The sequence below is a fragment of the Alteromonas hispanica genome (genome assembly GCF_010500915.1).
Lineage (GTDB): Bacteria > Pseudomonadota > Gammaproteobacteria > Enterobacterales > Alteromonadaceae > Alteromonas > Alteromonas hispanica.
Genome location: NZ_JAAAWP010000001.1, coordinates 288,358 through 403,700 on the forward strand (window position 1 = coordinate 288,358; position 115,343 = coordinate 403,700).

The 115,343-nt window shown below is 43.3% G+C and carries 102 protein-coding genes (2 of these 102 only partly in view); 45 read left to right on the plus strand and 57 right to left on the minus strand.

Annotated elements, in window-relative coordinates:
• On the minus strand, positions 1–472 hold the 5' portion of the coding sequence (locus GTW09_RS01220; protein ID WP_163109358.1) for a DUF2919 family protein. The gene continues 62 nt to the left of window position 1, outside the view; the window shows 472 of its 534 coding nt (coding positions 1–472); the start codon lies at positions 470–472; the stop codon falls past the left edge of the window.
• A gap of 376 nt (positions 473–848) precedes the next feature.
• On the opposite strand from GTW09_RS01220, the gene rimO reads away from it, so the two are divergent.
• On the plus strand, positions 849–2,288 hold the full coding sequence (rimO, locus tag GTW09_RS01225; protein WP_071979765.1) for a 30S ribosomal protein S12 methylthiotransferase RimO: 1,440 nt from the start codon (positions 849–851) through the stop codon (positions 2,286–2,288).
• Between the two features lie 97 nt (positions 2,289–2,385).
• Here rimO and GTW09_RS01230 read toward each other — a convergent pair whose 3' ends face one another.
• From GTW09_RS01230 to GTW09_RS01255, 6 genes are all read right to left on the minus strand, one after another.
• Positions 2,386–3,045 carry an SDR family oxidoreductase gene (locus GTW09_RS01230; RefSeq protein WP_163109360.1) on the minus strand — a complete coding sequence of 220 codons (660 nt, stop codon included), beginning with the start codon at positions 3,043–3,045 and terminating at the stop codon, positions 2,386–2,388.
• A gap of 143 nt (positions 3,046–3,188) precedes the next feature.
• A complete protein-coding gene (gene kdsB, locus GTW09_RS01235; RefSeq protein WP_163109362.1) occupies positions 3,189–3,938 on the minus strand; it encodes a 3-deoxy-manno-octulosonate cytidylyltransferase in 750 nt (249 codons plus the stop codon).
• Between the two features lie 12 nt (positions 3,939–3,950).
• Complete coding sequence (locus GTW09_RS01240) at positions 3,951–4,145, minus strand: Trm112 family protein (RefSeq protein ID WP_071979768.1); 195 nt, start codon at positions 4,143–4,145, stop codon at positions 3,951–3,953.
• Entirely contained in the window at positions 4,135–5,166 is a 1,032-nt protein-coding gene (gene lpxK / locus GTW09_RS01245) for a tetraacyldisaccharide 4'-kinase (RefSeq protein WP_163109364.1), read from the minus strand. Before lpxK ends, GTW09_RS01240 begins: the two co-directional genes overlap by 11 nt.
• Positions 5,163–6,911: a lipid A export permease/ATP-binding protein MsbA gene (msbA, locus tag GTW09_RS01250; RefSeq protein ID WP_163109366.1), complete on the minus strand. Its 1,749-nt coding sequence runs from the start codon at positions 6,909–6,911 to the stop codon at positions 5,163–5,165. The genes lpxK and msbA overlap by 4 nt, the downstream gene beginning before the upstream one ends.
• 193 nt (positions 6,912–7,104) lie before the next feature.
• The gene (locus GTW09_RS01255) at positions 7,105–9,939 is read right to left on the minus strand and encodes a DNA internalization-related competence protein ComEC/Rec2 (RefSeq protein ID WP_163109368.1); all 2,835 of its coding nucleotides are present in this window, start codon (positions 9,937–9,939) and stop codon (positions 7,105–7,107) included.
• 250 nt (positions 9,940–10,189) lie between these two features.
• On the opposite strand from GTW09_RS01255, the gene GTW09_RS01260 reads away from it, so the two are divergent.
• A complete protein-coding gene (locus GTW09_RS01260; RefSeq protein ID WP_071979772.1) occupies positions 10,190–10,714 on the plus strand; it encodes a DUF2062 domain-containing protein in 525 nt (174 codons plus the stop codon).
• Between the two features lie 163 nt (positions 10,715–10,877).
• Here GTW09_RS01260 and ligA read toward each other — a convergent pair whose 3' ends face one another.
• From ligA to smc, 3 genes are all read right to left on the minus strand, one after another.
• Entirely contained in the window at positions 10,878–12,914 is a 2,037-nt protein-coding gene (ligA, locus tag GTW09_RS01265) for an NAD-dependent DNA ligase LigA (protein WP_163109370.1), read from the minus strand.
• A 173-nt stretch (positions 12,915–13,087) separates the two neighbouring features.
• Positions 13,088–14,632, minus strand: a complete 1,545-nt coding sequence (gene zipA / locus GTW09_RS01270; RefSeq protein WP_163109372.1) for a cell division protein ZipA — start codon at positions 14,630–14,632, stop codon at positions 13,088–13,090.
• A gap of 19 nt (positions 14,633–14,651) precedes the next feature.
• Entirely contained in the window at positions 14,652–18,149 is a 3,498-nt protein-coding gene (gene smc, locus GTW09_RS01275) for a chromosome segregation protein SMC (protein WP_163109374.1), read from the minus strand.
• Positions 18,150–18,457: 308 nt separating this feature from the next.
• Between smc and cysZ the strand changes: the two genes are divergently transcribed.
• Positions 18,458–19,189 (plus strand): sulfate transporter CysZ, encoded by a 732-nt coding sequence (gene cysZ / locus GTW09_RS01280; protein WP_071979776.1) that lies wholly within the window; start codon positions 18,458–18,460, stop codon positions 19,187–19,189.
• Between the two features lie 57 nt (positions 19,190–19,246).
• Here the strand turns inward: cysZ and GTW09_RS01285 are convergent, their stop codons facing one another.
• Together GTW09_RS01285 and nlpI are read right to left on the minus strand one after the other, a co-directional pair.
• Positions 19,247–20,956 (minus strand): SEL1-like repeat protein, encoded by a 1,710-nt coding sequence (locus GTW09_RS01285; protein WP_163109376.1) that lies wholly within the window; start codon positions 20,954–20,956, stop codon positions 19,247–19,249.
• Between the two features lie 12 nt (positions 20,957–20,968).
• Positions 20,969–21,871, minus strand: coding sequence for a lipoprotein NlpI (gene nlpI, locus GTW09_RS01290; protein WP_163109378.1), 903 nt, complete (start codon positions 21,869–21,871; stop codon positions 20,969–20,971).
• Positions 21,872–22,005: 134 nt separating this feature from the next.
• Between nlpI and cdd the strand changes: the two genes are divergently transcribed.
• Positions 22,006–22,413 carry a cytidine deaminase gene (gene cdd, locus GTW09_RS01295; RefSeq protein WP_163109380.1) on the plus strand — a complete coding sequence of 136 codons (408 nt, stop codon included), beginning with the start codon at positions 22,006–22,008 and terminating at the stop codon, positions 22,411–22,413.
• A 17-nt stretch (positions 22,414–22,430) separates the two neighbouring features.
• Here the strand turns inward: cdd and GTW09_RS17665 are convergent, their stop codons facing one another.
• The 3 genes from GTW09_RS17665 to GTW09_RS01305 form a co-directional block, all read right to left on the minus strand.
• The gene (locus GTW09_RS17665; RefSeq protein ID WP_275407034.1) at positions 22,431–22,562 is read right to left on the minus strand and encodes a hypothetical protein; all 132 of its coding nucleotides are present in this window, start codon (positions 22,560–22,562) and stop codon (positions 22,431–22,433) included.
• A gap of 129 nt (positions 22,563–22,691) precedes the next feature.
• Positions 22,692–24,449: a gamma-glutamyltransferase gene (ggt, locus tag GTW09_RS01300; RefSeq protein WP_163109382.1), complete on the minus strand. Its 1,758-nt coding sequence runs from the start codon at positions 24,447–24,449 to the stop codon at positions 22,692–22,694.
• Positions 24,450–24,463: 14 nt separating this feature from the next.
• A complete protein-coding gene (locus tag GTW09_RS01305) occupies positions 24,464–25,228 on the minus strand; it encodes an enoyl-CoA hydratase (protein ID WP_163109384.1) in 765 nt (254 codons plus the stop codon).
• A 114-nt stretch (positions 25,229–25,342) separates the two neighbouring features.
• Between GTW09_RS01305 and rrtA the strand changes: the two genes are divergently transcribed.
• A complete protein-coding gene (gene rrtA, locus GTW09_RS01310) occupies positions 25,343–25,927 on the plus strand; it encodes a rhombosortase (RefSeq protein ID WP_071979782.1) in 585 nt (194 codons plus the stop codon).
• A gap of 151 nt (positions 25,928–26,078) precedes the next feature.
• On the opposite strand, the gene GTW09_RS01315 is transcribed toward rrtA, so the two are convergent.
• Positions 26,079–28,574, minus strand: a complete 2,496-nt coding sequence (locus tag GTW09_RS01315) for a S9 family peptidase (RefSeq protein ID WP_163109386.1) — start codon at positions 28,572–28,574, stop codon at positions 26,079–26,081.
• Between the two features lie 266 nt (positions 28,575–28,840).
• On the opposite strand from GTW09_RS01315, the gene GTW09_RS01320 reads away from it, so the two are divergent.
• Both GTW09_RS01320 and GTW09_RS01325 read left to right on the plus strand, forming a co-directional pair.
• Positions 28,841–29,395 carry a glutathione peroxidase gene (locus GTW09_RS01320; RefSeq protein WP_100971599.1) on the plus strand — a complete coding sequence of 185 codons (555 nt, stop codon included), beginning with the start codon at positions 28,841–28,843 and terminating at the stop codon, positions 29,393–29,395.
• A 447-nt stretch (positions 29,396–29,842) separates the two neighbouring features.
• Positions 29,843–32,305 (plus strand): CHRD domain-containing protein, encoded by a 2,463-nt coding sequence (locus GTW09_RS01325; protein WP_163109388.1) that lies wholly within the window; start codon positions 29,843–29,845, stop codon positions 32,303–32,305.
• A gap of 127 nt (positions 32,306–32,432) precedes the next feature.
• On the opposite strand, the gene GTW09_RS01330 is transcribed toward GTW09_RS01325, so the two are convergent.
• A complete protein-coding gene (locus GTW09_RS01330; RefSeq protein ID WP_163109390.1) occupies positions 32,433–33,680 on the minus strand; it encodes a cystathionine gamma-synthase family protein in 1,248 nt (415 codons plus the stop codon).
• 99 nt (positions 33,681–33,779) lie between these two features.
• Positions 33,780–34,418, minus strand: a complete 639-nt coding sequence (locus tag GTW09_RS01335) for a 1-acyl-sn-glycerol-3-phosphate acyltransferase (RefSeq protein WP_100971595.1) — start codon at positions 34,416–34,418, stop codon at positions 33,780–33,782.
• A 144-nt stretch (positions 34,419–34,562) separates the two neighbouring features.
• Here GTW09_RS01335 and GTW09_RS01340 point away from each other — a divergent pair, with 144 nt between their 5' ends.
• The 8 genes from GTW09_RS01340 (at position 34,563) to GTW09_RS01375 (ending at position 40,062) form a co-directional block, all read left to right on the plus strand.
• Positions 34,563–35,345, plus strand: coding sequence for an NRDE family protein (locus tag GTW09_RS01340; protein WP_163109392.1), 783 nt, complete (start codon positions 34,563–34,565; stop codon positions 35,343–35,345).
• A gap of 171 nt (positions 35,346–35,516) precedes the next feature.
• Complete coding sequence (locus GTW09_RS01345; protein ID WP_071979054.1) at positions 35,517–36,707, plus strand: amino acid aminotransferase; 1,191 nt, start codon at positions 35,517–35,519, stop codon at positions 36,705–36,707.
• 399 nt (positions 36,708–37,106) lie between these two features.
• Complete coding sequence (locus tag GTW09_RS01350; protein WP_163109394.1) at positions 37,107–37,319, plus strand: hypothetical protein; 213 nt, start codon at positions 37,107–37,109, stop codon at positions 37,317–37,319.
• A gap of 116 nt (positions 37,320–37,435) precedes the next feature.
• Positions 37,436–37,819 (plus strand): hypothetical protein, encoded by a 384-nt coding sequence (locus tag GTW09_RS01355; protein ID WP_163109396.1) that lies wholly within the window; start codon positions 37,436–37,438, stop codon positions 37,817–37,819.
• Between the two features lie 162 nt (positions 37,820–37,981).
• A complete protein-coding gene (locus GTW09_RS01360; protein ID WP_163109398.1) occupies positions 37,982–38,245 on the plus strand; it encodes a lipoprotein in 264 nt (87 codons plus the stop codon).
• Between the two features lie 105 nt (positions 38,246–38,350).
• The gene (locus GTW09_RS01365; RefSeq protein WP_163109400.1) at positions 38,351–38,716 is read left to right on the plus strand and encodes a DUF4870 family protein; all 366 of its coding nucleotides are present in this window, start codon (positions 38,351–38,353) and stop codon (positions 38,714–38,716) included.
• A 58-nt stretch (positions 38,717–38,774) separates the two neighbouring features.
• Complete coding sequence (locus GTW09_RS01370) at positions 38,775–39,155, plus strand: hypothetical protein (RefSeq protein WP_163109402.1); 381 nt, start codon at positions 38,775–38,777, stop codon at positions 39,153–39,155.
• Positions 39,156–39,378: 223 nt separating this feature from the next.
• Positions 39,379–40,062: a DUF4386 family protein gene (locus tag GTW09_RS01375; RefSeq protein WP_163109404.1), complete on the plus strand. Its 684-nt coding sequence runs from the start codon at positions 39,379–39,381 to the stop codon at positions 40,060–40,062.
• 18 nt (positions 40,063–40,080) lie between these two features.
• On the opposite strand, the gene GTW09_RS01380 is transcribed toward GTW09_RS01375, so the two are convergent.
• Together GTW09_RS01380 and GTW09_RS01385 are read right to left on the minus strand one after the other, a co-directional pair.
• The gene (locus GTW09_RS01380) at positions 40,081–40,197 is read right to left on the minus strand and encodes a type II toxin-antitoxin system RelE/ParE family toxin (protein WP_163109406.1); all 117 of its coding nucleotides are present in this window, start codon (positions 40,195–40,197) and stop codon (positions 40,081–40,083) included.
• Between the two features lie 26 nt (positions 40,198–40,223).
• Positions 40,224–40,394 carry a TA system antitoxin ParD family protein gene (locus GTW09_RS01385; protein ID WP_163109408.1) on the minus strand — a complete coding sequence of 57 codons (171 nt, stop codon included), beginning with the start codon at positions 40,392–40,394 and terminating at the stop codon, positions 40,224–40,226.
• Between the two features lie 3 nt (positions 40,395–40,397).
• Between GTW09_RS01385 and GTW09_RS01390 the strand changes: the two genes are divergently transcribed.
• From GTW09_RS01390 to GTW09_RS01400, 3 genes are all read left to right on the plus strand, one after another.
• Positions 40,398–40,817, plus strand: coding sequence for a hypothetical protein (locus GTW09_RS01390; RefSeq protein ID WP_163109410.1), 420 nt, complete (start codon positions 40,398–40,400; stop codon positions 40,815–40,817).
• 128 nt (positions 40,818–40,945) lie between these two features.
• The gene (locus GTW09_RS01395) at positions 40,946–41,320 is read left to right on the plus strand and encodes a TonB family protein (protein ID WP_163109412.1); all 375 of its coding nucleotides are present in this window, start codon (positions 40,946–40,948) and stop codon (positions 41,318–41,320) included.
• 261 nt (positions 41,321–41,581) lie between these two features.
• Positions 41,582–42,004: a DUF4019 domain-containing protein gene (locus GTW09_RS01400; protein WP_163109414.1), complete on the plus strand. Its 423-nt coding sequence runs from the start codon at positions 41,582–41,584 to the stop codon at positions 42,002–42,004.
• Between the two features lie 36 nt (positions 42,005–42,040).
• Here GTW09_RS01400 and GTW09_RS01405 read toward each other — a convergent pair whose 3' ends face one another.
• Positions 42,041–43,057, minus strand: coding sequence for a serine hydrolase domain-containing protein (locus GTW09_RS01405; protein ID WP_163109416.1), 1,017 nt, complete (start codon positions 43,055–43,057; stop codon positions 42,041–42,043).
• Positions 43,058–43,224: 167 nt separating this feature from the next.
• Positions 43,225–43,584 (minus strand): hypothetical protein, encoded by a 360-nt coding sequence (locus GTW09_RS01410; protein ID WP_163109418.1) that lies wholly within the window; start codon positions 43,582–43,584, stop codon positions 43,225–43,227.
• A gap of 143 nt (positions 43,585–43,727) precedes the next feature.
• Between GTW09_RS01410 and GTW09_RS01415 the strand changes: the two genes are divergently transcribed.
• Complete coding sequence (locus GTW09_RS01415; protein ID WP_163109420.1) at positions 43,728–44,894, plus strand: iron-containing alcohol dehydrogenase; 1,167 nt, start codon at positions 43,728–43,730, stop codon at positions 44,892–44,894.
• 73 nt (positions 44,895–44,967) lie between these two features.
• Here the strand turns inward: GTW09_RS01415 and GTW09_RS01420 are convergent, their stop codons facing one another.
• The 5 genes from GTW09_RS01420 to GTW09_RS01440 all read right to left on the minus strand — a co-directional run bounded on the left by GTW09_RS01420 (position 44,968) and on the right by GTW09_RS01440 (position 49,966).
• Complete coding sequence (locus GTW09_RS01420) at positions 44,968–45,429, minus strand: YaiI/YqxD family protein (RefSeq protein ID WP_071979059.1); 462 nt, start codon at positions 45,427–45,429, stop codon at positions 44,968–44,970.
• An 82-nt stretch (positions 45,430–45,511) separates the two neighbouring features.
• Entirely contained in the window at positions 45,512–46,273 is a 762-nt protein-coding gene (locus GTW09_RS01425; protein ID WP_071979060.1) for an SDR family oxidoreductase, read from the minus strand.
• 52 nt (positions 46,274–46,325) lie between these two features.
• Entirely contained in the window at positions 46,326–47,093 is a 768-nt protein-coding gene (locus tag GTW09_RS01430; protein WP_071979061.1) for an SDR family NAD(P)-dependent oxidoreductase, read from the minus strand.
• Positions 47,090–48,097 (minus strand): NADP-dependent oxidoreductase, encoded by a 1,008-nt coding sequence (locus GTW09_RS01435; protein WP_100972205.1) that lies wholly within the window; start codon positions 48,095–48,097, stop codon positions 47,090–47,092. The genes GTW09_RS01430 and GTW09_RS01435 overlap by 4 nt, the downstream gene beginning before the upstream one ends.
• A gap of 66 nt (positions 48,098–48,163) precedes the next feature.
• Complete coding sequence (locus tag GTW09_RS01440; RefSeq protein WP_163109422.1) at positions 48,164–49,966, minus strand: acyl-CoA dehydrogenase; 1,803 nt, start codon at positions 49,964–49,966, stop codon at positions 48,164–48,166.
• Between the two features lie 146 nt (positions 49,967–50,112).
• Here GTW09_RS01440 and GTW09_RS01445 point away from each other — a divergent pair, with 146 nt between their 5' ends.
• Both GTW09_RS01445 and GTW09_RS01450 read left to right on the plus strand, forming a co-directional pair.
• Complete coding sequence (locus tag GTW09_RS01445; RefSeq protein ID WP_100972209.1) at positions 50,113–51,102, plus strand: GlxA family transcriptional regulator; 990 nt, start codon at positions 50,113–50,115, stop codon at positions 51,100–51,102.
• Between the two features lie 163 nt (positions 51,103–51,265).
• The gene (locus tag GTW09_RS01450) at positions 51,266–53,560 is read left to right on the plus strand and encodes a TonB-dependent receptor (protein ID WP_163109424.1); all 2,295 of its coding nucleotides are present in this window, start codon (positions 51,266–51,268) and stop codon (positions 53,558–53,560) included.
• Positions 53,561–53,688: 128 nt separating this feature from the next.
• Here the strand turns inward: GTW09_RS01450 and GTW09_RS01455 are convergent, their stop codons facing one another.
• The 4 genes from GTW09_RS01455 to GTW09_RS01470 all read right to left on the minus strand — a co-directional run bounded on the left by GTW09_RS01455 (position 53,689) and on the right by GTW09_RS01470 (position 60,932).
• Positions 53,689–54,045, minus strand: a complete 357-nt coding sequence (locus tag GTW09_RS01455) for a hypothetical protein (RefSeq protein ID WP_071979066.1) — start codon at positions 54,043–54,045, stop codon at positions 53,689–53,691.
• Between the two features lie 239 nt (positions 54,046–54,284).
• The gene (locus GTW09_RS01460; RefSeq protein WP_239059238.1) at positions 54,285–56,498 is read right to left on the minus strand and encodes a prolyl oligopeptidase family serine peptidase; all 2,214 of its coding nucleotides are present in this window, start codon (positions 56,496–56,498) and stop codon (positions 54,285–54,287) included.
• A 31-nt stretch (positions 56,499–56,529) separates the two neighbouring features.
• On the minus strand, positions 56,530–59,691 hold the full coding sequence (locus tag GTW09_RS01465; RefSeq protein ID WP_163109426.1) for an efflux RND transporter permease subunit: 3,162 nt from the start codon (positions 59,689–59,691) through the stop codon (positions 56,530–56,532).
• Complete coding sequence (locus tag GTW09_RS01470; protein WP_163109428.1) at positions 59,691–60,932, minus strand: efflux RND transporter periplasmic adaptor subunit; 1,242 nt, start codon at positions 60,930–60,932, stop codon at positions 59,691–59,693. The genes GTW09_RS01465 and GTW09_RS01470 overlap by 1 nt, the downstream gene beginning before the upstream one ends.
• 310 nt (positions 60,933–61,242) lie before the next feature.
• Between GTW09_RS01470 and GTW09_RS01475 the strand changes: the two genes are divergently transcribed.
• On the plus strand, positions 61,243–61,551 hold the full coding sequence (locus GTW09_RS01475; protein WP_163109430.1) for an isoamylase early set domain-containing protein: 309 nt from the start codon (positions 61,243–61,245) through the stop codon (positions 61,549–61,551).
• 108 nt (positions 61,552–61,659) lie between these two features.
• On the opposite strand, the gene GTW09_RS01480 is transcribed toward GTW09_RS01475, so the two are convergent.
• Both GTW09_RS01480 and GTW09_RS01485 read right to left on the minus strand, forming a co-directional pair.
• Positions 61,660–62,586 carry an electron transfer flavoprotein subunit alpha/FixB family protein gene (locus tag GTW09_RS01480; RefSeq protein WP_163109432.1) on the minus strand — a complete coding sequence of 309 codons (927 nt, stop codon included), beginning with the start codon at positions 62,584–62,586 and terminating at the stop codon, positions 61,660–61,662.
• Positions 62,583–63,335 (minus strand): electron transfer flavoprotein subunit beta/FixA family protein, encoded by a 753-nt coding sequence (locus tag GTW09_RS01485; protein WP_100972221.1) that lies wholly within the window; start codon positions 63,333–63,335, stop codon positions 62,583–62,585. Before GTW09_RS01485 ends, GTW09_RS01480 begins: the two co-directional genes overlap by 4 nt.
• A 370-nt stretch (positions 63,336–63,705) precedes the next feature.
• Between GTW09_RS01485 and GTW09_RS01490 the strand changes: the two genes are divergently transcribed.
• From GTW09_RS01490 to fldA, 5 genes are all read left to right on the plus strand, one after another.
• Entirely contained in the window at positions 63,706–65,355 is a 1,650-nt protein-coding gene (locus tag GTW09_RS01490; RefSeq protein ID WP_071979073.1) for an electron transfer flavoprotein-ubiquinone oxidoreductase, read from the plus strand.
• A 527-nt stretch (positions 65,356–65,882) separates the two neighbouring features.
• Positions 65,883–66,281, plus strand: a complete 399-nt coding sequence (locus GTW09_RS01495) for an H-NS histone family protein (RefSeq protein ID WP_163109434.1) — start codon at positions 65,883–65,885, stop codon at positions 66,279–66,281.
• Positions 66,282–66,393: 112 nt separating this feature from the next.
• On the plus strand, positions 66,394–67,161 hold the full coding sequence (locus GTW09_RS01500) for an alpha/beta fold hydrolase (RefSeq protein WP_163109436.1): 768 nt from the start codon (positions 66,394–66,396) through the stop codon (positions 67,159–67,161).
• 185 nt (positions 67,162–67,346) lie between these two features.
• Positions 67,347–67,565, plus strand: coding sequence for a DUF2788 domain-containing protein (locus tag GTW09_RS01505; RefSeq protein ID WP_163109941.1), 219 nt, complete (start codon positions 67,347–67,349; stop codon positions 67,563–67,565).
• A gap of 30 nt (positions 67,566–67,595) precedes the next feature.
• Positions 67,596–68,120 carry a flavodoxin FldA gene (gene fldA, locus GTW09_RS01510; protein ID WP_071979077.1) on the plus strand — a complete coding sequence of 175 codons (525 nt, stop codon included), beginning with the start codon at positions 67,596–67,598 and terminating at the stop codon, positions 68,118–68,120.
• A 55-nt stretch (positions 68,121–68,175) separates the two neighbouring features.
• On the opposite strand, the gene GTW09_RS01515 is transcribed toward fldA, so the two are convergent.
• The gene (locus GTW09_RS01515) at positions 68,176–70,173 is read right to left on the minus strand and encodes a methyl-accepting chemotaxis protein (RefSeq protein WP_163109438.1); all 1,998 of its coding nucleotides are present in this window, start codon (positions 70,171–70,173) and stop codon (positions 68,176–68,178) included.
• Positions 70,174–70,485: 312 nt separating this feature from the next.
• On the opposite strand from GTW09_RS01515, the gene fur reads away from it, so the two are divergent.
• Entirely contained in the window at positions 70,486–70,911 is a 426-nt protein-coding gene (fur, locus tag GTW09_RS01520) for a ferric iron uptake transcriptional regulator (RefSeq protein WP_071979079.1), read from the plus strand.
• 192 nt (positions 70,912–71,103) lie between these two features.
• Here fur and GTW09_RS01525 read toward each other — a convergent pair whose 3' ends face one another.
• From GTW09_RS01525 to GTW09_RS01540, 4 genes are read right to left on the minus strand one after another with little or no spacing between them, the layout of a single operon-like run.
• A complete protein-coding gene (locus GTW09_RS01525) occupies positions 71,104–71,970 on the minus strand; it encodes an aminotransferase class IV (RefSeq protein ID WP_163109440.1) in 867 nt (288 codons plus the stop codon).
• Complete coding sequence (locus GTW09_RS01530) at positions 71,967–72,917, minus strand: 5-oxoprolinase subunit C family protein (protein WP_163109942.1); 951 nt, start codon at positions 72,915–72,917, stop codon at positions 71,967–71,969. The genes GTW09_RS01525 and GTW09_RS01530 overlap by 4 nt, the downstream gene beginning before the upstream one ends.
• Positions 72,907–73,620 carry a 5-oxoprolinase subunit B family protein gene (locus tag GTW09_RS01535; RefSeq protein ID WP_163109443.1) on the minus strand — a complete coding sequence of 238 codons (714 nt, stop codon included), beginning with the start codon at positions 73,618–73,620 and terminating at the stop codon, positions 72,907–72,909. Before GTW09_RS01535 ends, GTW09_RS01530 begins: the two co-directional genes overlap by 11 nt.
• Before the next feature lie 19 nt (positions 73,621–73,639).
• Positions 73,640–74,365, minus strand: a complete 726-nt coding sequence (locus tag GTW09_RS01540) for a 5-oxoprolinase subunit PxpA (RefSeq protein WP_163109445.1) — start codon at positions 74,363–74,365, stop codon at positions 73,640–73,642.
• Positions 74,366–74,430: 65 nt separating this feature from the next.
• On the opposite strand from GTW09_RS01540, the gene GTW09_RS01545 reads away from it, so the two are divergent.
• The 5 genes from GTW09_RS01545 (at position 74,431) to GTW09_RS01565 (ending at position 83,755) form a co-directional block, all read left to right on the plus strand.
• Positions 74,431–75,414: a CvfB family protein gene (locus GTW09_RS01545; protein ID WP_071979084.1), complete on the plus strand. Its 984-nt coding sequence runs from the start codon at positions 74,431–74,433 to the stop codon at positions 75,412–75,414.
• 64 nt (positions 75,415–75,478) lie between these two features.
• Positions 75,479–75,874, plus strand: a complete 396-nt coding sequence (locus GTW09_RS01550; RefSeq protein ID WP_163109447.1) for an OsmC family protein — start codon at positions 75,479–75,481, stop codon at positions 75,872–75,874.
• A gap of 239 nt (positions 75,875–76,113) precedes the next feature.
• Positions 76,114–77,244 carry an efflux RND transporter periplasmic adaptor subunit gene (locus GTW09_RS01555; RefSeq protein ID WP_163109449.1) on the plus strand — a complete coding sequence of 377 codons (1,131 nt, stop codon included), beginning with the start codon at positions 76,114–76,116 and terminating at the stop codon, positions 77,242–77,244.
• A 26-nt stretch (positions 77,245–77,270) separates the two neighbouring features.
• Positions 77,271–80,663, plus strand: a complete 3,393-nt coding sequence (locus tag GTW09_RS01560) for an efflux RND transporter permease subunit (RefSeq protein WP_163109451.1) — start codon at positions 77,271–77,273, stop codon at positions 80,661–80,663.
• Positions 80,660–83,755: an efflux RND transporter permease subunit gene (locus tag GTW09_RS01565; RefSeq protein WP_163109453.1), complete on the plus strand. Its 3,096-nt coding sequence runs from the start codon at positions 80,660–80,662 to the stop codon at positions 83,753–83,755. Before GTW09_RS01560 ends, GTW09_RS01565 begins: the two co-directional genes overlap by 4 nt.
• 92 nt (positions 83,756–83,847) lie before the next feature.
• On the opposite strand, the gene GTW09_RS01570 is transcribed toward GTW09_RS01565, so the two are convergent.
• Positions 83,848–84,168, minus strand: a complete 321-nt coding sequence (locus GTW09_RS01570; RefSeq protein WP_083595218.1) for a DUF3718 domain-containing protein — start codon at positions 84,166–84,168, stop codon at positions 83,848–83,850.
• Positions 84,169–84,531: 363 nt separating this feature from the next.
• The gene (locus GTW09_RS01575; RefSeq protein WP_163109456.1) at positions 84,532–85,326 is read right to left on the minus strand and encodes a DUF2189 domain-containing protein; all 795 of its coding nucleotides are present in this window, start codon (positions 85,324–85,326) and stop codon (positions 84,532–84,534) included.
• Positions 85,327–85,595: 269 nt separating this feature from the next.
• Between GTW09_RS01575 and GTW09_RS01580 the strand changes: the two genes are divergently transcribed.
• The 7 genes from GTW09_RS01580 to GTW09_RS01610 all read left to right on the plus strand — a co-directional run bounded on the left by GTW09_RS01580 (position 85,596) and on the right by GTW09_RS01610 (position 92,784).
• On the plus strand, positions 85,596–86,816 hold the full coding sequence (locus GTW09_RS01580) for a pyridoxal phosphate-dependent aminotransferase (RefSeq protein WP_071979090.1): 1,221 nt from the start codon (positions 85,596–85,598) through the stop codon (positions 86,814–86,816).
• A 1-nt stretch (position 86,817) separates the two neighbouring features.
• Positions 86,818–87,417 carry a 5'-deoxynucleotidase gene (gene yfbR, locus GTW09_RS01585; protein ID WP_163109458.1) on the plus strand — a complete coding sequence of 200 codons (600 nt, stop codon included), beginning with the start codon at positions 86,818–86,820 and terminating at the stop codon, positions 87,415–87,417.
• A 19-nt stretch (positions 87,418–87,436) separates the two neighbouring features.
• The gene (locus GTW09_RS01590; protein ID WP_163109460.1) at positions 87,437–88,780 is read left to right on the plus strand and encodes an anti-phage deoxyguanosine triphosphatase; all 1,344 of its coding nucleotides are present in this window, start codon (positions 87,437–87,439) and stop codon (positions 88,778–88,780) included.
• A gap of 627 nt (positions 88,781–89,407) precedes the next feature.
• Complete coding sequence (gene msrP / locus GTW09_RS01595; RefSeq protein WP_163109462.1) at positions 89,408–90,415, plus strand: protein-methionine-sulfoxide reductase catalytic subunit MsrP; 1,008 nt, start codon at positions 89,408–89,410, stop codon at positions 90,413–90,415.
• An 8-nt stretch (positions 90,416–90,423) separates the two neighbouring features.
• Positions 90,424–91,095 carry a protein-methionine-sulfoxide reductase heme-binding subunit MsrQ gene (locus GTW09_RS01600; protein WP_163109944.1) on the plus strand — a complete coding sequence of 224 codons (672 nt, stop codon included), beginning with the start codon at positions 90,424–90,426 and terminating at the stop codon, positions 91,093–91,095.
• 648 nt (positions 91,096–91,743) lie between these two features.
• Entirely contained in the window at positions 91,744–92,181 is a 438-nt protein-coding gene (locus GTW09_RS01605) for a deoxyguanosinetriphosphate triphosphohydrolase (RefSeq protein ID WP_163109464.1), read from the plus strand.
• 126 nt (positions 92,182–92,307) lie between these two features.
• Complete coding sequence (locus tag GTW09_RS01610) at positions 92,308–92,784, plus strand: YchJ family protein (protein ID WP_163109466.1); 477 nt, start codon at positions 92,308–92,310, stop codon at positions 92,782–92,784.
• 152 nt (positions 92,785–92,936) lie between these two features.
• Here the strand turns inward: GTW09_RS01610 and GTW09_RS01615 are convergent, their stop codons facing one another.
• A complete protein-coding gene (locus GTW09_RS01615) occupies positions 92,937–93,302 on the minus strand; it encodes a DUF4870 domain-containing protein (protein WP_071979095.1) in 366 nt (121 codons plus the stop codon).
• 351 nt (positions 93,303–93,653) lie between these two features.
• Here GTW09_RS01615 and GTW09_RS17500 point away from each other — a divergent pair, with 351 nt between their 5' ends.
• The 3 genes from GTW09_RS17500 (at position 93,654) to GTW09_RS01625 (ending at position 97,340) form a co-directional block, all read left to right on the plus strand.
• Positions 93,654–95,468, plus strand: coding sequence for a ligand-binding sensor domain-containing protein (locus GTW09_RS17500; RefSeq protein ID WP_239059240.1), 1,815 nt, complete (start codon positions 93,654–93,656; stop codon positions 95,466–95,468).
• Between the two features lie 192 nt (positions 95,469–95,660).
• Complete coding sequence (locus tag GTW09_RS17505; protein ID WP_239059241.1) at positions 95,661–96,602, plus strand: GGDEF domain-containing protein; 942 nt, start codon at positions 95,661–95,663, stop codon at positions 96,600–96,602.
• 102 nt (positions 96,603–96,704) lie between these two features.
• A complete protein-coding gene (locus GTW09_RS01625; RefSeq protein WP_163109468.1) occupies positions 96,705–97,340 on the plus strand; it encodes an SDR family oxidoreductase in 636 nt (211 codons plus the stop codon).
• A 114-nt stretch (positions 97,341–97,454) separates the two neighbouring features.
• Here the strand turns inward: GTW09_RS01625 and GTW09_RS01630 are convergent, their stop codons facing one another.
• The 14 genes from GTW09_RS01630 to yceD all read right to left on the minus strand — a co-directional run bounded on the left by GTW09_RS01630 (position 97,455) and on the right by yceD (position 108,869).
• Positions 97,455–98,012, minus strand: coding sequence for a pyridoxamine 5'-phosphate oxidase family protein (locus tag GTW09_RS01630; RefSeq protein ID WP_163109470.1), 558 nt, complete (start codon positions 98,010–98,012; stop codon positions 97,455–97,457).
• Between the two features lie 9 nt (positions 98,013–98,021).
• Positions 98,022–98,801: a TatD family hydrolase gene (locus GTW09_RS01635; protein ID WP_163109472.1), complete on the minus strand. Its 780-nt coding sequence runs from the start codon at positions 98,799–98,801 to the stop codon at positions 98,022–98,024.
• Between the two features lie 121 nt (positions 98,802–98,922).
• Positions 98,923–99,804, minus strand: a complete 882-nt coding sequence (locus GTW09_RS01640) for a DNA polymerase III subunit delta' (protein WP_163109474.1) — start codon at positions 99,802–99,804, stop codon at positions 98,923–98,925.
• A gap of 3 nt (positions 99,805–99,807) precedes the next feature.
• On the minus strand, positions 99,808–100,431 hold the full coding sequence (gene tmk, locus GTW09_RS01645; protein ID WP_163109476.1) for a dTMP kinase: 624 nt from the start codon (positions 100,429–100,431) through the stop codon (positions 99,808–99,810).
• Between the two features lie 61 nt (positions 100,432–100,492).
• Entirely contained in the window at positions 100,493–101,566 is a 1,074-nt protein-coding gene (mltG, locus tag GTW09_RS01650) for an endolytic transglycosylase MltG (protein WP_163109478.1), read from the minus strand.
• On the minus strand, positions 101,566–102,486 hold the full coding sequence (gene pabC / locus GTW09_RS01655) for an aminodeoxychorismate lyase (RefSeq protein WP_163109480.1): 921 nt from the start codon (positions 102,484–102,486) through the stop codon (positions 101,566–101,568). The genes mltG and pabC overlap by 1 nt, the downstream gene beginning before the upstream one ends.
• 131 nt (positions 102,487–102,617) lie before the next feature.
• A complete protein-coding gene (gene fabF / locus GTW09_RS01660; protein ID WP_071979104.1) occupies positions 102,618–103,856 on the minus strand; it encodes a beta-ketoacyl-ACP synthase II in 1,239 nt (412 codons plus the stop codon).
• Positions 103,857–103,937: 81 nt separating this feature from the next.
• Positions 103,938–104,177: an acyl carrier protein gene (acpP, locus tag GTW09_RS01665; protein WP_032095800.1), complete on the minus strand. Its 240-nt coding sequence runs from the start codon at positions 104,175–104,177 to the stop codon at positions 103,938–103,940.
• Between the two features lie 199 nt (positions 104,178–104,376).
• Positions 104,377–105,117 carry a 3-oxoacyl-ACP reductase FabG gene (gene fabG / locus GTW09_RS01670; RefSeq protein ID WP_163109482.1) on the minus strand — a complete coding sequence of 247 codons (741 nt, stop codon included), beginning with the start codon at positions 105,115–105,117 and terminating at the stop codon, positions 104,377–104,379.
• Between the two features lie 9 nt (positions 105,118–105,126).
• On the minus strand, positions 105,127–106,056 hold the full coding sequence (gene fabD / locus GTW09_RS01675; protein WP_163109484.1) for an ACP S-malonyltransferase: 930 nt from the start codon (positions 106,054–106,056) through the stop codon (positions 105,127–105,129).
• A 102-nt stretch (positions 106,057–106,158) separates the two neighbouring features.
• The gene (locus tag GTW09_RS01680; protein WP_163109486.1) at positions 106,159–107,124 is read right to left on the minus strand and encodes a beta-ketoacyl-ACP synthase III; all 966 of its coding nucleotides are present in this window, start codon (positions 107,122–107,124) and stop codon (positions 106,159–106,161) included.
• Positions 107,121–108,146: a phosphate acyltransferase PlsX gene (gene plsX, locus GTW09_RS01685; protein ID WP_163109488.1), complete on the minus strand. Its 1,026-nt coding sequence runs from the start codon at positions 108,144–108,146 to the stop codon at positions 107,121–107,123. The genes GTW09_RS01680 and plsX overlap by 4 nt, the downstream gene beginning before the upstream one ends.
• 15 nt (positions 108,147–108,161) lie before the next feature.
• A complete protein-coding gene (gene rpmF / locus GTW09_RS01690) occupies positions 108,162–108,332 on the minus strand; it encodes a 50S ribosomal protein L32 (RefSeq protein ID WP_071979109.1) in 171 nt (56 codons plus the stop codon).
• 3 nt (positions 108,333–108,335) lie between these two features.
• Complete coding sequence (gene yceD, locus GTW09_RS01695) at positions 108,336–108,869, minus strand: 23S rRNA accumulation protein YceD (RefSeq protein ID WP_071979110.1); 534 nt, start codon at positions 108,867–108,869, stop codon at positions 108,336–108,338.
• Between the two features lie 270 nt (positions 108,870–109,139).
• On the opposite strand from yceD, the gene GTW09_RS01700 reads away from it, so the two are divergent.
• Positions 109,140–109,787: a Maf family nucleotide pyrophosphatase gene (locus GTW09_RS01700; protein WP_163109490.1), complete on the plus strand. Its 648-nt coding sequence runs from the start codon at positions 109,140–109,142 to the stop codon at positions 109,785–109,787.
• Positions 109,788–109,824: 37 nt separating this feature from the next.
• Here GTW09_RS01700 and GTW09_RS01705 read toward each other — a convergent pair whose 3' ends face one another.
• The gene (locus GTW09_RS01705; protein ID WP_163109492.1) at positions 109,825–110,511 is read right to left on the minus strand and encodes an HAD family hydrolase; all 687 of its coding nucleotides are present in this window, start codon (positions 110,509–110,511) and stop codon (positions 109,825–109,827) included.
• Positions 110,512–110,578: 67 nt separating this feature from the next.
• Positions 110,579–111,520 carry a 23S rRNA pseudouridine(955/2504/2580) synthase RluC gene (gene rluC / locus GTW09_RS01710; protein WP_071979113.1) on the minus strand — a complete coding sequence of 314 codons (942 nt, stop codon included), beginning with the start codon at positions 111,518–111,520 and terminating at the stop codon, positions 110,579–110,581.
• Positions 111,521–112,310: 790 nt separating this feature from the next.
• On the opposite strand from rluC, the gene rne reads away from it, so the two are divergent.
• Positions 112,311–115,343, plus strand: the 5' portion of a protein-coding gene (gene rne, locus GTW09_RS01715; RefSeq protein WP_203565580.1) for a ribonuclease E. 360 nt of this gene lie beyond the right edge of the window; 3,033 of the gene's 3,393 nt are visible here — the first part of the coding sequence; its start codon is at positions 112,311–112,313; its stop codon lies beyond the right edge, outside the window.

Sequence of the window (115,343 nt, forward strand, 5' to 3'; positions counted from 1 at the left end):
TTCCCACTTCAGGTGTGGCCCAATCTTCGATCATCCACTTAAGATGTCTACTACGGGTAACGACATAAAGTGTTATTGTATAAAGCAATATCTTTAATGCGGTCACCAACTCAAACCCCCAGTGATGATGCATTAGGTAATACATCTGACCTGTCAGCAACACAAGCACCCCAACTTGTATAAAAGGCAGCACAAAATGTCGCCAGCCTAGCCAATTCCGCTTCCAGAGACGCTCTCGTTGGCTTATTAGCACTAAACTTGTTAGTACAGGTAAACTGGCTACTAGGTTAAGACCAAGCGCTTCTTTTTGTGGATAGAAAAATGCCAGCAACTCTGTGGTTTGTGACCGTGATACCACGGAGAAGATAAACACCAGCCAATCTACGCACAGCAGTAACAATAGAAAATATAACCATGATGGAGCGAGAATGCGTCCCGATTCATCGTAGTGTTTAAGCGGTAGTTTTAGCATTTTTCGTCCGGGTCTTTTGATTTATGTCTTATGGCTTATGGCTTATGGCTTATAAAATGTTGTGTTTATTTAAGAAGTAATAGCATCACCGAAAGGTTGTGGTTACATACTCGAATATTTCAATTTTGTTGCCCGTGATGAGCTTTTCCGCTTGCGCGTGTTTCATCGCGTTTGATAAAAGGAGGTGGGGTTATTTTCTCAAAAACAAAGCACAAATCTGTGAGAATCTGTTTTCAATAGTAAAACTGTCGTTAATGCTTAACCTCAGTTTACTAAATTAATTAAATAATGAGGCATTCTGTACTGTGTTATGAAAAGACTTGCTGTATAATTCGCGCCCATTTTAAGCACAGTCATTGGCTAGGTGAAATTTTAGATGACAGTAGAAACGTTTAATCCGAATAAAGTGACCAACAGCACTACAACGCTTGAAACGCCTGTTAAGGTGTTGCAAGAATCAACGCCAAAAAATACCAGTAATGGAAGTCGCATCGGTTTCGTCTCGTTAGGTTGTCCGAAGAACCTAGTTGACTCAGAGCGTATTCTTACACAACTTCGTACTGAAGGTTATGATGTTGTGCCCACATACAACGATGCTGACTTAGTGATTGTAAATACCTGCGGCTTTATCGATGCTGCGGTTGAAGAATCACTCGATACCATTGGTGAGGCGCTTAAAGAAAATGGTAAAGTCATTGTAACCGGTTGCTTAGGCATTAAAGAAGATGAAATACGTGAGGTTCATCCTAATGTTTTGGCTATCACTGGTCCACACGCTTATGAAACTGTGGTAGAACAAGTACACGAACACCTACCAAAGCCATCCCATAATCCTTTTGCAGACCTTGTACCCGATCACGGTGTGAAATTGACCCCACGTCATTATGCGTACCTGAAAATATCTGAAGGCTGCAATCACAGATGCACGTTTTGTATTATTCCTTCAATGCGCGGCGACCTTGTAAGCCGTCCTGTAGGTAATGTACTTGACGAAGCAAAGCGCTTGAAAGATGCCGGTGTAAAAGAGTTGCTGGTTATCTCGCAAGATACCAGTGCATACGGTGTGGATGTGAAGCACAGAACTGGCTTTTGGAACGGAATGCCGGTAAAAACACACATGCAGCAACTCTGCGAAAAGCTGGGCGAAATTGGTATTTGGGTACGGTTACATTACGTATATCCCTACCCTCATGTCGATGAGCTTATCCCGCTAATGAATGAGGGAAAAATTCTTCCTTATCTCGACATTCCGTTTCAGCATGCAAACAAGCGTATTCTTCGCCTCATGAAGCGTCCTGGCAGTGCCGAACGTGTACTTGAAAGAGTTAAAAAGTGGCGTGAGCAGTGTCCTTCATTGGTAATACGCTCCACGTTTATTGTCGGGTTCCCGGGTGAAACGGAAGAAGAGTTTGAGGAACTACTCGAATTTCTAAGAGAAGCGCAGCTAGATCGCGTAGGCGCTTTTGCATACTCCCCTGTCGAGGGTGCAAGGGCCAATGATCTTCCCGACCCAGTTCCAGAAGACATCAAACAACAGCGTTTGGCTCGTTTTATGGAAGTTCAGGGCGAAATAAGTGCTGCCCGTTTACAAGCACGCATTGGCAATGAATATCAGGTTGTTATCGATTCTGTAGACAGCGAAGGAGCCGTGGGGCGAACCTATGCCGATGCGCCTGAAGTTGACGGCTTAGTGCACCTTAACGGCGTTTACGATGTTAAACCGGGCGAGAGAGTCTGGGCAGAAGTCATTCATGCAAACGAACACGACGTTTGGGCTGTGCTCTCTGAAGACCAAGATGAAGAGCACACTGAATAGAGCTTGCTTAACACAGAAACAAAAATAAGGCGCTTTTAAGCGCCTTATTAATATCGGTTTATCTCTCTCAAACGGTGTAGCTAGCTAGCAAAGTTAACTACCAGGGTAAAATTTCACCGTTGGAATGCACAAACTGTCCAGTTGTCTCAATCGACAGTTCTGCAATTCTTTCAACAAGTCGCTCGGCGCAAGTGGTGGTGTCTATATCGCCCGCACCACCCACCATTTCAGTTTGCACAAACCCTGGGTGTAAAAGCGCTACCGCTATCCCTTTCGGCTTTAGGTCGTTAGCCAAGGAGACGCCAGCGGCATTTAACGCTGCTTTCGACATTCTGTACCCATAGTAGTTGCCTGAGGTGTTGTCAGCCATCGACCCCATTCTGCTGGTGATAAGCGCAACCTTGCTACCTGATGCTAGGTTTGGAAGTAGAGTTTGAGTAACGAGAAGCGGGCCAAGAGCATTCACTCTGAATTGATAATCGATAGTATTTGGGTCCCAGTCTTCTATGGACTCTCTACCTAAAACGCCTGCGTTATTGATTAATAGATCAATGTTCACATCAGCAAGAGGCGCTAGTTGTTCCGCAAGCGTGTCTGGTTGCGATACGTCAACGCCACTTATAACGTTCACGCCTGCGCCGTTCAGATCATCACAACTGTTACGACATGTCGCATACACTTTTGCACCCTGAGCCTTGTACTGCTTTGCAAGCGCTAGCCCTATCCCTCTGTTACCGCCAGTAATGACAACATTCATAATAGCTCCTTAAATGTGTATGTGTTTTATATCAGTGATTTGTTTATGTGTATTTCATCAATGCTGGGTGTATGCTTTTCTCTTTGCTCTTAAGTAAATTTAAGTAAAACATTGTTACTAAAAAGCCGCCCCCTTATTTCTCATCAGTTTAATGTTGTAAGTAAACGTTCGAGATCTTCTGGGGTATCGATGCCAATGGGTGGCGATGCGACAGCCTGTTGACAGTGGATGCTGTCGCCATACCACAAGGCTCGCAGTTGCTCTAACGACTCTATTTGCTCTAACGCGCTTGGTTTATAATTTACGTATTGCTGAATATATCGTGCCCGGTAAGCATAAATACCGATATGACGATGATAAAGCGAAGTATTAGCATCGTTTTTATCTGCCATCATTCTGTCTCGCTCAAAAGGTATAGGCGAGCGGGAAAAGTAGATTGCTTCATCGTTTGTGTTAACTACAACTTTCACAATATTAGGGTTAAACACATCATCTGTTGCGGTTACGGGCGTTGTCAGTGTAGCCATGTCACACTGAGTTGCGTTTGTAAGATTAAGGGCAACCTGACGAATATTTTCAGCGGGTATAAAGGGCTCATCGCCTTGAACGTTCACCACAATGGCATCATCATTCAGCGCCATTTTCTCTACCACTTCGGCAATTCTTTCTGTGCCTGATTGGTGATCGCTTGATGTCATGCATACTGTACTAAAGGCTTTAGCCACTTCTTCAATACGAGCATCGTCAGTTGCCACGATAACGTTTTCTGCACCTGCTTCTGTGGCTCTCTCAACGACATGCTGAATCATGGGCTTACCGTTAATTAATGCTAATGGCTTACCGGGAAAGCGACTAGATCCATATCTTGCCGGAATAATTACTGTAAAAGCCATAATTGTTTTACCTTAGCGAGTCTCGTCTACTTGTTCTAATGACAGGGTTGTAGCCTTGCTCTCAATAAGCACGGGGATGCCTTCTTTAATGTCGTACGCTAAGCGATCGAAACGGCAGACTAACCTTGCATTAGACTCATCTAATACCAGCTTTCCCTTACACACGGGGCATGCTAAAACGTCTAATAGCTTTTTATCAAATGCCATTCTCATTTTCCTTTTCATTGCTTTGAACCGTCAATCCGCAGTTCAACAGCTTATTTGTAATCAGATTGAAAAATTGATTGTCGATGTTTGCTGTTACAGGCAAAAACCAGCAGTCTTTATGTGCAAAAGCCGACACCTTTACCGCATCTTTCTCTGTCATTATGACTGTTTCAGTGGGTATATCGTCAACAGTAAAGTCATGATGGTCGGGAAACGCACGGGCAGAATTGAGCTTTAAACCCAAATTCTCTAGCTGAGAAAAAAAGCGCTGTGGCGAGCCTATTCCCGCAAGTGCACTCACTGGGCTATCACGAAAACTGTCTGACGATATCTGTCGCTGCCTATCTTTAACATTGATCAAATTGCCTGGTTCTAAGGACATTAGAAACTGCGCTGCACACGGTTGAGATAACTGTGGCATTTCTGCGCTGTTATGTATAAGTGCATCTACAGTTTCGAGGCGCCATTTCCCCTCACGCAAAGGCCCCATAGGTAATAAAAAACCGCTACCTACTAACCTATCATCCATTACTATTAATTCAACGTCTCGTGATAACGCATAGTGCTGTAGACCATCATCACAAATGATGAGGTCGCTCTGACATTGTTCGACAAGATAGGTTGCACCGCGCACGCGGTTAGGGTCGATGACCACATCGCAGCCACTGCGACCGGCCAATAATCGGGGTTCATCACCAACGTGTTTTGCTTCGTCGTTTTCACTTACTTTTCGCGGATAAAAATCTGATTTACCGCCATAACCTCGACTTAAAATACCAACCTTTACACCTTTATTTTTGAAGTATCCGGCAAGTGCCAATACTACGGGAGTTTTGCCATTACCCCCTACTGATATATTTCCAACGACAATAACGGGAGCGTCTACTTTTACCGATTGTTTAACGCCAATAGCATACAGCCAACGGCGAAGCGCAGAAATCAGATAAAAAAGCAGGGCAAGCGGAGATAGCAACCACACTAAGGGATGGCCGCTATACCACTTTTTTTCAATATCACTCACTTACTATCACCAAATTGCAAAGCATGTAGTTGGGCGTAGTGCCCCTTTTTAGCCAGCAACTCACTATGACTGCCCTTTTCAATAATTTTGCCTTGTTCGACCACCATAATAGCATCAGCATTTTCAATGGTTGATAATCTATGGGCCACCACAATACTGGTACAACGTTTTTGCAGTGTTTCCAATGCATCTTGAATGAGTTTCTCAGACTCCGTATCAAGTGCAGATGTTGCCTCGTCAAGGATAAGAATAGGTGCCTCGGCCAAAATAGCTCTGGCAATGGCAATGCGCTGTCGTTGCCCACCCGAGAGCATAAGGCCATTCTCACCTATCACCGTGTCCATGCCATCGGGTAAATTCGCTAAGAACTCGTCTACATGTGCCATTTGGGCGGCATGCTCTATATCTTTGCGAGAAACACTTTCCTTTGCGCCGTAGGCAATATTATTGGCAATACTGTCGTTAAATAGTGTGACATTTTGAGAAACCACTGCAAACTGGGCGCGTAGAGATTTAAGGTCAATACTATTGAGCGCTTTATCATCAAGACGAATTTCTCCTTCTTGAGGCACGTAAAAACGTGTAAGCAGAGAAGAAATCGTAGATTTCCCACTGCCTGAACGGCCTACCAAGGCAATAGACTGACCAGGGTTGGCAGTGAATGACACGTTCGATAAAGCTGGCGTTTGTTTGCCTGGGTAATAAAAAGTGACATCATCAAACTCTAATTTACCTGCTGCACGGTCAAGCTTTTCTGAGCCTGAGTCTTCTTCATCTTGCTGGTCGAGTATCTCAAAAATACTCGCACATGCAGCCATTCCTTTCTGAAATTGATTGTTGATGGTGGTGAGCTGTTTCAAAGGTTTTAGCAACATAACCATACAGAACACAACGTTAATAAATACGCCGGCAGTAAGTTGCTCTAACATGCCCGGGGTGCTGGCAATAAACAAAACTACCGCCAGTGCTATTGAAGCAATTACCTGAATAGAGGACACACTGAGAATTTGCGTTACCGACAGCTTCATGGTTTGCTGGCGATTATGATTGTTTTTTTGCTTAAACCTGTCCTGCTCTATTTTTTGACCACCAAACATGAGAACCACCTTGTGTCCTCTTACTGCTTGCTCGACTGACGATGTCAAATTGCCCATAGATTGCTGAATGTTCTTACTCACCATTCTAAAACGCTTGCTAACAAACGCGACAATAACGGCAACTAATGGCCCAATGAGAAGAAAAATAAGCGAGAGCTGCCACGAGTAGTAAAACATAACACCTAATAGGCCAATAACGAGAGCCCCCTCTCGTATAAGCGTAAGTAAGGCTTTACCCGACGCGTTAGCCACTTGCTCCGTATCGTAAGTAACCTTACTAATCAAACCACCTACGGCATGATTGTCGTGAAACTCAACGGGTAAATGAATATATTTGTCAAACAATTGCTGTCGCATACGCATAACAACTTGAGCACCAATCCAACTTAGCGTGTAGGTACCTAAAAAGTTGAATATACCTCTAAGTAGAAACAGCGGAACTATGGCATACGCTGCTAGTCTTAAATATTCGTGGTCGTTTTTGCCTAGCGATTCATCAATCATAGGCTGAAGTTGTGCAAACACAAACGTATCAACTGCCGAGTAACCTATCATTCCTATGATGGCGAAAACGAAAGGCACTTTGTATGCTTTTAGATAGTTTAAAAAGCGTTTAATTTGAAAATCCGAGGCTTCGGTTTGCTGCATGAATTATGTTCACCCGTCTTAAAATTCGTTGATAAACTCACAAGACTTTGTTGTGTTTTTACTGCGATATATTGTACTCGGTATTATAATAATTCCCTAATTTCACAGGTAATTCGATTAAAATCTCACCTTCCAGCGCTTTAATATTCACAAGGTTTCATTTTTGCTGACACAGTTGAATGTCTGGCATGGCCTACAAATGGGACGGATAGATTGCCTTCAAATACCAACGCTCGTTTAAGTCGAAACGCTGAGACTGAATAACTACATTGTGGTTACAGTAATCGTTTTCAAACCTACTATTCAACCATTTAGACAACATACAGACTGTGGAACTCCCTAACGTCACTTTTATATACCCATGGTAACTCGACAGATAGTAAGGGACACCAAGTGCTTCATAACGCTGTATTACAGGAAGTGCCGGAAACTTCCAGCGGTTCTCAAACCCCTGTGTAATGATTATGGCTTTAGGGTTAACCTGTCTGACAAATACTGACGTAGATGAGGTGTTGCTTCCGTGATGTGGAGCAATAAGGATATCTGCATCTACGGTTAACGTTGGTGTAACTGACTTAAATGATACTTTCGCATCTTCTGCTGACTGATTTGTGGTTGCTGCGCTCACTGTATTTAACAGGGCATATTCAGTGCTTCGCTCAATATCGCCTGGCAATAAAATACTATTAAATGCGTCGCTTATTTTAATCACGCAGGAATGATTATTATCGTTTGTGGAATTACCCGGTAATGGCCATAAAATATCGATGCGTAAGCCTTGCCACTTTTCTGTTTTGCCTTGTTCACAGCCTTCAGTAGGAGAAAACCAAAGAGCACGACTAGCCAGATCTGAATTTGCTACAGTGGCCTTTCCCCCGGCGTGATCGTTATCTTTGTGGGTGTGAAAAACATAATCGATAGATTCAACACCTAACTTGTTCAGCAAGGGTAATAGCACTTCGCTGGCCGTATAAGCTACCCCCCTGTAACTAGCGCCAGAATCAATAACTAAAGCCCTACCTGCTTTTACCACTGCAATTGCGCTGGCCTGCCCCGCGTCTAAAACATGTACATTCCATTGTTTTGGATTACCAGGTACGCGTAGTGTCAAAAATGGAACAAGAAGTACAATCAACGCTACCTTTTTATAGCGCCAACGTGGGCCAATGAGTAAAAACATAAATGCCAGTGCACAGACCGCTGCTTTAGCATCTAAGTTAATATCTATTGAAGCATTTTCGTAGCGTGCTAAAATTTTCAAAAATTCAATAAGCCACGTCATGACGGTATCTAAGTAACTGAACAGCTTTTCTACCGCTGAAATACAGAATTCAGACACCTCTGAAATTATCGAAGCGTTTCCTGAAGTATCAACCCTATTCTCACCAACTGAATTCATTTTTAACAACGTTAAAATGAGCAGAACAAGCAAAGCAGGCGGCAACAGCAAGGTAATAATGGGTACTGCAATAATATTGGCCAAAAGCCCTACGACAGAAAATGTGCTGAAGAATATAACAGTGACGGGGATCATAAATATGCTTAACAATATTTGTAAGCTAAATAATGTTTTTACAAATGACTGTGTAGATAATCGGAATCTGGCAACTAAGAACCAAATGTAAAGTACAGCACTCACGCTTAAATAAAAGCTTGCACTTAATATGGATAATGGGAATAGCGCTATACTTACCGCTACCATCGCAACTGCAAGGTGAAGAGGCCTGTATGTAAAGCATAACAGTGTCAACACACTGGCTACAGTTAGCAGTACATAAGCTCTTACAACGGGCAACGCTAAGCCACTTAGCAAAGTGTAAAGACCACAACCTATCCAAACGATAGATATAACAAGGTGTCTGTAGTTGATATACGAAGCTAATAGATGCTCTCGCTTGAACAGGCTTTGAGACAGCTTAGTTGAACCAAACAATGCCGAAAAAGCACTGCTTAGCTGAGCTTTCAAGTAAACGATACAACAGCAGAACAATAAAACATAACCTGCAACTACGCCTAAATGCATGCCTGAAATACTGAATAAATGGCCCGTGCCCGTAACTTGCAAAAGCTCCCAATGTAACGGTGTAAAACCACCTCGAAGCCCTAAAAGAAGCGCTTGCCACCATTGAAGGTTATTGCCCCTTAACTCATTAAGTACTGATGCCATACGCAAGCGAAAGCTGTGACGGTGAGATACATGGGCAAAATAAAGCTTTTTAATGTAACCGGTAACGTGAACATTATCCGCCATAAGATGCTTTTGCTGATTAGCCCCCACCGGATTTTGAGTGCTATAGCTTGGCTTTAGTTTTACCAACGCCAGGAAGATATCGCCATTATGAAGGCAGCTGTTTTCATCAAGCTGATTCGAATCATTTATTGTGGGAGCAGTAAGCCTTCCTTTTTTGCCAGCAAGCCCCTCTATAAAGGTAGACTGAGGTGATTGTTCGGTGTCATTTGGCGCTATAAACTCAACCATATAGCGATGACTTTTTACCTCAGTGAATGTATTGATAGATGTATTGAGGGAAGTATCGAGGCTTTTTTTATGTACTGGACCTTTAGGGTTGGGTATACAGCCACCGCTTAAAACACGAGCTTGTAATATGATGTCTTTTTGAATTTTGTCTTTTGGGAGTTGCCAAGCATAGTGGTAATACCCTACACTCGCCTCCATTAAAACGCCCGTCAATGCGCCGCTGGCAACAAGCATGCTCAGGAAAGCGACAGAGCGTCTGCTAAGTGGGAAGAGTCTTAAGGATGAGACCTTGTATAGGTTTCGGTTGAAAGTGTAAAGAGAGGCTTCACTCGCGTACTGACATGGAATTTGTCTTGGTATATGTTCAGGCTTGAGTTTTGTTGTTGGGCTTAACGCAAATCGGTGATAAGTCGCTAGAATGGTAAGCAACAATATCACCAGTGCGATTAGTAAAAAAAGTTCGCTTTTTGAAGGTAAGCGAGGCCAAAAAACCGCACTGATTGCGCCAACGCAAAAACTAAATAGCCAAATTGTGATACGATTTACCATTGATTCACGTAACTATTTTTATCTAGACCTTATTTAGGTAGCTTATTTAGGTAGCTTAGTAGCGTAGACTGCCTAACTTTATTAGGGTTAATAAGCTTGGGGGTTTCCGAGTTTGGGTTTAACGAGCTTGGGCTTAATCCTCGAAGGTGTACGTGGCGAGAATTTGGCAAAATATTTTTTTCTTTTTTATGATTAACATTGCGAGCTATCATGTTCTTTTTGACTCTTAATTTGAGAAGCATCGAACTCTATGCCTAAGAAATTTATTCGACGCTTTCTGCCAGATCATCAAAGCATCAAGAAAAACAAAGCCCTTAAAGTGTTTGGCCATGTTCTTCATGAGCCGAATTTATGGCATCTAAATCGCCGCTCAGCGTCTGGTGCGTTTGGCATTGGACTTTTCTTTGCATTCTGGCCGGTGCCATTTCAAATGTGGCTATCTGCGGGTGTTGCTATTCCGTTTAGAGCCAATATTCCCCTGTCAGTTGCTACCGTATGGATAACCAATCCCTTCACGATTCCTCCCATATTCTATGGTGCCTATAAGGTAGGAACTACTGTACTTGGGACCAAACCTGAACACTTTGAATTTCAATTTAGCTGGCAGTGGGTAGTTGAAAGTATCAATACCATAGGGCCTGCGTTTTTGGTGGGATGCGGAATATGTTCAGTGGTTTTTGGATTGGCGGGCTATCTATCGCTTAACTGGATATGGCGCTTTCAGGTAAGAAAGGCGTGGGAACGCAGAAAACACAACCGCATAGATGAGAATTAGAAGAGCGTTAACTTCCGCATGCTACATTGCGCTAAGCTATGAAAAAGCTAGCGCGCAGTGCGCACTAGCTTTTTTTAGAGGCTTAAGACGTTAACGTGCACTCCCTGCAGTTAACGCGCTGCGTGAAATGAGTCAGAATACCCTACACGGGTCTTGTTTTATGCTACACCTCATGCTCGTTCAGAAAAGCTATCAGAGTAGCTTCGTCCCATACATCAACATCAAGTTCTTGAGCTTTCGTCAGTTTAGAGCCTGCTTTTTCACCAGCCACTAAGAAATCGGTGTTTTTCGATACCGAACCTGCAACCTTAGCGCCTAACACCTGAAGACGAGCTTTGGCATCTGAACGCCCCATTTCACTTAATGTGCCCGTAATCACGCAAGTTTGTCCTTTAAGCGGTAAGTTTGCTTCTTCTCTTTTTTCAACCGCAGGCCAATGTATTCCTACCTCTAATAGAGCATTGATTACGTCGGTATTGTGGCTTTCGTTGAAAAAGTTAAAGATATGTTCTGCCACAACATTACCAACATCCTGAACCTCTACTAATGCTTCAAGGGTTGCGGTTTGAATAGCATCTAACGTGGTGAAGTGCATGGCCAAATTAGCCGCAGTTGCTTCGCCTACTTCACGAATACCTAACGCATAAAGAAATTTTGCCAGTGTCGTTTTTTTAGAGGCTTCCAGTGAATCTAACAGTTTGGTGGCCGACTTTTCCGCCATTCTCTCCAAGCCTATTAAGCTACTTAAAGGTAAGGTAAAAAAGTCGGCCGGAGTGTGCACTAAATCAGCATCAACAAGTTGATCGACTAACTTGTCGCCAAGCCCATCGATATCAAACGCTTTACGAGAGGCAAAGTGCTTAAGCGCTTGTTTCCTTTGTGCTGCACAAATTAAACCACCGGTACACCTTGCCACAGCTTCGTCTTCTAGTTTCTCAACATTTGAATCGCACACTGGGCACTGTTGGGGAAAATTGATTTCAGTTTCACTACCAGTACGGTTCGCTTCAACCACAGAAACCACCTGAGGAATAACATCTCCAGCTCGCCTAATTACAACGGTATCGCCTACCTTTACGCCTAATCGCTCAATCTCGTCTTGGTTGTGTAGCGTAGCGTTTGATACTGTAACACCACCAACAAAAACAGGTTCAAGTCTGGCAACAGGCGTAATTGCGCCAGTGCGCCCTACCTGAAACTCTACATCAATCAGTGTTGTGACTTCTTCCTGAGCCGGGAACTTTTGTGCAATTGCCCAGCGCGGTGCTCTGGCTACAAATCCAAGTCTGTTTTGTATAGCAATATCATCTACCTTAAACACCACTCCATCAATGTCGTACGGCAGGGCATCCCGTTTATTGAGAATAAGATTGTAGTATTCCAAACACCCGTTCCCGCCATCGGCAGTGCTGATATCTGGGCATAAGGGAAGCCCCCACGATGCCAGTTTATTAAGGCGCTCACTGTGACTATTTGGCAATTCAAAAGTGTCTGGTTGCACCACGCCTAGAGAATAGGCGTAAAACATGAGTGGCCTTTTTGCGGTAATCTTCGAATCTAGCTGTCGCAAGCTGCCCGCGGCCGCGTTGCGCGGGTTGGCGAAAACTTTTGCCCCCTTCCCACGCTGACTCTCATTCAGCTTTTCAAACCCATCTCTAGGCATAAACACTTCACCGCGCACTTCAACTCTTTCAGGCCATTGTTCTCCTCGTAAAGACAATGGAATATTAGAAATAGTTCGTACATTGGCAGTTATGTTTTCTCCTACCTGTCCATCGCCTCTTGTTGCAGCACGCACAAGCTCGCCATTTTCGTACAAAATACTCACAGCAAGGCCATCAAGCTTTGGTTCACAACTAAATGAGAGTGGTGCATTGTCTTTAAGGCGATCTTTGAGGCGCTTTTCAAACGCCAATAAAGATGCATCGTCAAACGCGTTGTCTAAAGACAGCATAGGAACTTCGTGTGTCACTTGCTCAAAAGCAGATAGTGCAGCACCGCCTACCTTTTGACTGGGAGAGTTAGCACTTTTCAGTTCTGGGAATTCTTGCTCTAGCGCAATTAACGCCTGCATATCCCTGTCGTACTGGGCATCGGGCACTGTCGGGTCGTCAAGAACATAATACTGATAGTTATATTCATTGAGTTGTTTACGTAGCGCTGCCACGTCGTTTTTTGCGTTCTCTAAGGTATTGGACATAGAGTCGAAATCACACCATAAAAATTTGAAATTATTAAAGTAGAGGTAAAATTAGCGTTTACACTTCTGCTTAAATGAAAAAGGACCTGCTGTTCAAGTCCTTGTAAAAATAAATGCCAAATGTCGTTTAGGGCCTTTACCCCTCGACTCAACTACAGCTTAGAAACACTCAATCAGCTTCGAGAGATCATTCTTCTACGCTCAAATTCACGAATTTTCTCAACATACTGCTGCAAGCCTTGTTTGGTAAGCACGCTTCTGCGACCATCGAGAACCTGAGCATTGAACTCATCAGCCAATTTGCGCGCAGCGTTGTGCATCATATTAAAAACCTGATGAGGATCGCCCTCAATAGGTAGGATCATAAATAAAGACACACCCTGAGTATCGAAGTTCTCTAAATTATCTATATCAAAAACGCCTGGTTTGAACATATTGGCAAGACTAAATAAAACGGGTCCTTTGCCATTAGAGTTGACGTGGCGGTGAAAGATATCCTGATCGCCAAACTTGAAACCCAGGGTTAGCAACATGGGTAGCAAGGCAGCTCCCGAGATAGGTGCATCATTAGGTGCTCGAACGTTAAGTACTAATACTTCTTGCGCCGGAGAATCTGATGAATTGCTGCTCGATGACTCTTTCGGGGCAGATGCTCCAGCGGATGATGCTTGCGATTCGCTGTCATCAAAATCAATGCGCATCTGATCATCACCAAAGTTTGGCTCTTCACGTTTTCTCGCAGGACTTTTACTACGTCGTGTTTTTGATAAACGCTGTCTACCCTGCGGCTTTTCATCATAACTTTCATTATTCAACGGGTCGGAAAAGATAGGCTCAACACGTGCTCCAGCATTCTCAGCTTCATCTCTTGTTGCATCTACGTACAGCGTTGACGTGGCCTTAGGCACCTCTGAGCGAGGTACACTTTTTGTAGGTGCCGTTGTGCTGTTTGCATCAGTATTTGATGGTGTGGTTGCGTCATGAGAAGACTTATGAGTCGAGGCACTTGTTTCAGATGTAGAGATTTCTGGCAAAGAGCTATCATCTACAGAGCTATCTGCTTGTCCCGAAGTCTCAGCCTGCATGGAACTTTCTGTGTCTTCAGAGGTTTCAGAATCTCTGAGTAAAAAATCGGGTGGCTCGGGAAAATCAGCAATATTGTCATTTCTTAGCGTTGCGGGTTCAACTGCGTGACGACTACTGTTTTTTATGTGAGGTTTTGGATTCGTTATTACCGAACCATAGAGCGTAGAACGCTGCTCTTGAGAGTCTGGGTTTTCTTCAGCAGGCGTGGCAATAACGGCGCTGTTTTTCTCGCCATCTGTCGTATCAGTATCTGCGCTGTCTTCCTTTTCGCTCGCGTAAGATGAACCACCATTGGCCAAATAATCACTGGCCAAATGATCACTGGAAAGTGACTGCCTGTTTTCTTCATTGCTGAAGTCGGTAGATGCCTTGTTCTGTTCACTGTCAGAAGCGGGTTCAGAATTTGGACTATCGCCCACTACCCTTACGCTGCCAATACCGAGTTCGTCAAAACCACTGTCATCGCGCGACTCTGTATACTCATCGTCATTCTCGTCCCACTGACGTGGCTCAAGACGCTGCTTTTCTTCCGGTTTACTGTTGTTTCTTATTTTCCAAATACCATGGGCCAACACGCCTATGATAAAAACAGAACCACCTAACAGTAGAAATAGACGTAATTCATCTTCCATTTAATTCTTTCGCCCTTTGTTATGCTTCTGCGAATGCAACGGCTTCGTCGACATCAACGGCAACCATGCGCGATACACCAGGTTCGGCCATTGTGACACCCGTTAGGTGACTCGCCATTTCCATCGCTATTTTATTATGGGTAATGTAAATAAACTGCACTGTCTCAGACATTTGTGACACCAGATTGCAAAAACGGCCCACGTTAGCATCGTCTAGCGGCGCGTCAACTTCATCGAGTAGACAGAAGGGCGCCGGATTTAATCTGAAAATTGCAAATACCAATGATAAAGCGGTTAATGCTTTTTCTCCACCGCTTAAAAGATGAATTGTACTATTTTTCTTACCCGGTGGACGAGCCATAATGGTCACCCCTGTTTCAAGTAAGTCATCATCTGTAAGCGCAAGATACGCTGAACCACCGCCAAACACCTTTGGAAAGAGCGTTTTTAAATCTTCGTTTACTTGCTCAAAGGTATTCGAGAAGCGGCTTCGTGTCTCTTTGTCTATTTTTCGGATTGCAGCCTGCAGGGTCTCCAGTGCATTGGTTAAATCTTCATGCTGCTCATCTAAGTGCGATTTGCGTTGAGATTGTGTTTCAAACTCTTCTACCGCAGCAAGGTTTACAGCGCCTAAACGCTGTAAACTCGCTTGTGTTTTCTCTAGCTCTTGCTGCCACTTATTTTCATCGGCGTCTTCAGGAAGTTCGGCAAGAAGTGTTTTTAGCGACTGCTTAGACTCTTGAAGTTGCTCTAATACCGTATTCCCACGCACTCGATGACCCTCTATCTCTATTTTGAGTGTGTCGATGTGCGCCTGTCTAGCCTGAATATCCTTTCCTAAAGCCTGCTGCCCTTTTTCAGCTTCGCGAAGCCATTGTTCTATATCTTCTAGCTGTGCGAGCGCTTCGCTACGCTGATGCTCTAACTCGTGCTTATTCTCGAGTAGCACCTGAAGCTCTTCATGCTGGGTCTCTTGCGGTGATGTTAACTGTGAAAGCTCGTCGGTAAGTCGAGATGTGGTTTCAACGTACTCTTTCATCTGACTTTCATTTCGACTCACCTGCTCGCTGTACATTTTCTGATGATTATCAAGCTGTTGTTTTTTTAGCGCAAGCTCATGCTTTTTAGAGGTTAACATTTCTACTTGCGCTCTAAGCTCCACTATACTGAGCTCTTCTCGTTCTCGCCTTTCATTCACATCTGCAAGTGTTTCTTCACACTCTGAAAGCTGCTGTTCATAAAGGGTGAGCGACTCAGAAAGCATCTCTAACTGGCTCTCTTCCTCCTGCTGAAGAGCTTGCTGCGCTGCCAATTCATCTTGCAGTTTAGTCATTCTCGACTGCTGCTGTTGCTGCTGCATCGCTAACAACGAACGAGCATTTTTACTTTGCTGATACGCGCCCTCACACTCTAACAATTCTGATTGATGCTTCTGTATCTCTTGACGTATGTTGTTAATCGATAGCTGAGCCATCTCAACCCGCTTTTGGCCTGACAGTTTTGCTTCCTCAAGAGACTGCATTTCGTTTTCTAATAGAGTTAGCTTATTCGCACGTTGAAGTACTCCGTCTTCAGTTTTACCAGGCTTTAATAACCAATTTTCACCGCACCATAAACCACTGTGGGACATCGCACTCTTGCCGCTGTCTTTTAATTTGTCTTTGGTTTGATCACTAAAGAGATCTTCGTCATTTTGAAAGATAAAAATTTCGTTCAAAAAACTGGGCACTCGCTGATTTTCTGAAAACTCAAGAAGTGCGAAAGCCAACGTTCCAGGCTCTGCCTTATCTGTAAATACAGACTCAGTAAATATCCTCACGCCGCTAGGTAACGCCTCCTGTTGTGAAAACACAGAAGCCACTTCATCCTTTTTAGATAAAAGTGGTTGATTGAGATATTGAAGCACTACCTCAATACAGGGCGCTAACAAGTCTGGAGCGTAAATAGATTGCCACAGCGTTTTCGCCACTTGCTCATTGCTGTCTTGATGAGAAACATAGCGCGATGCATCACTTTGCAGTGCGCTTAATGCGGAATGCGTAGACCTTGCAGCATGAAGTTTTCCGGTTACCTCTTCTAGCTCATTGCGGACTAACTCTAACTCTTCACTGGCTTCAGATTCTGAGGTTGTAAGGTCACTCACTTTTTCTCGAAGCGCAAACACATTCTCTTCTGCCTCTTCAGCTTGCGCATCCAAAATCGCCAATTGCTCTTCAAAGTTCTCATCTTGGGTTTGAGAAAGCTCTTGTTGTATTTCGCTTATTCTTTGAGAGGTGCGCAATTGAACATTCATAAGAGATTGAATTTGGCTGTGGCTCTCTTGCACCTTGCTTTTAATTTGGTTGAATGCAGCTTCTTGCTGCCTTGCAGACGCATTTACATCCCGCAACAGTTGTTCAGCGTCTTTAAAACGCTCTTTCACGCTGTACAGTTCTGCCTCGTTAATTTCAAGCTCGGGCTCTATTTCCAGCAGTGAATCGCGGGATTGCGACAGCAATGTTTGCGCTTCTTGCAACGAGTGCCGTAACAGCTGCTGTTGTTCGTTGATACGGGATATCTCCTGTTCAACTTGTGTTGCTCGCTGTTTGGCATGCAGCGCATTTTGCTCTAAACGAGTGATAGATGTACTGGTGGTGAAAAGGGATTGTTGAATATCATCTACTGTTTGTTTTAGGTCTGATTGCTTTTCTTTATACATGTTGACGCCAGCTTCATCACCCTGCTGACGCGCTATTAACGCCTCCATCTCAGATATTTGAGACGCTTTTTCAGTTTCTAGTTTTTCAATATGATCACTGTTTTTTAAAAACCGAATTGCAGCAAGCTGCCCTTTTAGTTCTCTTACCTGAGACCGTAGCGCTTTATATCGCGTCGCTGCTGCTGCCTGTCTTTGCAGCTTTTCTAACTGCCGGCCAAGCTCATCGCGCACATCTGTGAGGCGGTCTAAATTATCGAGGGTATGTTTGATGCGGTTTTCAGTTTCACGTCTGCGCTCTTTGTATTTGGAAATTCCCGCGGCTTCTTCAATAAACACCCGCAATTCTTGAGGTTTTGACTCAATAAGACGGGAAATCATGCCTTGCTCAATAATGGCGTATGACCGGGGCCCTAACCCTGTTCCTAAGAATAGATCTGTTACGTCACGTCTCCGGCATTTTGTACCATTAAGAAAATAAGTAGATTGCGCTTCCCGTGTTACCAGACGTTTAACCGAGAGTTCGTTATAGTTAGCATACTCTCCAACAATACGCCCGCTCGTGTTGTCGAATATCAATTCAACACTGCACTGACCTACAGGCTTTCTTGACGTAGAACCGTTAAAAATAACATCGGTCATTGCGTCACCACGCAAATTTTTTGCAGAGCTTTCGCCAAGCACCCATCGAACCGCATCTATGACGTTGGACTTTCCACAACCGTTTGGCCCCACTACTGCGGTCATTTCACCAGGAAAAGGAATAACGGTGGGTTCAACAAAAGATTTAAAGCCAGCAAGCTTTATTTTTTTAAGGCGCACACTCTGCCCTCATATAAACAGGCACAGCAAAACGACAAACAATGGTTTGCGTATTGTTTACACGTTTAGCGAAAATGGGTGGTGAATGAGCGGTTTTCACGTTATTTTTTAATGCAATAGCACACAGTATTGTCTTTTTATTATCTTTTCGACTCTACCAAATCATACAGCTTGTAACAATTAACATTTCTGTCTGACCGTGTTGGATAATATGATGATAGTGTTTGGTGTTATATTTGATGTGATTTTTAATATAACGTTTGACAGTGAGCGGTACTGTTTTAACGTAATTTTTTTAAGGAGAGCGAATGAGTGCTGGCGGTGTAAATTATTTTTTCATGGGATTTTCGCTAATAAAGACGAAGGGTCTGAAGCGATTTGTTTTTGTTCCTTTTGCCATAAATCTTATTCTATTTTCAGTGGCTTTTTACTTTTTATTTGGTCAAATTGAGTCAGGTATCGCCTATGTCATCAACTTAGTTCCCGAATGGCTTGGCTGGATTAAAACCGCTATCTCGTTCCTACTTTGGCCTTTGGCTGTAATAAGCGTTTTGCTGATTTTTGCACTTATCTTTGGCACCCTAGCCAACTGGATTGCAGCGCCATTCAATGGCGTATTGTCAGAAAAAGTAGAGCGCCACTTAAGCGGACAAGCATTAGGAGATGAAGGAGTAATGGCCCTAATTAAAGACATTCCCCGCACATTGGGCCGTGAAGTAACTAAGCTCGCGTGGTATTTGCCTCGTGCAATCGGGTTTCTATTACTTTTCTTTATCTTGCCCGTAATAGGCCAAGTTTTGTGGTTTCTTTTTAACGCTTGGATGATGGCTATTCAATATTGTGACTACCCGTATGATAATCATAAGGTTCCTTTTACCCGGATGCGTCTTCATTTGTCCGAGCATAAAGGCAAAGCCATGAGTTTTGGCATGATGGTAAATATTTTCTCTTTAATCCCCGTAGTGAATTTCATCATTATGCCGGTAGCAATTTGCGGGGCAACGGCAATGTGGGTAAATGAATTAAAAGATGACGCGTAACAGGCGTCATCGTAGATACGTGAGAACGCAATTATGCGGCTATGCAATTATGAATTATTAATTGGACTGTGACTTAGCAACAAACGCTTCGTAGGTAGCTAGCCAGTAAGCGGCCTCGTTTTGATTGCCTTTGTGATGAAACGCCTGAAAAAAGTTCATTGATATAGGGCGTTGAGCCTCTTGCTTTTCCAATTGCTGTTGCCATAACACTAAATAGAGTGGCGGTATTACGCCGGAATCGTGGTGTTCCATAAATGTAATACGCCGACTTGGCTTATAACTTTTCAGCGCCAGTCCTTCACAGGTTTTTGCCTTTGCAACAATTGTATTCGGGTCGATTGCCGACCAGCGAGCAACGGTTTCTATGGGTGAGTAGTAATTGGGGCTATCGATAACCAAATTTGGCGGCGCAAAGTCGCCTATACGCTGTGTATTACACAACTTCGTCGCCATACTTTTTGCTATCGGATACTCATCAGCAAAACCTGCAAAGTGAGCAAGTTCATGCACAAAAACCGAATACGTATCGCCGATATCCAAATACATGACACCGTTTTGCACGTTTGCTTTGCCTTGCTTGGCAACAATAACCGCGTGACTGAACTGTCGCTTCTTGGCAATGCTTGCTAAAGGTGTCACGTCGCATCCCAACAAATTCCTATTGTTAAAGCTGTCGGTACATTTCAGTACGTCTTTTTGAAGCCATACTGGAGGTGCAACACAGAGCGAGAGCGATACAAGCCTGTCATCGTTTTTAAATTTACGATAAAAGCTATCTGCCCTAGTCATAGTGGCTAACGTTGAAGCAAAAGGTTGAATTCGCTGTAAACAGCGCCCCTCATCGCCCCAGTTATACGGTTTAATATTGCTAAGCGTTGTAGGTGAATAGCGCTCTATAATGGCCAATGCATCTTTTGCTTGCGTTTGTCCTAGTTGAGCCGCTTCACTTAAGTATTTTTTAGCCTCGTTAAATTCACCGTCATCCCATAACAAACGGCCATATTTGAACGCGCTCTGCATATCTAAAGAGGCTGTTACAGCAAGTAAAGGCTTTGCTTTCGCATTTTCATCATGCAGAAGATACCAGTCGGCCAAAGCCGCCTGAGCAGGCACATAGCCCTGCTCTGCCGCACGAATCAACCATTTCTCTCGTTTTTTAGGGTTTTGCGACGACATGGCATAGGCCAATTGCGCCTCAGGCACGTTTCCCTTAGCTGCTAACGCCATGAACTCTTCTGATGTACCGTCACTGCCTTTTTGTTGATAGAGCAACCAGGCCGCATCCGCGTTGTCTAGCGTCACCAACTTTTGCAGCCAATACTCGGTATCTAATGGATAAGCATCGCTTGCGTGATTACGCTCAGCGTTTTGATTAACTTGTTGCGTAGCGATTTCTGTGGTTTCAATATTGTTTGGTAGTTCTGGAAACGCTACTAAATCAGCAGAAGCGCTTTCTTTCTCGCTGTGGGCGTTTATCTTCTCTAACGCGGCTACGAGTAATTGTTCTGCGCTGGCATCTGCTTGCACAGCAGAAGGAGCGCTTTGTTGAGAAGCTTCTTGGGAGCTTTCTTCGCGGGCTTGCAGTAATGCGGCACGCCACAATAATGAAAACGCCGCTCGCATGTGATCTGCCTCAACATCGCTCGTGCTTTTTTGGTCCGTACTAGCAAGGATGGCGTTGGCATTAAACACCAGTTGAGGGATGTAGCGGCTTGTATCACCCGCCACAACAAGCAGTGCAAGCACTGCCAAGAATAAACCGCGCATTGTTTAAACGAACTATTCGCTGTCTACCGACACATCGTCGGTTCGCTGACGCAATCGATTTAGCTCTATACGTGCGTATCTATGTTCAACATAGTCATAAACATTGGTGCTCAGCGCTAATTTAAAATAGTTCGAGGCAATGCCTTTATTTCCCCTTTGGCTATGGTACTTACCTAAGTAAAAGTAAGCCTCACACAAACGGTCGGTAAGTGCTTTTTGACTTGCGATACCTTTTAGTAATGAATTAAGTACCGTATTTTCATCAACAACACCTAAAAACAAATCAACAAGTGAAGTAGCCCAGTGTCCGTTGTCTAATAAAGGTCTTATCGACGCTAAATATTCTGCGCCTTGTTGAGGTGATACTTCATAGTTTGCAAAATAAGACCACAGCGCTCTGAACGGGTCTTTTTCGTCTTTTTTAAGAAATACCGCTAGGTCACTGGTAGCCAACTCTGCTCTGCCACCGTAATAAAGCGCTATACCGCGATTCAAAAACGCAAAGTCTAAGTCTGGGTTTATCTCAAGCGTTGAATCAAACGCTTCATACGCCTGAATAAAATCGTTTTGTTGAATATAGTGAATGCCAATGGAGTTGTACGCCTCTGCGTAGTCTGGCTTTAGGTTTATTGCTTGGCTATAGTCGAACTGCGCTAAGCCATTAAGGCCCACACTGTCGTACAACATACCGCGCTGAAAATGCAATTCTGCTTTATCTCCGTCAGATAAAGCAGCGCTTGTTAATATCTGATTATATCGAGCAATCGCCATTTGCGAGCGAGGGTTCGCGGGCGCCGGCTCGGCCAGTAGGAGGTTACCCATTTGACTGCGCTTAACTTCTGGCTGTGTTTGCGCACAACCGGTTAAAATACAAGCAATTAGGAAAAAAAAGATGAGACTAACGTTTCTGCGCATGGTAAAAAAGCATTCTGTAAAAAAAGAAAAATCCGCTGGTATAAAAAGTACACACCTGGCGCGGCGTTGATGCCGCAACCTTCTCGCATTTAGTGAGAAAAGTAAAGTGTAATAGGCGGGTAACAAAGGTAGCTATGAAGAAAAATAACCTAGAAAAACTGTCACAACTTGCATTTAACGCACAGCGTTTTTCCCATTCCCCTTACTCTGGTTTTAAAGTTGGTGCCGCTATAGAAACTGACTCTGGTGATATGTTTGCAGGCTGCAACGTAGAAAATACCGCCTTCCCTTTGGGTCAGTGTGCAGAAGCTTCAGCAATTGGCAGTATGGTTTCTAATGGACACAAGCGTATCGCTCACATCGTTATTGCAAGTCCTAATGAAGATATGTGCTTTCCCTGCGGTGGCTGTAGACAAAAGATTGCAGAGTTTGCCAGCGATGACACCCCAGTAACCATGATAACCAATACCGGTGAAAGACTTGAAACAACCATTGGCGAACTATTACCCAACGCATTTAGGGCTTACGACTTAGAGAAGTAACCACAAAATGGAAAGGCTTACGGGTTAGGCTTGTTATTGTTGTTGTCGTCTTGGCGCCTATTGAGTTTCATTGCTGCAAAAAAACCAATAAAGAAAACAGCGAAAATGACAACGCCTACCCATATTAAAACGTTCAATAAAAAATCCATGTTACAAGCTTTCCTTTTGCCAAGTTAAATTTTAGTGACACCGTATTTAAAGTATAGAGCAATAAGCCATCTGCGAACCGCTCTATACTTATTTGGATCTCGATTAGCTTTTATGTTGAGCTAGCTTCGCTACTTCCCAACTGCAATCCCTTCTCTTCTAGGGTCGGCGCCACCTATCAACTTACCTGATTTGACCTGAATGCCGTGTAACCCACTGTTCAGATCTATCACTTTGACATTATGACCCAACGCCTTGAGCGGCTCTTCTAGACCAATAATGGGGGTGCCTTTCTCGAGCGCTGTGTAATCGTTTCTATTGGTTATTTTAGGAAGATTTATGGCCTGTTGAATATTTAACCCGTAATCCAACATACCAATAAGAGTTTGTGCGACATAACTCACTATTCTTGAACCACCTGGCGAGCCCACCACAATTTCTAATTCGCCTTCTTCATCGAATACCATTGTTGGGCTCATTGCACTGCGAGGACGCTTACCCGGCTCTACCCGGTTAGGAACAGGGAAGCGGTTTTTCGTAGGCGAAAATGAAAAGTCTGTTAGCTGATTATTGAGTAGAAAACCACCTACCATAATGCCCGAACCAAACATGAATTCGATACTTGTTGTCATCGAAACCGCATTACCCTCTTTATCTACAATAGATACATGAGACGTATTCGGTAATTCCATGGAGGTCCCCATAGCAATCTCTGTTCCCGCATAAGGATTACCGGCTCTTGCACGATGCCAGCGCTCTTCTAAACTTATTCCCTCTGCTCTTCGCTCTAAATAGGCTGTGTTAATCATTGCGGCGAAAGGAAGGTTGGTAAAGTCGCTATCGGCAATATACTTTTCTCTGTCAGCGTAGGAGAGCGCGCTTGCTTGAGTATATAAATGCGCAAACTCTGCAGAGTTTAGAGGATATTGACCAATATTTTTGTCTTCTAACATTTTTAAAATTTGAAAAACGTTAACGCCACCAGAACTTGGCGGTGGCATGCCGCAAATACGCTTTTCATGGTATGTACCGCAAACTGGGCTGCGCTTTTTCGCTTCGTAATTAGCTAAATCGTCTACCGACATTTGCCCTGGATTGATGTCAGCAGAATTAACTGCGGCCACAATCTCTTCGGCAAGTTCGCCTTTAAGAAGATAATCGCTGCCATTTTCAGCAATGCCCTTCAATGTTTTGGCTAGTTTTCTGTTTTTTCGTATTGCCCCCTCTTTCAACGGCATTCCTGCCGGGAAAAAGTAAGTTGCGCTTGCGGGAAACGTTTTTAAACCGGGGTGATAATCGAGAGCGACTAACTTTGCCAGCCGAGGCGATACTTTGAAACCTTCTTGAGCTGTGGTGATGGTGTCGTCAAATAACGTGTTCCATGGCAGCTTCCCAAATTCGCCGTGGGCTAGTTCCAGTGCTTTTACCGCTCCAGGTACTCCCACTGACTTGCCACCAACCACTGCATCAATCCACTTCATTGGCTTATTACCCTCAATAAACCAATGTGAATTCACCGCTTTTGGCGCTGCTTCTCTGCCGTCAAATGTATGCAGCACTTTGTTTTTATTATCCCAATAGAGAATAAATGCTCCACCGCCAATACCCGAAGATTGAGGCTCGACCAATGTCAGCATAGATTGAATTGCTATAGCCGCATCAATTGCGCTTCCGCCCTTTTCAATAATGTTCTTTCCGGCCCAAGAAGCATAAGGGTTTGCTGCAACAACCATATAGTCATTAGCCTCAAAAGCCTTCTTTTCAACATATCCCGTGGCGGCTTCTGGCTCTCCAACCTCTCGTGCTTGTTTTGCTTGTAACGTCGTAGATAAAACACCGGTTACCGCAAATGCTAATAACGATGTGCGAAAGAAAGAACTGAACCTCAAAATAGTGTTTCCTCTTATTTAAATTTCTCTGGATTGATGGGGCGCTTCTTAAGGAATGCGTCAAATGCCTCTTGCGCTGCAGGCATGGTAAGCGCCTCAAGGAAAATATCAAACTCGGCATTCATCTGCTGAGTCACATCCTCAGCTTCGCCTTTTAAGAGCGCTTTAGTTTGAAGAAGCGCAAAGCTCGGTTTACTAACCAATTTCTCAACAGTAGACGCCACTGCATGCGCAATGTTTTGCTCATCTACTATCTCGGTAAGAAGGCCAAATTGATAGGCATCGTTAGCGGAAAAAGGCTCACCGAGCATTAACCACTGCGCCGCTTTGATGTGGCCCGCCATTTTAGGTAAAAGATAACTTGATGCATATTCAGGAACAAGGCCTAAATTAATGAATGGCAAAACAAATTTACTATCCCGTGCGGCATAAACAAAGTCGCAGTGTAAAAGTAAAGTGGTACCAATACCTACTGCTAGACCATGCACCTGTGCAATAACAGGTACAGCACAGGTCATAAGAGATCGCATAAACGCTGCTGTCTCAGGTACCTGAGCGCCTTCTTTTTTCGCCGCAAAGTCACTAATATCGTTACCCGCAGTAAAGCAGTCGCCATTACCTTTTATTACAACCGCTTTTGTCACACCATCGTTCTTGATACTTAAAATCGCATCGGCCATGAGTTGATACATCTCACGGGTGAGCGCATTTTTTTTATCCGCTCTGTTAATGGTAATAGTTAGCGTTTGCTGAGCTCTCTCTACTAATATCAAAGACATTTTTTATCCTTTCCTGTCGAGTTTTTATTATTCGGGTAAATATCTGTTTTCACCCGTAGGGTAATTTTCTGTATCATAGCGACCAAACTCAAAATAAAAAAATAACTATCGCTAATGATTTCACTGCCGTTTTCGTTTAAGTACAGTGCAGGCCCTTTAATATTAGCCTTGTGCTCGTTTATTGCCTTCTTCTTTGAACCTCAATCAAGTGATTGGCTAGCTTACGACCGCTACGCTATTCAGGGTTTGGATACGTGGCGCCTTATTACTGGAAATATCGTCCATACAAATGGTTATCACCTTTTGCTAAATATTGTTGGATTAACTCTACTCTGGGCACTACACGGCGAACACTACCTTCCTACTCGATTTTTAAAAGTGTTTGTTTGGTGTTGCCTAGCCACCAGCGCTGGCCTTTATTTCTTTTCAGAAAACCTCATTTGGTATGCGGGTTTATCCGGTGCGTTACACGGTTTATTCGTGTGGGGCGCCTGTATGGATATCAAAGAAAAAATGACATCAGGCTGGCTATTACTTGTAGGCATTGCGATTAAGGTGGGCTACGAACAATACAATGGCAGTAGCGCACAAGTTGCTGAGCTGATTGATGCAAAAGTTGCTGTTGATGCCCATATGTTTGGTGCAGTGGGCGGATTAATTATTTTTCTTCTAATGATAAGTACGGCTAAGCGTACTTAATCTCTCTTGGCCCTGCGTCTCACTTACCACTTTTCACTCGGTAATAATTACAAATAAGCACATCCACAAAAAGGGGCCCTTTGCGAGCCCCTAGTGCGTTAACTTAAGAAGCCCAACGAGTGTTGGGCTTTTTTATGAATGGTAAATACGACTACAAGTTTTCTTCAAATAACTTATAGATCCTACGGTATTCATCTAACCATGAACTTGGCTGAACGAAGCCATGCGGCTCTACAGGGTATATTGCTGTCTCAAAGTCTTCTTTTTCTAGTTCAATTAGCCGTTGTACCAAACGAACGGTATCGTGGAAAAAGACGTTGTCATCAACCATAGGCGCATTTATCAGCAGCGGCTTTTCTAACCCTTCTGCAAAATAAATAGGTGAACTGCGCTCGTAGGCAATAGGATCCACTTCAGGCGTATTGAGGATATTAGATGTATACGGCGTATTGTAATGAGCCCAATCGGTAACCGGTCTTAATGCAGCACCAGCGGCAAATAAATCTGGCGCTGTGAACATAGACATAAAGGTTAGGAACCCACCGTATGAACCGCCATATGTGCCGATGCGCTCTCTGTCTACATTAGCATTTTCCACTAAATAGTTGATGCCATCACGTAAATCCTGCACCTCTGGCGTGCCCATTTGACGATAAATCGCCGTTCTCCAATCTCTGCCATACCCGGCAGAAGCACGGTAATCCATATCTAGCACTACATAACCTTGTTGTACCAGCATACTGTGGAACATGTACTCACGGAAATAGCCCGACCACCCCATGTGGGCATTTTGTAAATAGCCTGCGCCATGATTAAACACTACGGCCCTATTTTTCTTAGTGCTGTCGTATCCTTCAGGTAAGTAAACGCGAGCATAAATTGGTGCATCGGTATGCGACGACTCTATGGCTACAACATTAGGCACAGCCCAAGGTAACGAAGCAAACTCTTCGCTTAAACTCGATGTAATTTGCTTTGCTACGGTTGTAGCTTCTGCGGGCTTAACATAAAGCTCGGGCGGACGATTAACTTTACTGTGACTGAGAAGTAGCGTGTCGCCATCTGGGCTTAATGAGTAATCTGTTATGCCATTTAAATTAGTAAGCGTTTCAATTGCTTTTGTTTGCGTATCAACTCGATAAATCTCGTAGATACCTGGATGCTCACTGTTTGCTTTATAATAGATATAATTATCGTCATTGCTGAGAGTGATATCATCAACGATATAATTGCCTTTGGTTAGCGCTACCGGTTTTTTTCCCGGTTTTTGCAAATACACATGAGCGTAACCTGTATGTTCAGATTGATAATACAGCGTTTCACTATTATTTAACCAACCGAAGTCGTTGAAACGATAGTTAACCCAAGCGTCGTCATGAAGGCGGTGTTGACTGTCGAGGCTTGTGCCCTCTAAATCTACGGTAGTAATCCAGCGGTCTTTGTTATCCCATGCCTCCAGCATAACTGCTACAGCATTTCCATTTTTGTGCCAGCGAATAGAAGGCTTTGTCCAATACCAGCTTTGAAACAACTTAATGGGACGGGGCAAGCGGTTCACTTCATAAGTTTCACCGTTTGCCTTAGCATTTTCTGCTTTTACGTCTGCCAACACATCGTCGTTATAGCCTGGTAGATTAAAGTAATTAAGCTCAGATTTTTCGCCGGTTTTTAAATTCAATAGCCATAAATCGTGGCTCTCAGGCTCTGCATCAGCCACTCGCTGTCTTACTGGCTTCGCAGCTATTCGACTGTCTTCTTGAATATAATGCGGCATGATATCGCTATCATCTCTGGTAGGTTTACTTTCAGTGGTGGCTACCACAGCGTAATTACCCGCTGGAGACACACTTATACCCGCAAGGCGATGAGACTTGTCAAAGTAAAAAGGCGAAGGCGCAACAGCTGTATTTACCGAGGCCAGCTGTTTATTTGCCGCGTCACGGTCTTTTTGGTTTTGCCTTTGCAGCTTGATGTATTCGATAAGTGATTGCTGCTCTTCAGCAATATAATCCTTAGCAGGGTTAACCGCTGTTGGAGCGTCGTCGAAAACCCAACTGACCAACTCTTCCCGAGTGCCGTTTTCTAAGTTGATAGCGATAAACTTATTACCACTTGTTGCCATGAGGCGACCATCGGTCATAAACGATAGCGTAGAAAGCGGGTTACCGCCGCGAGTAAGCTGTACCGTTTTACCATTGGTAAATTGCACATAGACACTGTCTTTAAATCTGAAGGCAACAACACCATCGCCTCTCTCAACCCGTTCGTCATATCGGTATGTGTGCATATCGGCTAGCGGCGCTTTGCTTTCTTTTCCTACGTTATTGCTATCGATAACATACACATCACTGAGAGCGCTGTTCTCGCGCTCTCTTTCAAAGACAATGGCTGAACCATCTACCGACCACCCCATATTGGTGGGCAAGGCTCCTATCCACTGCGGATCGGACATAATTTGTTTTAACGTTATCTCACCGTTTTTCGACGCGGCAGATGCTGATGCAAGGTTTGTTTGTGGCGTTACCGATTCAACAATGGTGTTAGACGCAGACACCGCAGTCGTTTCATTTTTAGTATTGGTGCTTACGCAACCACCAAGTGCAATTGTTACGCTTGCGGCAATAAGCAAAGAATTAGTTTTTTTCATTTTTTTCATCATTGTTGTGTGAAACCCACCGGCATTATACGCAAAGGGCTTATAGTGTCGTCAACGTTCGTCTTTAACATATGTGCAACAAACGCAACAAAAGCTTACTAGCATGTGATGTGTTGAGATTTGCTGTGCAAATATCGGCCTGAATGTAAGCACTCAAGTAATAAATATTAATGCTCCATTTTGCGTGTAATGCGCGTATAAGAAGTGTGTTACACGCAAGCGAATAATAATTAATTTATGTCAGAGGGTAGAGAAAAATGAATCTAACAAAAATATCAGCGGGCGTTTTTACGGTTGCTGCACTACTTTTTCAGCCAGCAATGGCAAACGAATGTCCTAGTGTTTTGAAATTTATGAAGCGTAAACTTAACTCACAGGAAACGGTCAATTTGTGCGACGAATACGCTGGCAAAGCCGTTCTTGTAGTAAATACTGCAAGCTATTGCGGTTTTACGCCACAGTTTGAAGGACTAGAAGCACTATACAGTGAATATAAAGATGAAGACTTTGTTGTGCTAGGTTTTCCCTCTCACGACTTTAATCAAGAAGCGAAAGATGAAGGTAAAACCGCAGAGTTATGCGAACTTACTTACGGCGTAAAATTTCCTATGTTTGAACCTACTGCCGTGCGCGGAGAAGATGCCGACCCCATGTATCGTATGCTGAAAGCGGCTACTGGCAAAGAGCCTTCTTGGAACTTTAACAAATACCTTATCGACAAAACGGGAACGAAGATCACCCATTATCCAAGTTCAACAAAACCAACTGATGACAGTTTCGTTGCAGACGTTGAAGCTTTAATTAACGAGTAAGTAGTATTTGCTTCACAGCTTTCGAGCGCGAAGCCCATAAAAAAGCCCCGCTACAAAGGCGGGGCAACAAACACACTCAACTTGGAACACACATTTCAGAAAACAAACTCAATTTCGTTTTCTCTAACTACAGTAATTTAGTCCACTGTTTTTCGACATAGTTCAATCACCGCACCATTTTTTTAATATTTTTTACATAAAAGTGCGACGATACATTGCTAACTGTACATATTTAAAACTCACCGACAAAGCGAAAGGCCCAAAAAAACACCTTAAACCACTGATACAATGGAAAATAAATTAAAAAAAACGTACTGAAAACTCAGCAAAACTCGCGGGAATATTAAACTTTAGTATTACAATTCATTAATGTTAATTTCGTTAATGATCTGTGAATAAAATGAAGGCGTAAAGTTGAGGGTCTTACATCAATTAGAGGATACACCGATGAGAAGGACCAAAGCTCTTTTAGCTTTTTCAGTTATTCCCCTGTTTTTATTAGGTTGCTCAGATGACGATGACGATGCCGTAGAGCAACCATTACCACCACCTGAATTCGCCAACGTGCGAGTAATACATGCTGCATCCGACGCTCCCATGGTCAATATCACAGCGAATGATGCAATACTGAATAATTTAGAAAACGTTGATTACCAAGTAGCCTCTTCCCGATTTGAAGTTGAGACTGGAACCTACGATATTGGTGTAACAGGTATTCTACCCGGCGATAACGCTGAAGTGTTACAAGCTGACCTTACATTAGAAGCAGACACTAATTATGACGTTTTTGCTGTCGGTAATGTAGGTGATAGCACACTGGCACTGCTTCCGGTAACCAGCGCAGAGACAGCCGTTGAAGCGGGCAATGCACAAGTACAAATTGTTCACGCTGCATCATTAGCACCCACGGTTGACGTATATGTTACCGCACCGGGTACTGATATTACCGCAGAGCAACCGCTTGTAACCGCGGAATTCACCGATTTTACAGGCCTTACGCAAGTTTCGGCTGGTGAATATCAAATCCGCATCACGCCAGCGGGCGAAACTACCGTCGTTTATGATTCTGGTACAGTAGAGCTGACCGATGGTGCAGATTTACTTATCGCAGCTACAAATAACGTTGGTACAGGGGATTCTCCTGTCACATTAGTAGTTGCAGATGGCGAAGGTAGCGTTAAGATTTGGGATGCTGCAACACCATCAAACGTTCGCGTTGTGCACGGTATTAGTGACGCGCCAGCAGTGGACGTAATAGCCAACAATGAGATTGTGTTAGTTGATGGAATCCAATTCCCTCGTACTACAGACTATCTATCGGTTGCACCAGGTGATTACCTAATCGACGTGGTAGCTGACGCTGATAACAGTATTGTTGCTGTTGATGATGCCGAACTTACACTTGAGATCGGTATGTCCTACACCGCAATTGCCAATAACACGCTAGCAGCGCCAGAGTTAGATGTACTTGTAGATATGCCACGTTCTGTTGCAACAGAGGCCAAGGTACGCATTGTTCATTCATCACCAAGTGCGGGGAACGTTGATATTTATGTTACAGCTGACGGTGAAATTGATGCAGTCGAGCCTGCTTTCAGTGATATTGCTTATTCTACTGGAGATTTAGCTGAAACCGGTTATGTAAGCCTGGCAGAAGGCGATTACGTGGTAACCGTAACTCCTACTGGTACAAAAACAGCCGCAATAGAAACCGGTGTGCTTAGCTTAGAAAATGGCAGCATTTATACCACAATCGCGTTGGACGGTGACATGGAAGGCGACCTTCCTCAATTAGCACTATTAGACGGTTTAGCGCCACCGCCACCCGCATTCAATGCAGACATGACCTATAATGTAAACCTAAGTGGGTCACAAGAGGTACCAGCAGTTGACACAATGTCTACAGCTTCTGCAGTGGTTGAGATTGATGAAGACTTGCCAGCATTTAGCGTAAGCGTTGATGTATCGGGTTTAACTAACGTAACTGGTGTTCATGTGCACGATGGCGGGCTTGGTATGAATGGGCCCGTAGCCTTTCCTCTTACTGATGCAGGCAATGGAACATACGAACTTGCACAAACTAACATCTCACCAAGTAACTTAGACGCATTAACGAGTGGTGAATGGTATTTAAATGTGCATACAGAAGCGAACCCTAGTGGTGAAGTACGTGGGCAAATCGTGCCAGATACAACAGCCGTAGTGACTTTTCCACTAAGTGGCAATCAATCTGTTCCTGCGGTAGATACCATGGCATCTGGTTCCGGCTATGCCCTGTTTGATACCACTACAGATTCTGTATACCTTGTTGCCGCGACAACGATAGACAATGCAACCATGGCGCACATCCACAGCGGATTTGCAGGCGAAAACGGAGGCGTTGTTGTAGCGTTAGTAGAAAGCGAAATGACCGCAGGTACGTGGATGACAGAGGGTTATGTTCCACTAGATGAAGCAACCGCGGCGCAATTGCTCTCTGGCGGACATTATGTGAATGTGCACACAGAAGCCAATCCGAGCGGTGAGATCCGCGGCCAAATTACACCAGACAACATTCAGGTATTTGGCATTGTAGCCACCGGTGCTCAGGAAGTTCCAGCTGTTGATACTGCAGCGACTGGCGCAGGTGCATTTACGTTGAATACCACCACAGGTGCGTTGTCAGGTAGCGTTACCATAACCGGTATGACTGCCAACATGGCTCACATTCATGAAGGTGTTGCTGGTGCCAATGGTGCTGTCATTTTAGGTCTTGAAGGTATGGATGGCGTTTGGTCTGTGCCAAGCGGCACAGCGCTTACAGCTGACCAAATGATGACAATGCAGGCGGCGGGCTATTACACAAATTTTCATTCAGATGCATTTCCTTCTGGAGAAATTCGTGGACAAGTAACGCTTGGTTTCGAATAAATTCTAAATAATGGTGAGCAGTCGCCATTGATAGACGACTGATTTGCAAACACCAAGTAATTAGATAAACAAAAAGGGGCTTATGCCCCTTTTTAGTGTGTATCGATATACCTAAAGTGTTACCAAGTTAGCTCGAAACTGCATGTAGCGCATTTCTGAAATCAGCAATGAGATCATCGGTGTCTTCAATACCTACTGAGATACGAAGCATATTATCCGATACACCCATCTTCTCACGCTCTTCAGCGGTATTTTCAAAATAAATAGTAGGGGCTACTGGCAACGCCAGTGTTCTATTATCACCCAAATGCGTGGCACAAATTACTAGCTCCATTTCATTTAAAAAGGAAACGGGGTCGACCCCATCGACCAAATTAAAACTTAAAATAGCGCCATATCCACCCGTTAGCTGTTCGCGCGCCATAAAGTGTTGTGGATGGTCGGCCAGCCCAGGGTAAAACACCTGAGACACACCCGGGTGATTATCTAAAAACGTGGCGAGCTTCAAGGCATTATGTTGGCTACGTTGAATTCTAAGCCCTAACGTTTCCATACCCACAGCTATTGCAGTGGCAGACTCTGGCGCAAGGGTAGCACCTAAGTCGCGCAACCCTTTTTTCTTTATTTGAGTTATTCCCCATTGTGCTTTATCAGCAACCTGGTACGCAGGTTTGATATTGCTGTATTTCTCCCAATTAAAATGGCCGGTATCGGTAACCGCACCGCCAAGTACATTTCCGTGACCAGCAATGTATTTGGTTAAAGAACAGAATATAAGAGACGCCTTGAATTCTTTCGCATAACAAAGCGGCGGAGGCGTCATGGTATTATCAACCATGAAGAGAATGTGTTTCTCTTCACAAAACTGTCCTATTGCATGGAGGTCTGCAACCTGGGTAACAGGGTTAGCCACCGTTTCAGTATAGACACCTTTGGTATTTGGCTGATACGCCTCTACAACTTGTTCAATATCGGTAACATCTGTATACGTAACGTGAATACCAAAATCTTTTAACGTCTCAAAAAAGCTACGCGTATTGCCAAACAAATATTGACTAACAATAAGGTGATCACCCGCCTTTAACAGCGCAAACAATGTACTGCTAATTGCCGACATGCCAGTGCTAAAACACAGGGTACCCACTCCACCCTCTAATTCGTTAAGCATATTTTGCAGCGCCGCTACAGAGGGTGAAGAAGAGCGAGAATAGACATGGGCAGCGCGCTTACCCTGAAAGGCGTCGATAATGCCTTGGGCGTCTTTAAACTCAAACAGTACAGAATTTGATGTGCTGGTATGAACGCCGCCATGTTCTGGGGTATTGAGCCTGCGGTCGGCATGGACCTGTCGGGTAGTGAATCCCTGTTTTGTCACGGGTGAAACTCCGGTGTTAAAATTTACTTTGCAGGTCACTCCACCTTGCCTCAGCAAGGCCACAGCAGGTAGTCGCTTTAAAAAACTACTCGTATACTGCTAAAGAGACCGTGTTATGCATTTGTCTGGGTATTTTGGGCAAACATTATCATAAAATGCATAAATTGTTTGCATTTGTTCATCGACGTCCTCGACCTTTTCAATTACCGGCCCAAAACAAATTCTTTTTGTTTTAAAATCTAGCGAAATCAGCTGAATGGGAACGTTAGCCGCTTTGGCGATATGTAAAAAACCCGTTTTCCAGGGAAATATCGCGCTGCGTGTACCTTCTGGCGCTAACGCTAATAAAAGCTCGTCTGCACTTTTAATCTTTTCAACAATACTGGTTACCACGCCATGTGCTTTACTGCGTTTAATAGGAATACCACCTAGTTTTCTCACGATATAACCAAGTGGCTGAACAAAAATGGTGTGTTTGCCAAAAAAATTTAATTTCAATCTTAAGGAAAAAAGCACAAATACGCCGATGAAAAAATCCCAGTTTGATGTATGGGGAGCCACAGCAAGTATCGCTTTTTTTTGATTTATAAAAGCGCCTTCAACACGCCAGCCCCGCTTTGTTAATACAAATGCTGCGAAGGACGACAACCAATGCGGCCACTTCCTCGGAACATGCTTATCTATTTGCATATCACCTATTTCTAAGCCAGCTTTATCATAAGGGTAATTACTATTCATTTTTATTATTCTCATACTGCCCAATATGTTAAGAATAGAGAAAAGTAAATCGCAATTCCATGGTCGTAGCATTCGCACGCGTAAAACGTGAGTATTGTAGTGCAAAGCACTGTTGTGGTTGTGATTAAAGATAAGGGTTTTCTAATGTGTATTTTATTTATTGCACGACACAAACACCCGCAATACCCACTGATTATTGCGGCCAATAGGGACGAGTTTTACGCACGCCCCACCTTACCAGCAGACTATTGGCCAGATGCTCCGTTTTTACTGGGCGGGAAAGATCTTGAGGCAAACGGCACCTGGATGGGAGTAACTCGGGAAGGCAGAATAGCGGCTATTACCAACGTGCGCTCGCCTAATGCAGTTCGTTCTAATGCCGTCTCTCGTGGTGAGTTGGTAACACACTGGCTAAAAAGTAATACATTGGAGAATACCCCCCTTACCTCAGACCAGTATTTAGATGCATTAAAACACTCGCGAAACAACTACAGCGGATACAATTTAGTATTTGGTGATGCTCAATCGCTGTGTGTTTATAACAATGTGAATAATAGCGAGCATAGTATTGATAAAGGCGTATTTGGCCTATCGAATGCCGACATCATTACCCCTTGGCCTAAAGTTACTCAAGGGGTGTCTGCACTAAATCATTACGTTGCGCAGCACAACACTATCAACACAGAAGATTTATTTTCACTGCTAAGACAAGAGATTAAAGCAGAGGATGAAAAATTACCGGATACAGGTATTGGTTATGAGTGGGAAAAAGCGCTTTCTTCCATATTTATCAATATAAAGGAATACGGCACGCGAACCTCTACCATAGTGCTTGTTGACACAAACGGCGAGCTGACCTTTAAAGAACGTTCCTTTTCTGAAGACGGAGAAATTACACAAACTCGAGAGTTTTTATTCACAATTTAACTAGTTTGTAGAATAACTCTTTCGCTGTTTACAAAATTTCATAAAGAATTTGAGATATTTTCTGCGAATAGGTGTCGTTTTTTCTATCATCAATGGCATAATGCGTGCCTGCTATTATTTGCATATTATTATCTGCAAACCACCATTTGCACACCATAGTGAGGATATATCGTGTTTGAAGTATTACCCTATCTTGCCCCAGATCCAATTCTTGGCCTTTCTGCTGCTTATAAAGAAGACACCAACCCAAATAAAATAGATTTAGGTGTTGGCGTTTATAAAGACGAGCAAGGTAATACCCCTATTCTTTCAAGTGTTGCAAAAGCACAGAAGCTGCTGTTAGAGCGTGAAACCAGCAAGACATACATTACGCCTCAGGGTAATCAGGGCTTTATTGATGGCATGTTATCGCTACTACTTGGGAAAAATAGCCCAGTACTTCTTGCAGATCGCGTAGCTGCTGTGCAAGCACCAGGCGGTTGCGGCGCACTTCGTATTCTTTCAGAGCTTTTAGTACGTTGTAACGATAATGCGAAAGTATGGGTAAGTGATCCTACTTGGGCAAACCACATTCCACTTATTGGTTCTGCTGGCCTTGAAATTGAAACCTACCCCTATTTTGATAAAGCCTCTGCTGGCATCCGCTTTGACGCCATGATGGACACGCTTCGCCAAGTTAAAAAAGGCGACATTGTGTTATTGCATGGTTGTTGCCATAACCCAACGGGTGCAGACCTAACTAATGCACAGTGGGACGAAGTATTAGCTGTTGCTAAAGAACGCGAATTTTTACCTTTCATCGACGTAGCGTATTTAGGCTTTGGCGAAGGGTTAGAAGAAGATGCGTACGGTATGCGCCTTTTGGTTGAAAATCTTCCAGAAGTGATTGTTGCTGCTTCATGTTCTAAAAACTTCGGTTTATATCGCGAACGTGTTGGTTTAGCCGCTATTATTACGCAAGACACGGCAACCCGTAAAATAGCTCAAGGGCAAATTCAATCTATTGCACGCGCAATATACTCTATGCCACCAAGCTACGGCGGTGCATTGGTAGACTTAATTTTATCTGACGAAGCTCTTAACAATGAATGGGTGTCTGAGGTTAACGAAATGCGCGACCGCATGAAGACACTACGTGAATTGCTAGTGAAGAATCTTCATGACAATGGCTCGCCTAAAGATTTTAGCTTTGTAAACAACCAAAAAGGTATGTTCTCTTTCTTATGTATTACCCCTGAGCAAGTACGTGAAGTGAGAGAGAAACATAGCGTGTACTTTGTTGATTCAAGCCGGGTAAACATTGCTGGAATCAACAAAAACAATGTTGAAACCTTAGCAAAAGCATTGGTTTCTGTTCTGTAGCCCAAGGCTATTTAAGTATAACAGTATAAACTACAGTTTAAGCTAAATGAAATGCCGCCGCGTTTAACAACGCCGCGGCTTTTTTTATCCCATCCTCCCTCGCCCATGGCTTGACCACACCAAACCTCAATGATGCCTATGTGAGTTTCACTTGCCACATAGCGGTTTTATAGTTTTGAAAAAAAAGAAACCAGCGTTAAAAACACCAAAAGCACCTGCCCCCCGTTTTGGTGTTTTTAAAACTTGTATAAAAAGCGACAAATCATAATTTACTTTGTGTACTAGTGAGTTATAGTAAAAATAACAATATGGATAAATAAACAAGAATCTCATAATGGTATGTGTAGACAGATCGGTTTGGGGTCTCGTAAACTGTTATAAGCAAAAGGAATTTGAACAATGAATATAAATGCAACACTCTTCGGCCAAGTTGTTATCTTTCTGGCAGTTATAATGGCTGTACTTGGTTACTATTTGGGTAAAAGAAAAACTCAAACACCTATTCTTACAGCAGTAATAGCTTTTTTCACTGCTCTCTTACCGCCTGTAGCAATCGTTTTTTTAATTGTCCTAGTGGTAAAGAATGATATCCAATCCACCACTAGCAATTAAGTGTATTTTTGCATATAACAATCAAATATTGGGGACACAAACCCGCGGGCTGCTTCGCATTATAGCCCAGGCGTTTGTGCCGCCAAATTAGGGCGTTAGGTGCACAAGGAAGTTTTATGAAAAATTTTGAATACTTTAACTTAGCTACTTTTGAAATATTTCATGAGTGCTGCAGTTCATTCCCGTCAATAGCACATATTCAACCTTCTAACATCGTTAGTGGAATCTCGAAATTTTACGATGCCTGGGAAATTGACGAAGAAGCCATGGATGATTTAGTACACGATACTGTGAGTTGGTTAATCCGTGAGGGATACCTTGTAGATCATGGATTAGATAGCAATCATCTGAATGTTTCAATTTCAGAACGAGGACTTCGAGCTATAAATAAAAAGCCTAGCAGCCTAGATAGCAACTCCTTTAAGGAAATTTTCTCTTCTAGTATTAAAACTACAAGTTTGAGCATCGTTTCAAATGCTGTCGTCGAACTGTTTAAATAGCAATAGTGCAGCTAACAAACTGCTGTAGCCGCTCGCAGGCTCGCTGGGACGCAAATTCATGGGCTGCGTCGCTTCGCTCCTAAATTTTAACCCATGTTTTTCCACCCCTAAGTAGGGCGTTATGTTTTCACTTACAAATCAAATCTATAAGGGAATATAAGTATGAAAAAAATATCTTTAACATTGCTTGCTCTATTAGCTTTGTCAGGCTGCAACGACGGCACAACTGGACAGGCATGTTTGGGAGCCAACAATGATTCGCTAGTAGAGGGTATGCAAGATAAATGTAAAGCAGGAGATGCAGTGGCAACAAAGCACCCTGCATATTTTTGTGACTTTAATTATGAAATTGCTTACAACGACTATAACTCTGCAATGTGTATTTATAGTGGCAAGCAAAAAATTGAACGAACCACAGGTAAATAAACATAACAAGCAAAGGCAGCATCGCCCTGCGGGCTAGACGCGCTAACGCGCGCCGCTGCTTTGGGCGTTATGAATTTCATTAAACTGACAGCAAAGGAGAAATCAATGTCAGATATTCAAGAAGCAACCGTAGCACCACAATCTTTATCTACAAAAGACGATGCTGCAAAAACAAATGCCCTAATTGCCTACGGTCTTATGGTCGTCGGTATGTTTACTGGTGTCTTTTGGATTGTTGGTGCCATTTGGGCAATGGTTAAGAAGGGAGATGCTCAAGGAACAATATTTGAAGATCATTATTCAAATATAATCAAAACATTCTGGTGGGGGCTGGGTCTTTCAATATTAGGCTTTATTTTGGCATTTGTGGTTGTAGGCTATTTCATATTGTTGGCCGTTTGGATTTGGTCAATCTACAAAGTCGTCAAAGGTCTTGCGAAAATCACCTCGAACAAAGCATACAATTCATAACAAGGCCAGTCAGCAGGGCGCAGCAAAGCTGCGCCTCTGCTTGCGGCGTTAGGTTCTTGTGGAACATCACCAGTTTGACAAAACAATAGAAAAGATTCTGCTCTTCTGGGGACAAAAGGGTGGCTTAGTTATCTTTGGAGTAATCATGTTTTCCTTCTTGTTCGTTATGTTTTTTGGAAACTATCCGCAATGGAAAGAAAAAGAGTATAAGCAAGCATTAAAACAATATTTCGAGCCTGAGTTAGAAAATGTTATTTACGAGGCTAGGAGCACTTATAACTTTGTAATAAAACTGTACTTTACCTATTCCGACGGTACGGATCTTTCATTAACTGATTATAAACGCCCCAATAGACAAGAAATCAGTAACAATTGGAAAATGGAAATCCTGAACCTTGTGTGTTCACGAGGAACTTCGGGGACAATTACAAAAAGGTAGACTAATAGAAATTGATCTACGAGATGGTGACTCACAGTTCAAACCTGCCATCATTACAAACATGGTTAATAATAATGAAAGGTGTTAAACCTAACAAACGCATTAAAACTCGCTTCGCTCGTGCCGACACCTATTCGTTGGCTCGCGCTGCGCGCAAGTATAGCCAACAAGTAGCTACCGTTTATGCGGGGCGTTAGCATTACAATAAACGGAGTTTTATCGAATGAAACGTCTACAAAAATTAGCAGGAATCGCAGCTATTTCTGAAGGGCTAATCTATATAGTAGCTTTCGTATACTTTGGTGCATTTTTGTCCTACCCCGCGGATGGTACTCCGGTAGAGCAGATGACTTACCTAGCAGAAATCCAGCTTCCATTTTCAATGATCTATTTCCTAATCTACGTTGTCTTCGGAGTTATTCTCGCCGTACTCGTTGTTGGCTTACACGAAAAACTCAAACACACAAATAACCCAGCAGTTACAATTGGCTCTTTATTTGGTGTCATTTGGGTTGGTCTTGTAATTGCGAGTGGCATGATCTCGAATATTGGACTTTCTCATGCAATCGAGCTAATGGATAAAAGTCCAGAGAAAGCTCTGGATATGTGGACAACCGTTTCAGTAATTACTAGAAGTTTAGGTGGAGGGAATGAAATAGTTGGTGGGCTTTGGGTTCTATTGATTAGCATTGCAGCTATGAAAGAGGGCTGGCTGCTTCGCGCACTGAATTCTCTTGGTTGTTTTGTAGGTGTTGCGGGCATTGCAACTATTTATCCTGACGATCTCCTCACGGAAATATTTGGTGTATCCCAAATTGTTTGGTTTATTTGGTTGGGGGTATATTTACTAACCAAAAAAGATCCTGACAAATCAATCCAGCCGACCGCTAACGCGTCGGCTGATTGAGGCGTTATACGCAATTAGTCAGAATAACTTTTTAACATCGCGATAAAAATTTTCATGAAAGCCAAGTGCAATCAACTCAAGTATTACAGTGCCATCCTCGTAGCTGTAACCAAGTAAAGTTAACTGCTTGACCATCTTGAATTTGTATAGGCGAAGAAAGGCTAGATCGCGTTTTTCACGAATTCGTAGGGCAAATCAGGGTTAGCTTCCATCATTTCACCTATCTTTGCCCAATGATCAATCTGTTTTGGCATAGTTCGGTTTAGTGCTTTGCCCATAATCGTAGCGTTCTCAACTAGATCTTGGTCTAGTCTTACGCTCGAGGTTGCCATAATATGTCTCCTATCGGTTCGCTATCACACTGTAGTAATGCGCCACAAGTGTGGCAAATTGCGTATCACAAACCATTAAAGGCACCTAACTTCCCGTTAATTGACAAATCAAATCGATTGATTACCATACAACTTATAGACTATGCGGAGATAGAAATGGATATCATCACTATAGGCACACTTGTCGTTATCTCTGTATGCTTAGGTATAGCGGCGATAATGATACTTGAGCCTAAATGGATTCAAATTAGCTACGTCACTTGGTCACGCCCTAAAAAACTAATATTCTCAACTGTATTATATTTGCCGCTAGTCTTTTTCTTAGAAGGCGTATGGCTTATCCTATTGCCCACATTTGTATTTATGAGCTTTATAACGCTAGATAGGCAGAAACATTTTATTAGTTTCAAGCTACGCACCTAACAATCTTGTTAACACTCGCGCTGTTCACTGGAACTCGCACACGCAGAACGGCTTCGTCATTAGTGTTCATGTGGCTTCATACGTTATCGAGGTTCTTTAAAACTTAAGATTTGAAAATAAGGATATTAATGAAAAATGTTATTGTAATTATTGTTGCTACACTTTTTTTTGGCTGCGCTTCAACGCCAAACCTTTCGGCAGAGGCAGTGGAAGTTCAATCCGAAAATCTAAATCAATATTGGGAGATGAAATCACAATCTTTTAGTTTCTCATCGCCAATGAATGTAGCAAAGCGACCCAAAGGCCATGTAAAGGTTAGGTATTTGATTGATTCTAACGGCGAGGTATTTAACCCAAAAATAGTAGAATCGGTACCTGAAGGCGTTTGGGATGACCAAGGGCTTAAAGCTGTCAAACATATGAGTTATCAACCCTCAGATTCGAACACCAGTAGAAACCCTGTGTATACGACAACACAATTTCATTTTGGTATCAGCGAATAACACATCGGTAAGTCCGCTCTCCTCTCTCACAAGGCCCCGTGAAAAAGAAAAAAAAAGTCAAAGCTTTCTACTAAAGAGTTGAAGTTTTAAACGCTTTTTGTTTACTATCATAGCCGTCTCCCCCCATAAACAGCGGGTGGATATTAGTAACGTAATTCAGGGATGAGGTTGCGCAAATAACCCACATCAAGAATGCATTTATGGCATACCACCAACTTGAATTCGTATCTGTTTTGTATAGTAAAAATGGAATTTAACGCAATGAAAATAACACTTTTATCAATAGCACTTACTCTTTTTAGCTTTCAATTATTTGCTTTCGCATCGCAGACAAATTCACAGCCTGAATCTCTTGCAATTTCTCATGCAAAAACTTGGCTGCAAGTTATAGATGCGGGTAATTACTCCGAAAGCTGGGAAAAAGCCGCCCCTTTTTTTCAGTCTCAACTTTCTAAAGCTAATTGGGATGCTGCCTTAACCAAAGCGCGCTCGCCATTAGGTGCTGTAGTCTCCCGCATTAAACTGTCATCAAAAGCGTATTCTTCCCTTCCCGGCGTAGACGACGGCGAGTATTTGATAATTCAGTTTCAAACTGACTTTAAAAATAAAAAGAACGTCACTGAAACACTCACTCTGAGCAAAACGGAAGAGACCTGGTTACCGATTGGCTACTTTATTAGATAGGCCATTAAATATACACTCTGCTCTCGCTCTATTTAGCTAAATGGAGCGAATAATTTCTATTACTCGTTCGTAGAGAATATTGTTTAGAATAGCTAAATCGTTACCTGTGGTGCTAACAAATTGAACAACAACCATATCCTCTTGTTCGAAATATCGCGCCACGCTTTGATAGCCAAGCACCCATCCCGTGTGGCCATATTGATAATTCGCACTATAGAGTTGAGCTTCATAATCACTGAAAAATGTACCCTCGTTCAACGCTCTTATAAATATTGCCACCTCTTTCGCCGTAGAAACATAACCGTGCTCTAAATGACGTAAGTCGTCATCATAGCCAAGGTGATAACCGCTAACTAAGTGTTTTTTATCAACCTCATTTGTCGAAAAGTAAGTGTTCGATAGCCCTAAAGGCTTTAGTAGCGTGCGCTTTATATACTCACCATGAGGCGCTCCCGTTATCTGGGCTATTATTTTTTGCAGAAGAAAGTAATTGCTATTTGAGTATTGGTAATCGATGCCGGGTTTAAAGTTAGCTGGCTGGTCGTAAATTAGGTCGATAACGTCGATTTTTAACTCGCCCCAGTGAAAAAGTTCGTGATCTGTAAAATTTGGAATACCACTTCGATGTTGAAGCAACATTTGAACTGTAATTTGATCAGCGTTGGCTATACGACCTCTTGTTTCAGGTAAATAGTCTGATAAATATCCGCCGAGTTTCACCCTACCCTCGCCAACCAATTTTATAATTGCAGCTGCGTCGTACAGTTTTGCGATACTGGCAATTTTAAATAATGCATCGGGGTGAATTGGTGTTGGCGTATCGCGGTTTATATGGCCACTGGTATAAAAAACTGGTTCATGATCTTTTCTATCAACGTAGACCACTACACCGTCGATACCCTCGTCAATAAATTGATCTAACTCCTGCTGGAGGGTGCTAGGTAAAGGTTTTAAGTAGTACAAACCATATTGCCAAGGCGCAAAAAGATAAATACTGGTCAAAGTAACCAGCACGGCCATTGCTCTTAGAATATTAATGTTACGCGGTTTCATTATTTTATTATTTTCTTAGCTCGATAAACTGAGCAGGCTGAAAGTATCCAGTTCTACAGTAACAGCTAAGTCACCTTATCAACGACAATTTATATCAACCACTACTTTTGAGTCTACTTTTATGGAGGGTTTCATTTAATCGTCACACATTTTGCTCTATTAACGCGCTATAAATAGCCAGCTTTTTCGTACGCTTTGTAACCCGCTTGAGTAAGCGTTTTCAGTTCATCAAAAAGCTCGGTATCTACTTTAGTAAAATTAAAACAAGATTTACCCTGCATGCGCTTTTTAAGGGCGGGCGAAATATCTTCTAGCAACTCAGGAAACACATACACTGGCATGAGATGGTAGCTCACGTAGCGCTTGCCTATTTTGCATGACCCAAAATACATGGGTTGGTTGTTTGGCATAACGTAATGAGTGTTTATATAAAAATGATCAGGCTCATCTGTCACAACGACTAAACCACAAGCGTAAAGAATAAGAATATGTTTTAGGGATAGAAATACGCTCTCAGAATGTTCCATTCGTTCTCTCCTTTATTGACTTTTTACATCGTTAAAATAGCCAGCCGTGCTAAGTCTTAAACAGAATAAGTCTTAAGTGCATTACAGACAATTGTTATGCTACTGTTAATGATATATTAAAAAACAATTTTAAGTAGACAATCATGGCAGTAGATATTCATTTACCCAGCATTATGAAAGTTGGTGGAGGAGCGATATCAGAGCTTCAAGATATGCTTCTTACTTTGGGAATAAAAAGCCCCTGCATTATTGCAGATCCTGTAATGGTATCGTTGGGAAAAGTTGAAAGTATCACTTCAATGCTAGCATCCTATGCCAGCAACATCGAGGTCTTCAGCGATGTAATGCCAGAGCCAGATGATAAATCGATAAACGGCGCAGTGTCTCTGGTTAAACAAAGTCAGTGCGACGGCCTTATTGCTCTTGGAGGTGGTAGCGCTATTGATAGTGCAAAAGCTATTGCATTATTAGCGAGCCACGGGGGGCAAATGCGCGACTATAAAGTCCCCCAAGTAGTAACACAGCAAAGCATTCCTATTATTGCCATTCCCACCACTGCCGGTACAGGTTCAGAATGCACGCGCGTTACCGTAATAAGCGATTCTCAGTCGGCAGAAAAGATGCTTTGTATGGGGCCAGGCTTAATGCCGAAGGCGGCCATTTTAGATTATGAACTTACGCTATCTGTTCCCTATCGTGTAGCAGCAGATACGGGGTTAGACGCTTTAACCCATGCTATTGAGGCTTACGTTAGCAAAAAATCAAACCCCTTTAGCGACCAGCAGGCTATTGCCGCTATGCGGTTAATAGCTCCCAATATTATAAAAGCCTGTAAAACACCACAAGATAAAGCAGCCAAAGAGGCTATGATGCTAGGTGCAAGTTTGGCAGGCCTTGCATTTTCAAATGCGTCGGTAGCATTAGTGCATGGCATGAGCAGGCCTTTAGGCGTACATTTTCACGTACCTCATGGCATGAGTAACGCTATGCTTCTACCACTGGTTACCCAGTACTCATTAACAGGTAACTCAGAAAAATATGCCGAGGTGGCCCACTATCTTGGTTTAGTTGACGAGAGCAACATAACCAACATTGCTGACTCCCATGAGAGACTTATTGAATTTTTGCACCATCTAAATCAAGAGCTAGACGTACCTACTATGTCTTCGTTTGGTATAGAAAAGGCGCCTTATGATGACATTATCGAATTGATGGCTACGCAAGCCATAGCTTCTGGCTCACCGGGTAACAACCCTAAAGTACCTGCACATGAAGAGCTCGTGCAACTTTATCGAGATGCTTATGCATAGCGGCTGCTGTGTAGCACGTTCATGCTGACGCTGAACAAAGGTTACAAGCGCATTTTAGATAAGTCGATTAAAGCTAGTTTTTTGCCGCTCTTATACCCTGCATAAGCAGTCTGTCGAGGGCGTTAGCAAAATTCTGTTTATCTCGTTGGGAAAATGCTTTGGGCCCGCCTGTGTGTTCTCCACTTGAGCGCATAGTCTCCATAAAGTCTCGCATGGTGAGTGCCGCGCGAATTGACGACTTATCAAATTCATCACCGCGAGTATTAAGCGCACTTGCACCTTTTGCGAGTATATCTGCCGCTAACGGTATATCGTTGGTGATGGCCAAGTCTCCCGCTTCAATTTTTTCGACAATGTAATCATCTGCCGCGTCAAATCCTGAGGGAACAACGGTAAGGGTTATGTGCTTGTCTGGCGGAACAGACATAGAATGGTTGGCAACTAAAGATAAAGGCAGACCTGTGCGTCGGGCTGCCTTAAAAAGTATTTCTTTTATTGCACCGGGACACGCATCTGCGTCTACCCATATATGCATAATTTTCTCTCTAACGTGGTTCTAACTTGCGCTATTGTACTCATTCGTGCACAACGTTGAGCTACGCACGCGTACAATAATTTTAAGCAAGCATACCACCATCAACCACTACTGTCGTGCCTGTAGTATAACTAGACGCATCAGAAACAAGATATAGCACCGTGCCTGCCATCTCGTCAGGATCTGCCACTCTTCCAAGCGGAATTACCTTAAGCGCATGTTTTAAAATTTGCTCATTTGTTGTTAGTGCAGATGCAAACTTGGTATCTGTTAAGCCTGGTAGTAAAGCATTAACGCGTATGTTTAAGCTACCGCATTCTTTAGCAAACGACTTAGTCATACTAATCACTGCTGCTTTGGTAATTGAGTAAATACCCTGCATGTCGCCTGGCGTTACACCATTCACCGATGCGGTATTTAAAATTACACCGCCGCCCTGCTCTTTCATCATTTTGCCCGCTTCAATAGACATGAAAAAGTAGCCACGAATATTAACATCTACCGTTTTATTGTATGCGCCTAAGTCAGTATCGAGTATGTGACCAAAATAGGGGTTTGCAGCAGCGTTGTTTACCAGTATGTCTAGTTTTCCAAAATCTTGCTTAATAGTGGCAAACGCGTTAGTAATTTGATCCATCTCCCCTACATGGCAAGCTAGTGCAGTCGCCTTGCCACCTGCATCTCGGATAGATGAAGCAACCGCTTCACAGCCATCTATTTTTCGGCTTGAAACGATAACATGTGCGCCGTACTGCGCCAGTAAGCGGGCAATAGACTCACCAATACCACGACTTGCACCTGTAACAAGTGCCACTTTTCCAGTTAAATCGAACAAATCTTTCATTGTTATAATCCTTATTTTTACATTCTGTGCTGTATTTTTTCTGTATTAATTTTTAAGCCAACATACCGCCATCAAGCACAACAGATTGACCGGTCATAAACGAAGACTCTTCGCTACACAACCATGCAATAGCATTGGCTATTTCTTCAGGCTTGCCTAAACGTTTCATTGGGTTAGCGCCAACCAAGCCTTTCTGGCCACGTTCATCTAACTTTGACAACACCCCTTGCACCATAGGTGTATCAACAAAACTTGGGCACACCGCGTTAATGCGAATATTCGCTCTTGCATATTCCACCGCCGCAGATTTAGTAAGACCGATGACACCATGTTTTGACGCACTGTAGGCACTGATCATAGGTGCAGAGCGCAGGCCTGCCACCGAAGCAATATTAATTATATGACCGCCACCATTTGCACTCATGTGTTTAAGTGCATTCTTCATGCAGTACCATACACCGGCAAGGTTTACCTGAATGTTTTTCATAAACATAGCGTCGTCCACTTCGGTAAGCGGTGCTGGAAAGTGGTCAATACCTGCATTGTTAATAACTACATCTACTTTTTCTTGATGGGAATATGCAGTATCGAACATGGCTTTCACTTGTTCTGGGTCTGTCACATCAACCGCAACCGAATATGCTTTACCACCTGCATTGGTTAACGTCTCAACAAGTGCTTTAGCGTTTTCTTCATTTAAGTCTGCGACACCAACCAGTGCACCGCGCTCACACAGCACTTTTGCAGATGCTGCACCTATGCCGGAGCCACCGCCAGTGATGAGAATATGCTTACCTTGTACATTAGCCGCTACGTTCATGCGTTGTGCTCCACTTTTAATACGAGTTTTCCGAAGTTCTCTCCCTTAAACAGCATCATTAATGTGTCAGGGAAGTTTTCTAAACCTACTTCAACGTGCTCCTTTGCCTTAAGCTTTCCTTCGCCTATCCACGTTGCCATGTCTTTCGCTGCCATTGGGTACTCTTTTACATTATCGAATACCACAATTCCCTCCATGCGAGCTCTGTTAACAAGCAGTGACAAGTAGTTCGAAGGGCCTTTTACTGGTGTGGTATTGTTGTATTGACTGATTGCACCGCAAATAACTATGCGTGCACGAATGTTAATACGAGTTAGCACCACATCGAGAATGTCGCCCCCCACATTATCAAAGTACACATCAATGCCTTTGGGGCATGCCGCTTTTAAGGCTTTGGGTAAATCATCGGCTTTGTAATCTACCGCAGCATCAAAACCTAATTCGTTAGTTAGGTAATCGCATTTGTCTTTTCCACCTGCTATCCCAACAACGCGACAGCCTTTTATTTTGGCGATTTGTCCAACCACAGTACCTACTGCACCTGCTGCGCCAGAAACAACAACGGTTTCGCCCGGTTGAGGAAGTCCTGTTTTTAACAATCCGAAGTAAGCCGTCATTCCCGGCATGCCTAATACGCCCAAATAGCGTTCAAGTGGTGCTAAGTTAGGATCAACTTTATGCACGCCCTCTTCGCTTACCACTGCGTACTCTTGCACGCCGAAATGGCCGTAAACGTGGTCACCCACTGCAAATTGAGAAGATTTTGATTCGATAACCTCCCCTACAGTACCGGCGCGCATTACTTCACCAATTTGAACTGGCTCAATATAGCTTTTACCGTCATTCATCCAGCCACGCATGGCAGGGTCTAACGAAATATATTTTATTTTTACCGCTATTTGACCTTGCTCTACAACGGGCAAAGTGACCGTTGCAAAATGCCAATTCTCACTGGTTGGCTCGCCAACCGGACGTTTGGCCAACTGCCATTGTTTATATTCCATAAATTTGTTCTCTTTTGTGAATTACGTTTTCTCGACCTACTAAGCGGTGGAGCTAAGGCCACAGCCCTAAAAATAGGACGCTTTTACGCTGTCGCACGTTGTATCTTGAGACGACAATACTTCGATGTCTCTTTGGACTAACGGTAATTCCCAGTTAAGAAAATACTCGGCTGCCGCAAGTTTACCTTCATAAAAGTCGACATCCTGCCCTGTTGCTCCTTGAACCAGAGCTTGCTCGGCAACATTAGCCTGACGTAACCATATCCAACTCACCACACAGCTAGAGAACACATTAAGGAAACAGCTTGCGTTAGTTAAAAGCACACTCTGTTTGTCTGAACGTAAATCTGCCCCCGCCTGCTGAATAAGTGCACCCAATTTGTCTAAATAGGGCTTAAGTTTGCCCGCGAGAGCCTGTGCACGAGGAGTCTCAGCCCGCTTCATGTCTGCAGTAACTCGTGCAAATAGTGCTTGAAGCCCTTTGCCGTCGTGTTGCCACAGCTTTCTACCAAGTAGATCGAGCGCCTGAATGCCGTTTGTCCCCTCGTGGATTGGGTTAAGGCGGTTATCGCGCCAGCATTGCTCAACAGGATACTCTCGGGTGTAGCCCGCTCCACCAAGCACTTGAATAGCAAGATCATTGGCTTTTGGTCCAAATTCAGATGGCCACGCTTTAAATACAGGTGTTAATAAATCGAGTAATTGAGACAACTCTGTGCGCTTATCTTTATCTTGTTCGGTTTCCATCTCATCAATCAGCATGCTGCCGTATAAACATAGCGACATGCCACCTTCACAATAAGATTTTTGCGCAAGCAGCATACGACGCACATCGCCATGATTGATTATAGGTGTAGGGTCGTCCTCTGGAGCAAGGTTTGGTGCTGCTCTGCCTTGAGTTCTATCTTTTGCGTAGTCTAGCGAGTAGCGATATCCTCTATAGCCAATCATAGCAGCGCCATAACCCACACCAATTCGCGCTTCGTTCATCATCATAAACATGTAACGTAAACCTTGGTGCGGCTCGCCGATAAGGTAACCGTGACAATCGTCGTTGTCGCCAAAGGTAAGCGCCGTTGATGTAGTACCGCGATAACCCATTTTGTGAATTAGGCCAGCGAGTGACACATCGTTTCGCTCACTCGGGTTGCCTTCTGCGTCTAATCGGAACTTTGGCACTGCAATTAGTGATATCCCTTTAACGCCGGCTGGGCCACCAGGAATTTTTGCTAGTACCAAATGTACAATGTTGTCTGAAAGCTCGTGTTCGCCACCAGAAATATAAATTTTACTGCCCTTTACACGATAGGTACCATCTTCCTGTGGCTTGGCTGTGGTGCGAATATCGGCTAGTGCAGAGCCTGCATGGGGCTCGGTTAATGCCATTGTGCCGGTAAAGTCACCGGTAAGCATTTTAGGCAAAAACGCATTTTTGATATCGTCAGAAGCGAAGTGCTTTATCACGTTTGCCGCTGCGGCAGTTAAAAATGGATAGGATGTTGTAGATGGGTTTGCAGCAAGAAAATAGCCCGCACAGGCGTTCATTACGGTAACGGGTAATTGCATGCCGCCATCTTCATAGTCAAAGTGTCCAGCAATAAAGCCCGACTCGCGATAGGTATCAAAAGCAACTTTAACATCGTCAATCATGGTCACTTTTTTACCGTCGAAGGTAGGCTCATTTTTATCGGCAAGCGCGTTATGCGGTAAGAAAAGTTCTTCTGCCATTTTTTCTGCCATATCGACAACAGCATTGAATGTCTCAACGTTATGATCTTCAAAGCGCGGCTTTGAGCAAAGTGCTTCTGTGTCTAGCACTTCGTATAACTGAAATTGCATTTCTCTGCGGGGAATAATTTGATCGGCCATGTTCGTCTCCACGAATAATTGTTAATGCATTGTGTCATATTCGTTATCATGCCATTATTGTCATTATTGTCATTAATGACACAATAATGGTCATAACTGCCATCAATCATCAAAACTAATTTGATAACATAAGCTGTATTATTTACATGAATGAAGCTCCCTTTACTGTCACCGTTTTTGGATTTAATCAGGCGCTCGCATCTGCCATCACAGGAGCTTTAGATGTATTTGCATTTGCAGGTATTAGTTGGCAGCGAATTCATAACCTGCCTACGTCTCAGAAATTTAAAGTGCAACTGGCCAGTGCTCATGGCCTTCCCTTTCACTGTTCTAACCAACTTACCCTTACGCCAAACATTGCCATTGAAGATGTCAGTCACACAGATATCCTCCTAATTCCAACCATTGGAGGTGATATCGACACTGTCCTAAGCGAAAATCAATCGCAGTTAGTTCATATAAAAAGATTGCAGAAAGTGGGGGCAGATATTGCCGCCAATTGTACCGGAACGTTTTTGCTTGCAGAGTCAGGTTTACTCGATAATAAAGTCGCTACTACACATTGGGGCTATGCAGATAAATTCTCACAACGCTATCATCAAATAGATCTGCAACCGGATAAAATGGTAACCGAACAAGATAATATCTATTGTGCAGGTGGCGGTATGGCTTGGATAGATCTCGCTGTTTTGCTAATAGAACGTTACTGTGGTCATCAAATTGCCAGTGATACCGCAAAATCACACGTGCTCGATTTTTCAAGAACCAATCAGACAGCGTATGCAAGCAGCCGGCAGCGACATTTTCATTCAGATAAAGATATTATGGCAGTGCAGTCGTTCATAGAAGAAAATCTTTCTTACAGCATTACGGTAAACACCCTTGCGACAACCCATAATATGACTGAGCGCACGCTGAACAGACGTTTTAAACAAGCCTGTGGCACAACTCCAATACAGTATTTACAAGCCTTGCGTATAGAACAAGCCCGCAAATTATTGGAGACAACAGCTTTTTCAATAGAAAAAATCATTAACGCCGTGGGATACGAGGATTTGAGTTCGTTCACCCGATTATTCAAAAAAATAACAGGACTTTCTCCTTCTCAATACAGAACAAAATTCAAACGAAATTGATGTTTTTCTTACCCCTTCGATTTTCGTAAATTCTTCAAAAAAACGTCAAAAACTACAGCATTGTCCCATAAATTTAGGTAAACTGCCGCCCGCTGCGCATTTCAAAAAAAACAATAAGCGCACAACACTACAAAGTAACTGACACAATCATCTTGGTGAAAACATGAGTTCATATAAAATCGCTTCATTGGCGTTAGCGGTAAGCGCTGCTTTTAGTACGTCTGCACTTAGTCAAGAAACTACAACGACCGAAAAGAAAGAATCAGCACTTGAAAAAATCACTGTAACGGCACAAAAGCGTACGCAGTCTATTCAGGAAGTTCCTATTTCCGTTGCTACATTAAGCGGCGAGAAGTTCGAGAGCATTTTCTCAGGCGGCGAAGATATTCTTGCACTAGCTGTTCGCGTTCCGGGTCTTTACGCTGAATCATCAAATGGTCGCGTAGCACCACGTTTTTATATTCGTGGTTTAGGTAACACCGACTTCGACCTTGCCGCTTCACAACCTGTTTCTATTATCATGGACGAAGTGGTAATGGAAAACGTGGTTCTTAAAAGCTTCCCACTTTTTGACGTTCAACAAGTAGAAGTACTCCGCGGTCCACAAGGCACACTGTTCGGTCGTAACACCACTGCAGGTATTATTAAATTTGACACTGTTAAGCCTACTCAAGACCTTGAAGGTTATGCCAAAGCAGGCTTCGGCTCTTTTGGTACAATGAACTTTGAGGGTGCTATCAGCGGAGGTTTAACCGACGACCTTTCTGCTCGGTTATCTGTATTGTCGCAAGACCGCGATGACTACATTGATAACGCATTCACGGGCGAAGATGATGCAATTGGTGGCTATGACGAAAAAGCATACCGCTTACAGCTTCTTTGGGAACCGTCTGCAGACTTTTCAGCACTTCTTAACGTGCATGGTCGCGACCTTGAAGGTACAGCGTCTATTTTCCGCGCTAACGTTTTCGATAAAGGTAGCAACGACTTAAACGCTAACTACGATCGTGAAACTGTATTCTATGACGGTGACCTTGAAGGTGACGGCATCGATAACAACCCACAAGCATATGAAGGTTTTGGTACATCACTTAAACTTGAATATGACATGGACACAGTGACGTTCACCTCTATTTCTGCATTAGAAACAGCAGAAGGTTCAAGCCTTGGTGACATTGATGGTGGCTTTTTCATAGATACAAATTTTGACGGAGTAGCTGAAGAAACTGGACCAGGGTTTATCCCATTCTCTGCGGTAACTAAAGACGAGCTGAACGACCTTGAGCAATACACGCAAGAGTTCCGTATCGCTAGTAACACTAACGACCCTATGAACTGGCAACTAGGTGCGTTCTATTACGATGCATCTTTTAACGTTACCAGTATCGATGGCTATTTCGGCGCCACCACGGTTTTCCACGAAAACCAAACCTGGGCACTATTTGGTCAAAGTTCTTACCAAGTAAACGAAAAGCTAAATGTTACCGCTGGCATTCGCTACACGCACGACTCTAAGAGTCTTGCTGTGGGCGAGCAAAACGTAAACGGATTTGCATTAGTTACAGGTGATGCATTGATTCAAGATTACGACGATATCAATGTAAGTGATGGCCAAGCGAGCTACGAGCTAAGCGCAAACTACCGTATTACTGACGACATGTCTGTTTTCGCACGTTATGCCAACGGCTTTAGAGCTCAAACTATTCAAGCTCGTGACGTAGCATTTGAAGCCTCACCTTCTGTGGCAGACGCTGAAACCATTAATTCATTCGAAATTGGTTTTAAGTCTGACCTACTTGATGACTCTTTGCGCTTAAACGCGGCTGCTTTCTACTACACAGTTGACGATATGCAGTTCTCTGCTATCGGTGGTGGAAATAACTTCACTGCACTAGTAAACGCAGACCAAGGTGAAGCGTATGGTTTTGAAGTTGATGCGCAATGGCTTGCTACTGATGAGCTTAGCTTCACAGCAGGTTATAGCTACAATCACACAGAAATTAAAGACGACTCTCTAACTATTTCGCCTTGCGGCACTAACCCAGGCTTTGGTTCAACAGGTAACTGTACAGTGACCGACCCACGTCCTGATGGTTTTGTTGCGTCTATTGATGGCAATCCGTTCCCACAGGCGCCAGAGTCAATCTTTAACTTCACTGCTCGCTACACCATTCCTATGGGCGACGACGGTGAGTTCTTCGTATTTACTGACTGGGCATTCCAAGGTGAAACCAACATCTTCTTATACGAAGCCGTTGAGTTTACTACCGACAATAACTTTGAAGGTGGCTTACGCGTAGGTTACGAAAACTTCGCTCATAACTACACAGTAGCCCTATTTGGTCGCAACATTACTGACGAAGATAACGTTAAAGGCGCTATCGACTTCAATAACCTGACCGGTATTGTTAACCAGCCTCGCATCTGGGGTGTAGAGTTTAAATACACGTATTACTAAGCCATTTATTAACAAATAGCTTTTGTAACAAATAGCTTTTGTATTAAATAAAAACGGTAGCCAGTTGGCTACCGTTTTTTTATGTGGCGTTAAAATACTGGGCGGTTGTAATAGCAATAGTGCCAAGCTTATGCCGCTAGCTGAATGTCTTGTTTACTTCGTTTTACTAACTGCTCTAACTTTCTGCATACCTTTACCCAACGCGCAACGCGTTGGTAGTAAACCTGCTCTATCAAATTACCCTTTTCATCAAACAAAAAACTTGCCAGCTTTCCCTTATGCGAGGGCAAATAGAAGTGGTGCACACTGAAGAATTGAGATAAAGGAGCATAGGCCACCTTTTGGTACATACAAAAAGGAAGGTTGTTTGCGCGCTCATCGCCGCCGGTTAACCTTACCCGCCGTTGGAACTCGTTCACTCCTGGAGTAGATAAAATACCGTACTTTGCAATGAGTTGATCAACCGACTTATTACCTGTTTGCATATATTCTCTCCTAGCAGTTTGCGCTTCTTAAACTTGAACCACCGCTTACTGACAAATTTTTTTATAATCGAGCATTATCACCAAATTGACTCGAATTATTTTAAACCACACTGTTTATTTGAACAGTATAATACTGTTTGTTCAAAATGCAAACAAAAAAGCCGCTTTTAAAAAGCGGCTTTTATTACGTTAAATTTTTACAAGCGGTATCTCACCCTGCATTTTTTGATGCGTTAAACTTATTGTAATGCTGCCTCTAAAAATGCCCACTGCTCGGCATAGCCTTGAATACGCATCCAGGTTGGTGTACCTGCTCCGTGGCCCGCTCTTGTCTCTACCTTGAGTAAAATTGGGTTGTCGCAGCCTTGTGATGCTTGCAGCTGAGCTGCAAATTTATAACTATGCCAGGGCACAACCCTATCGTCGTGATCACCTGTTGTTATTAATGTGGCTGGATAGCATGTACCGGGGCGAGTGTTATGCAATGGTGAATATGCATAAAGGGCTTCAAACTGCTCTTTATCTTCGCTCAAACCATAGTCTGAAGACCATCCACGAGCATTGGCACTTGGAGTGTGATAACGCAGCATGTCTAGCACACCTACCGCTGGTAAGGCCGCAGCGAACAAATCTGGTCGTTGGGTGATAACCGCACCAACCAATAGCCCTCCGTTTGAGCCACCCTGTACCGCTAGTTTATCGCTCGATGTGTATCCCTTCTCAATCAGGAAATTTGCCCCTGAGATAAAGTCATCAAATACGTTTTGCTTGTTTAATTTAGTCCCCGCTTGATGCCATTTCTCACCGTACTCACCACCACCACGAATATTTGCTATTGCAAGCACGTTGCCCTGCTCTACCCACACCATACGAGATATAGAATAGCTAGGCAGAAGAGAAACATTGAAACCGCCATAACCGTACAATAGCGTTTTGTTACTTCCGTCTAATTTTATTCCTTTTTTGTGCACAATAAACATGGGTACTTTAGTGCCATCTTTACTGGTATAGAATACTTGCTTTGTTACGTAGTTATCGTAATTTATTCCCGTATCGATGGTTTTAAAAACCGAGCTTGTTCCACTATCTAAATCATATTTAAAAACCTGCCCCGGATTGGTAAATCCAGTAAGCTTGTAGAAGGTGGAGCTAGCATTTTTACTACCATTGAATCCTGACACGTTACCAACGTCTGAAAACGCTAGCTCTTTAAGCTTGTTTCCTTTGGTATCAAACACAACCACGTTAGCTTTTACATCTTTTAAGTACTGCACGAAAAGTTTACCGTCAAGCAGGGAGGCTTTGCGAAGCGTTGCATCGCTACTTTCGATAATTGTACTAATATCGATAACAGCTTTATTGCTATCAGGGCTATCGTTTAGCGTTACCTGAATTACCTTACCAGTAGGCGCGTTTTGAGTAGATGAGAAGAGGAGTTTATTATCCTCTTCACCAATAAGTTCATACAAGCCATCCCATTTATCAAAAATAGGCAATAGAGGCCCCTGTTTGGTCAACGATTTTGCGTAGACGCCATTCGACTCATATCCTTCAAACACAGAAATAAGCAGTGTTTCTCCATCTTGTATAACCGCTGGATATGGATTCCACGTTGGTTTATCGTCGAATTTAAAAACAAGTTTATCTTCGCGCTGTTCAGTACCTAATTGGTGAAAGTAAATCGATACCGTTTTGCTATCGTCATACTCACCGTTTTCATCTTTTGGATAGCGAGAATAGTAAAACCCCGTTTCGTCAGGCAACCAAGCGATATTAGTAAACTTCACACCGCTTAAAAAATCGTTAGTATCTTGCTTTGTGTTTACGTCACGTACGTGAATTGTGCTCCAGTCACTACCACCATCAGAAAGCATATAGGCAAGATAGCCTGCTTTAGGGCTCACCTCGGTAGACGCCATTGAAACTGTGCCATCATCACTTAGGTGGTTAGGGTCGATAAGTACTTCAAAGTTTCCTTCTCTATTCTCTTCGCTCGACACATACATTACATACTGATCTTGTAGCCCGTTATTGTAGGTATAAAATACCTTTGAGTTGACCATGAAAGGCGTAGTGTACTTTTCGTAATCCCACAGTGCTGTCAAGCGCTCTGTATAGCGTTCGTGAGACGGTAACTCACTCAATAACGGTTTCGCTAACGCATTTTGTGCATCAACCCACTCTTTCACTTCAGGCTCATTTTGAGCTTCTAACCAACGGTAAGGGTCGCTAACACTCACCCCGTGATAGTTATCAACCTGATCAACCGTTCTCGTAGCAGGGTAAGCCGATATAGCAGGGAGCACTGCACTTGAACTAGGGCGTGCTTCTTGTATGCTTGAACCTGACGCTTTTGTATCGCTTGCCGTATCGGTTTTATAAGCTGAATTACATGCAACAACAGTACTAGTAGCTAGTATCAGAACGAACGAACGCATTATTTTAGTTTTCAAATTACTCTCCTTAGAAACTCAAAACCTCACATCAGCCTGCATTTTCAATTTCAGAATTACTGCTTGTCGCGTTATTCATATCTTTACTTTTGTTTGTAAAGACCGTCTTTATATCGTTAAGAATTAAGTAAAGCGCTGGCACAAGAAGCAGTGTAATAACAGTAGCAAACAAAATACCAAACGCCAGTGAAATCGCCATGGGTATGACGAGCTGCGCCTGTAGGCTACGTTCAAATACAATTGGCATTAGCCCCATAAAGGTAGTGAGTGATGTAAGAATGATGGCCCTAAAACGCTGTGTACCGGCACTTATTGCAGCATCCATCAGTGATAGCCCCTCCTTTCTCGCTCGGTTCACAAAATCAACCATAATGAGGCTGTCGTTAACCACAACACCCGACAGCGCAATGATTCCGCAAATAGACAATACGCTGACGGCCATGCCAAGTACTAAGTGACCTACAATGGCACCTACTACACCAAAAGGTATCACCGACATAATGATAAGCGGCTGGCTGTAAGAGCGAAGTGGAATAGCCAGCAGGGTGTATATGGCAAATAATGCAAACAGTAAGCCTTGCATAAAGCTAAACATAGCATCAGCCTGCTCTTTGGAGTTGCCCTGTAGTTTAAATTCAACGTTGGGATAGCGAGCAAGTAAGTCTGGCATAACATTGTCTATCACGTCATAGGTAACCTCTGACGGGTCCATTAGCGCCTTATCTACCACTCCGGTAATGGTTACTGAGCGTTTTCCGTCTACCCTTATGATTGAATCGAAGCCTTGCCCCAAACTAAAAGTTGCAACCTGTTCGAAGGGGATCTCTTGTCCGTTAGGCGCTCTTACACGCATATTTTCAAGGTGCTCAATAGAGCTGCGTTCAGATTTTGGATAACGCACCATGACTTTGATTTCTTCATCATCGCGCTGGATACGCTGTACCTGAGCGCCGTAAAATCCAAAACGAACTTGTTGTCCTAACTGTTGAAGCGAAATTCCCAACGCATCTGCTTGTGGCTTAAGTGCCAGCTGTATTTCATCGCTACCACCAGAGAAGGTATCGTTAATGTCGGTAACACCTTCGTAGGTATCAAGAACTTCTTTTATTTCATCGGTAATGGCGCGAAGCGCATTAATATCGCTAGAACTAAATTCGAAGCTTAGGTCGGCTCCCCCACCAGGGCCTCCTGGTGAACTTATGCTAAAGGTTTTCACGCCTGGAATTTCAGGGATCTCTTCCCGCCAGCGTTCTTGAATATCAAAGTCTGAGAGACTGCGGGTTTCGCCTTTTGTTAGCTCAGCGAATATCTCACCGCCAAGGTTACCATTATTAAAGGTCATGGCATGTTTAATTACATTACCGCCGGTTTCCTCTGCCACTTTTTCATCCATTCGCTGCATTGCATCGCGAAGCGTGTCAAGAACACGGTCTCGCTGCGCAAGCGAAGAGCCAGGCTCTAATTCAAAACTTGCTGACATAAAGTCGCTTGGAATACTTGGGAAAAATACAAACCTGACAATGCCACCGCCGAATGACCCAATGGTTAAGATGAGCATAGCTAAGAATATAGCCACGGTTGTGTAGCGATTTTTTACTGCTTTCGCTAAAAATGGCGCGTAAGTGTTATGGATAAACTTCTTAATGCCTTCGCTAAAAAAATCTCTAAAGCGTTGGAATTTATTAGCTTTTGCTGGGTCGTACGGCTTTAACTTCATGTGCACCAAGTGTGCAGGCAAAATAAGCTTAGACTCAATGAGGGAGAAAATCAGGCATACAACAACCACCATGCCAATGGATTTCCATATGATGCCAAAGGGCCCAGACACCATCAGCATTGGTGAAAATGCAGCAATGGTGGTTAAAACACCAAAGGTCGCAGGCATAGCTACTTTCTTAACACCTGCGATTACGTTGTCGGCACTATGGCCCTTAGCGTCTATCTCCGAATAGGCCGATTCGCCCATAATAATAGCGTCATCTACCACAATTCCCAGAACGAGAATAAAGGCAAACAAACTCAGCATGTTGATTGACACGCCAACCATATCAAGGGGCATTACTAGTAAGGTGCCTAAAAAGCACACTGGCAAACCTACAATCACCCAAAACGCCAGTTTAATTTTCAGAAACAGTGATAAGACCAAAAACACTAACAACGCACCGAAAAACATATTCTCCAGCATCATGTTCAATCTATCAGCGAGGTAAAAAGAACTGTCTCCCCAAGTGTCTGCTGTAATGTGCGCTGGAAATGTCTCTTTTTCTTTGTCGATGTATTGGTTAACTTGTTCAGAAATTTCTAAGGCATTTTGATCGCCCACTGCTCTTACGCGCAAACTTACTGCGTCTTTTCCATCAAACAGTGCATATTGATTGTTTTCAATAAAACCATCGTTGATATAGGCAACGTCGCCAAGTGTTACACGCGTGCCGTTGCTGTTTGATACCAGTATAATTTGTGAAAAGTCCCAACCGGTGTAGGCTTGTCCTTTGGTTCTCAGAAGAATATCGCCGTTTTCTGTGCGAATTGAACCGCCCGGCAAATCCACACTCGACTGACTAAGTCGGGCAACAACATCAGAAAAAGTAAGGTTGTACTTTTGTAAATCTGATTCAGACAACTCTATTGATATTTCGTAATCTCTGGCGCCCACAACTTGTACGCTTGAGATACCTGGTAGGTTAGCGATATCGTCGCGCAAGTCTTTTGCAAATTCTTTTAACTCACGCTCTGTGGCATCGCCGTATACTGAAACCCAAATGACGTCTTGTTGAATTTTTTGTCTGTAGATGACTGGTTTTTCAGTATCGGCAGGAAAACTAGGAATAGCATCAACCTGCACTTTTACTTCATCGAGGAGCGACTTAACGTCATAGCCTTCTTCAACTTGAATGCTAACTGTACCCATTCCCTCTACAGCAGTGGCATTGAGTTGTTTTATTCCCTCAAGCTCTTTCACAGCCTCTTCTATTTTTAGCAGCACGCCCTCTTCAACTTCTTGAGGCGCTGCCCCCAAATAAGGCACTCGAACATTGACGACATCTATTTCAAAACTGGGGAATACTTGTTTTTGTATGCTAAATGCGCTGAATAATCCTCCAACAATAAGTAACCACATCAATAAATTTGATGCCACATTGTTGCGTGCAAACCACGCGATTAAACCGCTATTTGTATCTATGCGACTCATTAGTTGTCACCTTTAGAAGATTTAGCAGAATCGGAACCGATTTCATTTGTATCTTTGCCTCGATCTGACGTCGCCTCTTCAGCCAGCTCAACCTCATCACCCGGCAGCCTTACCTTCATACCGTTATAGGGATTTGGAACCGCACTAGTAACTACCAATGCACCCTCGCGCAATCCGCCATCTATGTAAACTTCTTCTGCGGTTGTTCTGGTAACATCAACGGGCACAATTTCTATCTCTCGGTTTTCGTTTACCGTGAGTACCGTATTATCGAGGCGAAGAATATTTCGCGGTAAAGCAATTAATGCTTCTTTTTTACCTGACGTAATTTGAGCCTCAACAAATTGACCGAAGCGCAAAGGCGCATCGCGGTTTTCAATTAATTGATAAGGCTTTTCTACTTCTACTACAGCGAATACCACACGGCTTCCGGTGTCTAAAATACCTTCGGTTCTCACCAAGCGCCCTGTCCATGTGCGCTTAATACCTCCTGCTATGGCTTGTAGGGTTACTTCACCGCCATCAGAAAATTGATTTGCGATATCGATAAATCTGAGATCGCCATCGGTGATTGGCAACCTAACCTCTGCAGTATCGGTTGAATAAATCATGCCGATAGGCGTTCCCATTGCAACGAACTGCCCCAAATCGATATTTCGTTCAACAACGATACCATTGTAAGGCGCTTTAATATTCGTGCGCTCAAGGTTACGCTTTGCGCGTTCTAACTTTGCTTCAGCGGCTTTAACATTTGCTTGCTCTTTTGCGAGTTGAGGCTTGCGTAAACCCAGCTCTGGCGGTGTTGAGTTTCGAACTGAGCGGTACTCCTGTTCCGCAACCTTACCCCGCGCAATCTCTTCTTGCAAAGCAGCTTGCGCTTGCGCAAGTTCGGCCTCGGCAAGTTTCACATCAGTTTTGTAATCTTCTTGTTCTAAAACCGCTAGTACGTCGCCCTTATTGAAGGTTCCGCCTACAACAAAGTTATCTGACAAGCTAACTACCTGCCCACTGACCTGTGCACTCAATGAAGTTTGATGTTTGGGAACCACGTTACCCTGAGACTCAACAACAAAGCTGATTGATTCGGAAGACACTTCTTTAGCGTCAACAAGGAAGGCCGGTATTTCAACAGGAACTTGTTCTGGCGGCTTCTTAGCGCTAATCATTACCACCGCAGCAACGATTGCAGCGCACACTATGGCAAGTGGAATACCACTTTTTTTCAACACAGAGTCTTTCATTTACTATCCCTAGGAAAACTATTTTGAGGCTTTTAAATTAAGCCATTTTATCTTTTATTTTGTGGCACGGAGTTTACTGATTTTTCTGCTATTTTGCTCTATCTAGATTGTTAGATTTTATGTATTTTTTATAAAAACTTTCTCTTTCCCACTAATCAAACGCAGTAAAAATCCAGCCCAGGTGGCAAAAAGTATGATTGAAAAAGTTTCAAATATCGGTGATTATTTATTCGCTCTGGAGAGAATGAGCTTAGAAGAAGTCAATTTCTTCTAAAAATAATATTTTCGCTACGTTGAAGAGAAACACATCATGAGTCTTAAGAAGCAATACCTTAAATCGAAGCCTGTGTGCAAAGTGACATTTCGACTGAATGCGGAAGCAGCAGGAGAAGCGAAAAACGCTGAGCTTTACGGCGACTTTACTGGCTGGGACGACAAGCCCCTTTCAATGAAAAAGCTAAAAAGTGGAGACTTCACCCTAACCGTTGATTTAGAAAAAGATGCTGAATACCAATTCCGCTATCTTATCGACGGCCAAACTTGGGAAAACGACTGGGAAGCCGACGCATATAAGCGCTCGCCCGTTAGTTTTGAAGAAAATTCAGTTGTTCGCGTCTAAGTCACGACTAAGACATCTAAAACAATAATTACAGATTCCCTACAAAAAGGGCTGCCTAATTGGCAGCCCTTTTTATTTATCTCGCTGTTTCCAACGTCGATTTATGTTTTAAATCGCGCTTTCCAATTCTGGAAGCACATCAAACAAATCACCCACTAAGCCGTAATCGGCAACTTGGAAAATAGGCGCTTCTTCGTCTTTGTTAATAGCAACAATAACTTTTGAGTCTTTCATACCGGCTAGATGTTGAATAGCACCAGAGATACCTACCGCAATGTACAACTGAGGTGCAACAATTTTACCCGTTTGTCCAACTTGCATGTCGTTAGGTACAAAGCCAGCGTCAACGGCGGCGCGAGATGCGCCCATTGCTGCGCCAAGTTTATCTGCAATACCTTCGAGAAGTTTAAAGTTCTCGCCATTTTGCATTCCGCGACCACCAGAAATGACCACGTCAGCAGCAGTTAACTCTGGGCGCTCTGACTCTGTAAGCTCTTCAGAAACAAAATCAGACTTACCGTTAGTTTTTACGATATCAATAGCCGCAACGTCGGCACTGTTGCCAGTTGGCGCAGCATCAAAAGAGGCAGCACGTACTGTGATAACCTTAGTGGCATCGCTCGATTGCACTGTAGCGATTGCGTTACCTGCGTATATTGGACGAATGAAGGTGTCTTCACTTTCTACGCCAATAATATCCGAGATTTGCGCAACATCTAATAGAGCTGCAACACGAGGCATAAAGTTTTTACCCGTCGTCGTTGCTGCTGCAATCACGTGCGAATAATCGCCAGATAGTTCTAACACTAGGTCAGCAACATTTTCAGCTAACTGGTATTTATAAACAGCGTTATCGGCAAGCAATACTTTGGTGACGCCATCTACTTGCGCCGCTGCATCAGCAACAGCCTGACAGCCTTCACCTGCTACCAATACATGAATGTCGCCACCCATTTGCTTTGCAGCATGCACTAGCTTATTGGTTTCAGTTTTTAGACTCGCATTATCGTGTTCTGCGTATACAAGTACTGTCATGAGATCACCTTCGCTTCATTTTTAAGTTTGTCTACTAACTCGGCAACGTCTGCTACTTTAATACCGCCCTCGCGCTGAGGTGGAGGCGTTACTTTAAGTACTTTCACATTAGACGCCAATTCGACGCCAAAATCTGCTGCAGCTTTCACGTCTAGTGGCTTGCGTTTCGCTTTCATAATATTTGGAAGCGATGCATAGCGAGGTTCATTCAGGCGCAAATCGGTAGTAACAACTGCTGGGAGAGAAAGTGCAATTGTTTGAAGGCCGCCGTCGATTTCACGGGTAACATTCACTTTCTCGCCATCAACAGCAACCTCAGATGCGAATGTTCCTTGAGGCATGCCGGTTAATGCCGCTAGCATTTGTCCAGTCTGATTGTTATCAGAGTCGATACTCTGCTTACCTAAGATAACAAGTTGAGGTGCTTCTTCTTCGACCACTTTCGCTAGAAGCTTAGCAACTTGCAATGAATCAAGGTTTTGGTCGGTGTCTATTTGAATACCGCGATCAGCACCGAGTGCTAGCGCAGTACGAATTTGTTCTTGGCAGCTCTTGTCACCTATTGAGACAACAACAATTTCAGTGGCTACGCCTTTTTCTTTAAGTCTAACCGCTTCTTCAACCGCTATTTCGCAAAATGGGTTTATGGCCATTTTTGCATTTGTAAGGTCTACGCCAGATTCGTCGGCCTTCACTCTTACCTTAACGTTGTAATCGATCGCGCGTTTGACCGGTACGAGTATTTTCATAATTACCTCAATTATAGAGTTCGTCGGTGTCTATTACGTTTCACTAATAATTATCTATTAAAAATTAAAAACGTATTACTTCACCACGCTTTTTGAAACTTTAATACGTGTTTTACGTTAAAAAAGAAACCGTGGAACGTCCGTTTTTACAAGGCTAGCTTGAAAAAGACGTTAACACTACGTTTACGATCGCATAAAATGCGTTTTCACTTAACGTTAACGTAAACTGCTGTGCAATGTACTTACTGTTGACGTAAACGTCAACCTAGATTACCTTGCAGAACGACATTTAATTTACATGTTTTTGACACAAAGCATTATTTGTTTCATCAATAGTGCACTATAAAAATACAAACATAAGGAGCCTCCCGTGGAACGAGAATCGATGGAGTTTGACGTAGTCATCGTCGGTGCCGGCCCAGCTGGATTATCAACTGCTTGCAAGCTAATGCAGCTTGCCAACGAGAACGACCAAGAACTGATGGTTTGCGTAGTCGAAAAAGGCTCCGAGGTGGGTGCACATATTCTCTCCGGCGCCGTTTTTGAACCTCGCGCTATTAATGAACTGTTTCCTGATTGGAAGGAAAAGGGTGCACCGCTCAACACCCCAGTTACCGAAGACCACATTTATCTTTTAAATGATGAGAACTCGGCTAAAAAGCTACCCAACGGTATTACACCTAAAACTATGCACAACGACGGTAATTACATTGTGTCTATGGGTAATGTTTGTCGATGGCTTGCAGAACAAGCCGAACAGCTAGGTGTTGAAGTATTCCCTGGCTTTGCAGCTGCAGATGTTATTTATAACGAAGACGGCAGTGTTGGCGGTGTTATTACCGGCGATATGGGTGTTGGAGAAAATGGTGAGCAAAAAGATGGCTACATGCCAGGTATGGAGCTAAGAGCAAAGTACACTGTTTTCGCAGAGGGCTGCAGAGGACACCTCGGCAAAGAGCTCATTTCTAAATTCAACTTGGATAAAGACAGCTCCCCCCAGCACTATGCAATAGGCTTTAAAGAAATTTGGGATATAGACCCAGCGAAACACCAGCCTGGACTCGTTGTTCACAGCGCAGGGTGGCCACTCGATGAGGCTACTGGCGGAAGCTACATGTATCACGCCGAAGATAATCAGGTGTTCGTGGGGCTCATTGTAGATTTAAATTACGACAACCCGTATCTAAGTCCATTTGACGAATTCCAAAGACTTAAACATCACCCTGTCTTTAAGCAATATTTGGAAGGCGGTAAAAGGGTATCTTATGGTGCTCGCGCAATTGCAAAAGGCGGTTTTAACTCATTACCTAAAATGACCTTCCCAGGTGGTTTGCTGGTTGGATGTAACGCAGGTACTCTCAATTTTGCAAAAATTAAGGGTAATCATACTGCGATGAAGTCGGGCATGCTTGCAGCAGAAAGCATTTTTGAGGCGATTCAGGAAAACAGCGAATCTCCGGTAAAAGAGCTAAATAGCTTCACCGAGAAATTTAAATCTTCTTGGGTTTACGACGAACTGTTCCGTTCTCGAAACTTTGGCCCTGCTATTCATAAGCTGGGTAATTTCTGGGGTGGTGCATTCAATACTCTAGAGCAAAACTTCTTCAACGGTAATTTATTCTTTACCATGAAAGATGAGCATAAAGATTATGCTCAGTTAAAAGAAGCGAGTAACACGCAGGAAATTAATTACCCCAAACCCGATGGCGTACTAAGCTTTGATAAACTCTCTTCTGTATTCTTATCTAACACGAATCATGAAGAAGATCAGCCCTGTCATTTACAGTTAAAAGATCCTTCAATTCCTATCCAAATAAACTTACCGAAATATGCGGAGCCTGCTCAGCGTTACTGCCCTGCCGGCGTTTATGAAGTAATTGAGGATGAGGGTGAAAAGCGTTTTCAAATTAACGCACAAAACTGCGTACACTGTAAAACGTGTGACATCAAGGATCCTAGTCAAAACATTAGATGGGTAGTACCAGAAGGTGCAGGTGGACCAAATTACCCCAATATGTAAAGGCTGAAATATGCATGGGTGGCTTTAGTCTTTGTTTGAATGAAAGCCACTATTGATTAACAAACGTAATCGCAATAAAAGTGGGCAGCTTTTTTATAAGCGCCCGCTTTTTTTTAATCAATACCATTGTGCATAGATACTTACCCACTCAGCGAAACTTAAAATGTTCGTCATCGCGGCGTGTTACCGCAGGTATAGTGGTTTTACATCAAGGTGACACGACAAAATGTACGGACATTTTAAGACCAAATTTGCACGCTGAATTTGCGATTTCTATTTTCATTACTTTCTAAGACAGCCGTTCTCAATTACTTTTTTCTCTACTTTTTCCTGCTACACACCTATTTTTATAGGCATTTCATTTACAGAAAACCGCTTAATTTTGAGAATTCTAATCTGCTCATTTTAATTTTCGTAGTATACTTTACAAAGAATATGCAAAATACCGCTGTCAAAATACAATGTTTAGTGAACTAAATTCATAACGTATATTCTACATATTATCTTCAACGTATTAAGGTTAATAAATGAGTGAATTTTTAGATATTTTAACCCACGGAAGACGTTTACAAGGCGCGATTAAGGAATTAAGTATTGGTGAGCTTGAATCAGTTCAAGAAAAGTTATCCAATATTATAGATAAGCGTAAAGAAAAAGCCCTTGAAGAAGAAAAAAAAGCCCAAGAAAAAAGAGAAAAACTGGCTGCAATAAAACGGCAGATGGAAGAAGCCGGTCTTGATGTTGATGACCTAAAGGCTTTAACAGAAGACTCAGGTAAAAAGACAGGTAAAAAGCGTCCCATCAAATACAAGCTTGTGGACAGCAATGGTGCAGAGCACCCTTGGACAGGCATTGGTAGAATGCCCAGAGTGTATAAAGAGGCACTCGATGGTGGTCAAAGCCTCGACAACTTTTCGATAAATTAAAACGTTATCAATTTTAGCCTGCTCTGCAGGCTTTTATCTTTTTAATATCTCGGCCTACTTGCAATTATGGCCCGTTGATAATTTAGACTATATTCGTAACATTGGAAATTGTGTGGAACTTAACTATAAACTAACTCCTTGCGAACATTCAGACTCATGGCTTTTTCTAATTCACGGCCTGTTTGGAAGCGCTGACAATTTAGCCATTGTTAAGCGTCATTTCGAAGCCAAACATAATATTGTGAGCATTGATTTGCCAGATCACGGTGAATCTGAATGGACAGACGGCTTTGATATTGAAACGGCAGCCGAGGCGGTAAAACAAATAGCCGATCAAATATCGGTGAAAACATTTGCAATTCTAGGCCATTCCCTTGGGGGCAAAGTGGCTATGAAATTAGCGCTCAAATACCCTACTTGTGTGAGTCATTTAATTGTTGCTGACATTGCACCGGTAGCCTACTCCCACAGACATCAAACTATATTCGACGGGTTAAATGCGGTAGACCTCGCTTCCTTAACCACTAGAAGAGATGCTGATAGCGCCATGGCTACGGTTATCAAAGAAGCTGGGGTGAGACAGTTTCTGCTTAAAAGTTTATATCGAAAAGAGAATGGCGATTGGGCGTGGAAGTTTAACCTAAAAGGCCTAATTCAGAGTTACCCTAAGATAATCAACTGGCAACCGGTAGACAGTCAATTTACAGGCACAACATTATTTATTAAAGGAGCGAAATCCGACTATATTATCAGCGAATATAAAGACGATATAGCTCGCTATTTTCCGAACGCAAAAGCGCATATTATTGATGGTGTTGGGCATTGGCTACACGCAGAGAAGCCCTCTGTTTTTAACGCCGTGGTAGAAAGGGTTTTATAGAGTGGCCTTGTAAAATCAATGTCACAGAATCGTTGGATTTTTGAAACACAGTTTGCAAAACATCGCTAAGACAACTTACAGCGGTTAAAGCATTGCGCACTATTACATTTTTTTGAATATTTGGGTCTCTCACACACTCAGATACTGTGGTATAGTTGCGCCAGAAATTTTTGATAAACGACACTATGCTTGCAGAAAACTACGAACTAATTGAGTCCATTATGTTGTATGGCGGCCTTTCAATTCTTTTTGGGTTGATGGGGTTTGCCGTTCATGATGTGCTGCGTAAGAACGATGTTCCTCTCATTGGCAGAGTAGTAACCTACGGTGTGCTTGGTCTGGGTGCTATTGGGTTTCTAGCCAAGGGTATCATCGAATGGTTCTGGCTTAATTCAGGCGTTTAAATAGACAGTAACGATTAATAGAGGTTTGATATGGCGAGCGTTGGCCTATTTTTTGGTAGCGACACGGGTAACACCGAACATGTCGCGAAGATGATTCAAAAAGAATTAGGTAAGCAACTCATTGACGTTAAAGATATTGCTAAAAGTAGCAAAGAGGACATTGCCGAATTTGATCTACTGATTTTTGGCATACCAACCTGGTACTATGGTGAAGCGCAATGCGACTGGGATGACTTCTTCCCAGAGCTTGAAAATATCGACTTTAACGACAAGCTTGTAGCTATTTTTGGCTGCGGCGATCAAGAAGATTACGCTGAGTATTTCCTTGATGCCATGGGCATGGTTCGCGATATAGTAGAAGCGAAAGGGGCTATCCTTGTTGGTCAATGGTCTACCGATGGCTACGACTTTGAGGCATCTAAGGGTTTAGCAGACGACAATCATTTTGTCGGTCTAGGCATTGACGAAGATAGACAGCCTGAGTTAACAGACTCACGCGTTAAAGCTTGGTGTAAACAAATACATGATGAGCTTTGTCTAGCAGAGCTTGCATAACGCTTACAATAACGCCCCGCAAGATACTAAAACCGCTCATTTGAGCGGTTTTTTGTTACAGCTGAAAGCGCTCTACCGCTTTTCGTAAACTTTCTGTTTGTGCATCGAGCTTCATTGTAGACTCGTTAGACTGCCGTGTACTTTGGGCACTGGAGTCGGCTAAGTTCACTATGGTATTCAAGCTTTCTGCAACATCGGCAAGCAGCACGTCTTGTTGCTCTGTGTCGGTGACAATATGCTCGTTAATATTGCTCAACTGCTCTATTATTTCGCGAATATTTCTTACCTGCTCAGCAACCTGATGGGTTATTTCAACGCCATCTCTGGCTTGCTCTCTTCCAAACTTGATGGCTTTAACGGCTTCAGCAGCATCTTTTTGTAAATTCCCAATCATCTGCTCAATTTCTTCTGTTGAATCATGGGTTCTATTTGCTAACGTTCTAACCTCATCAGCAACAACGGCGAATCCGCGACCTTGCTCCCCCGCCCTTGCCGCTTCAATAGCAGCATTGAGCGCCAACAAATTTGTTTGTTCTGCAATGGTTTTAATAACATCAAGAATGCTACCAATAGAACGGGAGTTCTCATCTAGACGCCCAATGATTTGTGCTGACGATTCTGCCTGTTTCGCTTGATTATCCACTTGCAGACGGTTGCGCTCTACCAAGTGTCCAATATCCTGGCTTTGCTTTGTAATATTGCGTAACGCTTCCATGGCCTGATTGATTTGCTTCAGGTTACTACGGCTTTTATCTTGAACGTTAAGCGTATTGGTAGACGTTACCGTTACCTGCTCTCTTTGTTCATCAACGTCGGCAAGGCTCTTGTCTCCAAGCTCTACGCTCTCTTTGGCTATTTCAATTAAGCGCTTTTCCTGCTCTAAAATATTGCCAACCAGCTCTCTCAAGCTATCTGTAAGGCTATTTACTTTGGCAGATAGTGCGGAAAACTCATCGTTACCCTCTTCTGATAACTTTTGACTTAGATCGCCTTTGCTCAACAAAATCAAACCGCGATTAATGCGCCCCAAAGGCTTTGATATGCTGCGCGTCACTACCACCGCAAGCACTATTGCTGTTATCAATCCAAAAATAGCCACAACGGTATTTTTAACAAGATTGGTTTGAACCGATTCTAAAATGGCATTTTGTCCGCTTAGCGCTTGAGACTGAACCCGCTTAAATAAGTTGTTTATGTCTTCTAGTGCTGTATTGAGCGATGCATTGGCGTTGGCCCTTTCGGAGATGGTTTTTTCAATGCTGTCGAGCTTCTGTTTTTGCAAATCGGTAAGCTTGTCTACCGCTACAAGCAAGGCGTCGTATTGCTCGTTAAATGCGCTTACCGTACCGCCATCGTCAATGCTAGAGGCTAAGCGATTAATATAATCTTTATCTACCTGCAGGTTACTAAGCTGATAGTTCAAGTCATCAATAATTCCCAAGCTTTCCTCAGAGCGATTTGACCCCGCCAACTCGATAAATGAATCGTTCATTGTCAGGAGCTTATTGTCGATTGCAGTACCAGCGCCAATAAGAGTTTCAATTCCAGGGTCGTCAGAATCTATATACGACAAATCTAACATGAGTGCACTTGCCTCATCGGCCGTCATAAGAACTTGCTCAAGTTGATTTTGAAGCTGAAACTCGATTTGAATGCGTGATTTTATAGCGGCATACATGTTGTTGCTGCTTTCTACATAATAAAGACTGTCTGCTATGGCTTTTTGGGCGTCTTTATTAGACGGCATCAGTGCTTTGAGGTTATTGAGATCTTCTGTGAACTCTACAGATAACTCATCGAACAACGCTTTATTTTTTTCAAATGCGGTTGCGTTTTCAACGTAAAAACCGTTAGCGGTAATAACAGATAAAGATAGAATTTCCGTCTTTACCCTCACCATACTAGTTTGCTCTGGCATTTTGCGCTCAACAACATCTTCTGCATATTTGCGTATATCGTTGAGTCCGAAGTAGGATAAGACACTGGTGAATAAGAGTAAGCACCCAAAAAGACCAAAGCCTAATGTTATTTTATTTATTATTGTTAACTGCATAATAGAATCCAACGAATACCCCCTACAAAAGCAAGGAGTGTCACAATAATCTTTCAATTCTAGTTTAACAGTATGTAAATTCAATGCACCAAAAGTTTATATCTTTTTTACATATTTGCGTTTTTTATCCGACACTTATTTCATGATCTCAACAAAGTTTATCCCCTCGTGGTTCATCCTGAGAATTACTTTTATTTCCCTACTGTGCAAAAATCGTTCGCTGACTTAAAGAAACCGTAGTTTTACTTTAAAATCCCATCAAGTTACCTATAATACGTGCAAATGTTTTTCACACTTTCTCAGTAGGTTGTAATGGATCAAAACAAAGAATTGAAAAGAGCTGGGTTAAAAGTCACCCTACCTCGCCTTAAAATTTTACAAATTCTGCAAGACCCAAATAATCAACACATAAGTGCGGAAGATGTGTACAAGATTTTGATAGATCAAGACGAAGAGATTGGTCTTGCCACTGTGTATCGAGTTCTCAATCAGTTCGACGATGCAGGTATTCTCAATAGACATCACTTCGAAGGCGGAAAATCGGTTTTTGAAATAAGCCACAAAGACCATCACGATCATCTAGTGTGCTTGAAGTGTGGAAAAGTCATTGAGTTTGAAGACGACGTTATAGAGCAGCGACAAGAGATGGTTGCAAAGCAGCACAACATCAAACTTACGCACCATAGTCTTTATCTGTATGGCGAATGTACAGACGGAAATTGTGACGCTGTAGATTAAGCGTCCCCCTTCAGTCGCGGCTACAGTACTAATTAGCCAGAGCGCTAAAGCGCTAGAGAATAATTACAAAAAAACCTGCTGATTGGCAGGTTTTTTAGTGTTTTAGTGCTCAGCTCTTTTATTCAAACCTCATACAGGCTGTTCAAAAGGTCGCAGCTGCTTACATGAAGGTATACCTGATATAGAAGCATGTTAGGCAATAAACTTATAGGCATGATAAGCCTTAATCGCTTTTTCCCACATGCGGCCTGCATTACCTTCGCCAATAATATGTCCACCTACTTCTATAACTGGGGCAACTTCTTTACTAGACGACGTAAGCCAAACTTCGTCAGCTTCTAACAACGCTTCCTTGGAAAACCAATCTTCTTCAACGGGCAGTTGAGCGCGCTTAAAAGCCTCAATTGCGATTTGTCGGGTGATACCCGGTAGTAACTCGTTATTTAAAGGTGGTGTAGTGATAATGCCATTTTTTACCATAAAAACGTTGCATGAACTGGCCTCGGTTATCAGCCCTTGCTGGTTAAATAAGATAGTTTCATCCACCCCAGCCTTAACGCCTGTCTGGTAATGCATAACGTTGCCTAGTAAAGACGTAGACTTTATATGGCAACGCTGCCACCGTTTGTCTTCCTCTAGCGCTACCTTAAAGCCTTTTACATCACCTTTAGCTTCTGGTTGTGGTGGCGGTATCTCAAAGGCAAATGCAAATACGGTAGGCGAGATATTGCTAGCATAAGCATGATGGCGTTTAGCGTCTGTGCCACGGCTCACGTGAAAGTACACGCCAATATTCTTACTCTCTATAAAATCAGCGTTCTTTCCTGCTAACTCAAGAACAATAGCTTTCCATTGCACATTATCGAACGGGTTTTCAATCTCGATAGCAGATAAACCATTGGCCAGTCGGGTAAGATGTCCGCTCAAGCCAACCGGCTGCCCGGCATAGGTAGGAATGACTTCGTAAATACCGTCACCGAACAAGAAGCCTCTGTCCATTGGGGAAATTCTGGCTTCGCTGAGGGGAAGGTATTCACCATTTAAAAATGCAATTGTCATGCTAATTCTCTTTTTAATTGATGCAGTTGCCGTTGGAACAACAACACCGATGCCCTAGCCTCTTCGTTATCTTGAAAAACAAAAGAGATTTGCTCGCCGGGCACTTGCTGCGCCAATCGACTTACGTCAAGCGGGTTTAAACAGCCTAGTTTTGGATATCCTCCCAACGTCTGTCTATCTCGCATCATAATTATTGGTTGCCCATCGGGAGGCACTTGTATAGCACCGATATGAATAGCTTCAGAGCGCATGGTGCTTAAAGATGACGCTACACCCTCTCCCGTTAATCGATACCCCATTCTATCTATCGACGGGCTAACCGTATAGATACTATTAGTGAAAATCCGTTTACATACGTCACTAAAAAAGGCCTCTTGATAACCCTTTATTACTTTAAAAGGAGTGTTTGCTTGGTAATTGAAACGCTTTTCTACCGGTAGCTCTCTTAGATTGAGGTTTTTAAAATTTAATTCTGCGATTGAAACAATTTCAATAACATCTGAATCTTGAAGCACTTGTCCATTTCCATGAATACCACCAAGCGACTCACGCACCACTGTGCAGGCACTGCCAGCACTTTTAGATACTTGCCATTGGCCTAAAATACTTAAATAAACTTTGCAGCCCAAACACTCACTAGAGACATCAACAATGTCATTTTTTTCCACAAATGTGGTTCTGTAGACGGGCTGTGCGCTACCGTTTACCTTCAGCTTTACTTGCCTACCTGTGGCAGCGATCACGCAGGCCTCGCTGAAACGCAAAGACATGTTTCCCATAATCTCTAAACAGGGCGTATTATCTTCATTGTGAGCGAGAAAATTTGCCCAATGGAAAGCAATCGTATCCATTGGACCCGACTGAGAAAAGCCCTGGCGCTGCTTGCCTTTTCTTCCTTCATCAACAATGAGGCTGAAAAGGCCCTTAGAGATAACTTCAACCTGCATGATAATCAACAAACTCACTTTCTGTTATAGAGCTAAAAGTAACGATATCGCCCGCACTGAGTAAGGGAATATTATTCTCGCCAACCATGGGTACAGGGCATAAGCCCAATAAATTCCAACCGCCAGGAGAATCACTGGGATACACGGCCGTTTGACGGTCGGCAATTGCTACTGCCCCTTTGGGAACTTTCTTTCTTGGTGAAGCTAGCCTTGCACATTGTAACGCTTTTGGAAGTTCTCCCATATACGCAAAACCAGGTGCGAACCCAACGGCATAGACTTTGAACTCCATGCTGGTGTGGAGCGCTATGATATCCTCTTTCTGAAGTGATGTTTTACGACTCACTTCGTCTAAGTCGTTCGCTGCCTTGGCGCCATACCAAACTGGCAGTGTATGTCGCTTAATCGCTTTTTGATAATCGTCATTGTTTTGGTTATGTAATCGCGTTTGCCACTGTTGAAGTGAATGATAAACAAAATGGCTATCAACCTGTTCTATATCGAAAACAATAAGCAAACTGTCGTAGGAAGGCACGCACTCAACAACCCAAGAGTTACCCGCTTTTGATGCAAAGCTGTCCAACATGTGTAACCACTGCTGACAGGCAGAGTTTGCCTGCTCTAGAGAGTCACCGGAAAAATACAACATAATGGCATCTGCACCTACCGGAACAAGCTGCCTTATACTGCCAAAGGGTTGCATGAAGATATCCTTATTTTGCTCACAGAAAGGCTCTTATTTGCCGAGCTATATCTACAGCACCGGCAGTATCGCCATGCACGCACAAGCTATCGGCCTGTAAATGCAGTGTCGCTCCCGATGCGGTAGTGACTGAGTGATGTTCGATGAGTTGTTTAGCTTGTTCTAATGCTTCTTGTTCATGCAACACTGCACCGGGTATGTGACGAGACTGCAGAAGCCCGTCGTCTGTGTAGCGTCTATCTGAAAATGCTTCAAACAAAAGACTCAAGCCAAGCGCCTGCGCTTCATCATAAATCAAGTCGTTTTGTGAGGTTGCCTGAACCATGAGAGGAATTTTACCCTGCCCTATAACAACAACGCTCTTCATGACCGTTTTGCGTACGTCGGCATCTTTCATCATGTCGTTGTATAAAGCACCGTGGGGCTTTACATAATCTACTGTAGTGCCAACAATATCTGCCATACCAATGAGAGCGCTCACCTGATATTGAATACAGGCCGTGAGTTCATTAGCTTGCATAGCCATACTTCGACGACCGAAGCCTTGTAAATCTGGGTAGGATGGATGAGCTCCTACACTTACATTATGTGCTTTAGCAATGTCTAACGCAGCTTTCATTACCAAGGGGTCACCCGCGTGAAAGCCGCAAGCGATATTTGCCTGGTCTATTTCAGACATAATATCGCGCTCAACCGGCATCGACCACGCGCCAAAACTTTCACCTAAATCGCAATTTAACTTCATAATGGTTTAGCTCTTAACCTCAATCCGATATCATGTTACCTGTTCTATTAAAAAAGTCAGTGTTAATGATAAATATTGGAAAAATTAATACATTGCGCGTCGTTGCACAGTACCCTTTTGGGTATGCGTTAGCAGCGCTAGAGCGCAGTGAAAATACCGTCGCCGATGAAGCAGAAAGCAAAGTATTTCAAGATAATGGCGCTCAAGATAATGGTTATGAGAGCGACCGTCATGACAGTATATCGTCGGCGGCTAATTTTGACTCGCAAGCTTACACACTAGGTGCTAACGATACGGTAACGCTTCCTCTTGATGAGGTAACAACACCTTTAGAGACCAATGCTGAAATAGAGGTATTTGTTGCTACAGATCAACGGGGCGAAGCTTACGCTACGGTAAAAAAACCATTGATTCAGGTTGGCGAAGTAAAAGTGTTAAAGGCTGTGTCGGCAACTAATTTTGGTGCATTCTTTGATTGGGGCTTAGATAACGACCTACTTGTGCCAGATGATTACCAGGCAGAGCCGGTTAGCGCGGGAATGAACTACGTTGTTCACACGTTTTTTGACAACAAAACACAGCGCATCTTGGGTGCAACAAAGCTGCATTATTTTCTCAAAGAAAGCAGTGCCTACTTAAATGAAGGCGACAGCGTAGAGTGTCTTGTTTATGCGAAAACCGATTTAGGGTTCAAAGTTGTTATAAACGAGAAAAACTTGGGGCTTATCTTCCACAGCGATGCGTTCAAACCATTGAAGGTGGGACAAGCAACATCAGGCGTTATAAAAACTATCCGCGAAGATGGAAAAATTGATGTTGTTCTTCAGCGCATAGATAAAAGCGCACGTGATGAACTGCAGCAGGCCATTCTTGATGATCTAGACGCTCATGGTGGTATTTCAACCCTTACCGATAAAAGCGCGCCTAATGATATTTACAGTCATTTCAACGTAAGCAAAGCTGCTTACAAAAAGGCCTTAGGCGCTTTGTATAAACAAAAGAAAATAACGATCAGTGCTGATGCAATACGGTTAAACAAAAACGACTAAGCATCAGTGCTAATAGCAAAGAATTTTGCACGCACCGCGTTAATTACAACATTTAGGATCGATAATGAAAGCACATGTTTCATGGGATAAAGACCTAACATTTACCGGCACAACGGACAGTGGCTACAGTACGGTTATGGACGGCAGTGGTAACGCTGTCTCTCCAATGGAGTCAGTTTTGGTAGCTATGGGAGCTTGCTCTAGCGTAGATGTTGTCGAAATATTAAAAAAAGGCCGTTTTGATATTACCGCTTGCGAGTGCAAGCTAGAAGCAAAACGTGCAGATGAGGCTCCTCGTGTATTCGAACAAGTTCACGCGCATTATGTTGTATCGGGTACAGGCATTACCGATAAAGCTCTAGCGAGAGCAGTTCAACTTTCTGCAGAAAAATATTGTTCAGTCATGTTAATGCTTAAAGACAGTGTCAATATCACCACCAGCTATTCACTGGTAGAATAGAAATCGGTTGTACACTCCTCTCTAGGCATATTATCAACATATACTTTGGTGTAATACGCCTTAGTTTAGCAATATTGACTAACAAATTTAAAAAAGGGCTAACTTAAAGCGTTGGCCTTTTTAATTTCACCGCTCAAATAACAGTAAAGCATTGATAAATAAAGACAAATACTTACTGGCACGTTAACTGCTCTAACCGGTCATTACGACATAACGACAACAACGTTAGGGCATTGACCATGGAACACACACAAGACTTTTCATCTACCCCCACATCTAACTATTCAGTTACCCCCTCGTTTTCTTTACGCTATACGCTCATCGGCAGCACATTAATTGCACTGGCATTATTGGCAACAGGTTGCTCAGAAGCGGATGCCGTTGATACAAAGGCAAACGCCGAAAAGGTAGAAGAGACCGTCTTTGCGGTACCTGTTGAAGCGACTCATTTAAAAACAGGCAACATCACTTCTACTTATGATACCACTGCTATTTTAGAGGCTAGAGAAGAAGCCTTTGTGTCTGCACGAGCGTCTGGAATTATTGAATCAATTTTTGTTGAAGAAGGTGATTACGTAGAAAAAGGACAAGCGTTAGCTCAGCTCGACAAACGCCGCTACGAGCTCAATCTATCCAAAGCGAAAGCAGATTTAGCCGGCATTGAGAGCGAGCTTGAACGGGTGAATAAAGTCTACTCTCAGAAACTTATAAGCGACGATACCTACGACAAGCTTAATGCCCAGTATGAATCGGTCAAAGCTTCGGTATCTATAGCGGAACTCGATTTAAAAGAAACCACGATTGTTGCGCCCATCAGTGGTTTTATAGCCTCTAGAAATGCAAAAGTAGGCAATTTAACCGAGTCTTTTCAACGTGAAAGAATGTTTCATATAGTGCAGCAGAAAGACTTGCAGGGCGTAGTCTATCTACCAGAAAACGAGCTTACTAATGTGTCTCAAGGACAGGTGGCAAAACTTACTGTCTCTGCTCTTAAAGACCAAGAGATAACGGCACATGTAGAAAGAATTAGTCCGGTTATCGACTCTGCCACCGGCACATTCAAAGTGACGCTAAGAGTCCCAAATGGCGACAATACGTTGAAAGCAGGCATGTTCACCGACGTATCATTAGAATATGCCACTCACGCCAATACCACACTTGTTCCTCGTCGTGCTCTGGTTACTATCGATAATAGCCACAGTGTTTTTGTCGTCGACAACGGCGTTGTAAAAAAAGTTAATGTAACTACCGGGTTTGAAAACAACGACGTTGTCGAGGTTACCGACGGGTTATTGGGGAACGAGCAGGTTGTTACCGCTGGTCATCAAAACCTGAAAGATAGTGCGCCTGTTGAAGTTGTTAACAGCTAAATTTGCGAAAATAAGGAAATATTATTATGCGCATCGTCGATATTGCTGTTAAACGCCCTGTTGCCGTGTCTATGTTCACCTTTGCTGTATTGCTATTTGGCATGGTGTCGCTAGGCCGGTTGTCGGTAAACTTGCTGCCAGATTTATCCTATCCCACTTTAACCATTCGTACCGATTACGATGGGGCCGCGCCCGCTGAAATTGAGCAACTGGTATCTAAACCCATTGAAGAGGCCGTTGGTGTTGTGAAAGGCGTACGTAAAATCACGTCCACATCTCGTGCGGGACAATCTGATGTTGTTTTGTCCTTTGCGTGGGGCACCGAAATGGACTTTGCCAGTTTAGAGGTTCGAGAAAAGTTAGATGTATTAAGGCTTCCACTAGACATTGAAAAGCCAAGGCTTTTGCGTTTTAACCCTAGCTTAGATCCCGTTATAAAATTGGGGCTAACCACAGATTCAGAGAACTTATCTGAAAACGAAATGAAACGCTTACGTTTATATGCAGAGCAGCAGATAAAAAGAGCGTTAGAGTCTGTAGAAGGCATTGCGGCTGTGCGTTTAGGCGGTGGCTTGGAAAATGAAATTCATATTCTTATCGATCAGCGTAAAGCCAGCCAACTGTCTATACCTATTACGGATGTAATTGCGCGAATAAAAGCTGAAAACGTAAATGCTGCGGGAGGAAGAATTGACAATGCCTCGCAGGCGTTTTTGGTGAGAACTCTCAATCAGTTTGAAAGTTTAGACGAAATAAATAACCTTTTTGTGGGCCGGTCTGAAGGACGTAATATTCAGCTTAAAGACATTGCCCTTGTTCGAAGCGCTTATAAAGACAGAGACGTAATTACGCGTTTTAACGGTACAGAAGGCGTAGAAATTGCCATTTATAAAGAAGGTGACGCCAATTCTGTAGACGTTGCTGCAAAGGTGGCCAGCCGCATCGCAGAAATTCAAGACGCCCTTCCGCCGAACTACGCACTCACACAAACTTACGACCAAAGCATTTTCATAAAGCAAGCCATAGACAACGTAAAATCAGCTGCCGTTGCTGGCGGAATATTAGCAATGCTCGTACTTTATTTATTTCTTAAAGATTTTTGGGCTACTGTAATTATTTCGGTATCCATTCCCGTGTCTGTTATCGCTACCTTTAACTTGATGTATGCAAACGATATAAGCCTTAATATGATGAGCTTGGGCGGTATTGCGTTGGCTGTTGGTTTGTTAGTTGATAACAGTATTGTAGTGCTCGAAAATATAGACCGTCACCGTCGCCATAAACGCGCTTTAGATAGCGAACTCGATGATACGCCGGGCAACGCAATTTCACAGCAAAATGAGTCACTACTAGAGCCAGCTTCAACGGGTACAAAAGAAGTTTCTGGCGCTATCATCGCTTCTACATTAACCACAATGGCGGTATTTGTTCCTCTCATTTTTGTTGAGGGTATCGCTGGTCAGCTTTTTCGAGACCAGGCTCTTACGGTGTCATTTGCGCTAGCGGCATCTCTTGTAGTAGCGCTTACGATAATTCCAGCAATGGCCCGTCGTAAAAAGCAGCAACAACTCAGTCACCAAGACACCTTTGATGCACCAACTAAAAAGCCAAAAACCCCACCTGTTAGCTTTTTAGGAAAACTATTTTTCTATGTAACATGGCCTATCAATGCGCTAGTAAAATTCATTTTTGTGTTTTTACCTGCTGCTTTGGTTACGTTATTAATTGGTGCGTGGCACATTGCTAGTAAGCTGTTGTCAGTGTTATTTAAGCCCTTTATATGGGTGTTCTCAAAAGGATTCGATGGCATTGCTAGAGCGTATGAGGTGGTGCTTCATGCAAGCTTGCGCGCTCGCTCAGCCATATTAGGCGTTACTCTGGCAGTAGCCGCTGGTGGCGCATTACTCGTACCTCAATTAGGCATGGAACTCATTCCTACTATGTCACAGGGCGAATTTTCTGTTGAGATTGCCCTTCCTGCAGGTACGCCTTTGTATAAAACCGACGAAGAACTGAATATGCTAGCCGCCGCTGCGTTAAAAAGCACTGGCGGAACTGCTGACGATAACGAAAATAATACCAAGGTGCTTCGCACCTACGCTATGTCTGGCACCGGCAGCTTGGTAAGTGCAGCGCCTAATCAGGGTGGAGACCACTGGGGCCGATTAAATGTCGTCATGGGAGCCGATGCGACAAGTGCAGATATACAAAACGTTCAAGAGTCTCTGCGTAGCTACTTGACTACCCGTCCTAACATAGAGTCTGTATTTTCAGAGCCTGAACTGTTTAGTTTTTCATCTCCCGTTCAAATTGAAATAACTGGTTATGATTTAAATCAACTTAAAGAGTATGGCGATGCGATTGCTATTAAGCTGGCGAGCTTCAGCAATTTTGCAGATGTCACCACTAGCATTCGCGATGGTAATCCTGAGCTTAAAATAGAGTTTGATCACGCTAAACTTGCCCGCCTCAACTTAGATGCCGCTTCTGTATCTCAGTTAATTGCAGCGAAAGTGGGTGGCAGCGTGGCTACCCAATACAGTATTGAAGACAGAAAAGTAGATGTTCTGGTTAGAACAAAAGAGAGCCAGCGCAATAATATCGCCGGAATACGAGCCATAGTGATTAATCCCCGCTCTACTCAGCCAATACCTCTCAGCGCGGTTGCCGATGTATTTATGAGTGTAGGGCCAAGCGAAATTACTCGCGTAGGTCAACAGCGAGTGGCATTAGTAACAGCGAATGTCGCCGAAGGTAAATTGGATAAGGCAGTGTTAGTAGCCGAATCTGTGCTTAACGATACTCAATTACCCTTATCGCTAAGTGCTACTATCGCTGGTCAAAGTGAAGATATGCAGAACAGCTTCCGCTCGCTGCAATTTGCCCTCGCACTCGCTGTTTTCATGGTGTATTTGGTTATGGCGTCACAGTTTGAATCTTTGCTACACCCGCTGCTTATTTTGTTTGCAGTTCCCCTTGCAGGAGCAGGTTCAGTTTACGGATTGTGGTTAACCGACACGCCCTTAAGTGTGGTGGTTTTTATCGGGCTAATTATGCTTTGTGGCATTGTGGTTAATAACGCCATTGTATTGGTCGACCGTATTAATCAGCTTCGACGCAACGGTATAGACAAACACGCAGCAATTATTGAGGCAGCGAAAACCCGATTACGTCCAATTGTTATGACCACACTCACCACCGTCTTAGGTTTGCTCCCTATGGCCTTAGGCTATGGTGAGGGTGCTGAAATAAGAACACCCATGGCAATTACCGTTATTTTTGGCTTACTATTCGCGAGTTTACTGACCTTAATTCTCTTACCGGTGCTTTACAGCTTGTTCGATAACAAAGAGACACTTTCTAGCATAAAAACTGCACCGCAAAACACTCAGGAAGTCTTGGATGGAGGTTCGCTATGAAGCACTCCAAACAACATCCTGCTCAAAAAGGTAAAGTACAGGGTTTAGGTGCCGCACTGGCGCGATTTGCGCTTAACAAGCCAGTTACTATAGGTATGCTATTTTTCTCCATGCTTCTCTTTGGGTTGGTATCATCAAGGCTTTTACCCCTTGAGAAGTTCCCAGGCATTGATATTCCTGAGATGGTGATTGAGATCCCCTACCCCGATGCAACGCCCATCGAGGTAGAAACCATGATCACCCGCCCCGTTGAAGCTGCCATAGCTACAATGTCTGGCATTAAACGTTTGCGGGCACGCTCTTATGATAATAAAGCAGAAATCGTGGTTGAGTTTGATTGGGATGAAAATCTCAAAGCGAAAAGTATTGAAGCGAGAGAAAAAGTGGATGCAATTAGAGATGAACTTCCCGCTGATATCGAACGCATCATGGTTTACAAATTCAATACTAATGATATGCCCATTTTTCAGCTTCGCGTCTCCAGCGATCGAGATCTGTCAAACGCCTACGACTTACTAGAACGCAATCTAAAGCGACCTCTGGAGCGAGTGGCTGGGGTTTCTAGGGTTGAGCTTTATGGCACTATGAAGCGCCAAATTAGTATAAGGCTTGACCCCAAAAAGTTGGCCGCATATCGCATTAACAATACTGAATTAGTGCAAAAGCTGCAAAGCGCAAACTTTTCCCTCACGGCTGGCTATATGAATAATGAGGGCGAAAAGATATTGGTTAACCCGAAGGGTGAATTTGATGACATCAGCGACTTTGAACAAATGTGGATCCAACCAAATATTCGCTTATCGGATGTTGCAGAGGTACGCTACGAATTGCCCCTGCGAAACGAAGGTCGTCATTTAGATAGAAGCTTTGCCGTAGGTTTCAACGTTTTTAGAGAATCAGGTAGTAACCTCGTTGAAGTATCTAATGCTGTAATGAAGGTGATAGAACTGGCAAAAAGCGACCCAGAGTTTGCGGGAATCAACCTTTTTGTTATGGATGATACGGCTAAAAGCGTGACGTCATCCTTGAGTGACTTGCTAAGTGCGGGATTATTAGGTGCCCTGCTCTCGGTAATTGTTCTGTTTATGTTTTTACGGCAGTTTGTCACCACTATCATAGTGGTGCTGTCTGTGCCTTTTTCTATCTGCATAGCGCTGGGTGTGATGTATCTATTAGGTTACACACTTAACATTCTTTCTTTGATGGGCCTGATGTTAGCCGTAGGCATGTTAGTTGACAATGCGGTAGTGATTACCGAGAGTATCTTTCAAGAACGTCAGCAAAGCAGTGATGTTTCCTATGCCACCCAAACTGGCGTAAACAAAGTGAGTTTAGCCGTAATTGCGGGTACCGCGACAACGGCCATTGTCTTTTTGCCGAATATAATTGGCGTTAAAATTGATGTCACTATATTTTTAGAGCACGTGGCTGTTGCGATCTGTATATCACTATTCGCTTCTTTGTTTATCGCAAAAACGCTTATTCCTCTCTTAACGACCAAGGTAAAAATTCCAGTTGTAAGACATTCGGCGCCCGCAGGGTATATTAGACGCTACGGTAAAGTATTATCGTGGGTGTTAAACAATCAGGGAAAAACATCGCTTATTGCCATCGCGATCCTCGCCTCAACAGTTATTCCCATGCAGGCCGTTACCTCAGACGACGACGGTAATAACAACCAAGAGCGCATTTGGCTCAACTACCACATGACCCAAAACTACACGCTATCTGAAGTTGAGAGCACAGTAGAAAAAATGGAAGCCTATTTATATGACAACCAAGAGCGCTTTCATATTAAGCAGGTGTATACCTATTTCACACCGGGCTACGCAATAAGCGGCTTAACATTGAATGACGAACTTCCTGTGCCTGTAAGCGCAATAAAACAGGACATAAGAGAATCTATGCCGTCATTTGTAAGAGCCAGACCTACATTTCAGTGGGACAGCGGCAGCGGGGGGGGGATTCAGGTTACGCTTTTAGGTGAATCGTCAGAGCAGCTTATGACTATTTCGAAAGAGCTTGTGCCGATAATCGCAAAAATTGAGGGATTAAAAGACGTAAAAGCAGATACGGGGTCTACCCGAGACGAAGTACAAATTCGTATTAATAGGGAAAAAGCAAACCGTTTTGGCATTGGCATTAATGACGTTGCAAACGTAGTGGCTACCGCATTGCGCGGCAACAACCTAAGAACTTTTAGATACGGGGATACGGGTGAAGTTAATGTGCAGCTCAAGTACGGAAATGATATTCAGTCCTCGTTGAGCGAGCTTAAAAATATCCACATCGGCTTTTCACAAAACCAATCTGTCACCCTTAATATGATTGCCGATTTTGAAATTAAGCCACAGCTGTCTCAAATTAACCGCAGCTATCGTCAAACCTCACTGGCCATTGGCGCTAACCTTGAGGGTGAGACTACCGTTGAAGAAGCTCGAATGAAGATAGAAAAAGCTCTTGAGAATATTGCTTTGCCCACGGGATACAAATGGACGTTAGATGGAAGCTTTTCTCGTCAAAGCGAGGCAAATGCTGTGATGCAAATGAATATGCTTTTGGCGCTATGCATGATTTATGTGGTTATGGCTGCTCTGTTTGAATCATTAATTCTGCCTACCTCGGTTATCACCTCGCTGTTGTTTTCATTTACCGGCGTATTTTGGGCCTTTATGATAACTGGCACCTCAATGTCTGTAATGGGTATGATCGGTATGCTTATTTTAATGGGCATTGTTGTGAATAATGGCATTGTCTTAGTAGACAGAATAAATCAACTGGTCAATGAAGGACTTTCTTTATACGAAGCCGTTGTTGAAGGGTGTGTAACCCGTATTCGACCTATCTTGATGACAGTTGCTACCACTGTCTTGGGGCTAATTCCGCTAGCAATTGGCACTACACGGATAGGCGGCGATGGTCCACCCTATTCCCCAATGGCCATCGCCATTATTGGAGGTTTGATATTTTCTACGCTAACAAGCTTGTTCCTTGTGCCATTAGCATATGTTCTACTCCTCAAGTTGAGATTCCACACTCAGCGACTCTTTATCAACGGTCGACACAGAGTGTCTCGTTGGGTAAGGGTTTGAGCCGAGCATCATTAACCAGTTATGACTTCCTGGTTGGGTGTGTGGTGTTCTTTGCAGGAACATCACCACCCGCCTCTTTACACTAGTCATAATTAACTACGCGAGATAAGGAATTCGTGAACCGAATCAGCGCCGCGCTCAACGGAAAAGTCGATTAAATTGCTTCCATTGCAGGTTAAACCTGTGTCAGAAGTAATAACACGTAGCACTTGACGCTGACTATCGCCAATGCGACCTACACTGCGTGAAAGGCTTGAGCGGAGTGTTCTGATATCATCGTTGACGATGGCTTTACAAAAGCCTGCGAACTCAGTTTCTCCAATAAAACGTACTTCTTTTTGTGTCTCTGCTGCGTTTGCATTAACTGCAAAAGACAGAGCTGCTGTTGCGATAAGCGTTTTAAACAGTTTCATAATATTTTCCTTTGAACATATTTAATGATGTAAGTTGCAACCCAGTTATCGCTGAGTGCCCATTAGTTATGCACCAAGAAAATATTTTTTTCTGTTGTTTTATTGTGTAAGGCAGGTAAATTTGCGGTAAATCAGTATGTTAACGTTTATTTAAATAGTTAAGCCACTGAAAACGTTGAGATTTATAAATTTCTTTATTCCGAAATGATATAGGTAAGCAGTAAAACATCGCCAAAAACTCTAATACTAAAGTCTTAATTATCGCCATTTTTTTCATTTTAAGTGAAATTTTAACAAAAAAAATGACATTACAGATTAATTATCATACTGAAATGCCATTTTTTGTTGTAATAAAACTACATTTTACTCGTATTTTCTTGCTCGCTTTGTCTCGATAGCATCAATGTAAGCATGCCAAGAGCCATAGGCAACAAGAGGCATTAGAACAATAAACCCAACAAAACCGGTTACAAAGCCAATTGCGACGGCAGAGAAAATTATCGCTCCCCATATCAACATAGGTAATTTGTTCACCCATACAGCATTAACGCTTGTTAGTACTGCGGTTGCCAAGTCGACTTTACGCTCCATTAGAATTGGTTGTGTGAATGCCGTTAAAAACAACATCGCCACCGTAAATACCGCACCCACTAAGCTACCCAACACTAGGAATGGCAATAAACTCTCTAATGTATTTTCTATATAAGGAGGGTAAAGCGCGTGAATAATAGAGGCTACCCGCAACCAAAATATCATCATGAACATGAGTAAAACTGCAAAACCCCATTCATTAGTTGCATTTCTACGCATGGCTCTGAGGGAATGTCGAAGTGTAGGTTTATGCCCCTTCTCCATTTCCCAGCTCACATCGTAAAGTCCTGCTGCCAAAAACGGACCGACCAGCATAAAGCAGACAATTGCGGGTAGAATTACTAGGTGCCAACCTGTCATCGCCACCAAATACATAATCACCCAAGGTATAACGGCAAATAGTACGCCATAAAACGCGGTAAGACCTGGGGCCCGCATAGCGTCTCTTATTGCTAGCGAAAGCCATTTTATCGGATCGCCAACATCTAATTCTTTACAGGGAATGACACGCGCAATGCCACTTTGTGTAATCGCATTTTCTGGGGTTTCTTTAAAATGGTGCGACATATTGAAATCACCTCTGATGGTAAACTTGTCTTTTATTGGCGTTTTTACGAACACCTCATTACTACGATAGGCTTATATTGAAAAGTTCACAAGTTATTAACATATTTTTTATAAACTTATGCTATTAAGGACAGTTGTCATCTTTTTTGTTCGTAATTTGGACAAGTGCGCATAAAAATAGTCATATTGTGCCTTAATCTCCTATTTTGCCGTCGCATATCACTGTGGTTTGCGATAATCTCAGGGTATGTAAATCAACCAGATAGACCATGAAAACTGTATCTCGCTCACATAAATTAGATAACGTTTGTTATGACATTCGAGGCCCAATAGCAGCACAAGCAAGAAAAATGGAAGATGAAGGTCACCGCATATTAAAACTTAATATCGGTAACCCCGCGCCATTTGGTTTTGAAGCCCCGGACGATATTGTAAAAGACGTTATTCATAACCTGCCCACGGCTCAAGGATATTCAGACTCCACGGGAATTTATGCGGCGAGAGTAGCAGTGATGCAGTACTATCAGCAGCGAAACATTAAAGATATTCGCGTTGACGATGTATACATCGGCAATGGGGTTAGCGAATTGATAATGATGGCAATGCAAGCTTTGCTGAATCAGGGAGACGAAGTACTCATTCCCAGCCCCGATTATCCATTGTGGACCGCAGCGGTCAGTCTTTCTTCTGGTTCCCCTGTCCACTACCGATGTGACGAACAAGCAGGCTGGTTTCCAGACCTGGATGATATTAAGAGTAAAATCACCAGTAAAACTCGCGCTATTGTGCTTATCAACCCCAACAACCCCACAGGTGCGGTGTACGATGAAGCATTACTACAAGAAGTTGTCGAAATAGCCAGACAGCATGGGTTGGTGGTATTTAGCGATGAAATTTATGACAAAATTCTCTATGACGATGCAAAACACACCAGTATTGCCTCACTAGCTGACGATGTTTTCTTTGTTACGTTTAGCGGGCTAAGCAAAAACTATCGCGTAGCAGGCTTTCGCTCTGGGTGGCTACTTGTTAGCGGTAATAAACGATTAGCATCTGATTATATAGAAGGGCTTAATATCCTCTCATCTATGCGAATGTGCGCGAACGTCCCATGTCAAAGCGCTATTCAAACCGCGCTTGGGGGCTATCAAAGCATAGATGATTTGGTAAAAGAAAACGGCAGGCTCCGCATTCAAAGAGATGTCACCACAGATATGCTCAACGGTATTGACGGCTTGCATTGTGTAAAACCTAAAGGTGCTATGTATTGCTTCGCGCGGGTCGATGAGAAAAAATTCAATATCCACAATGATGAACAAATGATCCTTGATCTTTTAAGCTCTGAAAAAATTCTGCTGGTGCATGGCAGAGCATTTAACTTAAATGACGGTATTTATTTCAGGTTAGTATTTTTACCTCACAGTGATGTTCTTGTACCAGCACTTCACAGAATAGGAAACTTTTTCAGAACTTATAAGCAAGGGGCTTAGTGTGTCAGACAGAAGTCATTTTTTTGCACATTTATCTCGATTGAAACTCATCAATCGCTGGCCTCTTATGCACAATGTGCATACAGAAAACGTGCAAGAGCACAGTTTACAAGTAGCCATGGTTGCCCATGCACTTGCGTTAATTAAAAATAAGTTCTTTGGAGGTAATGTTAACCCTGAGCGCATTGCAACGATGGCAATGTTCCACGATGTGTCTGAAGTGCTCACTGGCGACTTACCTACCCCAGTTAAATACTTTAATCCCGCTATTAAAGAAGAATATAAAAAGATTGAAAAGATTGCTGAAAACAAGCTTATTGAAATGGCGCCAGAGTCATTTCGAGAAGACTACGCTGCGCTTATTGATTCACAATACCACGACCCTGAAGATGCCTTTATAGTGAAAGCCGCTGATGTGCTGTGCGCGTATCTAAAGACATTGGAAGAGTTGGCAGCCGGAAATAGAGAGTTTACGTTAGCGAAAAAGCGGCTTGATAAAATTTTAAAAGAATACCACTCCGAAGAAGTGGACTACTTTCTTACACAATACGTTCCTAGCTTTTCCTTGAGCCTTGATGAAATAACCCAAGACGAAATGTAAAACCGATAAGGACTCTACTGTGACAATATCTCAATGGGAACTTGACCTACATGCACGTCGTCTTCCACGCACCGAGTCGAGGGACGGAGACCACAGAAACCCATATCAAAGAGATAAAGCGCGAGTGCTTCACAGCGCGGCGTTTCGCAGGCTACAGGCGAAAACGCAAGTATTAGGTGTTGGATTAAGTGATTTTTATCGCACTCGCCTTACCCATTCTTTAGAGGCGGCACAAATAGGAACAGGAATTACAGCGCAACTGTGGAATAAGTTTCCCGAAATAGCGCAGGAACTAGTGCTTGATCCTACGCTCATTGAAACAATCTGTTTAGCACATGATATTGGACACCCTCCTTTTGGCCACGGCGGAGAGATAGCCCTCAATTATATGATGCATGAGCACGGTGGGTTTGAAGGCAATGGACAAACGTTTCGCATTGTCACACAGCTCGAACCTTACACTGCCGAGCATGGTATGAATTTATGCAGACGCAGTATTTTAGGGTTAGTCAAATATCCTAATTTCATTAATACACTCCACTCTAAAGCACATACCGCGACGCGTCCGCTTTCATTAAGACAGGTAAAAGCAGACGAATGGCACCCTCCTAAAGGGCTTTTTGCATGTGATAAAGCATTGTTTGACTGGTTGCTTGCGCCCCTTTGCAGTGAAGATAAACAGCGTTTTATGCAGTTTTCTGAAAATGCTAATGGACACGGTAAAACAGACTACAAATCATTTGATTGTTCAATAATGGAGTTAGCCGATGACATTGCGTATGGCATTCACGATTTAGAAGATGCCATTGTAATGGATATGGTAAATAAGCAGCATTTTGTAGAAGAAGTCACCAGTCCATTGAAAGGACTCTCTATTCCGTGGCTTTCTGAAAACATCGAGACATTAACTACAAAGCTCTTTAGCCAGGCCCACCATGAACGCAAAAACGCTATTGGCGCATTGGTAAACAGCTTTATTACTGCAATTGAAATACACAAAATCCAAGGTTTTTCTCATCCTCTTCTCGCTTATAACGCTACTATGCCCAATAATTTCGGCGAAGCGCTAGGGCTGTTTAAGCGTTTTGTCTTTAGAAAGGTAATACGTCGCCCCGATGTTCAACTTTTGGAATACAAAGGACAGCTCGTTGTAATGGAGCTTTTTGAAGCTTTTGCATCGGACCCTAGCAGACTATTGCCCGAAAATACCCAAGAGCGCTGGCGTAAAGCACAAGACAACGGAAACGGTATGCGGGTTCTCGCTGACTACATATCGGGAATGACTGACGAATTTGCCTCTCGTCTCTACAGCAGTATTTTTTCTCCCAAACAAGGTGGTATTCAAGACAGCTTTCATATGTAGTTGATTAATATGCGGCACAGGATAGCGCTGCTTGTGTGTTAGATATCTCTCAGAAGTCAGCCGTTTGCGGGTTCGCCTTATCCATTTGGCTACTTGATTATCTGGCTGTTTACTCAGCTATTTACATAGCGTTCTAGCTATCTATTCAAAAATTTGTACAAGTATCTTAGTGATTTCCTTCGTTACTATTTGTCAGCCATCTACTCAGCAAAGTTCTTTAGGTGACTTTTTGAAATTATCTCACGGCCTGTCTGGTCATGTATATCTGTCGAGTCATGAATATTTGTGGAAAGCGCTTTACGTCAATTGCGGTAACAGCATACCTTTATTGCGAAATAGTTAAGTGTGCGGTAGTTAAGTGTGCAGTAATTAAGCTTTAATGAGTAAAGACGATTTATGAAACTATCTTGCTGCTTCAACGTATTCACAACGTAAGCTTATGACAAATTCTGTGTAAACAAATACATGCAGAATGCTGAAACCGCTTAAATTAGGTTTTAGTTAGGGCTTACGTTAAGCGTTAATGCGCTAGCAAGAGTCGATGTGAATAACGAATGACAGAATATGAAAGAGCAAACTTGGCTCTTTCAACCTGAGTGAAAAATATTGTGTTAAGAAGGTAGAATAATGTCTAAACCCTACAAGCCGTCAGTTAAATTAAATGATAGTGATGTGACTGATGAACATGTTTACATGAACCGGAGATCGCTTTTAAAGTCACTTGGATTTGTAGGGGCCTCTACCTTGCTCGCAAAGTCTGCTAGCGCTGCTGATTGGTTCTGGGAAGATGAGAAGGAAGATACACCTTTTCAAGGCAAACCACTGGATTTTTCACAACCGAGTAAATTTCAAATCAATGAAACTCGAACTCCAGAAAAGAAAATAACGTCGTATAACAACTTCTATGAGTTTGGTACATCAAAAGACGCGCCAGCGGAAAACGCCACTGAGTTCAATACTGACCCATGGACGTTGAAAATTGATGGTTTAGTGAAAAATCCACTGGTGCTCGATCACGACTCGCTAACAAAGCGGTTTCCCCTTGAAGAACGCATTTATCGCCTTCGCTGTGTAGAAGCCTGGTCTATGGTAGTACCGTGGATAGGCTTTGAACTAGCGGCTCTTATCAAGCAAGCTGACCCGCTATTGTCAGCAAAATACGTGGCGTTTGAGACGCTCTATGATCCAGAGCAGATGCCAGGGCAAAGCAATCGATTTTTAGGTGGCGGTATCGAATACCCTTATGTGGAAGGTTTGCGCCTTGATGAAGCGATGCACCCCTTAACGTTATTGTCGGTTGGCTTATATGGAAAAACTCTGCCTCCGCAAAACGGGGCGCCTATTCGCTTAGTTGTACCTTGGAAATATGGATTCAAAAGCATTAAATCCATCGTACGCATTCGCCTGACCGATAAGCAGCCACCCACAACGTGGAATCGCCTCGCATCAAACGAATATGGCTTCTATGCGAATGTTAACCCAAAGGTATCTCATCCACGCTGGAGCCAAGCTAGTGAACGCAGAATCACTACAGGCGGCCTGCTTTCCCGCAATAGAATAGAAACAAAGATGTTCAATGGCTATGACGAAGTTGCGCCACTTTACTCCGGTATGGATTTAACTAGATATTATTAATGGTATCCATGATTGCCAATAAAAAACTTCTACGACTCTCGCCGTTTGCCAGACGTTGTATAAAATCGATTATTCACTGTGTGGCCTTAGGGTATATTGTGTGGCTATTTTATGCAGGCATTACAGATTCATTAGGTGCAGACCCGGTAAATACACTTTTGAATGAAACCGGTATTTGGGCTATTCACCTGCTGTTTATTACGTTATTGCTTAGCCCCCTTGCAAAGTGGTTGAAAAGTCCAGCGCCTATTCAGTTCAGGCGCATGTTAGGCATTTATGTATTTGTATATGCATTGGCCCATTTCAGTACCTACATTCTTTTTGAGCTGCAGCTCGATATGACGCTGGTACTGAGTGAGATTATAAGTCGGCCGTATATTATTGTGGGAATGCTAGCGATTTTGCTGCTAATGGCACTAACTGCAACCTCTTTTAACCTTATAAGAAGGAAAATGGGCAAGCGCTGGCAGCAGCTTCACAATACTATTTACGCTATTTTGCCTCTGGCTTTATTGCATTTTAGTTGGTCGCAAAAAACCTTTTGGCAAGAGCCTATTTGGTATTGGCTAGTCGGAATTATCATTTTAATTCCCCGAGTCAAGCATGGGCTATCCACTTTTCGGCGAAAGCAATTACGTCAGAAAAAACTGCAAGAGAAAAAACTGAGTAATGCGGCGTAACGCGCCGTTTTTGCCACAGTTACAATACATATGAAAAATAAAAGGTTACTACGCAGCACTCCTGCAACTAACGTAATAGGATCTCCGATTATGGGCACCCAGCAAAGTAATAAACTCCACTTGCCCCATCGAGTAAAAAGAATACTAGCGCGAGTAAATGAGCTGTCGCTCACTCTCAATACCTTTGTAGCTATCACTTTTCCGTATTTAAGGCCAAGAAAATAGTTAACAAGAGCCCCTAGCACGTTGCCACTTGATGCAGCTACCAAGAGAAGCCCCGCAGAAAAGCCACTACTATATAAAGCAGTGAGTACAACCTCAGAGCTAAAAGGCAAAATAGTTGCTGCCAAAAAAGCACAGACAAACATGCCTATATAACCCCAATCGACTAATACGCTCATAATCCCATTTTTCTCGTGATAGACCAAAGCATACACAGTGCTTTAAATTCTACTAACGATATCAGATAGCCATTATTTGACTAATAAAAAATGCTTTATTTTAAAAGCACTTACCATATTTGTTCGATTTTGTTCGAAAAAAGCACAATGTATAACTTGCAAATCACACTGGATAAAAATACTGTATACACATACACACTGTATACTTAAACAGTTAACGTGGTTTTATAAAAATAAGGTATGTCCTATGAGTAATTCACCAGTTTGTCGACTTAATGCACTTCGTACTTCCCTTCTCGGTTCTGGAGCCCAAAATGTTGTGCAACTCCCGTTGCCTATTGAAGGTTTTCCTGGTGAAGGAAGAGAAAGTAACAGAGAAGGTAACAGAGTAAATAACGACAAAGGGTGGAATTATTTACTCTCTAGCTCAGTTTCGTTTTCTAAAGACGTGATGAACGCTATTCGTATTCAAAAGCCTGAAAAGGAGAAAGTGCCTGAATGGATAAGTAAGCTAATTACAGGCGGTCAGTGCAAAACACTGTATGTAGAAAATATAGATTTAGATTTACAGCCTACTGACAGTGATATGATCCGTAAGCTTTGTGAGCTTTACTCGGTGAGTTTAGTGAACGTAAGAGTGGACAGCAATACCCAAAACAGAAATGTTGCTGTAGGGCCTTGGTAAAAACAGAAATATAAAGCGAGAAAGTTGAGTCAATAACAGCAAAATTTTTGGCTAGTACACTCGTGTATTGTACTATGGGCGGTGTAATATGAACGATTGAATTAATCTTGGATACCAACTAGTTTTATGCGTTGCTTTTGCTGCTCCACAAGCTCATATGAGCATTGCTGTGCTCCCTTCATCAGCGGTACAGATAGCCCTCAAACGGCAGAACAATTGATGCGCTCCCGTTTTACTGCATATGCAATCAAGCAATACGACTATGTTCGCGACACGTATTCAGAGGAAAAGCGTCAAGGGATAACATCAGAAAACCTTGAAAGTAGCGCTAGCGGTGCTCATTGGTTCGCTCTTAAAGTCCATACTTCAACACACAGTAAACCTAGTTCAGATACCGTCGAGTTTACTGCCTACTACTTTGAAAATAAGCACCTCTTTCAGTTACACGAGACATCGCGCTTTATCGTCGAGGGCAGACTGTGGCGTTATCACGACGGTACCCTTCATGATGACTGCGGTAAAATAAAATATGGTAGAAACTTGCCGTGTCTTTGCGGAAACAATAAAAAATTCAAGCAGTGTTGTGCAACAAAAGTGAGATAGGCGGACAAGTTAGCGAAAAATACGTGATTGTCGATAAGGTGGTTATCGGTAATAATATAAAGGGCGGCAGGCGCTTAACAGGCGTTTAGGTAACTCCCCTGCCGCAGATGTATAACTTGAGAAAACAGCTTAAGCGGAAAGCCTAAACGTTTTTAAACTTTAAAAAATTTGATACTTAGTGGGTAATGCCAGAGTTCGCCATTGTTAGCCTTGAGTGCCGCAACGATCGCGAAGATCAAATTTAGAATCCCCAATATTAATAACCCGAAGCCGCCTATTATAATCAAAAGCAAAATACCGCATATTACCGTGTATATTACTAGGCTAATTAACCAATTCGCAGTGACTCTTCCATGTTTATCAATATCTTCATTCTGATCTTTATGAGCTATCCACATAATAATAGGTAATATAAGCCCCAAGCCTGGAACAATTATGCTGGTGAGCTGACTCACGTGAATTAGCGTACAGTAGGTTCTTACTGTAAGTCCCCAATACATGTTTTCTTCCGTTGTCATATGTATTCCCTCTTGTAATTATAATTGAGTAGGCTCTACTGAGAAGAGCCTGCTAAATGATAATGCTCATTTGATATTTCGCCAAATTTAATTACACCATTGCTTAGCCATACTCCCGATAAATGATTTTCTAACATTTGTTGTAAATTTAGCGAGTTTTAGCAAATTTTTAGTGAGCGCGAAAAAACGTGAAACATAGGCGATAAAAATACGCAGACCTCAGAAATAACAAAACTTTTTCCGGCTTTTTCCTATCAATCAGTATTTTGCTACTAACGTATTGTTGCTTGTTTATGAATTTAGCGTAAGTTAAATGTATGATTATGTAGATGGAATTTTGTGGTTATTTCAATGAGGCGTTTTTTCGCGTTAACTTCACTTATTTGGTTTGCGGCCTCTTGCGCACAGCTATCTTGGTCTAAACCCATAGCGCCAATCTTTTCGCAGTACACCGTCAACGACGGTCTCGCCCATATCTCTCTAGCCGATGCAACTCAAGATAAGGATGGCTTTTTATGGCTGGCGACACAAGCCGGCATTGATAGATTTGATGGGTATTCTTTTAGAAATTTTGGCCTGATAGAGGGCGAAAGTAATTCTGGCCTTCAATCGATCACCGCTCTTCAGGTTGAGGCAAGTCCTGATGGAAAATTTATCTGGGTTGGGACATTTGGCGGCTTAAGTCGGCTCAATGTGGATACTGAGAAGTTTACCCACTTTACGTTACCCGCATCAGAAGCAATCAATAACGCTATTATTAACCGGATAAAAAACACTGCAGATAATACCACTTGGATAATATCAGATAGAAATTTGTATAAGTATTCTGACGATTTAGGCGAAGTTCTGCTTATGGCTTATCTGCCTAACCCTACAAGCACACTTACAGATGTGGAGCTGGTAGACGATGTGCTCTACGTTACCTCCACCTCGGGCTTATATAAATTAGATTCACTGAATAAAAAACTGCAGCTAGTGGCGTTAGAAAAGCAAAATCTGACACGAATTGTCGCTACAGAAGACGAAAGAATTTGGATAGCAACAACTAATCACGGTGCTTGCATCTTTAATCCTCTTAATCGCGAGTATGACCTCAGCGAGCACTGCATCACCACAGAGCAAGGTCTGTCAGACGATTACGTTACCGACATATTAGTACAAAATAATGGAGATGTATGGGTAGCGACAGAGCGTGGCTTAAACCTACTTCCAAGCCATAGCCCCATTTCTGTTATTACTACTCCGGTAACGGCTAGGTCGACCAAAGACGAGCGCTTTTCAGCACTTTTTGAAACCTCAGAAGGTTTAGTTATCGCTGCCATGAAGGACGATGGTTTCGCCGTGAGCGACCCAATATTAGCTAATTTTTACTCAACAGAAGTGGGCGGCGGAAGAATTGTCACCTCTGTCTCCTCCAACAATGACAGCGTTTGGCTAGTTAACGAAAAAGGGTTGTGGAATTACGATTACAACAACGACCTTTCCAAAGGCCCCTATTTAGTCAATTCGACGGATTCAACCACGAGTAATGCTAATGAGAAAATGTTGGCTGTCCATTATGACTCGGTGAGAAATGATGTGTGGGTAGCTACACGCTCTGGACTATCTAAGTTTAATCCCGACACTAAAAACCTTAATGCCGTTGCGCTTGAAGGTAAGTCGGGATATAGCCTGAATGTAGATTCTGACGGAGACGTTTGGTATGGAGGATACAGCGATGGTGTTTTTGTTTATCGTCCTTCAGACGATAAGGTAGTAAGACAATGGCCCCTCCCCTTAACCACCAGAGTTTTGCATGAACAGGATGGAAATGCTTGGTTGACCACGGTAGGTGGTTTGTATTTCGCGAACAAATTCAGCGGAGAACTTATCAACGTAAGAGATTTTTCACCTCTATTGAAAGACGTGTCTGTTGTTACATGGATTTCTAAATCTAGTCGCGGCGGCTATTGGTTGGCAACTCAAGCCAATGGCTTTTACTTTATGACAATCTCTGAGCAGGACTTTTCCACATTACAGCTTACTCGTATTAAGCCAGACAGCGTAATAACAGGTTTATCTATTGGTGCAATTGTTGAAGATGAGCAAAATGGTCTTTGGATCACCACGGACAAAGGGATTGCCCACCTTGCTTCTGATTTACAAACGCTCTCCTTTTATGGCTAAGAAAGCGGTGCCATTGATACCGGTTATTATATTGGAGCAGCCACACAAACTCGAGACAACACCATTATTCTTGGCGGAGCAAAAGGTATAACACGATTTAACCCCAGTGACGTTCAAGATAAACCCTGGTCGCCACTCATACACATTACTCGCATGGAAGTCATTAGCAACAACCAGACGAATGGCAGTGAAATGCGGTCAATTAATCAAGTTGGCGATCGCATAGAACTATACCCTGAGGATATATCCTTTACTCTCGCCTTCTCTGCTTTAGATTTTATCAATGCAGACACTCTCCGATATGCATACCGACTGTCAGATTTTGAATCGGGTTGGCGCTATACAGACAGTAAATCAAAGCTTGCCACCTATACTAATTTGGATCCAGGCAGGTATCGATTTACCGTAAAAGCAATCAACAAAGAGAATAAATGGAGCAGCAATGAGGCTCAAATTGAAATTGTCATTATTCCGCCTTGGTGGGATATGCCTATTTGGCGTGCGCTCATACTACTCACTATCGTAGCTCTTATTTCTACAATGCTTTGGTTGCGCTTCAGAACGCTACAATTGCGCTCGCAAGAGTTGTCTGTGTTAGTAGATAAGCGGACCGAAGATCTTAATCGCGCCGTTGAAAAACTCACGCTGTTATCAACCGAAGATGCGTTAACAGGCCTTAAGAATAGACGCTATTTTTCACAGCGTGCCACTGAAGCGTGGAATCAGTTTTTTCGTTATAAGCATACTTTTTCATTGATTCTTATAGACATAGACCTTTTCAAAACCATCAATGATACGCATGGTCACGGCGTTGGAGACACGGTGCTTATTGATGTTGCGAAAATATTGACAGAAAACGTGAGAGTTAATGACATCGTTGCGCGATGGGGCGGCGAAGAGTTTTTGATCCTTTTGCCGGCACTCAATGTGCAGGAAGCCTATTGGGTAGCCGATAAGCTCAGAAAAAAAGTGGCCGAACACCCCATCAAAGTTCAAGGAAAGCAAGTTCCAGTCAGTATTACCTGCGGTGTAGCAGAGATAAAACATTATGAAAGTGTTGAAGCTTGCATACAAGCCGTTGATAAAAAGCTTTACGAGGGCAAAGCCCTTGGAAGAAACACTGTCGTAAACTAGGGCATTTTATTTAACCTACATAAATGTTGTTTGTCTCAATCACTGATCCGTTATCAGTGTGAAGGCTATCAATAATGACATTTAATTCATGGAGGTAAAATAATGGCGAAAGTACTCGTACTTGGCGCGTCTGGCCAAATTGGAAAACAAGCAACCGGCAAACTTCTCGAACGGGGCCATCATGTTCTCGCCCCCGTCCGAAGCCCTGACAAACTATCGGACATTGAAAATGACAACTTACAGGTGATTGAGCAAGATCTTGAAAAAGACTTTTCATCGCATTTTAAAAATGTTGATGTTGTCGTTTTCACAGCAGGTTCTGGTGGAAACACCGGTGCTGATAAAACTATTATGATTGACCTGTGGGCTGCGATAAAAGCGGTAAACTATGCCAAAGAAGCCCAAACGCCCAAGTTTGTAATGGTCAGCTCTATAGGCGCTGGCGATCCAGATTCAGTAGACGGCACAATAAAGCCTTACTTGGTAGCAAAACACGTTGCTGATGACTACTTAATTAACAGTGGTATTCAACATATCATTTTACGCCCCGGTACCTTGTTAAATGAGCCAGGTACACATCTGGTGCGCACCGATATGCCCAATAACAAAAGTGATGCAGTTATCCCACGTGAAGATGTGGCAACTGCAATTGTTGAAAGTGTTGGCCGCACAAATGAAGACAACATGATCACTTATCTGTTTAAGGGTGAAGAGTCGATATCTCAAATATTTGAGTAAATACGCTATATAAAACGTATTTTCTTCAGATTAAAAATAACCCGCGTTTCGACTTCCACGTCAGCTCGTTAAGCGGCAACGCGGGTTATTTTGTAAGTGTATTTTTACAGTGATTTAAGGAATTAATGACTGACTGACCCAATCGCCATGTTCGTTCTTTTCATGCCATTCGCGATTTTGAGGGTTACCACGCAAATTCAGATAATCTACGGTTTCGATATTTAAGGTTAAAACACAAAAGTGCGCTGGAATAGTGTTGTAATCGCCCTCAACATGCAGCGCAGACTCGCCATTTCTCGGCGTGCCAGGTGTTCCCCACAGAAATTGCTTTTTCCCTGCGTCTGACAGCTTATCCCATTGCGCTTCAACCAGGTCAGGAGACTCTTCCTTGGTGGATATATCTGCCAAACAATGAAAGCGATACTGCTCACGAGTTTTGGCAAAATACCAGGCAATATGGCATCGATTGTTTTGAACCAACTGTTGATACTTTTCGGTACGGGTATCAGATATCACGATTAGGCTGTTATCGTCAGTTAACCCACGATGCACAACAGTTCTACAAAACGGAATACCTTCTTGGTTTGCCGTTGCCAGCTGAAAATACCGGCTTTCAGGGACACTTCGTGTTTTATGTAAGCTTTTAACTAAATTCTGACGCCATAATGGCATAACAGCTCCCTATGCAGCCTTATCTTTCGCTAAGGCAAAAAGCGTGTAAAAGTTTTCCGTTGTAATCCGTGCGAGTTCTTTTACTGAAATACCTTTTAGCTCGGCAATAAACTCTGCTACCTCAACAACGTAACCGGGTTGGTTTTGTTTTCCTCGATGAGGAACGGGTGCCAGCCAAGGAGAGTCAGTTTCAATTAGCAACCGCTCAATAGGAATAGACTTCACCACTTCTCGTAATTCATCTGCCGAATTAAACGTTACAATGCCCGAAATGGATATGTAGAAGCCCATATCGATTGCCGCCTCGGCCATCTCTAACGATTCTGTAAAGCAATGCAGCACACCAATAGTATCTGGTGCTTTATGCTCTTTTAGCAAATTAATGGTGTCTTCTCGGGCATCACGAGTGTGAATAATAAGCGGCTTTTTGGTTTCATTGGCAACCTTGATGTGGTCTACAAATGACGTTAATTGAACATCTTTACTCTCTGGGCTATAAAAATAGTCGAGCCCCGTCTCTCCAATAGCAACGACATCGCTGTGTTGTGCCTTTTCTAATAACTCATCGTAGCTACACGCCTCATCTTGATGTAAAGGATGCACACCACAAGACACAGACACGTCATCAAATTCACTTACTGCATCACGCATGCTGTCATAGTCACTGACCGAGACACACACACATAAGAAATGCTCTACCCCTCGAGTGCGGGCAAAGTTGAGTGTTTCTTTTAATTCTTCAGGACCTTGTTTTAATCTGTCTAAATGACAGTGAGAATCTACAAACAAAATAAACCTTTAATACTGTTAATCATGATTTAGAGCCAGCATGTATTCCCTAGCTCGTGAATAAAAATAATGAATTGAAAGCGCGCCTCGCACTCTTGGCACACTTAGTTACAACGTATGTCTATCGCTGAAACTGCTTAAGTAACCCAAATAATACCATGGATTTGTTCACTCCCAGATGTTGCAATGTTTTCGTTACCTCAACACATTTAACATAGCGAGTGTAATCTGAAGAGTTTTGACTATTCACATAATCTCCATGGGCTTTTTGCATACACCACTGAGCGGCTAAAACCGCGTTATCCTGCCATTTCTTTGCCAGTCTATGGGCTTGGCTGTTTGCATCCCCTGCCAACAAAGCCTGAAAGTCATCATTAAACGTTCTATAGCTAAACTCCTCTTCGCCTTTTAAAGCGGCTTCTACTCGCAGAGGAGCATGACCATAAGCGGCAAGCAGTGCCTCGCTAGCATCTTCTACGCCGTTATCTTTGAGGTAGTTCAAACTTAATTCTACGCTGGGTAAACCTAAAGCATGTTTTTCGCAGCGGCTTAAAATAGTGGGCATTAATTTAGTCACACTATTAGTTATGAGAAGTAAGTAGGTGTTTGCAGTTGGTTCTTCAAGAGTCTTGAGCAATGCATTGGCAGCCGCTTCTGTCATGGTATCTGCATTGGGGATAAGTAACACTTTATTACCACTCATTTGAGCGGTGCCACTTAACTTTGCAATCCCTTCACGAATTTTATCAACACCCAGCTGCTTTTCGCTTTCCAATAGATACAAATCTGGATGATTACCCGCAATTCGCAAATAACAGCTCTGACATTGATTACAGGCTCCATCTAACGAGGGCGCTTTACATAGCAAGGTATTACCAAGCGCTTGGGCCAATTGATATTTTCCAATACCACTGGCACCACTAAGCAATACTGCGTGGTGAAGCTTATTCGCTAGATAACGGGAGTTAAATGAACGAAAAATGTCAGAAAACCACGGAAACATGAATTATTTACCCATAACATATTGCTTGATTAATGCAGAAACAGCACTGTGAACTTTCTCCATTGGCTGCATTGCATCTATGGTCACAATACTGTCGTCAGACTTTGCCAGCGCTAAGTACTTCTCACGAGTACGCTCAAAAAAAGCCAGTCCAGACTGCTCTATTCTATCAAGCTCACCACGACCGCGAGCACGCTCTAATCCAACAGCGGGCTCTACGTCTAGATATACAGTAAGGTGTGGCTTAAAGCCTTTCAGTGCGATCTCGCTCACAGAGCGCATGGTCGATTCTAAAACCCCTCTTCCACCGCCCTGATAGGCTTGCGATGAAAGATCGTGTCTATCGCCTACTACCCAATACCCCTTTTTTAATGCGGGATGAATACGGTTGGTCAAAAGCTGCACTCTTGCCGCGTACATTAATAATAACTCTGTTTCTTCGGCAACCTGCTCATCCCAATCGTGTTTAACGCAATCTCGAATAGCTTCTGCCATAGGGGTACCGCCAGGCTCGCGGGTTTGCTCAACAGTTTTACCGGCACTTTTAAGTTCATCAACTATACGACTTATCACCGAGCTTTTTCCAGCGCCCTCAAGTCCTTCAACGACTATAAATTTTCCATTCATTATTTTATTAAGATCTCTGTTTTGATGATTGCTTGAAGCTTCAATACGCCACGCTATGTTTCTAACGTTTTAATTGAAATTGTCGTACGGCGGCATTGTGCTCCTCGAGGGTATTTGAGAATTGATGACTTCCGTCACCTTTAGCAACGAAATATAGCGCATCGGTTGTTCTTGGTGATAGTGCAGCTTTTATTGCTGCTTTACCGGCCATCGCTATAGGCGTTGGTGGCAACCCTTTAATAACATAGGTATTGTATGGCGTTGCTGTGCGCAAATGCTTGCGGGTAATGTTCCCATCAAACGTAGGACCGATACCGTATATCACTGTAGGGTCTGTTTGCAGACGCATTTTTTTATTTAGCCTGTTTACAAATACTCCCGCAATTAAATCACGCTCTTCAGGTACGGCGGTCTCTTTTTCGATAATGCTCGCTAAAATCAATGCCTCATAAGGTGTAGAAAGCGGCAAATCAGTATCTCGATTTTTCCATTCTATCATTAGAAATTCAAACAAGGCCTTATTAGCGCGCGTCAAAATCTCACTGGCTTTGGTTCCTTTGGTGAAAAAATAGGTGTCTGCCAGATAAAGTCCTTCCGGGTTTTTGATACTATCACAACAGCCTTCGCTATTTTCTGAACCACTCGTAGTTGTGGCAGTAACACTGGTATTGCCAGCGAGAAGCATTGAATGCGAAACGGTTTGCGCCAGCGTTCTCTCTGTCAAATCAAATTGTATTTCGCCATTACCTTTTAAGGTATCTTGCCACTGAGCAAGGGTTAGCCCTTCCACAAGACTGACGGAAAAAAGATATTCGTCGCCATTGGTAAATGTAGCAAAGGCATCCGCTAACGATTGCCCAGGTTGCAGCATATAAGTTCCAGACTTTATGTCAGTGCTTTGGGCAAAAAATCTAAGCCATACTTTGGCGATAAGCGGAGAAATAGTCGTCACTTCTTCGTTTCTCAAACGCTTGACCGTGCGATATGCATTGCCTCCCCTTTCAATGGAAAACAGCGTATTTTGCTCAATACGAAGCGGTGCTTGCACTTTATCAATCACATAAAACACGCCTGCCACGCCAGATAAGCAAAGTAGTATGACGAACGTAATAGAAAGAATTAATAAACGTTTCACTACCTTATTTCCTTTTCTAGCGACGTTGCAAAGCCTTGCCTTGCTGACTCCACCTCACCTAAATCATAAGATAGCTGTTGAAGGCGCGATGATAATAAGTCTGAAATGGATTGGATTTGCTCGGCCATTACGGGAAAAGACGTAGATTGGTCGTTATCGAATCTAACAGATTTTACCGGCATCACTTTCATCAGCGCATTGGTTACCACCACGCATTCGGCGCACTTAATTTCATCGGTAGTAAATTGGCCAATTTCATAGGGAATGTTATTTTTTTCAAAAGCTTCAAGTAAGCATTGCCGTACTACCCCATTTACTCCACTACCGTGAAGCGATGGAGTGCACCACATATTGTTTGTAAAAAAGAATATATTTCCGGCGCTGCTTTCAATCACGTTACCTTGCGTATCGCACACTATTGCATCATCTACATTCGCAAGGCTGACTTCACGCTTTATCAGTACCTGTTCGAGACGGTTAACATGCTTAACCCCCGCGAGAATTGGTTGAATTGCCAGTGCGGTTTGTGCACAAATTAGCTTCAACCCCGTACTGTAGAGAACGTTATAATGGGAGGGATATTCATGCTTTGTAAGTCTTACTACAGGTGGGTTCTGCTCGTTACGACTGTACCCACGCCCGCCCTCACCGCCGGAGACGTGAATTTTAAGAACATATTTTTCATCCACACTGCCTGATTCAGGTGAATTATTCGCTATCTCTTTCAATATTGCGTTTTTAATGGCGCTAGTGTCGATAACAAGGCCAATCGCTGTAGCATCGTGCAGCAGACGAGACAGGTGAAACGATAACAATTCGGCTCGTCCGTTACAGATACACATTGTTGTAAAGACACCGTCACCGTAATTAAACGCCCTATCACTAGCGGGTATAGGCATATTTGGAGGTATTATTTTCACTGCCTGTTAAACATCTTAAATACATTGGAGATGGGTGCAGTATACCAAGTTGCCAAAGGCAAACAAGAAAGGGTGACACATAGCATGTATCACCCTTTGTATCTTTAGCAAGTATATGGTTTTACGCGGTATTAAAGGCGCTTGAATACAAGTGAGCCGTTGGTTCCACCAAAACCAAATGAATTGCACAACGCGTGGTCGGCAGTAAACATTTTCGCCTTATTGGCGACAAAATCGAGGTCGCATCCCTCACCAGGCTCGTCTAAATTAATAGTCGGTGGTGCCATCTTGTCTCGTAATGCCAATATCGTGAATATGGCTTCTACAGAACCTGCAGCCCCAAGTAAGTGACCCGTCATAGATTTTGTTGAGCTAACTAAAAGATCGTAAGCATGCTCGTTGAATACGCGTTTTACTGCTGCAACTTCAGCGACATCACCTGCCGGTGTAGACGTACCGTGAGCGTTTATGTAGCCAATTTCGGTTGGATCAATCTTCGCATCCAGCAATGCGTTTTGCATTGACGTTGCAGCACCCTCACCGTCCTCAGGTGGTGACGTCATATGATAAGCATCACCGCTCATGCCGAAGCCGACAAGTTCAGCATAAATAGTAGCACCACGTGCTTTTGCTGATTCGTACTCTTCAAGCATCACTACACCAGCGCCTTCGCCCATGACAAACCCATCGCGATCTTTGTCCCATGGGCGGCTAGCTGCCTTCGGATCGTCATTGCGAGAAGATAGCGCTCTCGCTGCGGCAAATCCAGCTATGCCTAAAGGCGTTATCGTTGCTTCAGCCCCTCCTGCTAACATGGCGTCTGCATCGTTATAAGCAATGGTTCTTGCTGCAATACCGATATTATGAACGCCGGTTGTGCACGCGGTAACAACATTGATATTTGGCCCTTTTAATCCTTCCATAATGGAAAGGAAGCCAGAGATCATATTCGTTATGGTTGAAGGCACAAAGAAAGGAGATACTCGCTTTGGCCCGCTGTTAAGCAACTTACTATGATTTTGCTCTATTTGCTCAAGACCGCCAATACCTGAACCAATCGCGACACCTACGCGGTGAGCGTTATCATCGTTAATAGGCAATCCGGAATCGGCTAGTGCTTGTTTACCCGCTGCAACACCCAGCTGGATAAAACGGTCCATTTTCTTGGTTTCTTTTTTATCGATATAATCCAAAGGATCAAAATCGTTAATTTGACCTGCGAAACGGGTTGAATAGTTACTACAGTCGAAGTGAGTGATTTCACCTATGCCGCTCTCGCCTGCGAGCAGTTTGCGCCATGTGTCTTCACTGTTAAGACCCAATGGTGAAAGCATCCCAATTCCGGTAACCACTACGCGACGTTTTGTCACAAAAAGTCCTCGCTTTGGAACTAAAAGTAGGAGAAACAAAAACGGCTCTAAAAAAGAGCCGTTTCGTAACTAAATTAAGACTTATGCGTCTTTATTAGCATTAATATAATCAACTGCTGATTGTACAGTAGTGATTTTTTCAGCTTCTTCGTCAGGAATTTCAGTATCGAATTCTTCTTCCAAAGCCATTACCAACTCAACAGTGTCAAGTGAATCAGCGCCTAAATCGTCAACGAATGAAGCTTCTGCTTTTACTTCTTCTTCTTTAACGCCAAGCTGTTCAATGATGATTTTCTTAACGCGTTCTTCAATGTTACTCATAATTCTAGGTTTCCCTTAAACGTCACTAGATAACAAAAGTGTCGCTAGTTTATTTTGCTAGGTCGTTCCTTGCAAGCACCAGTGTAAACTAATTTTCTGGTCAAACCAGCGACATTCGAAATTATTTAAATACTATTTTTACATCCAAGTTTGGGTAAATACCACCCTAAACTCAACAAAATTCGCAATTTTTGCGAATTTAACCCATGTACATCCCACCGTTTACATGGATAGTCTCGCCCGTAATATACGCTGCACCGTCGCTCACTAAAAAGGCAACAGTGGCGGCAATTTCATCAGGAGAACCCAAACGGTTTGCTGGAATATCTTTAAAAATGGCTTCTTTTTGGTCATCAGACAATGACTTTGTCATATCTGTGTCGATGAAACCAGGGGCTACAACATTAACAGTGATCCCGCGAGAAGCAACTTCTCTTGCCATCGATTTCGAAAACCCAATGACCCCTGCTTTTGCAGCGGCATAATTCGCTTGCCCCGCATTTCCAGCACTACCTACCACCGAACCTACGTTAACAATTCGCCCGCAACGCTTCTTCATCATACCGCGAAGCACGGCTTTAGATAGCGTAAATATCGATGTCAGGTTGGTGTCGATGATATCTTGCCACTCATCATCTTTCATGCGCAATAAAAGATTATCGCGAGTAATGCCTGCGTTATTAATTAAAATATCAATGCCGCCCTCTGCAGCGGTGATATCTTTTAACACACTATCAACGCTGTCTTTGTCAGTAACATTTAGCGCCAGGCCTCTGCCACCAGAAGCGTCGAGGTAGGCCGATATAGCTTCAGCACCACTGTCACTTGTTGCGGTACCAATGACCGTAGCCCCCTGATTTGCAAGAGCAGTAGCAATGGCTTTCCCAATACCTCTGCTTGCACCAGTAACAAGGGCAACTTTACCGTCTAATTGACTCATCGCATTTCCTTATTGTTTTAATGCTTCCACACCCTCAGGTGTATTCACAGCAAGAGACTCAAGACTCTTGTTAATTCGTTTGTTCAAGCCGGTCAGTACTTTTCCTGGACCAACTTCGATAACACGCTGTACGCCTGCAGCAGCCAAATACTCAACGGTTCGAGTCCATTGCACGGGACAATATAATTGGCGCACTAGCGCGTTTTTAATTGCTTCTCCTTGAGTCTCAATAGTCACATCAACATTATTAACAATATTTATAGTGGGCTCTGAGACCGACAGAGATGCAAGAGCATCTTCAAGTTTATCAGCGGCTGGGCGCATTAATTCGCAATGCGACGGTACACTTACGGCAAGTGGCAGCGCACGTTTAGCACCCGCCTCTTTACACGCCTGAGCGGCTTGTTCTGCGGCGCTTTTTTCGCCCGCTATAACAACCTGCCCTGGCGAATTAAAGTTAACCGGTGCAACAACATCTCCAGTAGCAATGGCGGTTTGCTGACATAAATTGGCAATAGAAGCATCGTCTAACCCAATAATAGCAAACATAGCGCCCGCACCTGCTGGTACGGCTTCTTGCATATATTTGCCTCGTGCTTCAACCAGCTTTACCGCATCAGCGAAGTTCATTGCCCCACCACACACAAGGGCTGAATATTCACCCAAGCTATGACCTGCTAAATAATCTACATTTAAGCCTTGTTCACGAATAACGCGCCACGTTGCAACACTTGCTGTAAGCAATGCTGGCTGCGTGATGTGGGTTTCGTTTAATTGGCCATCGGCATCGTTTTGAACAAGCTTCCAGAGGTCGTAACCTAACACCTCAGACGCTTCTTTAAATGTTGCCTCTACAACGGGGTAATCAGCAGCCAATTCTTTTAGCATGCCCACGCTTTGTGAGCCTTGCCCTGGAAATACACAGGCTGTTTTTGTCATTCTGCTTCCTTATTATTTTATAAACCTTTAGAAGTAAAAATGGCGCATTTCGTGTTCTACCCTACTAATATCAAAAAGATGCCCTGTGGCACTTTTCAACAATTAGTAGCGTACTAACGCAGACGCCCAGGCAAAGCCGCCGCCAAACGCTTCCAACAACAAGTGTTGTCCACGCTGAATTCGACCATCGCGTATAGCGGTATCTAACGCGGTAGGTACTGTCGCTGCCGATGTATTGCCGTATTGTTCTAGCGTCAATACTACCTGATCTAACGACATGTTTAGCTTTTTCGCCGTCGCTTTAATAATTCTGAAATTCGCCTGGTGTGGCACTAACCAATCTAAATCGGTTTTTTGCATATCGTTAGCGGCTAGGGTTTGTTCAACAACTTGCGACAGCTTGTTAACCGCTACTTTAAACACCTCGTTGCCACGCATCACGCCCCAGTTTTCATGAACTGACTGTTCGTCACCTCGCGTAGGGTTACCTACATAAAGCAAATCACCATATGAGCCTGCAGCGTGAATATGCGTTGATAATATTCCTGGCTCATCGCTGGCTTCAATTATAGTTGCACCTGCAGCATCACCAAATAAAATCACCATGGTTCTGTCTGCTGGGTCGATAAGACGGCTTAAACAGTCGGTACCAATCACCAAAATACGCTTGGCCATACCAGACTTAATATATTGATCGGCAACGCTAAGCGCATAGCAATAGCCAGCACATGCCGCTGCAACATCGAATGCGGGAATACCGTCTAAATCAAGCATACGCTGTATTTCACACGCGGTACTTGGAAGTGCGTAACGACCACTTGTTGTGGCACATACAATCATGTCGATGGATTTTGGGTCGATGCCAGCCATTTCTATGGCTTTCTTACTGGCCTCTGCACCCATAGTTGCGGCAGTTTCATCCGCACCAATAATACGACGTTCTTTAATACCCGTTCTGTCAGTGATCCACTCGTCACTGGTGTCTACCATGACTTCTAAATCGGCGTTTGTACGCACGTCACTGGGGTAATAACTGCCTGTTCCTATAAAGCGAGAATATTTGCTCAAAGCTGCTCCAACAATACCGTTTCTATCTTTGTTTTTATCTTATCCGGCAAATGCATTTCTGCTTCTTTCATTGCTTGCACAATGGCGTAGTAAAAAGCGTCTTTTTGCGCATTTCCGTGACTCTTGATAACAATGCCGCGCAATCCTATCAGACTCGCACCGTTATACTGGTCGGGGTTCACGCTATTGTAGATAGATTTCAGTAATGGAAAGGCAATTTTGGCTAGTAATCGAGTGTAGAGGTTTTTCTGCGACTGGCGTTTTACTTCATTAATCACCAGCTTGGCTAAACCTTCGCTGGACTTTAAAGCAATGTTACCAGTGAATCCATCGGTAACGACAACGTCAGCATAGTCGGTAAATATATCATCCCCCTCTACATATCCGATGTAGTTTATCCCTGGTGCGTCTTTGAATAATTGGTCGGCAGACTTTACTTGGGCGTTACCTTTTATGTCTTCTTCGCCCACATTCAGCAAAGCAACTCTAGGCGATGCAATACCAGAAACTTCTTGTGCAAGGACAGAGCCCATCACACCGTATTGAAAAAGAATTTCGGGGGTACAGTTTACGTTCGCACCAAGGTCTAGCAAAAACACCTTGTGATTGCTCGTGGTGGGTAACATGTTAATTAATGCAGGCCTGTCGATTCCCGATAAGGTTTTAAGCAAGTAGAACGACAGGGTAAGCAAAGCGCCCGTATTTCCGGCACTAACGCATGCATTAGCATCACCGCTTTCAACGAGTTCTACAGCGCGCCGCATGGAGGAATCTTTTTTATTTCGTAAGGCTGATGTGGGTGCCTCGCCCATTTCGACAGTTTGTGAGCAGTGTACAATATCTACACGCTCTCGCTCGCTGGGTGTAAGCGAACTTATGCCGTTTTCAATTGTGGAGTCGTCGCCGCAAAGCGTGAAGCGAACATTGGGATGTAGCTGAATGGCCTTGACGGCTGCAGCAAGGATAACAGGGGGACCATGATCGCCCCCCATGATATCTAACGCGATGGTTAGCTTAGACAAAATGTAGTATCCGACTTAGGCGCCGATTACTTTCTTGCCTTTATAGTAACCGTCAGCAGTCACGTGGTGACGACGGTGCGTTTCGCCTGACGTTTGATCGACAGACAAAGTCGCGCCTGTCAATGCATCGTGTGAGCGACGCATGCCGCGCTTTGAACGCGTTTTACGATTTTGTTGTACTGCCATAACTTACTCCTGGTCTCGCTTAAGTTCTTTCAAAACCGCGAAAGGGTTTTGTCGCTCTTGTTCCGGTTCAATCTTTCCGAATGACATCTCATCACGCTTCACAGCACACTCCGACTCTGCATGAAGGGGCACTATGGGCAATGATAATAGTAATTCGTCTTCAAATATCTGAAGCAGACTAACTTCTCCGTGGTCGTCGACCTCTACCGGTTCGTAAGCCTCGGGAATGATGTCATCACTTTCTTGCTCTTCTCCCTGCACTGGAGTAAAGCAGAAATCCGCATTCACGGATAAATCGAGTTCACCATTACACCTCTGACAGATAAGTGTGACGTCAGTAGATAAATGGCCGTGAAAAACAGTAAGACCCTGCGCGTCTTTTTCGAACTGTACTTCTGCGTCCACATATTCACTGCATCGGACAACTGCCCCGCTCAATCGTTCCATGTCTTTAGCCAGAATTACGCCCCGATAATCGGAACGTTTCGTGGCACTTTTGGTCGGTTCAACCGAATGGGGTAATTTCACTTTCTGCATAGGGCGCGCATGATATAGCCTCACCCCGCCTGTGTCAAAGCAAAAATGCGATTTAACTTGGTATAAAACACTGTAAAATGGGGCTTCTGTTGCTACTTCACCGCTTAGCTTCTTTCGGCCTAGCTTTCGTCGCTAAGCTTCTTTCAATGCTCCGGAGAAAACGAGAGTCAGACTACAAGGCATTTAAACTTAATGCTGCGCGGGCGAATAAATCCTCAGGGCCGATTAACCAAATATTGCTTTTTTATTGAAAATAAGGAGCCAAATTAAGTGACTACATTAATACTAGCGTCATCTTCTCAGTATAGAAAAAAACTCTTAGCCGATATCGGTATTAAGGTAGACGCCGTCAGCCCTCATATTGATGAAACACCTATGCCAAGCGAGAGCGCGCTTGAGCTAAGCAAACGCTTAGCTGAAGAAAAAGCACGCGCAGTAAGTGCTCAGCTTAACGCTAACAACTCTAATACTTATACTGTAGGCAAAAATCAAAGCCCTATCATTATTGGTAGTGATCAGGTTGCTTACCTCGAAACCGATGCTACGTCATTATTACTAGGAAAGCCCTTAGATGCAGATACCGCAGTAGATCAGCTTTCTCGCTGCCAAGGAAAAGTGGTGTCGTTTTTTACATCGGTATGCGTCCACCAAGCAAGCAGCAATACAACCGTTGTTGAAGTAGAAGAAACTCGCGTGTACTTTCGCCACAATCCTATCTCTCTTCTTAAAAGCTATGTAGAAAAAGAGCGCCCCCTTGATTGTGCGGGCAGTTTTAAAAGTGAGGGAATGGGCGTGCTTTTATTTGAACGAATAGAATGCAGAGATGCCAACAGCCTCATTGGGCTTCCCATCATGTTGTTAAACGACATCTTGTCTAACCACTTCAACGTCAACCTATTGGAATTAGCTACCGCTTGACGTCGAAGAGATATTCCCCGTTTGAAGCAACTCTAATCTAAACGGGCTCGTTTAGTAAAAAACGCTTAAGCTCTTCGATAGAGTGAACAATTATTTTTGGCTTTAGTGTTTCTAAATGGACTTGAGCGTGCACGCCATAAGAAACCCCCACTCTATCCATTCCTATCGCTTGCGCCATTTTCATATCGTATGTGGTATCACCAATCATTACCGCCTCGTCTATCGACATCGACAGTTCATCAACAAGTTGAAGTAGCATATCTGGCGAAGGCTTTGACTCTGCTTCATCTGCTGTGCGAGAGGCAGAGAAAAAATGACCGGTGTTAGTTTGCTTCCACGCTCTATCTAAGCCTCTTCTTGCCTTGCCCGTTGCAACAGCAAGCGTGCAACCAGAAGATTTAAGTGCTTCAAACATTTCCTGAGCCCCCTCAAAAAGAGGACAAGGGGTGGTATCTTTTGCCAAAAACGCCTCTTTATATGCCAGTACTAATTTCTCTGCCAATGCATCATCATCAATATCGAATAGTTGCTTAATGGCAGGCTTAAGGCTAATACCGATAATATGCCCAACTTCGTCGCTTGTTGGAATTGGCATACCGCATTGCTTAGCGGCAAATTGCATGCAGTTTATAATTTTGTCGGCGGAATCCATGACGGTGCCGTCCCAATCAAAAATGGCAAGCTTGTAGCGCGGTTTATTTGATGCCTTTGACGTGCTCTGCATTTATATTTTTATCCGTGTGTTGATACTTTCTACTGCATTACTCTTCGGTATTGATGTAAAAATGGCGTTAAAGAGCACCTAGTGCCGCATTCAAATGGCTATCTAACGGCGCGTTAAAAGTCATTCTCTCTTCAGTGCCAGGGTGAATAAAAGCAATGCTGTATGCATGAAGGAACAAGCGATCTAATCCTTTTGACCTCATACTGGCATCGAAATCGTTGTCGCCGTACTTAGGGTCACAGGCAATAGGATGCCCTGCATGTAAGCAGTGAACGCGTATTTGATGAGTTCGCCCGGTTATCGGCGACGCCTCAACTAAGGTCGCCCCCTCAAATTGGGTTAAAATTCGATAGCGAGTTTCGGACGGTTTTCCATCTTCACTTACATTTACCATTCTCTCGCCAGATTGGAGGGTATTCTTTTTAAGTGGCGCTTTTACTTTAAATCGATTAACCGGCCACTCTCCTGCTACAAGCGCGTGATAACGCTTGTCCATTTTGCCATTGCGCAGTTGCTCGTGCATATGGCGCAGTGCCGAGCGTTTTTTTGCAATCAGCATACAGCCAGATGTATCTCTGTCTAAACGATGCACTAACTCCATAAACTTTGCATCGGGGCGCAAAGCTCGAAGCCCTTCAATGAGACCAAAGCTTAATCCACTTCCACCGTGAACTGCCATTCCTGATGGCTTATTCATAACGATAAGGCGATCGTCTTCAAACAAAATATGTGATTCAAGAGCGGCAATTTTATCTAACTTGGGCGACGGTGCCGGTGCGCCCTCAGACACACGTACAGGAGGTACGCGAACTATGTCGTCTGTTTGCAACTTATACTCAGGCTTTACCCTGCCTTTGTTTACACGCACTTCGCCTTTGCGCAAAATGCGATAAATCATACTTTTCGGTACACCTTTTAACTGGGTACGCAAAAAATTATCAATTCGTTGACCGGCTAGATCGGCATCGACCGTTAAAAAACGGACTTTTTGGGGGGCTTGTTCTTTCATTCAGGCATTATAACGCAATGTTTTGCCATCAACATTATGAAACTTTCTATTTGCTCTAATTTATTGCATTTGTGTCTTTTTTATTCTGAGTGGCCTGTTTTTTTAAGGTATCTATTTAATAGTTACATTTATTCACCGACTTACCTTGCTTAATTTCAGTTTTTGGTGCGATAATTCACCATGCTTTTTAGGCACTAAAATCGCGAATCTTAATCGTACGCCAATCCGTACTCTTCGCGTAACAACCTGCCTAAAATTCATAAAGACGATATTGAATTAAAAACGACGATGTATTCGGTCGTAGGTTCAAGTCGCAAACGAAAAGGCATAGGTTAGGTTTCGGTAATGTTATTAACATAACAAGACATTTCATACCGAACTCGCTAAGAGGCAACGACAACACTGCCGTACATAAGCGAAACCATGCTTGCGAACATAAAATACGTTTGCCGTTTTGCTAACAGAATTAAATGACAAACGAGCGATGCACATGATATCGCTTGTTAAAATGAAGAAAGAAATAAGGGTGAGTCGCTCCCGACATCTCAAAAGCAGTGTAGCCTCTGAAAGGTTAATCAGTGCGGTAATATAGGCAAACAACAAAAACGTTTGCAGCCGAAATTCTGACAGAAACCGCGTATGACACGTATTTTACGCAAAAGCTACCCACTAGAGATAATGCGATGTAACAACAAAGTCCCCGTCCAGCCGAGAGGTTGCGCGGTGAGGGTTTGCACATGTCACTTTAATTTTGTGTCTTAACGGCTGTACAAAAACAGAGTTAGATACAATGAAAAGAATGTTAATAAATGCAACTCAACAAGAAGAGTTGCGTGTTGCACTGGTAGATGGGCAACGCTTGTACGACCTAGACATAGAAAGTCCAGGGCATGAACAAAAAAAGGCAAATATATATAAAGGTAAGATAACCCGCGTAGAACCTAGCCTTGAAGCCGCATTTGTCGATTATGGTGCCGACCGCCACGGATTCCTTCCTCTAAAAGAAATTGCCCGCACGTACTTTCCTAAAGGCTATAAATTTGAAGGCCGCCCTAACATCAAAGATGTTATCAAGGAAGGCCAAGAAGTTATCATCCAAATTGACAAAGAAGAACGCGGCCAAAAAGGCGCTGCGCTTACTACGTTTTTGTCTTTGGCAGGAAGCTATTTAGTATTGATGCCCAACAACCCTCGTGCAGGTGGTATTTCTCGTCGTATAGAAGGCGATGAACGCACAGAGTTAAAAGCGTCGTTAAGCAAATTAGAACTTCCTGACGGTATGGGCTTAATTGTTCGTACTGCGGGCGTTGGTAAGTCTTACGAAGAATTAGAGTGGGATTTGAAAGTTCTGCTTAAGCACTGGGAAGCTATTTCCGAAGTCGCAAAAGAGAGGGAAGCACCTTTCCTAATTCACCAAGAAAGCAACGTAATTGTGCGTGCTATACGCGACTACTTACGCCGCGACATTGGCGAAATACTGATCGATAAAACGAGTATTTATGAGCAGGCTTTGCAGCATATTGAGCTTGTTCGCCCAGACTTTGCGAGCCGCGTAAAACTATATCGCGGTGAAGTGCCTTTATTCAGCCATTATCAAATTGAGAGCCAGATCGAATCTGCTTTTCAACGAGAAGTTCGCCTGCCTTCAGGTGGCTCGATTGTCATCGACCCTACTGAAGCGTTAACGTCAATTGATATTAACTCTGCGCGAGCAACAAAAGGTGGAGACATTGAAGAAACTGCGCTTAACACTAACCTTGAAGCCGCAGATGAAATTGCCCGTCAATTGCGTTTACGCGACCTAGGTGGCTTGGTAGTTATCGACTTTATCGACATGACGCCGGTTAGGCATCAACGCGAAGTCGAAAACCGCATGAAAGACGCGGTTAGAAGCGATCGCGCACGCGTTCAGCTTGGACGCATTTCTCGTTTTGGTTTATTAGAAATGTCTCGTCAACGCTTACGTCCTTCTCTTGGCGAATCTGCACACCATGTTTGCCCGCGCTGCTCAGGCCACGGCACCATTCGTGGAACAGAATCGCTCGCGTTGTCTATCCTTCGCATACTTGAAGAAGAAAGCATAAAGGAAAATACAGGGCAAATAGAGGCACAGCTTCCTGTTTCTGTAGCCACTTATCTGTTGAATGAGAAACGAAAATCTATCCAGCTACTTGAAAAGCGTCATGGTGTTGATTTGTTACTTATTCCAAATGCAAACCTTGAGACTCCTCATTATCAGGTAGAGCGCCGTCGTCCAGATGATGCGCTGCAAGATGCAAGCTACGAAGTAGAGTTAATGCCAGCAGTGGAAACTGAAAAAGTATCTACTACAACAGCACCTGTAAAACGAGAAGAGCCTGCGCTCAAAGGGCTTGTTGCGCCAACTACGGCAGCACCTGTGTCTCAGCCAAAGCCGCAGACACAAGCGAAACCAGCACAATCTAGCGATGTCCCCTCTTTATTTGCTCGCATAGGTAAGTGGATTAACGACATGTTTGGTTCTGATGATAAGTCAGACTCATTGTCGAAAGACACGCAAAAACAAGAAGAGAAGACATCATCTAATTACAAAGGTAAAAACCCGCGTAATACTCGCAACAATGATGACCGCCGTCGTAAACCTCGTAAAAATACGCGCCGTAATGGCCCAGCGGGGGCAAAAGAAGGTGAGCAAGATCAGCAGCGCGCTCCTCGTTCAGAGCAAGACGATAAACGCAACAATAACAAAGGCCGCAAACCGCGCAGAGCGCAGCAGCCTCGTGACGAGCAGCAAAAGCCAAAGCACGACACGCCTAAACAAGATGAAACTGTTAAAGACAATGTTGAACAGCAGGATAATCAAGTTGAGAAGAAACGCGAAGTTGCCGAGCGCAGAAAACGTCGTGATAAGCGTCGCAGTGTTCGAGTGAACAAAGGTGATTCAGTAAACGCCAACGCACAGAGCGCACCAAATGCGGAAAGCAAACCAGCTGCACCGAAAAAGCCAGAGAGCGCTCACAATCAAGTAGAAAGACAAGTAGAGAAACAGGCAGATAGCCAAGCTGATAAGCAACCTGAAGAGCAAGTAGTAACTTCTGCTCCCGTAACAGAAGATGCGGCAGGAAAGCCCTTAGAGAAGCATCACGCTAAAGAAAAAACAGTGATCGGTTCGCCATCAGAAACGTCTGAGTCTACTGAAGAAACTCAAGAAGCAGCGGTAATTTCAGAATCAACAAATGACGAAAATGGCCAGAAGCGTGAAAGCCGAGGACGCTCACGTCGTTCTCCGCGTCATGTTCGTGCTGCCGGTCAACGTCGTAAGAAAGAAGCCCAGCAAAATGATGAAGGCAACAATGCTGTCGATAACGAGAGTCAAAATAATGCTTCACAAGTAAGCGTTGATGAAACTCAAGCCAAGCAGCCAGGTAACTTATCACCAGACGTTGAAGCTAATACCGACGCTAAAGTCGACAGCGCCGCAGGCGCGGAAACTGCAGCAAAGGTAGAAAGCGCAGAAGCTCAATCAGAGGCGGCACCTTCGCCAGCTCCTGTTAAGACACAAGAGACCGAAGCCCCTGCTCAGCAAGCTGAAGAGGCTGTTGAAAAGGTAGCCGATGAGACTTCTGAAAAAGTAGAAGCAAGTCCATCACAAGATGAGTTACAGTTTGAAGAAGCGCAACCTGAAGACGAAGTTAAGCAAAACACTTCTTCTTCACAAGCTGCTGAAACACCTCAGCCAGCAGCGGTTGAGCCTAAGCAAGTTGAGATTAACTTAGAAGAAGATACTCATACTGATAAGCACTCAGAAGAGGTGACTGCTGAAGCGGTGCCATCTTCAGAGACG

Excerpts from the sequence above, each read along its gene's own strand:
- rimO (WP_071979765.1), top strand. The coding sequence starts at position 849 with ATGACAGTAGAAACGTTTAATCCGAATAAAGTGACCAACAGCACTACA.
- GTW09_RS01230 (WP_163109360.1), bottom strand. The coding sequence starts at position 3,045 with ATGAATGTTGTCATTACTGGCGGTAACAGAGGGATAGGGCTAGCGCTT.
- kdsB (WP_163109362.1), bottom strand. The coding sequence starts at position 3,938 with ATGGCTTTTACAGTAATTATTCCGGCAAGATATGGATCTAGTCGCTTT.
- GTW09_RS01240 (WP_071979768.1), bottom strand. The coding sequence starts at position 4,145 with ATGGCATTTGATAAAAAGCTATTAGACGTTTTAGCATGCCCCGTGTGT.
- msbA (WP_163109366.1), bottom strand. The coding sequence starts at position 6,911 with ATGCAGCAAACCGAAGCCTCGGATTTTCAAATTAAACGCTTTTTAAAC.
- GTW09_RS01255 (WP_163109368.1), bottom strand. The coding sequence starts at position 9,939 with ATGGTAAATCGTATCACAATTTGGCTATTTAGTTTTTGCGTTGGCGCA.
- GTW09_RS01260 (WP_071979772.1), top strand. The coding sequence starts at position 10,190 with ATGCCTAAGAAATTTATTCGACGCTTTCTGCCAGATCATCAAAGCATC.
- ligA (WP_163109370.1), bottom strand. The coding sequence starts at position 12,914 with ATGTCCAATACCTTAGAGAACGCAAAAAACGACGTGGCAGCGCTACGT.
- zipA (WP_163109372.1), bottom strand. The coding sequence starts at position 14,632 with ATGGAAGATGAATTACGTCTATTTCTACTGTTAGGTGGTTCTGTTTTT.
- cysZ (WP_071979776.1), top strand. The coding sequence starts at position 18,458 with ATGAGTGCTGGCGGTGTAAATTATTTTTTCATGGGATTTTCGCTAATA.
- GTW09_RS01285 (WP_163109376.1), bottom strand. The coding sequence starts at position 20,956 with ATGCGCGGTTTATTCTTGGCAGTGCTTGCACTGCTTGTTGTGGCGGGT.
- nlpI (WP_163109378.1), bottom strand. The coding sequence starts at position 21,871 with ATGCGCAGAAACGTTAGTCTCATCTTTTTTTTCCTAATTGCTTGTATT.
- cdd (WP_163109380.1), top strand. The coding sequence starts at position 22,006 with ATGAAGAAAAATAACCTAGAAAAACTGTCACAACTTGCATTTAACGCA.
- GTW09_RS17665 (WP_275407034.1), bottom strand. The coding sequence starts at position 22,562 with ATGGATTTTTTATTGAACGTTTTAATATGGGTAGGCGTTGTCATTTTC.
- GTW09_RS01305 (WP_163109384.1), bottom strand. The coding sequence starts at position 25,228 with ATGTCTTTGATATTAGTAGAGAGAGCTCAGCAAACGCTAACTATTACC.
- rrtA (WP_071979782.1), top strand. The coding sequence starts at position 25,343 with ATGATTTCACTGCCGTTTTCGTTTAAGTACAGTGCAGGCCCTTTAATA.
- GTW09_RS01315 (WP_163109386.1), bottom strand. The coding sequence starts at position 28,574 with ATGAAAAAAACTAATTCTTTGCTTATTGCCGCAAGCGTAACAATTGCA.
- GTW09_RS01320 (WP_100971599.1), top strand. The coding sequence starts at position 28,841 with ATGAATCTAACAAAAATATCAGCGGGCGTTTTTACGGTTGCTGCACTA.
- GTW09_RS01325 (WP_163109388.1), top strand. The coding sequence starts at position 29,843 with ATGAGAAGGACCAAAGCTCTTTTAGCTTTTTCAGTTATTCCCCTGTTT.
- GTW09_RS01335 (WP_100971595.1), bottom strand. The coding sequence starts at position 34,418 with ATGAATAGTAATTACCCTTATGATAAAGCTGGCTTAGAAATAGGTGAT.
- GTW09_RS01340 (WP_163109392.1), top strand. The coding sequence starts at position 34,563 with ATGTGTATTTTATTTATTGCACGACACAAACACCCGCAATACCCACTG.
- GTW09_RS01350 (WP_163109394.1), top strand. The coding sequence starts at position 37,107 with ATGAATATAAATGCAACACTCTTCGGCCAAGTTGTTATCTTTCTGGCA.
- GTW09_RS01355 (WP_163109396.1), top strand. The coding sequence starts at position 37,436 with ATGAAAAATTTTGAATACTTTAACTTAGCTACTTTTGAAATATTTCAT.
- GTW09_RS01360 (WP_163109398.1), top strand. The coding sequence starts at position 37,982 with ATGAAAAAAATATCTTTAACATTGCTTGCTCTATTAGCTTTGTCAGGC.
- GTW09_RS01365 (WP_163109400.1), top strand. The coding sequence starts at position 38,351 with ATGTCAGATATTCAAGAAGCAACCGTAGCACCACAATCTTTATCTACA.
- GTW09_RS01375 (WP_163109404.1), top strand. The coding sequence starts at position 39,379 with ATGAAACGTCTACAAAAATTAGCAGGAATCGCAGCTATTTCTGAAGGG.
- GTW09_RS01380 (WP_163109406.1), bottom strand. The coding sequence starts at position 40,197 with ATGGTCAAGCAGTTAACTTTACTTGGTTACAGCTACGAGGATGGCACT.
- GTW09_RS01385 (WP_163109408.1), bottom strand. The coding sequence starts at position 40,394 with ATGGCAACCTCGAGCGTAAGACTAGACCAAGATCTAGTTGAGAACGCT.
- GTW09_RS01390 (WP_163109410.1), top strand. The coding sequence starts at position 40,398 with ATGTCTCCTATCGGTTCGCTATCACACTGTAGTAATGCGCCACAAGTG.
- GTW09_RS01395 (WP_163109412.1), top strand. The coding sequence starts at position 40,946 with ATGAAAAATGTTATTGTAATTATTGTTGCTACACTTTTTTTTGGCTGC.
- GTW09_RS01400 (WP_163109414.1), top strand. The coding sequence starts at position 41,582 with ATGAAAATAACACTTTTATCAATAGCACTTACTCTTTTTAGCTTTCAA.
- GTW09_RS01405 (WP_163109416.1), bottom strand. The coding sequence starts at position 43,057 with ATGAAACCGCGTAACATTAATATTCTAAGAGCAATGGCCGTGCTGGTT.
- GTW09_RS01410 (WP_163109418.1), bottom strand. The coding sequence starts at position 43,584 with ATGGAACATTCTGAGAGCGTATTTCTATCCCTAAAACATATTCTTATT.
- GTW09_RS01415 (WP_163109420.1), top strand. The coding sequence starts at position 43,728 with ATGGCAGTAGATATTCATTTACCCAGCATTATGAAAGTTGGTGGAGGA.
- GTW09_RS01420 (WP_071979059.1), bottom strand. The coding sequence starts at position 45,429 with ATGCATATATGGGTAGACGCAGATGCGTGTCCCGGTGCAATAAAAGAA.
- GTW09_RS01425 (WP_071979060.1), bottom strand. The coding sequence starts at position 46,273 with ATGAAAGATTTGTTCGATTTAACTGGAAAAGTGGCACTTGTTACAGGT.
- GTW09_RS01430 (WP_071979061.1), bottom strand. The coding sequence starts at position 47,093 with ATGAACGTAGCGGCTAATGTACAAGGTAAGCATATTCTCATCACTGGC.
- GTW09_RS01435 (WP_100972205.1), bottom strand. The coding sequence starts at position 48,097 with ATGGAATATAAACAATGGCAGTTGGCCAAACGTCCGGTTGGCGAGCCA.
- GTW09_RS01440 (WP_163109422.1), bottom strand. The coding sequence starts at position 49,966 with ATGGCCGATCAAATTATTCCCCGCAGAGAAATGCAATTTCAGTTATAC.
- GTW09_RS01445 (WP_100972209.1), top strand. The coding sequence starts at position 50,113 with ATGAATGAAGCTCCCTTTACTGTCACCGTTTTTGGATTTAATCAGGCG.
- GTW09_RS01450 (WP_163109424.1), top strand. The coding sequence starts at position 51,266 with ATGAGTTCATATAAAATCGCTTCATTGGCGTTAGCGGTAAGCGCTGCT.
- GTW09_RS01455 (WP_071979066.1), bottom strand. The coding sequence starts at position 54,045 with ATGCAAACAGGTAATAAGTCGGTTGATCAACTCATTGCAAAGTACGGT.
- GTW09_RS01465 (WP_163109426.1), bottom strand. The coding sequence starts at position 59,691 with ATGAGTCGCATAGATACAAATAGCGGTTTAATCGCGTGGTTTGCACGC.
- GTW09_RS01470 (WP_163109428.1), bottom strand. The coding sequence starts at position 60,932 with ATGAAAGACTCTGTGTTGAAAAAAAGTGGTATTCCACTTGCCATAGTG.
- GTW09_RS01475 (WP_163109430.1), top strand. The coding sequence starts at position 61,243 with ATGAGTCTTAAGAAGCAATACCTTAAATCGAAGCCTGTGTGCAAAGTG.
- GTW09_RS01480 (WP_163109432.1), bottom strand. The coding sequence starts at position 62,586 with ATGACAGTACTTGTATACGCAGAACACGATAATGCGAGTCTAAAAACT.
- GTW09_RS01485 (WP_100972221.1), bottom strand. The coding sequence starts at position 63,335 with ATGAAAATACTCGTACCGGTCAAACGCGCGATCGATTACAACGTTAAG.
- GTW09_RS01495 (WP_163109434.1), top strand. The coding sequence starts at position 65,883 with ATGAGTGAATTTTTAGATATTTTAACCCACGGAAGACGTTTACAAGGC.
- GTW09_RS01505 (WP_163109941.1), top strand. The coding sequence starts at position 67,347 with ATGCTTGCAGAAAACTACGAACTAATTGAGTCCATTATGTTGTATGGC.
- fldA (WP_071979077.1), top strand. The coding sequence starts at position 67,596 with ATGGCGAGCGTTGGCCTATTTTTTGGTAGCGACACGGGTAACACCGAA.
- GTW09_RS01515 (WP_163109438.1), bottom strand. The coding sequence starts at position 70,173 with ATGCAGTTAACAATAATAAATAAAATAACATTAGGCTTTGGTCTTTTT.
- fur (WP_071979079.1), top strand. The coding sequence starts at position 70,486 with ATGGATCAAAACAAAGAATTGAAAAGAGCTGGGTTAAAAGTCACCCTA.
- GTW09_RS01525 (WP_163109440.1), bottom strand. The coding sequence starts at position 71,970 with ATGACAATTGCATTTTTAAATGGTGAATACCTTCCCCTCAGCGAAGCC.
- GTW09_RS01530 (WP_163109942.1), bottom strand. The coding sequence starts at position 72,917 with ATGCAGGTTGAAGTTATCTCTAAGGGCCTTTTCAGCCTCATTGTTGAT.
- GTW09_RS01535 (WP_163109443.1), bottom strand. The coding sequence starts at position 73,620 with ATGCAACCCTTTGGCAGTATAAGGCAGCTTGTTCCGGTAGGTGCAGAT.
- GTW09_RS01540 (WP_163109445.1), bottom strand. The coding sequence starts at position 74,365 with ATGAAGTTAAATTGCGATTTAGGTGAAAGTTTTGGCGCGTGGTCGATG.
- GTW09_RS01545 (WP_071979084.1), top strand. The coding sequence starts at position 74,431 with ATGATAAATATTGGAAAAATTAATACATTGCGCGTCGTTGCACAGTAC.
- GTW09_RS01550 (WP_163109447.1), top strand. The coding sequence starts at position 75,479 with ATGAAAGCACATGTTTCATGGGATAAAGACCTAACATTTACCGGCACA.
- GTW09_RS01555 (WP_163109449.1), top strand. The coding sequence starts at position 76,114 with ATGGAACACACACAAGACTTTTCATCTACCCCCACATCTAACTATTCA.
- GTW09_RS01560 (WP_163109451.1), top strand. The coding sequence starts at position 77,271 with ATGCGCATCGTCGATATTGCTGTTAAACGCCCTGTTGCCGTGTCTATG.
- GTW09_RS01565 (WP_163109453.1), top strand. The coding sequence starts at position 80,660 with ATGAAGCACTCCAAACAACATCCTGCTCAAAAAGGTAAAGTACAGGGT.
- GTW09_RS01570 (WP_083595218.1), bottom strand. The coding sequence starts at position 84,168 with ATGAAACTGTTTAAAACGCTTATCGCAACAGCAGCTCTGTCTTTTGCA.
- GTW09_RS01575 (WP_163109456.1), bottom strand. The coding sequence starts at position 85,326 with ATGTCGCACCATTTTAAAGAAACCCCAGAAAATGCGATTACACAAAGT.
- GTW09_RS01580 (WP_071979090.1), top strand. The coding sequence starts at position 85,596 with ATGAAAACTGTATCTCGCTCACATAAATTAGATAACGTTTGTTATGAC.
- msrP (WP_163109462.1), top strand. The coding sequence starts at position 89,408 with ATGTCTAAACCCTACAAGCCGTCAGTTAAATTAAATGATAGTGATGTG.
- GTW09_RS01600 (WP_163109944.1), top strand. The coding sequence starts at position 90,424 with ATGATTGCCAATAAAAAACTTCTACGACTCTCGCCGTTTGCCAGACGT.
- GTW09_RS01605 (WP_163109464.1), top strand. The coding sequence starts at position 91,744 with ATGAGTAATTCACCAGTTTGTCGACTTAATGCACTTCGTACTTCCCTT.
- GTW09_RS01610 (WP_163109466.1), top strand. The coding sequence starts at position 92,308 with ATGCGTTGCTTTTGCTGCTCCACAAGCTCATATGAGCATTGCTGTGCT.
- GTW09_RS01615 (WP_071979095.1), bottom strand. The coding sequence starts at position 93,302 with ATGACAACGGAAGAAAACATGTATTGGGGACTTACAGTAAGAACCTAC.
- GTW09_RS17500 (WP_239059240.1), top strand. The coding sequence starts at position 93,654 with ATGAGGCGTTTTTTCGCGTTAACTTCACTTATTTGGTTTGCGGCCTCT.
- GTW09_RS17505 (WP_239059241.1), top strand. The coding sequence starts at position 95,661 with ATGCGGTCAATTAATCAAGTTGGCGATCGCATAGAACTATACCCTGAG.
- GTW09_RS01625 (WP_163109468.1), top strand. The coding sequence starts at position 96,705 with ATGGCGAAAGTACTCGTACTTGGCGCGTCTGGCCAAATTGGAAAACAA.
- GTW09_RS01630 (WP_163109470.1), bottom strand. The coding sequence starts at position 98,012 with ATGCCATTATGGCGTCAGAATTTAGTTAAAAGCTTACATAAAACACGA.
- GTW09_RS01640 (WP_163109474.1), bottom strand. The coding sequence starts at position 99,804 with ATGTTTCCGTGGTTTTCTGACATTTTTCGTTCATTTAACTCCCGTTAT.
- tmk (WP_163109476.1), bottom strand. The coding sequence starts at position 100,431 with ATGAATGGAAAATTTATAGTCGTTGAAGGACTTGAGGGCGCTGGAAAA.
- acpP (WP_032095800.1), bottom strand. The coding sequence starts at position 104,177 with ATGAGTAACATTGAAGAACGCGTTAAGAAAATCATCATTGAACAGCTT.
- fabG (WP_163109482.1), bottom strand. The coding sequence starts at position 105,117 with ATGAGTCAATTAGACGGTAAAGTTGCCCTTGTTACTGGTGCAAGCAGA.
- fabD (WP_163109484.1), bottom strand. The coding sequence starts at position 106,056 with ATGACAAAAACAGCCTGTGTATTTCCAGGGCAAGGCTCACAAAGCGTG.
- rpmF (WP_071979109.1), bottom strand. The coding sequence starts at position 108,332 with ATGGCAGTACAACAAAATCGTAAAACGCGTTCAAAGCGCGGCATGCGT.
- yceD (WP_071979110.1), bottom strand. The coding sequence starts at position 108,869 with ATGCAGAAAGTGAAATTACCCCATTCGGTTGAACCGACCAAAAGTGCC.
- GTW09_RS01705 (WP_163109492.1), bottom strand. The coding sequence starts at position 110,511 with ATGCAGAGCACGTCAAAGGCATCAAATAAACCGCGCTACAAGCTTGCC.
- rluC (WP_071979113.1), bottom strand. The coding sequence starts at position 111,520 with ATGAAAGAACAAGCCCCCCAAAAAGTCCGTTTTTTAACGGTCGATGCC.